Annotated in this window: 97 protein-coding genes, 2 tRNA genes, 1 pseudogene and 1 riboswitch (1 of these 101 running past the window's edge); of the genes and pseudogenes, 42 read left to right on the top strand and 58 right to left on the bottom strand. The window is 72.4% G+C overall.

What is annotated here, in order from left to right; genetic code table 11:
* Positions 1-288, bottom strand: partial view of a helix-turn-helix transcriptional regulator gene (locus AB0L45_RS04770; RefSeq protein ID WP_365836100.1) — the start only. It extends 468 nt beyond the left edge of the window; 288 of the gene's 756 nt are visible here — the first part of the coding sequence; its start codon is at positions 286-288; its stop codon lies beyond the left edge, outside the window.
* A gap of 106 nt (positions 289-394) precedes the next feature.
* On the opposite strand from AB0L45_RS04770, the gene AB0L45_RS04765 reads away from it, so the two are divergent.
* The 3 genes from AB0L45_RS04765 (at position 395) to AB0L45_RS04755 (ending at position 2430) form a co-directional block, all read left to right on the top strand.
* Positions 395-628 carry a hypothetical protein gene (locus tag AB0L45_RS04765; RefSeq protein WP_365836098.1) on the top strand — a complete coding sequence of 78 codons (234 nt, stop codon included), beginning with the start codon at positions 395-397 and terminating at the stop codon, positions 626-628.
* Positions 629-831: 203 nt separating this feature from the next.
* Positions 832-1425 (top strand): N-acetylmuramoyl-L-alanine amidase, encoded by a 594-nt coding sequence (locus AB0L45_RS04760; RefSeq protein WP_365836096.1) that lies wholly within the window; start codon positions 832-834, stop codon positions 1423-1425.
* A gap of 84 nt (positions 1426-1509) precedes the next feature.
* A complete protein-coding gene (locus AB0L45_RS04755) occupies positions 1510-2430 on the top strand; it encodes a pyridoxal-phosphate dependent enzyme (RefSeq protein ID WP_365836094.1) in 921 nt (306 codons plus the stop codon).
* Between the two features lie 27 nt (positions 2431-2457).
* Here AB0L45_RS04755 and AB0L45_RS04750 read toward each other — a convergent pair whose 3' ends face one another.
* On the bottom strand, positions 2458-4062 hold the full coding sequence (locus AB0L45_RS04750) for a Na+/H+ antiporter (protein WP_365836092.1): 1605 nt from the start codon (positions 4060-4062) through the stop codon (positions 2458-2460).
* Between the two features lie 107 nt (positions 4063-4169).
* Between AB0L45_RS04750 and AB0L45_RS04745 the strand changes: the two genes are divergently transcribed.
* The 4 genes from AB0L45_RS04745 (at position 4170) to AB0L45_RS04730 (ending at position 6652) form a co-directional block, all read left to right on the top strand.
* Positions 4170-4430, top strand: coding sequence for a UBP-type zinc finger domain-containing protein (locus AB0L45_RS04745; protein WP_365836090.1), 261 nt, complete (start codon positions 4170-4172; stop codon positions 4428-4430).
* Positions 4431-4491: 61 nt separating this feature from the next.
* The gene (locus tag AB0L45_RS04740; protein ID WP_365836088.1) at positions 4492-4980 is read left to right on the top strand and encodes a GNAT family N-acetyltransferase; all 489 of its coding nucleotides are present in this window, start codon (positions 4492-4494) and stop codon (positions 4978-4980) included.
* 270 nt (positions 4981-5250) lie between these two features.
* Positions 5251-5667, top strand: a complete 417-nt coding sequence (locus AB0L45_RS04735; protein WP_365836086.1) for an anti-sigma regulatory factor — start codon at positions 5251-5253, stop codon at positions 5665-5667.
* Positions 5668-5710: 43 nt separating this feature from the next.
* Positions 5711-6652 carry an RNA polymerase sigma factor SigF gene (locus AB0L45_RS04730; protein WP_365836369.1) on the top strand — a complete coding sequence of 314 codons (942 nt, stop codon included), beginning with the start codon at positions 5711-5713 and terminating at the stop codon, positions 6650-6652.
* Positions 6653-6818: 166 nt separating this feature from the next.
* On the opposite strand, the gene AB0L45_RS04725 is transcribed toward AB0L45_RS04730, so the two are convergent.
* Complete coding sequence (locus tag AB0L45_RS04725) at positions 6819-7322, bottom strand: hypothetical protein (protein WP_365836367.1); 504 nt, start codon at positions 7320-7322, stop codon at positions 6819-6821.
* A gap of 175 nt (positions 7323-7497) precedes the next feature.
* Between AB0L45_RS04725 and AB0L45_RS04720 the strand changes: the two genes are divergently transcribed.
* Positions 7498-8466 (top strand): diacylglycerol kinase family protein, encoded by a 969-nt coding sequence (locus AB0L45_RS04720; protein ID WP_365836083.1) that lies wholly within the window; start codon positions 7498-7500, stop codon positions 8464-8466.
* A gap of 321 nt (positions 8467-8787) precedes the next feature.
* Positions 8788-9045 (top strand): WhiB family transcriptional regulator, encoded by a 258-nt coding sequence (locus AB0L45_RS04715; RefSeq protein WP_003983230.1) that lies wholly within the window; start codon positions 8788-8790, stop codon positions 9043-9045.
* Between the two features lie 499 nt (positions 9046-9544).
* Here AB0L45_RS04715 and AB0L45_RS04710 read toward each other — a convergent pair whose 3' ends face one another.
* Positions 9545-11014: a sensor histidine kinase gene (locus AB0L45_RS04710; protein ID WP_030017264.1), complete on the bottom strand. Its 1470-nt coding sequence runs from the start codon at positions 11012-11014 to the stop codon at positions 9545-9547.
* Between the two features lie 418 nt (positions 11015-11432).
* The gene (locus AB0L45_RS04705) at positions 11433-12074 is read right to left on the bottom strand and encodes a TetR/AcrR family transcriptional regulator (RefSeq protein ID WP_365836080.1); all 642 of its coding nucleotides are present in this window, start codon (positions 12072-12074) and stop codon (positions 11433-11435) included.
* An 81-nt stretch (positions 12075-12155) separates the two neighbouring features.
* Between AB0L45_RS04705 and AB0L45_RS04700 the strand changes: the two genes are divergently transcribed.
* Complete coding sequence (locus tag AB0L45_RS04700; protein ID WP_365836078.1) at positions 12156-12911, top strand: glucose 1-dehydrogenase; 756 nt, start codon at positions 12156-12158, stop codon at positions 12909-12911.
* A gap of 18 nt (positions 12912-12929) precedes the next feature.
* Here AB0L45_RS04700 and AB0L45_RS04695 read toward each other — a convergent pair whose 3' ends face one another.
* Positions 12930-13664 (bottom strand): hypothetical protein, encoded by a 735-nt coding sequence (locus AB0L45_RS04695; RefSeq protein WP_365836076.1) that lies wholly within the window; start codon positions 13662-13664, stop codon positions 12930-12932.
* Positions 13661-14773, bottom strand: coding sequence for an SIS domain-containing protein (locus AB0L45_RS04690; protein WP_365836074.1), 1113 nt, complete (start codon positions 14771-14773; stop codon positions 13661-13663). The genes AB0L45_RS04695 and AB0L45_RS04690 overlap by 4 nt, the downstream gene beginning before the upstream one ends.
* A gap of 416 nt (positions 14774-15189) precedes the next feature.
* On the opposite strand from AB0L45_RS04690, the gene nagB reads away from it, so the two are divergent.
* Positions 15190-15972, top strand: coding sequence for a glucosamine-6-phosphate deaminase (gene nagB / locus AB0L45_RS04685; RefSeq protein ID WP_365836071.1), 783 nt, complete (start codon positions 15190-15192; stop codon positions 15970-15972).
* Positions 15973-16396: 424 nt separating this feature from the next.
* On the opposite strand, the gene AB0L45_RS04680 is transcribed toward nagB, so the two are convergent.
* From AB0L45_RS04680 to AB0L45_RS04665, 4 genes are all read right to left on the bottom strand, one after another.
* The gene (locus tag AB0L45_RS04680) at positions 16397-17935 is read right to left on the bottom strand and encodes a glycoside hydrolase family 3 protein (RefSeq protein ID WP_365836069.1); all 1539 of its coding nucleotides are present in this window, start codon (positions 17933-17935) and stop codon (positions 16397-16399) included.
* Between the two features lie 8 nt (positions 17936-17943).
* Positions 17944-18774 carry a carbohydrate ABC transporter permease gene (locus AB0L45_RS04675; protein ID WP_365836067.1) on the bottom strand — a complete coding sequence of 277 codons (831 nt, stop codon included), beginning with the start codon at positions 18772-18774 and terminating at the stop codon, positions 17944-17946.
* Positions 18771-19757: a sugar ABC transporter permease gene (locus AB0L45_RS04670; protein WP_365836065.1), complete on the bottom strand. Its 987-nt coding sequence runs from the start codon at positions 19755-19757 to the stop codon at positions 18771-18773. Before AB0L45_RS04670 ends, AB0L45_RS04675 begins: the two co-directional genes overlap by 4 nt.
* Positions 19758-19996: 239 nt before the next feature.
* Positions 19997-21229, bottom strand: coding sequence for an extracellular solute-binding protein (locus AB0L45_RS04665; RefSeq protein WP_365836365.1), 1233 nt, complete (start codon positions 21227-21229; stop codon positions 19997-19999).
* A 344-nt stretch (positions 21230-21573) separates the two neighbouring features.
* Between AB0L45_RS04665 and AB0L45_RS04660 the strand changes: the two genes are divergently transcribed.
* From AB0L45_RS04660 to AB0L45_RS04635, 6 genes are all read left to right on the top strand, one after another.
* Positions 21574-22332: a GntR family transcriptional regulator gene (locus AB0L45_RS04660; RefSeq protein WP_365836363.1), complete on the top strand. Its 759-nt coding sequence runs from the start codon at positions 21574-21576 to the stop codon at positions 22330-22332.
* Positions 22333-22472: 140 nt separating this feature from the next.
* Positions 22473-24629: a carbon starvation CstA family protein gene (locus AB0L45_RS04655; RefSeq protein ID WP_365836063.1), complete on the top strand. Its 2157-nt coding sequence runs from the start codon at positions 22473-22475 to the stop codon at positions 24627-24629.
* A 14-nt stretch (positions 24630-24643) separates the two neighbouring features.
* Complete coding sequence (locus AB0L45_RS04650; RefSeq protein ID WP_365836361.1) at positions 24644-24841, top strand: YbdD/YjiX family protein; 198 nt, start codon at positions 24644-24646, stop codon at positions 24839-24841.
* Between the two features lie 171 nt (positions 24842-25012).
* The gene (locus AB0L45_RS04645; protein ID WP_365836062.1) at positions 25013-25288 is read left to right on the top strand and encodes a DUF3311 domain-containing protein; all 276 of its coding nucleotides are present in this window, start codon (positions 25013-25015) and stop codon (positions 25286-25288) included.
* Complete coding sequence (gene mctP / locus AB0L45_RS04640) at positions 25285-26919, top strand: monocarboxylate uptake permease MctP (RefSeq protein WP_365836060.1); 1635 nt, start codon at positions 25285-25287, stop codon at positions 26917-26919. The genes AB0L45_RS04645 and mctP overlap by 4 nt, the downstream gene beginning before the upstream one ends.
* A 56-nt stretch (positions 26920-26975) precedes the next feature.
* The gene (locus AB0L45_RS04635; protein ID WP_365836058.1) at positions 26976-27479 is read left to right on the top strand and encodes a GNAT family N-acetyltransferase; all 504 of its coding nucleotides are present in this window, start codon (positions 26976-26978) and stop codon (positions 27477-27479) included.
* Here the strand turns inward: AB0L45_RS04635 and AB0L45_RS04630 are convergent.
* Positions 27469-28836 (bottom strand): hypothetical protein, encoded by a 1368-nt coding sequence (locus AB0L45_RS04630; RefSeq protein ID WP_365836056.1) that lies wholly within the window; start codon positions 28834-28836, stop codon positions 27469-27471. The two genes, AB0L45_RS04635 and AB0L45_RS04630, sit on opposite strands and share 11 nt — an antisense overlap.
* A 41-nt stretch (positions 28837-28877) precedes the next feature.
* Complete coding sequence (locus AB0L45_RS04625; protein WP_365836054.1) at positions 28878-30245, bottom strand: hypothetical protein; 1368 nt, start codon at positions 30243-30245, stop codon at positions 28878-28880.
* 320 nt (positions 30246-30565) lie between these two features.
* Positions 30566-30706: riboswitch (cobalamin riboswitch) on the top strand.
* A gap of 157 nt (positions 30707-30863) precedes the next feature.
* Between AB0L45_RS04625 and AB0L45_RS04620 the strand changes: the two genes are divergently transcribed.
* The 3 genes from AB0L45_RS04620 (at position 30864) to AB0L45_RS04610 (ending at position 36422) form a co-directional block, all read left to right on the top strand.
* On the top strand, positions 30864-33317 hold the full coding sequence (locus AB0L45_RS04620) for a ribonucleoside-diphosphate reductase subunit alpha (protein ID WP_365836052.1): 2454 nt from the start codon (positions 30864-30866) through the stop codon (positions 33315-33317).
* A gap of 2 nt (positions 33318-33319) precedes the next feature.
* Positions 33320-34393: a ribonucleotide-diphosphate reductase subunit beta gene (locus tag AB0L45_RS04615; protein ID WP_365836049.1), complete on the top strand. Its 1074-nt coding sequence runs from the start codon at positions 33320-33322 to the stop codon at positions 34391-34393.
* 151 nt (positions 34394-34544) lie between these two features.
* Positions 34545-36422, top strand: coding sequence for a transglycosylase domain-containing protein (locus AB0L45_RS04610; RefSeq protein ID WP_365836047.1), 1878 nt, complete (start codon positions 34545-34547; stop codon positions 36420-36422).
* A gap of 24 nt (positions 36423-36446) precedes the next feature.
* Here AB0L45_RS04610 and def read toward each other — a convergent pair whose 3' ends face one another.
* The 4 genes from def to AB0L45_RS04590 all read right to left on the bottom strand — a co-directional run bounded on the left by def (position 36447) and on the right by AB0L45_RS04590 (position 39915).
* Positions 36447-37088: a peptide deformylase gene (def, locus tag AB0L45_RS04605; RefSeq protein ID WP_365836044.1), complete on the bottom strand. Its 642-nt coding sequence runs from the start codon at positions 37086-37088 to the stop codon at positions 36447-36449.
* Positions 37089-37157: 69 nt separating this feature from the next.
* Positions 37158-38144: a hypothetical protein gene (locus tag AB0L45_RS04600; RefSeq protein WP_031001132.1), complete on the bottom strand. Its 987-nt coding sequence runs from the start codon at positions 38142-38144 to the stop codon at positions 37158-37160.
* Positions 38145-38812: 668 nt separating this feature from the next.
* Positions 38813-39220 carry a mycothiol system anti-sigma-R factor gene (rsrA, locus tag AB0L45_RS04595; RefSeq protein WP_030022122.1) on the bottom strand — a complete coding sequence of 136 codons (408 nt, stop codon included), beginning with the start codon at positions 39218-39220 and terminating at the stop codon, positions 38813-38815.
* Positions 39217-39915: a sigma-70 family RNA polymerase sigma factor gene (locus AB0L45_RS04590; RefSeq protein WP_365836359.1), complete on the bottom strand. Its 699-nt coding sequence runs from the start codon at positions 39913-39915 to the stop codon at positions 39217-39219. The genes rsrA and AB0L45_RS04590 overlap by 4 nt, the downstream gene beginning before the upstream one ends.
* 344 nt (positions 39916-40259) lie before the next feature.
* On the opposite strand from AB0L45_RS04590, the gene AB0L45_RS04585 reads away from it, so the two are divergent.
* Entirely contained in the window at positions 40260-40853 is a 594-nt protein-coding gene (locus AB0L45_RS04585) for an XRE family transcriptional regulator (protein ID WP_365836041.1), read from the top strand.
* Positions 40854-40940: 87 nt separating this feature from the next.
* Here AB0L45_RS04585 and AB0L45_RS04580 read toward each other — a convergent pair whose 3' ends face one another.
* Positions 40941-41567: an alpha/beta family hydrolase gene (locus AB0L45_RS04580; RefSeq protein ID WP_365836039.1), complete on the bottom strand. Its 627-nt coding sequence runs from the start codon at positions 41565-41567 to the stop codon at positions 40941-40943.
* 39 nt (positions 41568-41606) lie between these two features.
* Positions 41607-42425, bottom strand: a complete 819-nt coding sequence (locus AB0L45_RS04575) for an SOS response-associated peptidase (protein WP_365836037.1) — start codon at positions 42423-42425, stop codon at positions 41607-41609.
* Positions 42426-42460: 35 nt separating this feature from the next.
* Between AB0L45_RS04575 and AB0L45_RS04570 the strand changes: the two genes are divergently transcribed.
* The 4 genes from AB0L45_RS04570 (at position 42461) to AB0L45_RS04555 (ending at position 46145) form a co-directional block, all read left to right on the top strand.
* Positions 42461-43174 (top strand): M50 family metallopeptidase, encoded by a 714-nt coding sequence (locus tag AB0L45_RS04570; protein WP_365836035.1) that lies wholly within the window; start codon positions 42461-42463, stop codon positions 43172-43174.
* 168 nt (positions 43175-43342) lie between these two features.
* A complete protein-coding gene (gene aroA / locus AB0L45_RS04565) occupies positions 43343-44710 on the top strand; it encodes a 3-phosphoshikimate 1-carboxyvinyltransferase (RefSeq protein ID WP_365836033.1) in 1368 nt (455 codons plus the stop codon).
* A 13-nt stretch (positions 44711-44723) separates the two neighbouring features.
* Positions 44724-45731, top strand: coding sequence for a ribosome small subunit-dependent GTPase A (gene rsgA, locus AB0L45_RS04560; RefSeq protein ID WP_365836030.1), 1008 nt, complete (start codon positions 44724-44726; stop codon positions 45729-45731).
* A gap of 90 nt (positions 45732-45821) precedes the next feature.
* Entirely contained in the window at positions 45822-46145 is a 324-nt protein-coding gene (locus AB0L45_RS04555) for a multidrug efflux SMR transporter (RefSeq protein ID WP_365836028.1), read from the top strand.
* Positions 46146-46176: 31 nt separating this feature from the next.
* Here AB0L45_RS04555 and AB0L45_RS04550 read toward each other — a convergent pair whose 3' ends face one another.
* Positions 46177-46827 (bottom strand): TetR/AcrR family transcriptional regulator, encoded by a 651-nt coding sequence (locus tag AB0L45_RS04550; protein WP_365836025.1) that lies wholly within the window; start codon positions 46825-46827, stop codon positions 46177-46179.
* Positions 46828-46968: 141 nt separating this feature from the next.
* Between AB0L45_RS04550 and hisN the strand changes: the two genes are divergently transcribed.
* Both hisN and AB0L45_RS04540 read left to right on the top strand, forming a co-directional pair.
* Positions 46969-47772: a histidinol-phosphatase gene (hisN, locus tag AB0L45_RS04545; protein ID WP_360133189.1), complete on the top strand. Its 804-nt coding sequence runs from the start codon at positions 46969-46971 to the stop codon at positions 47770-47772.
* Between the two features lie 188 nt (positions 47773-47960).
* On the top strand, positions 47961-48374 hold the full coding sequence (locus AB0L45_RS04540) for a CBS domain-containing protein (RefSeq protein WP_365836357.1): 414 nt from the start codon (positions 47961-47963) through the stop codon (positions 48372-48374).
* 114 nt (positions 48375-48488) lie between these two features.
* Here AB0L45_RS04540 and AB0L45_RS04535 read toward each other — a convergent pair whose 3' ends face one another.
* On the bottom strand, positions 48489-49970 hold the full coding sequence (locus AB0L45_RS04535) for a catalase (protein WP_365836023.1): 1482 nt from the start codon (positions 49968-49970) through the stop codon (positions 48489-48491).
* A 139-nt stretch (positions 49971-50109) separates the two neighbouring features.
* Between AB0L45_RS04535 and AB0L45_RS04530 the strand changes: the two genes are divergently transcribed.
* Both AB0L45_RS04530 and AB0L45_RS04525 read left to right on the top strand, forming a co-directional pair.
* Entirely contained in the window at positions 50110-50529 is a 420-nt protein-coding gene (locus AB0L45_RS04530; protein WP_365836021.1) for a Fur family transcriptional regulator, read from the top strand.
* 112 nt (positions 50530-50641) lie between these two features.
* Positions 50642-50836 (top strand): hypothetical protein, encoded by a 195-nt coding sequence (locus AB0L45_RS04525; RefSeq protein WP_125045082.1) that lies wholly within the window; start codon positions 50642-50644, stop codon positions 50834-50836.
* 76 nt (positions 50837-50912) lie between these two features.
* On the opposite strand, the gene AB0L45_RS04520 is transcribed toward AB0L45_RS04525, so the two are convergent.
* The 4 genes from AB0L45_RS04520 to AB0L45_RS04505 form a co-directional block, all read right to left on the bottom strand.
* Positions 50913-50986, bottom strand: a tRNA-Met gene (locus tag AB0L45_RS04520).
* A 148-nt stretch (positions 50987-51134) separates the two neighbouring features.
* On the bottom strand, positions 51135-52994 hold the full coding sequence (locus AB0L45_RS04515; protein WP_365836019.1) for a tetratricopeptide repeat protein: 1860 nt from the start codon (positions 52992-52994) through the stop codon (positions 51135-51137).
* Positions 52995-53202: 208 nt separating this feature from the next.
* Positions 53203-53276 (bottom strand) — tRNA-Met (locus AB0L45_RS04510).
* A gap of 78 nt (positions 53277-53354) precedes the next feature.
* Entirely contained in the window at positions 53355-56279 is a 2925-nt protein-coding gene (locus AB0L45_RS04505) for a UPF0182 family protein (protein WP_365836355.1), read from the bottom strand.
* Between the two features lie 136 nt (positions 56280-56415).
* Between AB0L45_RS04505 and AB0L45_RS04500 the strand changes: the two genes are divergently transcribed.
* Positions 56416-56970, top strand: coding sequence for a PPA1309 family protein (locus tag AB0L45_RS04500; RefSeq protein WP_365836017.1), 555 nt, complete (start codon positions 56416-56418; stop codon positions 56968-56970).
* A 91-nt stretch (positions 56971-57061) separates the two neighbouring features.
* On the opposite strand, the gene AB0L45_RS04495 is transcribed toward AB0L45_RS04500, so the two are convergent.
* The 4 genes from AB0L45_RS04495 to AB0L45_RS04480 form a co-directional block, all read right to left on the bottom strand.
* Positions 57062-58153, bottom strand: coding sequence for a PDZ domain-containing protein (locus AB0L45_RS04495; RefSeq protein WP_365836015.1), 1092 nt, complete (start codon positions 58151-58153; stop codon positions 57062-57064).
* 186 nt (positions 58154-58339) lie between these two features.
* Positions 58340-58519: a hypothetical protein gene (locus AB0L45_RS04490; RefSeq protein ID WP_365836013.1), complete on the bottom strand. Its 180-nt coding sequence runs from the start codon at positions 58517-58519 to the stop codon at positions 58340-58342.
* A gap of 160 nt (positions 58520-58679) precedes the next feature.
* On the bottom strand, positions 58680-59141 hold the full coding sequence (locus AB0L45_RS04485; protein WP_365836011.1) for a molybdenum cofactor biosynthesis protein MoaE: 462 nt from the start codon (positions 59139-59141) through the stop codon (positions 58680-58682).
* Between the two features lie 120 nt (positions 59142-59261).
* Positions 59262-60413, bottom strand: coding sequence for an SDR family oxidoreductase (locus tag AB0L45_RS04480; protein WP_365836009.1), 1152 nt, complete (start codon positions 60411-60413; stop codon positions 59262-59264).
* A 191-nt stretch (positions 60414-60604) separates the two neighbouring features.
* Between AB0L45_RS04480 and AB0L45_RS04475 the strand changes: the two genes are divergently transcribed.
* Positions 60605-62068, top strand: a complete 1464-nt coding sequence (locus tag AB0L45_RS04475) for a zinc-dependent metalloprotease (RefSeq protein WP_365836007.1) — start codon at positions 60605-60607, stop codon at positions 62066-62068.
* The gene (locus tag AB0L45_RS04470; protein WP_365836005.1) at positions 62065-62592 is read left to right on the top strand and encodes an NUDIX hydrolase; all 528 of its coding nucleotides are present in this window, start codon (positions 62065-62067) and stop codon (positions 62590-62592) included. Before AB0L45_RS04475 ends, AB0L45_RS04470 begins: the two co-directional genes overlap by 4 nt.
* A gap of 44 nt (positions 62593-62636) precedes the next feature.
* Here AB0L45_RS04470 and AB0L45_RS04465 read toward each other — a convergent pair whose 3' ends face one another.
* From AB0L45_RS04465 to AB0L45_RS04450, 4 genes are all read right to left on the bottom strand, one after another.
* The gene (locus tag AB0L45_RS04465; protein WP_365836003.1) at positions 62637-63395 is read right to left on the bottom strand and encodes an AIM24 family protein; all 759 of its coding nucleotides are present in this window, start codon (positions 63393-63395) and stop codon (positions 62637-62639) included.
* A gap of 21 nt (positions 63396-63416) precedes the next feature.
* Positions 63417-64100 (bottom strand): AIM24 family protein, encoded by a 684-nt coding sequence (locus tag AB0L45_RS04460; RefSeq protein WP_365836001.1) that lies wholly within the window; start codon positions 64098-64100, stop codon positions 63417-63419.
* Positions 64101-64111: 11 nt separating this feature from the next.
* On the bottom strand, positions 64112-65884 hold the full coding sequence (locus AB0L45_RS04455) for a TerD family protein (RefSeq protein WP_365835999.1): 1773 nt from the start codon (positions 65882-65884) through the stop codon (positions 64112-64114).
* Positions 65885-65997: 113 nt separating this feature from the next.
* Positions 65998-66597 carry a M48 family metallopeptidase gene (locus tag AB0L45_RS04450; RefSeq protein WP_365835997.1) on the bottom strand — a complete coding sequence of 200 codons (600 nt, stop codon included), beginning with the start codon at positions 66595-66597 and terminating at the stop codon, positions 65998-66000.
* Positions 66598-66786: 189 nt separating this feature from the next.
* On the opposite strand from AB0L45_RS04450, the gene AB0L45_RS04445 reads away from it, so the two are divergent.
* Both AB0L45_RS04445 and AB0L45_RS04440 read left to right on the top strand, forming a co-directional pair.
* Positions 66787-67932 (top strand): TOMM precursor leader peptide-binding protein, encoded by a 1146-nt coding sequence (locus AB0L45_RS04445; protein WP_365836353.1) that lies wholly within the window; start codon positions 66787-66789, stop codon positions 67930-67932.
* 34 nt (positions 67933-67966) lie between these two features.
* The gene (locus tag AB0L45_RS04440; RefSeq protein ID WP_365835995.1) at positions 67967-69367 is read left to right on the top strand and encodes an AarF/ABC1/UbiB kinase family protein; all 1401 of its coding nucleotides are present in this window, start codon (positions 67967-67969) and stop codon (positions 69365-69367) included.
* Positions 69368-69441: 74 nt separating this feature from the next.
* On the opposite strand, the gene AB0L45_RS04435 is transcribed toward AB0L45_RS04440, so the two are convergent.
* The 5 genes from AB0L45_RS04435 to AB0L45_RS04415 all read right to left on the bottom strand — a co-directional run bounded on the left by AB0L45_RS04435 (position 69442) and on the right by AB0L45_RS04415 (position 73356).
* The gene (locus AB0L45_RS04435) at positions 69442-69642 is read right to left on the bottom strand and encodes a hypothetical protein (protein ID WP_365835993.1); all 201 of its coding nucleotides are present in this window, start codon (positions 69640-69642) and stop codon (positions 69442-69444) included.
* 162 nt (positions 69643-69804) lie between these two features.
* On the bottom strand, positions 69805-70134 hold the full coding sequence (locus AB0L45_RS04430) for a hypothetical protein (protein ID WP_365835991.1): 330 nt from the start codon (positions 70132-70134) through the stop codon (positions 69805-69807).
* The gene (locus tag AB0L45_RS04425; protein WP_365835989.1) at positions 70131-70484 is read right to left on the bottom strand and encodes a WhiB family transcriptional regulator; all 354 of its coding nucleotides are present in this window, start codon (positions 70482-70484) and stop codon (positions 70131-70133) included. Before AB0L45_RS04425 ends, AB0L45_RS04430 begins: the two co-directional genes overlap by 4 nt.
* Positions 70485-70604: 120 nt before the next feature.
* Entirely contained in the window at positions 70605-70937 is a 333-nt protein-coding gene (locus AB0L45_RS04420) for a hypothetical protein (protein WP_365835987.1), read from the bottom strand.
* 142 nt (positions 70938-71079) lie between these two features.
* The gene (locus AB0L45_RS04415; RefSeq protein WP_365835985.1) at positions 71080-73356 is read right to left on the bottom strand and encodes an ATP-dependent DNA helicase UvrD2; all 2277 of its coding nucleotides are present in this window, start codon (positions 73354-73356) and stop codon (positions 71080-71082) included.
* Positions 73357-73554: 198 nt separating this feature from the next.
* Between AB0L45_RS04415 and AB0L45_RS04410 the strand changes: the two genes are divergently transcribed.
* On the top strand, positions 73555-73797 hold the full coding sequence (locus AB0L45_RS04410) for a mycoredoxin (protein WP_031001062.1): 243 nt from the start codon (positions 73555-73557) through the stop codon (positions 73795-73797).
* Positions 73798-73946: 149 nt separating this feature from the next.
* Here the strand turns inward: AB0L45_RS04410 and AB0L45_RS04405 are convergent.
* Together AB0L45_RS04405 and AB0L45_RS04400 are read right to left on the bottom strand one after the other, a co-directional pair.
* A pseudogene (locus AB0L45_RS04405) lies at positions 73947-74665 on the bottom strand (XRE family transcriptional regulator).
* A 425-nt stretch (positions 74666-75090) separates the two neighbouring features.
* A complete protein-coding gene (locus AB0L45_RS04400) occupies positions 75091-75792 on the bottom strand; it encodes a GNAT family N-acetyltransferase (protein WP_365835983.1) in 702 nt (233 codons plus the stop codon).
* 177 nt (positions 75793-75969) lie between these two features.
* Here AB0L45_RS04400 and AB0L45_RS04395 point away from each other — a divergent pair, with 177 nt between their 5' ends.
* Positions 75970-77205: an erythromycin esterase family protein gene (locus AB0L45_RS04395; RefSeq protein ID WP_365835981.1), complete on the top strand. Its 1236-nt coding sequence runs from the start codon at positions 75970-75972 to the stop codon at positions 77203-77205.
* Positions 77206-77285: 80 nt separating this feature from the next.
* Here AB0L45_RS04395 and nudC read toward each other — a convergent pair whose 3' ends face one another.
* From nudC to AB0L45_RS04370, 5 genes are all read right to left on the bottom strand, one after another.
* Complete coding sequence (nudC, locus tag AB0L45_RS04390; protein WP_365835979.1) at positions 77286-78221, bottom strand: NAD(+) diphosphatase; 936 nt, start codon at positions 78219-78221, stop codon at positions 77286-77288.
* A gap of 715 nt (positions 78222-78936) precedes the next feature.
* On the bottom strand, positions 78937-80337 hold the full coding sequence (locus AB0L45_RS04385) for a dipeptidase (RefSeq protein ID WP_365835977.1): 1401 nt from the start codon (positions 80335-80337) through the stop codon (positions 78937-78939).
* A 92-nt stretch (positions 80338-80429) separates the two neighbouring features.
* On the bottom strand, positions 80430-84260 hold the full coding sequence (locus AB0L45_RS04380) for an ATP-dependent DNA helicase (protein ID WP_365835975.1): 3831 nt from the start codon (positions 84258-84260) through the stop codon (positions 80430-80432).
* Between the two features lie 74 nt (positions 84261-84334).
* Positions 84335-87793 (bottom strand): ATP-dependent DNA helicase, encoded by a 3459-nt coding sequence (locus tag AB0L45_RS04375; RefSeq protein ID WP_365836351.1) that lies wholly within the window; start codon positions 87791-87793, stop codon positions 84335-84337.
* A 525-nt stretch (positions 87794-88318) separates the two neighbouring features.
* Positions 88319-88789 carry a cysteine methyltransferase gene (locus AB0L45_RS04370; RefSeq protein ID WP_365835973.1) on the bottom strand — a complete coding sequence of 157 codons (471 nt, stop codon included), beginning with the start codon at positions 88787-88789 and terminating at the stop codon, positions 88319-88321.
* A 767-nt stretch (positions 88790-89556) separates the two neighbouring features.
* Between AB0L45_RS04370 and AB0L45_RS04365 the strand changes: the two genes are divergently transcribed.
* Positions 89557-92094, top strand: coding sequence for a lysylphosphatidylglycerol synthase transmembrane domain-containing protein (locus AB0L45_RS04365; RefSeq protein ID WP_365836349.1), 2538 nt, complete (start codon positions 89557-89559; stop codon positions 92092-92094).
* Positions 92095-92298: 204 nt separating this feature from the next.
* Here AB0L45_RS04365 and moeZ read toward each other — a convergent pair whose 3' ends face one another.
* The 12 genes from moeZ to AB0L45_RS04305 all read right to left on the bottom strand — a co-directional run bounded on the left by moeZ (position 92299) and on the right by AB0L45_RS04305 (position 108077).
* A complete protein-coding gene (gene moeZ, locus AB0L45_RS04360; protein WP_365835971.1) occupies positions 92299-93477 on the bottom strand; it encodes an adenylyltransferase/sulfurtransferase MoeZ in 1179 nt (392 codons plus the stop codon).
* A 99-nt stretch (positions 93478-93576) separates the two neighbouring features.
* The gene (locus tag AB0L45_RS04355) at positions 93577-94383 is read right to left on the bottom strand and encodes a spherulation-specific family 4 protein (RefSeq protein ID WP_365835969.1); all 807 of its coding nucleotides are present in this window, start codon (positions 94381-94383) and stop codon (positions 93577-93579) included.
* Positions 94371-95345: an NAD-dependent epimerase/dehydratase family protein gene (locus AB0L45_RS04350; protein WP_365835967.1), complete on the bottom strand. Its 975-nt coding sequence runs from the start codon at positions 95343-95345 to the stop codon at positions 94371-94373. Before AB0L45_RS04350 ends, AB0L45_RS04355 begins: the two co-directional genes overlap by 13 nt.
* 322 nt (positions 95346-95667) lie before the next feature.
* Entirely contained in the window at positions 95668-96990 is a 1323-nt protein-coding gene (locus AB0L45_RS04345) for a hypothetical protein (RefSeq protein ID WP_365835965.1), read from the bottom strand.
* A complete protein-coding gene (locus AB0L45_RS04340) occupies positions 96987-98990 on the bottom strand; it encodes a glycosyltransferase (RefSeq protein WP_365836347.1) in 2004 nt (667 codons plus the stop codon). Before AB0L45_RS04340 ends, AB0L45_RS04345 begins: the two co-directional genes overlap by 4 nt.
* 369 nt (positions 98991-99359) lie before the next feature.
* Complete coding sequence (locus AB0L45_RS04335; RefSeq protein ID WP_365835963.1) at positions 99360-101066, bottom strand: ABC transporter ATP-binding protein; 1707 nt, start codon at positions 101064-101066, stop codon at positions 99360-99362.
* A gap of 65 nt (positions 101067-101131) precedes the next feature.
* Positions 101132-102121, bottom strand: a complete 990-nt coding sequence (locus AB0L45_RS04330) for an ABC transporter permease (protein WP_365835961.1) — start codon at positions 102119-102121, stop codon at positions 101132-101134.
* Positions 102118-103164 carry an ABC transporter permease gene (locus AB0L45_RS04325; protein ID WP_365835959.1) on the bottom strand — a complete coding sequence of 349 codons (1047 nt, stop codon included), beginning with the start codon at positions 103162-103164 and terminating at the stop codon, positions 102118-102120. Before AB0L45_RS04325 ends, AB0L45_RS04330 begins: the two co-directional genes overlap by 4 nt.
* A gap of 11 nt (positions 103165-103175) precedes the next feature.
* Positions 103176-104915 carry an ABC transporter substrate-binding protein gene (locus AB0L45_RS04320; RefSeq protein WP_365835957.1) on the bottom strand — a complete coding sequence of 580 codons (1740 nt, stop codon included), beginning with the start codon at positions 104913-104915 and terminating at the stop codon, positions 103176-103178.
* Positions 104916-105123: 208 nt separating this feature from the next.
* Entirely contained in the window at positions 105124-105219 is a 96-nt protein-coding gene (locus AB0L45_RS04315) for an Ms4533A family Cys-rich leader peptide (protein ID WP_365835955.1), read from the bottom strand.
* Between the two features lie 109 nt (positions 105220-105328).
* Positions 105329-106507 carry a DUF3152 domain-containing protein gene (locus AB0L45_RS04310; RefSeq protein WP_365836345.1) on the bottom strand — a complete coding sequence of 393 codons (1179 nt, stop codon included), beginning with the start codon at positions 106505-106507 and terminating at the stop codon, positions 105329-105331.
* Positions 106508-107036: 529 nt separating this feature from the next.
* Complete coding sequence (locus AB0L45_RS04305) at positions 107037-108077, bottom strand: alpha/beta hydrolase (protein WP_365835953.1); 1041 nt, start codon at positions 108075-108077, stop codon at positions 107037-107039.
* A 174-nt stretch (positions 108078-108251) separates the two neighbouring features.
* Between AB0L45_RS04305 and AB0L45_RS04300 the strand changes: the two genes are divergently transcribed.
* From AB0L45_RS04300 to AB0L45_RS04285, 4 genes are all read left to right on the top strand, one after another.
* Positions 108252-108470: a hypothetical protein gene (locus AB0L45_RS04300; RefSeq protein ID WP_365835951.1), complete on the top strand. Its 219-nt coding sequence runs from the start codon at positions 108252-108254 to the stop codon at positions 108468-108470.
* Between the two features lie 148 nt (positions 108471-108618).
* Complete coding sequence (locus AB0L45_RS04295; protein ID WP_365835949.1) at positions 108619-109260, top strand: TetR/AcrR family transcriptional regulator; 642 nt, start codon at positions 108619-108621, stop codon at positions 109258-109260.
* A 222-nt stretch (positions 109261-109482) separates the two neighbouring features.
* Positions 109483-109710, top strand: coding sequence for a DUF3107 domain-containing protein (locus tag AB0L45_RS04290; RefSeq protein ID WP_360133309.1), 228 nt, complete (start codon positions 109483-109485; stop codon positions 109708-109710).
* Between the two features lie 202 nt (positions 109711-109912).
* Positions 109913-110197: a hypothetical protein gene (locus AB0L45_RS04285; RefSeq protein ID WP_365835947.1), complete on the top strand. Its 285-nt coding sequence runs from the start codon at positions 109913-109915 to the stop codon at positions 110195-110197.
* Between the two features lie 278 nt (positions 110198-110475).
* On the opposite strand, the gene AB0L45_RS04280 is transcribed toward AB0L45_RS04285, so the two are convergent.
* Entirely contained in the window at positions 110476-111231 is a 756-nt protein-coding gene (locus tag AB0L45_RS04280) for a ferritin-like fold-containing protein (protein ID WP_365835945.1), read from the bottom strand.
* Positions 111232-111694: 463 nt separating this feature from the next.
* On the opposite strand from AB0L45_RS04280, the gene AB0L45_RS04275 reads away from it, so the two are divergent.
* A partial coding sequence (locus AB0L45_RS04275) for a DEAD/DEAH box helicase (RefSeq protein WP_365835943.1) occupies positions 111695-114124 on the top strand: 2430 nt, incomplete at its 3' end.

The raw sequence follows: 114124 nt of genomic DNA, 5'->3' as shown, positions 1-114124 counted from the left end.
GACGGCAGGGCCCTGACCAGGGGCGAAGCGCAGTCCGACGACGACAGAGCCGGGCCGGGCGGCCGGGATGTGGGCGGTGGTGTCCGGTCCGGCCACGATCAGCCGGCCGTCCATCCACAGCAGGTCCGTGCAGCCGTCGGGCAGCACCGGCCGGGGCGCTTCCGGCACACCGCCGGGCGCCCGCTTCACCCACAGCACCGCGCCGGACAGCCGCGAAGGCCGCTCCCGGTACCCGTCGCGCCGCCCCTCGATGCTCCGGCACCCGCCGCCGTCCCCGTCCGCGCTCATGTTCCCAGCCTGGCACGGGAACGCGGGTAACGTCCGGTCCGTTGATCGGGTACGGCACCGTGACCAGCGGGCCGTACGCCCCTCCCCCGACCTCACGGAGGCAGCAATGGCAGGCTTTCTCGACCGCGCCAAGGAGCAGGCTCAGAGCGCGCTGAACCAGGGCAAGCAGAAGGTCGACGAGGTCCAGCAGCAGCGGGCGGGCAACGACCTGCTGAAGAAGCTGGGCGCGGCGTACTACGCCGAGCGCCGCGGCAGCGGCTCCTCCCAGGCCACCCAGGAGGCGCTGAGCGCGCTGGAGGCACACATCGCCACCCACGGTGACGGCTTCCTGCGGGGCTGAGCACCGGGCCCGGAAGCCGGGCCGGAAGACGGGGCTGGAAAGCGGCTCTCCCCGCGGCGCAAAGCGGTGGATAGCGGCTGAAACCGCTCGCTCATCCGCTCGTACACCTGACGAACGGCTGGTCTGCGACCTGACGTTCCAGTACAAGCGATTCATGAGGCGGTGCGCGGTCGGCGGCCGCCGCGCACCGAACGGAGTCGGCCATGGCCCCACCCATGTCCGCGAACACCTTCCTCCAAGCCCTCAGAGACGAGGGCCTGGAGATCGTCGAGGTCGGCGAGTGGCGCACCCACAACCGCGCGGGCCACGGTGACTGGGGCCCGGTGCACGGTGTGGTGATCCACCACACCGTCACGTCCGGGACCGAGAGCACGGTCCGCCTGTGTTACGACGGCACCTCGGCGCTGCCGGGTCCGCTGTGCCACGGGGTGATCACCAAGGACGGCCGGGTGCACCTGGTCGGCTGCGGCCGGGCCAACCACGCCGGCAGCGGCGACCGGGACGTGCTGAACGCCGTGATCGCCGAGAAGAAGCAGCTGCCCCCCACCAACCAGTACAACGCCGACGGCAACGTCCACTTCTACGGCTTCGAGTGCGAGAACCTGGGCGACGGCAAGGACCCCTGGCCCGAGGCCCAGCTGGCGGCCGTCGAGAAGGCCGCGGCCGCGCTGTGCCGGGTCCACGGCTGGAACGAGTACTCGGTCATCGGCCACCTGGAATGGCGGGCCGACAAGATAGACCCCAAGGGCTTCACGATGAAGGACATGCGGGCCCGCATCGGCGCCCGGCTGAAGTGACACCGGCCGTCCCGTGAGGTGACATCGCCGTCTCGGGACGACCGCTCCGTGAGGTGACCCCCGCCGCCGCGCGACAATGGCCGGGTGACCTCCCCCGTCCCCGATCCCGCCGCACTGCGGCCGCGCCTGCCGTCCCCCCTCCAGCACGTCGAGGACGGACGGTTCGCGCGCCGCGGTGTGCGGCTGCTGCTCAAACGGGACGACCTGATCCATCCCGAGCTGCCCGGCAACAAGTGGCGCAAGCTGGAGCCGAACCTGCGGGCGGCGGCCGAGGCCGGGGCGCGCACGCTGCTGACGTTCGGGGGCGCGTACTCCAACCATCTGCGCGCCACCGCCGCGGCCGGCCGCCTCCTGGGTTTCGCCACGATCGGCGTCATACGCGGCGCGGAGCTGGCGGACCAGCCGCTCAACCCGTCCCTGGCGCGCTGCGCCGCCGACGGCATGCGGCTGCACTTCATCGACCGCGCCACCTACCGGCGCAAGGCCGAACCGGAGGTCACCGCGGCGCTCCGGGAACGTTTCGGCCCGCACTTCGCCGTACCGGAAGGCGGCAGCAACGCCCTCGCCGTCCAGGGCTGCACGGCCCTGGGCCGGGAGCTGCGCGGCGTGTCGGACGTCGTCGCCGTGGCCTGTGGCACCGGCGGCACACTGGCCGGCCTGGCCGCGGGCCTGGCGCCGGACCAGCGGGCCCTCGGCATCCCCGTCCTCAAGGGCGGCACCCCGCACTTCCTCGCCGCGGAGACCGAACGCCTCCAGCAGGCGGCCTTCGGCGCCCGGCGCGGCGCCTGGCACCTGGACGACCGCTTCCACTGCGGCGGCTACGCCCGCCGCACCCCGGAACTGGACGCCTTCGCCGCCGGCTTCGAGGCCCGGCACGGCATACCCCTGGAGCGCCTCTACGTGGCCAAACTCCTCCTGGGCCTGACCACCCTGGCGGAAGAGGGCGCCTTCCCCTCCGGCACCACCGTCACCGCGGTCGTCACAGGAGCCCCTGAGCCCTCCTGAGGCGCCCCGAGCGGCCCCGCAGCCGTCCTAGTCGGCCGCCTCCCGGTACGCCGCGGCCTCCTCCAGGTCGAGCCGCTTCAGCAGGACGCGCATCATCTCGTCGTCGATCCGCCGCTCGTCCCGCAGCCGTACGAACACCTTGCGCTCCGCGTCGATCATCTCCCGCGCCAGCCGCCGGTACGTGTCGTCCGCCGACTCCCCCGTCACCTCGTCGACCGTGCCCAGCCGCTCCCACACCGCGTTGCGCCGCCGCTCCATGACCGTGCGCAGGCGGTCCGCCAGGGGCCCCGGAAGCGCGTTGCGTTCGTCCTCCAGCAGCTCGGTCAGCCGCTGCTCGGCGGCGCGTGACGCGTCGTTCTGCGCCTGTGCCTCGGCGAGCGTCTCGCCCCGTACGTCCCGCGGCGGCAGCCGCAGCGCGCGGATCAGAGGCGGCAGCGTCAGCCCTTGGACGGCGAGCGTGCCGATGACGGTGGTGAAGGTCAGGAAGAGCACCAGGTTGCGCGCCGGGAAGCCCTCGTCGGAGCCGTGGACGGTCATCGGGATGGAGAAGGCGATCGCCAGCGACACCACGCCACGCATCCCGGCCCACCCGACGATCACGGGCGCCTTCCAGTCCGTACCGGGCTCGCGTGCGCGGATGCGTTCCGACAGCACCCGCGGCACGAACGTCGCGGGGAAGACCCACACGAAGCGCGCGAGCACCACCACGGCGAAGACCACGGCCGCGTACCAGGCCGCCTCCCCGCCGCCGAACTCGCCCAGCCCGCGCAGCACCACCGGCAGTTGCAGGCCGATCAGCGCGAACACCGACGACTCCAGTACGAAGGAGACCATCTTCCACACGGCCTCCTCCTGGAGCCGCGTCTCGAAATCCACCTGCCAGGAGCGGTGCCCCAGGTAGAGCGCGACCACCACGACCGCCAGCACTCCGGACGCCCCGAACTCCTCGGCCACCTGGTAGGCCACGAACGGGATGAGCAGCGACAGGGTGTTCTCCAGCAGCGGCGCGTCCCGCAGCCGGCAGCGCAGCCAGTGCAGCGGGATCATCAGCACCACCCCGACGCCGATACCGCCGAGCGCCGCCACCGCGAACTCGCGGATCCCGTCGGTCCAGGTCGCGCCCACCCCCGCGGCGGCGGCCACCGCCACCTTGTAGGCGGTGATCGCGGTGGCGTCGTTGACCAGCGACTCGCCCTGGAGGATCGTCGTGATCCGGTTCGGCAGGCGCAGCCGGCGGGCGATGGCGGTGGCGGCCACCGCGTCCGGCGGCGCGACCACCGCGCCCAGGACGAGCGCCGCCGCCAGCGGCAGGTCCGGGATGACCAGGTAGGCGACGTACCCGACGGCGACCGTCGCGAAGAGCACGTAGCCCACCGACAGCAGCGCCACCGGGCGCAGGTTGGCCCGCAGGTCGAGATAGGAGCTCTCCAGCGCCGCGGTGTGCAGCAGCGGGGGCAGCAGCAGCGGCAGCACGATGTGCGGATCGAGTGTGTAGTCCGGTACGCCCGGGATGTACGAGGCGGCCAGCCCCGCCACGACGAGCAGCAGCGGCCCGGGCACGGGCGTGCGCCGGGCGGCCCCGGCGACCGCCGCGCTCCCCGCGACCAGCAGCAGTAGTGGCATCACGTCCATCGGCCTCGCCCGTCCCGTCCCGTCCTACCGTGGCCGGCCGGTGCCGTCCCCGGTCGCCGCCGCGGGCACCCGTGCCACGCCCGCTCCGGCGATCTAACCTGGCAATCATGAGCGAGTGCCCGCATGTTCCCGAACTGCCGCGCCCCGAGCCGGCCGCGCTGAGCGCCACCTGCCCCGAGTGCGAGGCCGTCGGCAGCCATCCCGTACAGCTGCGGCTGTGCCTGGTGTGCGGGCACGTCGGCTGCTGCGACTCCTCGCCGTACCGGCACGCCACGGGCCACTACGCGGCGACCGGCCACGCGGTCATGCGGTCGTACGAGCCGGGCGAGAGCTGGCGGTGGTGCTTCGTGGACGAGGCCGTGGTCTGAGCCGCGCGGCGGGCACCGGGCCCGCGGACCGGATGTCAGTGCCGCCCGCTAGCCTTCAGGCATGATCCGCACCGCGACGGTCGACGACGTGCCCGTCATCCACACGATGATCCGCGAGCTGGCCGAGTACGAGCGCGCCCGGGAGTCCGCGAGGGCGACCGAGGCACAGCTGCGCGAGGCCCTCTTCGGGGAGCATCCGGCGGCGTTCGCGCTCATGGCCGAGGACGCCGGGAGCCCGGTCGGCTTCGCCCTGTGGTTCCGCAACTTCTCGACGTGGACGGGCACGCACGGTGTCTATCTGGAGGATCTCTACGTCCGGCCCGAGGCGCGCGGCGGCGGCCACGGCAAGGCGCTCCTGGCGGCCCTCGCGGAGATATGCGTGGAGCGCGGCTACGAGCGTTTCGAGTGGTCAGTCCTGGATTGGAATGAACCGTCCATCGGTTTTTACCGGTCGATCGGCGCCGCACCCATGGACGGATGGACCGTCTTCCGGCTCACTGGAGATGCACTGCACAACCTTGCGGGCGTCTCGAACGTCAACGCAGCGTAACTAGTTCCGATTTGGCAGTGCAGACCCCTAGCCACTGTCCGTACCCGTAGGCTTACAATGAGTGACAGTCGTGGGACTGCGGGACGTTGTGAGTCCCACCGTCGTACCGGAAGCCGGCGCTGCCTCTTCCGGGCGACATCGCCCCGCAGATCGCGATAGCGTCGCAGGCGAACCATGTGCCGCGCCGGATCGTTGTCCTTCTGACACCAGAAGGGGCCGCGACCGGCGCGAATATCAGCTCAACCAGCTTGTGTCACCTTGGAGGTGAGGGTGTCCCAGATCGCAGGCGAGCCCGGGAAGACCCAGGACTTCGTGGAAGTCCGGCTGCCCGCTGCGGGTGCCTACCTGTCGGTGCTGCGTACGGCCACGGCCGGCCTCGCAGCCCGCTTGGACTTCACCCTCGACGAGATCGAGGATCTGCGTATCGCCGTCGACGAGGCGTGCGCGATTCTTCTGCAACAGGCCGTGCCGGGCTCCGTACTGAGCTGCGTCTTCCGCCTGATCGACGACGCGCTGCAGGTGACCGTCTCGGCCCCGACGACCGACGGCCGCGCCCCCGAGCGCGACACCTTCGCCTGGACGGTGCTCTCCGCGCTGGCCGGCAAGGTCGACTCCACCGTCGCGGAGGACCGTACGGTCACCATCAGCCTGTACAAGGAGCGCGGCGCCGGTCCCGGACCGTCATGACCGAACAGGGGGCCCCGTGAAGGATCTTGAAAGCGGCACGCGGATGGCGCCCGGTACGGCCATCCCCGAGCAGCATCATGCCCGGCCGCAACCGGTGGGCGCGGATGACCACGGCGGCCGTTCGGACACGGCGGAGCAGGCAGAGCGGGCGGACCACATGGACCAGAGCGAGAACAAGCGGAACGAGCGCGATCCGCACACCCCGCACCACCCTCATGACCCTCACGACCCCCATGACCGCAGCGGCGCGCGGGCGATGTTCTACGAGCTCCGCAAGCTGCCCGACGGATCGGCGGAGCGCGCCGAGCTGCGCAACACGCTCGTGCGGATGCACCTGCCGCTCGTCGAGCACCTGGCCCGGCGCTTCCGGAACCGCGGCGAGCCGCTGGACGACCTGACCCAGGTCGCCACCATCGGTCTGATCAAGTCCGTGGACCGCTTCGACCCGGACCGTGGCGTGGAGTTCTCCACGTACGCCACGCCCACGGTCGTCGGTGAGATCAAGCGGCACTTCCGCGACAAGGGCTGGGCGGTCCGGGTGCCCCGCCGCCTCCAGGAGCTGCGGCTGTCCCTGACCACCGCGACCGCCGAGCTCTCGCAGCGGCACGGCCGCTCCCCCACGGTCCACGAGCTGGCCGAGCACCTCGCGATCTCCGAGGAGGAGGTCCTGGAGGGGCTGGAGTCGGCCAACGCGTACAGCACGCTGTCGCTGGACGTACCGGACACCGACGACGAGTCGCCGGCCGTCGCCGACACCCTGGGCGCCGAGGACGAGGCGCTGGAGGGCGTCGAGTACCGCGAGTCGCTCAAGCCGCTGCTGGAGGACCTGCCGCCGCGGGAGAAGAAGATCCTGCTGCTGCGCTTCTTCGGCAACATGACCCAGTCGCAGATCGCCCAGGAGGTCGGCATCTCCCAGATGCACGTCTCCCGCCTGCTGGCCCGCACCCTGGCCCAGCTCCGCGACAAGCTCCTGGTGGAGGAGTAGCCCGAAGCGCCCCCGAGCACCGCGAACGCCACCGCCCCGGCCGGATGACCCGAGCCGGGGCGTCGTGCGTGGGGGCCCGTGCGCCCGGGGCGGCAAGCCCCCTGCGGGAGCGAGGCCGGGCGCGCCCGTCTGCGGAACCGGACCGCACGGGCCCGCTTCCCGGGCCTCAGTCCCGCGGCGCGATCCCCAGCGCCTCGGTGGCCGTCGGGTTCACCAGCAGTCCGAGGACCGCGATCGCGACCACCGCCAGGCCGATACCGGCCGCGATCAGCGCGCCGCCGCCGTTGATCAGCGTCCAGGCCACCGGGAACGCCACGATCTGGGTGATCAGTGAGGGCCCGCGGCTCCAGCGACGCCGCAGCCACAGTCCGCGCGCGGCGACCAGCGGCAGCACCGCCAGTGCGAGCACGGTCAGGCCGCCCATCTCCGCCTGCCGCGGACTGTCGGGCGAACCGGCCAGCCCTTCGATGAGCATGTAGACGCCGAGAGCGGCCAGCGCCACACCTTCGACGGCGGTGAGCACCGCGGCGGCGCTGAGCCGGGCCGGCCGCGGGCCGCTGGGCCCGGGCGCGGCGGTGGCGGCCCTCTTTGCGCCCTTACCGTCCGCTACGGGCTTGCCGGCCTTCCCGGACTTTCCGCCCGGACCGGCCTTCGCGGCTCCGGCCTGCACGTTCTTCCCGTCCGGCTTGCTGCCCCGTGTCGCCCCGGCCTGCCGGGAGGGTCTGGCCGGCTTGGCCGCGGGCCGTTTCTGCTCACTGCTCACCCCTGCAGGGTAGCCCCGGGGCCCGCTCCGGACGGTGGGCAGGGAGTGAGTCGGGTACCGGCAAGTAGGTACCCTGCATCACATGCGCGCACTTCTCGTGGTCAATCCCGCAGCTACCACCACCAGTGCGCGTACGCGTGAAGTGCTCACCCACGCGCTGGCCAGCGACCTGAAGCTGGAGGTCGCCGAGACGCAGTACCGGGGGCACGCCCGGGACCTCGCACGGCAGGCGGCGGAGGGCGGCCAGATCGAGCTGGTCGTGGCGCTCGGCGGCGACGGCACGGTCAACGAGGTCGTCAACGGTCTGCTGACGCACGGCCCCGACCCCGACGGGCACCCGCGCCTGGCCGTCGTCCCCGGCGGCTCCACCAACGTCTTCGCGCGGGCCCTCGGCCTGCCGAACGACGTGGTCGAGGCGACCGGCGCCCTCCTGGACGCGCTGCGTGACGGCAGCGAACGCACGGTGGGGCTCGGCCTGGCCGCCGGCACGCCGGGTACGGAGGACGAGGGCGTACCGGCGCGCTGGTTCACCTTCTGCGCGGGCTTCGGCTTCGACGCGGGCGTGGTCGGCCGGGTCGAGCAGCAGCGGGAGCGGGGCAAGCGTTCGACGCACGCGCTCTACATGCGGCAGGTCCTGCGGCAGTACGTCGGCGAGTCGAACCGGCGGCACGGCACGATCACGCTGGAGCGCCCGGGCGAGGACCCGGTGGAACACCTGGTGATGTCGATAATCTGCAACACCGCTCCCTGGACCTACCTGGGCAATCGTCCGGTCTACCCGGCTCCGGAGGCCTCCTTCGACACGGCGCTGGACGTGTTCGCCCTGTCCAAACTGTCCGCATCCGCGGTGACCCGCTATGCGACCCAGCTGCTGGCGTCAACACCGGAGCGCGGCCCCCGGGGCAAGCATGTGGTCTCGCTGCACGACTTGACGGACTTCACCTTGCATTCGCAGGCGCCGCTGCCCTTCCAGATGGACGGTGACCACCTGGGGCTCCGTACGAGCGTGACGTTCACAGGCGTTCGCCGTGCACTGCGTGTGATTGTGTGAGCAGTAGGGCCTAAAGTCCTTTCAGTCGAACGTTTAGGCTGACTTCCACCCCCTAGAAGTACGGCTGTGACCTAGGCGACACCAAGGAATCAAAAAAAAGTTTCCGGAAGGGGTTGTATCCGCCGCCGAGGTTTGCGAGTCTCTTCATGGCGATCGGGACGGCCGTTTCTACCGGCCCCCTTGAGAGCCCGAATCCTCCTCCTCATTCTTCAGGACCGCACCAGTTCTCAACTGGGGTTCGGCCCTTCCCTTGTGGAGGGATTCGTGAAAGCGTTCACATTCACAAGCAACGATCCCGTCACACGAGGAGATGGAGCAGCCATGGACTGGCGTCACCGCGCCGTTTGCCGCGAGGAAGACCCCGAGCTCTTCTTCCCCATCGGCAACACCGGTCCTGCGCTGCTGCAGATCGAGGAAGCCAAGGCCGTCTGCCGCCGCTGCCCCGTCATGGAGCAGTGCCTGCAGTGGGCGCTTGAGTCCGGCCAGGACTCCGGCGTCTGGGGTGGTCTCAGCGAGGACGAGCGCCGCGCCATGAAGCGCCGTGCCGCTCGCAACCGGGCGCGCAACGCCAGCGCCTGACCGCCGGACGCCCCGTGGCCCCCGAGCCGCAGCGCGCAGTACCCCCGATGCTCCCCCAGCGCCCCGAGCGCCTGGGAGCTCCCCACGCAATGTGAGCTTTGAGCCCCGGACCGGATGGGTCCGGGGCTTACTGCTGTCCGGAGCCGGCCGTCTTCGAGGGCGCCTCCCGGCACCTGGCCGCCTACGGAGCCACCGCGGGGCGCCACGCCGCCGACCGCTTCCCGTCCCGGCACCTCGCCCCCTCTCCCCTGAAGGTACGGACCTCTTCTTCGCAGGTACGGACCTTCACCTCCCGAACGCCCCCAGTGACTTACCCCACCCCACCGTTGTCCATTCGCCGCCCGCGCCGTCACTCTTCCGTTACGTCGTTCTGCTGTGCGGCCATTCGGCGGAGCGGGGACACCGCGCGGACTTTCCTTCGGATTTCCCGAATTCCGTACCCGCGCCGCTCACTTGATGAGCGCCCCCTTCATCGGTGCCCCTTCACCGGTACGCCCCGTCAGTGCTTCTCGGCACGTACGGGAATGTCGAGAATCACCTGAGTACCCCGTTCGGCCCCGGGCACCATGTCGAACTTTCCGCCCAACTCGCCCTCCACGAGCGTGCGTACGATCTGCAGCCCGAGATTCCCCGCCCGGTGCGGGTCGAACCCGTCCGGCAGGCCGCGGCCGTTGTCCTGCACCGTGACCAGCAGGCGGGGCTCCGTACGGCTGCCGCCGCGTACCGCGCCCACCTCGACGGACCCCTGGTCACCTGGGACGAAGGCGTGTTCGAGGGCGTTCTGGAGGACCTCCGTGAGGACCATGGAGAGCGGCGTGGCGACCTCGGCGTCGAGTATGCCGAAGCGGCCCGTACGGCGCGTGGTCACGGCGCCCGGCGCGATCTCGGCGACCATCGCCAGCACCCGGTCGGCGATCTCGTCGAACTCGACGCGCTCGTCGAGGTTCTGGGACAGCGTCTCGTGCACGATCGCGATCGAACCGACCCTGCGTACGGCCTCGTTGAGCGCCTCGCGGCCCTGCTCGGAGTCCATCCGGCGGGACTGGAGGCGCAGCAGGGCGGCCACCGTCTGCAGGTTGTTCTTCACCCGGTGGTGGATCTCCCGGATGGTGGCGTCCTTGGTGATCAGCTCCCGTTCGCGGCGCCGCAGTTCGGTGACGTCGCGCAGCAGGACCAGCGAACCGATGTGCGTGCCCTTGGGCTTGAGCGGGATGGCGCGCAGCTGGATCACCCCGTCCTCGCCCTCGACCTCGAACTCCCGCGGCGCCCAGCCGCTGGCCAGCTTGACCAGGGCCTCGTCGACGGGGCCGCGGGCGGGCGCCAGTTCGGCGGTGGCCTGGCCGAGGTGGTGTCCCACGAGGTCGGCGGCGAGGCCGAGGCGGTGGTAGGCCGACAGGGCGTTCGGGCTGGCGTACTGGACGACGCCGTCGGCGTCCAGCCGGATCAGCCCGTCGCCGGCCCGCGGCGAGGCGTCCATGTCGACCTGCTGGCCGGGGAAGGGAAAGGATCCTGCGGCGATCATCTGGGCGAGGTCGGAGGCGCTCTGGAGGTAGGTGAGTTCCAGCCGGCTCGGCGTCCGTACCGTCAGCAGGTTGGTGTTCCGTGCGATGACGCCCAGCACCCGGCCCTCGCGGCGCACCGGGATCGACTCGACCCGTACCGGCACCTCCTCGCGCCACTCGGGGTCGCCCTCACGTACGATCCGTCCCTCGTCCAGGGCGGAGTCGAGCATCGGACGGCGGCCCCGTGGAACGAGATGCCCGACCATGTCGTCCTGGTAGGAGGTCGGCCCCGTGTTGGGCCGCATCTGGGCGACGGAGACGTACCGCGTGCCGTCGAGGGTGGGCACCCACAGCACCAGATCGGCGAAGGAGAGGTCGGAGAGCAGCTGCCACTCCGAGACCAGCAGGTGCAGCCACTCCAGGTCGGAGTCGCTGAGGGCGGTGTGCTGGCGTACGAGATCGTTCATGGAGGGCACGCCCTGGAGCCTACCGGCGTACGGTGTAGGTGTTGTCCTCGCAAGGCCATGGACAGATCTGAATGGTCTAGTCCACAATGAGTCGGTATCGCACCCCGCGAGGGGCGGCCCCCGGGCCCCGCGGTACCGGCACCAGACTTCGAGAACCTCCAGAGACCTCCACTCTCCCCGCACAGGAGAGTGGACAGAGGCCCGAGCGCTCTCTGCCCTGACTGCGCGACGGCCTCCGGTCGACCGGCCTCTGGGCGGGCGGATGTTCCTACCGCACGTGGGACGCCTCCTGCCGCCGGGCCGGCCGATGAAGCTCCGGGCTGCGGTGCCGGACAGGTTGAGGGTCCTGTCCCGGCGCCGCGGCCCGCGGGTGTCTCCGGCCCGCCGGTTCCGCTGCCCTTACGCCTTCTCTTCCGCCTTACGCCTTCCCTTCCGCCTCGGGGTCGCTCTTCCCCCGCGGCCAGGCGGCCATCGCCAGCTCGGCGACCCGCTCCAAGGTCGTACGGTCCGCGCCGTCCCGCGCCTGCTGCGACATGCCCTGGAGCACGGTCACGCCATAGGCCGCGAGGGCGTGCGTGTCGGTGCCGGCAGGCAGCTCACCGGCCTCGACGTCCCCCCGGACCCGCTCCTCCAGCAGCTCCACGGTCCGGGCGCGGCGCTCCTGGAGGCTGTGCATGACGTCCTCGGACTGGACCGTGCAATTGGTGGCGGCCGTGATGATCATGCAGCCGCGCGGATAGCCCGGGAGGGTGTGGAAGGCCGCCGCCTCGTGCAGCATCCGCGCCACGGCCCGGCGGGCGGTCGGCTCCTCGGCGAGGGCGCGGCCGGAGAAGGCGCCGAAGTCCCGGACGTACGCCTCGACCGCCTCCTCGAACAGCGTCCGCTTGTCCCCGAACGCCGCGTACAGGCTGGGCGCCTTGATGCCCATCGTCTCGGTGAGATCGGCGATGGAGACGGCTTCGTAGCCGTGCTCCCAGAAGGCCCGCATCGCCTGCTCCAGGGCCGTCTCGCGGTCGAAGGACCGGGGCCGCCCGCGCTGTGCGCGCTGTTTCGTCGCCATGCACAGATTCTATAGCGCTCGCTACGGAAACCCTGCTACGGTTCTTTCTATAGCAACCGCTAAAGAAAGGGGGGCGCGGCCATGGGCGTGCTCACGGGCAGGACAGCGCTGGTCACGGGCGGCAGCAGGGGCATCGGCCGGGCGATCGCCGAGCGACTGGGACGGGACGGCGCACTGGTCGCGGTGCATTACGGGCGCGACGAGGCAGCGGCGAAGGAGACGGTGGCGGCGATCGAGGAGACGGGCGGCCGGGCCTTCGCCATCCAGGCCGAGCTGGGCGTACCGGGCGATGCCGCCGCCCTGTGGTCCGCGTTCGACGCGCAGGCGGACGGCCTGGACATCCTGGTCAACAACGCCGGCACGGCCGGCCGGCGCGCCGCTCTGCCGGATGTGACCGAGGAAGACTTCGACCAGGTCTTCGCGGTCAACACGAAGGCCCCGTTCTTCGTCACCCAGCTGGGTCTGGAGCGTCTGCGCGACGGCGGCCGCATCATCAACATCTCGACGGTCCTCACCCACGGCGCCGCCGCTCCCGAGCTGATCGCCTACTCCATGACCAAGGGCGCCATCGACGTCTTCACCTCGACCCTCGCCAAGGACCTCGGCCCCCGCGGCATCACGGTCAACGCGGTCGCCCCGGGCGTGGTCGACACGGACATGAACGCGGGCTGGCTCCGCAACGATCCCGCCGCATGGCGGACATCCGAGGAGATATCCCCCCTGGGCCGGGTCGGCGACCCCCGCGACATCGGTGACATCGTCGCCTTCCTCGCCTCGGACGACAGCCGCTGGATCACCGGTCAGTGGATCGATGCGGCGGGGGGTGCGCTGCTCTGACGGACGCGGGCCGACGGCCTACGCCTCCTCTCTCAGCCGTGCCCAGGTGTGGGTGTCCAGGCTGTCGTGAGGGCCGAGGCGGGAGAGTTCCGTGCCGTCGCGTCCGAGAGCCACGATGCGGGGGCGAGTGCCCCGGCCCAGGTGGGCGGCCGTCCAGACGACGATGAGTCTGCGCCGGCCGGGTGCGGCGGTCCGGCGGTCGCCGACCAGACGGCCGCCGACGAGACGGCCGCCGACGAGACGGCCGCCGACGAGACGGTCGCCGACGAGAAGACGGGCGACCTCCTGCCCTACGTGGATCCCGGCCCAGCAGATGTACGGACCCACGGCCGCGGAGTGTGACGGGTCCTGACGACGGGTGTGGCTGAGCGCACCTCCGCCGGAGCCGACATCGAGCATGCCGGTGTCGACGGGCTCCTCCACCGGGCCACTGCCGCCGCCGCCCACATACCTCCACCGCCCTTCGTACCGCTCAAGGAGCACGGTCTGCTCACGTGCCCCGGCGGACTTCGGGCGCCACACGATCCGGACCGCACCGACACCGGCGGTGGTGTCGGCATCGGCCGAGACGACCGTCAGCACCCGCCGCGGCAGCCGGCGCGGCTGCGGCTCCGCCCCTGCCAGGACGCGCCGCACCATTCCGGGGAACAGCGCCTCCGCCCATCGCCCCACCCAGAGGTCGAGCCACCCCATCCGCATACGCCTGCCGTACCCGACGAAGAAGGAGGGCCCTTTCTGGGGATCGGACGTCAATGGGTCTCCGTGATCTTGGCCAGGGAGCGGGGGGCGTCGGGGTCCTGGCCTCGGGCGAGGGTCACTTCGTAGGCGAGCATCTGGAGGGGGAGGATTTCGAGGATCGGCTGGAGTTCTTCGGCCACACCGTCGGTGGGCAGGGCGAAGCCGGCCGCGGCCCGCCCGACCTCGGTGTGGCTGCCGATGACGACCAGGTCGGCGCCGCGGTCGCGCAACCGCTCCAGGACAGGCTGCAGCGCCTCGCCGCCCTTGCCGTCGGTGACGATCGCGATCACCGGGGAGATGTTGTCGACCATGGCGAGCGGGCCGTGCAGGAGGTCGGCGCCGGAGTAGGAGAGGGCCGGGATGTAGCTGGTCTCCATGAGTTTCAGGGCGGCTTCCTTGGCCGTCGGGTAGCCGTAACCACGGGAGGTGAGCACCATGCGCTCCGCGAAGCGGTAGCGGGCGGCGAGGGCCTTGACCTCGTCGTGGCGGGCGAGGACGGACTCGGCGAGGTCCGGCAGCGCCTTGGCGGCCAGGTCGCCCGCCGCGTGCGGGCCGGGGTGGCCCCAGCTGTCGCGCAGGCCGTCGACGAAGAGGTAGAGGGCGAGGAGTTCGGCGGTGTACGTCTTCGTGGCGGGCAGGGCGCGTTCCGGGCCGGCCAGGATGTCGATGTGGAACTCGCTGACGCCGGCGAGTGCGGAGCCGGCGTTGTTGGTCACCGCGAGGGTGATCGCGCCGGCCTCGCGGGCGGCCCGGGTGGACGCGACGAGGTCGGGCGAGCCGCCGGACTGGCTGACCGTGACGACCAGGCAGTCCGTGAGGTCGGGCCGGGCCCCGTAGGCGGTGGTCGTGGACATGGAGGTGAGGCCGCAGGGTTTGCCGAGGCGCACTTCGAAGAGGTACTTGGCGTAGAGCGCCGCGTTGTCCGACGTGCCGCGTGCGGTGAACAGGACGAACCGCGGCCGGCGGGCGGCGACCTGCTCGGCGACGGTGCGGATGCGCGCTGCGCCCTCGGCGAGGATGCGGCGCAGGACGTCGGGCTGTTCGGCCATCTCGGCGGCCATGTGGCGGCCGGGGCGCCGGTCGTCGGGGGTGTCGTTCCGTGTGCGGTTCACCGTGCCGGGCATGCTGACCGCCTTCCGGGGACCGTCGTACCTGCCTGTCGCTCGCGCGGCGTCCGGCGGAGCTCCTGTGCGCGTCCGCCGCACACCCGTCATGCGTACCCAGCCGCTCGGCGCGTACCCCGCCGCTCGGCGCGTACCCCGCCGCTCGACGGGTACCCCGCCGCGCGGCACGGACCGGTCCGCCCCACGGCCCCGCGCCCACCCACGGCCCGCCCCCGCCCCACGGTCCGCACCCGCCCCGCCTCCCCGCCCCCGCGGCCCGCCGCCGCCCTCCACCGCCCTCTACCGCCCGCACCGCTCTCCCGCGGTTCCCCCACTGTTCAGTCGCGGGTCGCCTGATGCCGCCGGGGGCGGAGGGGCCCGCTCTGGTAGATTGGTCTATACCACACGAGTCCATTCTCCAGATCGGCAGGCAAAGCGTGGAAGTTGTCATCGTCCCGGACGCCAAGGCAGGCGGCGAGCTGATCGCGGAGGCCATGGCCGCCCTGGTGCGCCGTAAGCCCGAGGCGCTGTTGGGTGTGGCCACTGGATCGACTCCGCTGCCCGTCTACGAAGCGCTGGCGGACAAGGTCCGCGGCGGGGGCGTGGACGTCTCGCGGGCCCGCATCTGCCAGCTCGACGAGTACGTCGGGCTGCCGGCCGGGCACCCCGAGTCGTACCGCTCCGTGGTGCTGCGCGAGGTCGTCGAGCCGCTGGGGCTCGGCGAGGACGCGTTCATGGGGCCCGACGGCACCGCCGAGGACGTGCAGGCGGCCTGTGAGGCGTACGACCGTGCGCTGGCCGAGGCCGGCGGCGTGGACCTCCAGCTGCTGGGCATCGGCACCGACGGGCACATCGGCTTCAACGAGCCGTGCTCCTCGCTGGCGTCCCGTACCCGCATCAAGACGCTGACCCAGCAGACCCGGGAGGACAACGCCCGGTTCTTCGACAGCCTGGAGGAGGTGCCGCACCACGTCATCACCCAGGGCATCGGCACCATCCTGGAGGCCCGCCACCTGGTGCTGCTCGCCACCGGCGAAGGCAAGGCGGACGCCGTGGCGCAGTCCGTGGAGGGCCCGGTCTCGGCGCTCGTACCGGCCTCGGCGCTCCAGCTGCACCCGCACGCCACGGTCGTGGTGGACGAGGCCGCCGCGTCCAAGCTCAAGCTGGCGGACTACTTCCGCGCCACGTACGCCGCCAAGCCGGAGTGGCAGGGGCTGTAGACCGAACACGGACAGCGGACCCACAAACCCGCGACCCCGCGGCCCCGCAGACCCGCGACCTCGCGGATCCGCAGACCCCGCCAACCCGCGGCCCCGCAGACCCCGCCAACCCGCGACCTCGCGGATCCGCAGACCCGCGGACCCGCAGATCCCGCAACCCCGGCGCAGATCCCGCAAACCGGCGACCCCGCGGCCCCGCAGACCGTGCACTGCGGACAGCACACTGGCGGCCGGCAAACCGCCATGAACACGGCTTGGCCGGGGTGCCCCCACAGGCACCCCGGCCAAGCCGTGTCGTACGCCGGCCGGAAAGCCCCGGCCGGCCAGGGGAACCCCTCGCCAGGGGAATGCCCTCGCCGGTCGCGGTACCCCCAGCCATGTGTCCCGCCGGGCCGCGGCTCCCCTTCCGCGGCCCGGCGGGGGTTCAGTCGCCCGCGATGACCTCCGCGGCGGCGCGGCCGCAGACGCGGGCCGCGCCGTGGGTGGCGATGTGCAGGGCGCCGCGCGGGGGCGCCTGCGGGAGGCCCATCTCGACGACCACCGTGTCCGGGCGGGCGTCGAGCAGGGCGTCGAGGGCGTCGGTCATCCAGGCGTGCCGGTGGGCGTCGCGTACGACGGCGACGATCCGCCGCTCCCCCGCGGCCCGCAGCACCTCGGCGATCCGGGCGGCCGTCCCGGCCGTGCCGTTGTTCCCGTACGTCCCCGTCTCCGTCCCGGGCACCAGGCGCGCCAGTTCGGCCGCGACGCCCCAGGGGGTCTCGTCGCCGACGGCGATGTTGGCGACGGGGGTGAAGGCCGCGACGTAGGCGGGCGCGGTGAGGGGCTCGTACGGGCCGTTGCGGGTGATGCGCAGGGCGCGGCGGGCCGCGACGAGGCCGGCCTCGGGTGCGGGCGCGACCCCTCGCTCCCCAGGGAGGGCCCCCGGTGCCGCGCCCGCACTCCGGGTCCACCGTGCCAGCGCACGGACCCGCGCCGCCGCGTCGGCGAGCCGCTTCTCCGACAGCTCTCCGTCACGTACCGCCCTCACCAAGGCGTCACGCAGCCGCAGCACGGTGGCTTCGTCGGCCAGTCCCCCGCCGACACAGATGGCGTCCGCACCGGCCGCGATGGCCAGGACGCTGCCCCGCTCGATGCCGTACGTCGCGGAGATGGCCTGCATCTCCATGCCGTCGGTGACGATCAGCCCGTCGAAGCCCAGGCCGCCCTCGGAGGCGGGCGCGCGCAGCAGGCCGGTGAGCACGTTGCGGCTCAGGGTGGCGGGCAGGGTGCCGTCCAGGGCCGGGAGCAGGATGTGCGCGCTCATCACGGCCTTGGTGCCGGCCGCGATGGCGGCCCGGAAGGGCACCAGTTCGCGTTCCTGGAGGGTGCGCAGTCCGGCGGCGATGCGCGGTACGTCGTGGTGGGAGTCGACGGCGGTGTCGCCGTGGCCGGGGAAGTGCTTGGCGCAGGCGGCGACGCCGGCGGACTGGAGCCCTTCGACGTACGCGGCGGTGTGCCGGGCGACCAGCTGGGGGTCGGCTCCGAAGGACCGGACGCCGATGACCGGGTTGGACGGGTTGGAGTTGACGTCGGCGGACGGCGCCCAGTTCAGGTTGACGCCGCATTCGGCGAGGCGGCGGCCCAGTTCGCGGGCCACGTCGTGGGTGAGCCGGGTGTCGTCGACCGCGCCCAGGGCGAGGTTGCCGGGGAAGGAGGAGCCGCCGCGTACTTCGAGGCGGGTGACGTCGCCGCCCTCCTCGTCGATGGCGACGAGGATGTCCTCGCGTTCGGCCCGCAGCTGGGCGGTGAGCGCGGCGAGCTGTTCGGGTGAGGCGACGTTGCGTCCGAACAGGCCCACCGAGGCGAGGCCCTCGCCGAGCCGGCGCAGCAGCCAGTCGGGGGCCGAGGTGCCGGTGAATCCGGGCTGGAGGACGGTGAGCGCGTCGCGGGTGAGGGTGTCGGCGGGGTGCAGGAGGGTCGTCATGGCGCGCGTCATCCCTTCACTGCGCCGGCGGTCAGTCCGCTGACCGCCTTGCGCTGCAGGAACAGGAACAGGACCAGGATGGGTACGGCGAAGATGGAGGCGGCGGCCATCGTGGCGCCCCAGTCGTCGCCGAACTGGCTCTGGAACTGCGAGAGCCACAGCGGCAGCGTGCCCTTGTCCGGCTCCTTGTTGAGCACCAGCACGAGGGGGAATTCGTTCCACGCGGTGATGAAGCCGAACAGCGAGGTGGCCATCAGGCCGGGCGCCAGCAGCGGGAAGATGATCTTCACGAACGCCTGGCTGCGGGTGCAGCCGTCGACCATCGCGGACTCCTCCAGCTCCTTGGGCACGGCGGCGACGTAGCCGCGCAGCGTCAGGAGGGTGAAGGGCAGCACCATGAGCATGTAGAAGAAGGTCAGCGGCACCAGGCTGTTCAGCATGTCGGCGTCGCGCACGATCATGTAGACCGAGATGACCAGGACCTCCCAGGGCGCCATCTGGGCGACCATGAAGGTCAGGATGATCCCCTTGCGGCCCTTGAAGCGCATCCGCGCGATGGCGAAGGAGCCGCACAGCGCGATCAGCAGGGAGAGGCCGACCGCCAGCACGGTGACGGTGACGGAGTTGCCCACCAGCGTCCAGAAGTTCGGGGCGTTCACGGCGGTCGAGAAGTGCTCGAAGGTGCCGTGGAACGGGAACCACACCGGGTCCTCGGTGATGATGTCGCCGTTCGGCTTGAAGGCCGTGGTGAACATCCAGTACACGGGGAAGACGAAGCCGAGGGCGAGCACGATCGCCGCGGCGTTGGGCCAGATGCGGCCGAGCAGTGAGCGGTTCACAGCTCGTCCTCCTCTTGCTTCAGGGTCAGTCGCAGGTAGTACGCGGTCATGGCGAGCAGGACGACGATCGTCAGCAGCGAGATCGCCGCGCCCATGCCGAAGTGGAGGTTGCCGACGCCTTCGGTGAAGGCGTAGATCGGCAGGGTCTCGGTGAGCCGGTCCGGGCCGCCCTCGTTGATCGCGAAGATCTGCGGGAACGCCTTGAAGACCCAGATGACCTCAAGGAACGTCGTCGCCAGGAAGAACGGCTTGAGGAAGGGGAAGGTGACGCTGGTGAAGACCTTCCAGGTGCCGGCGCCGTCCATCCGGGCGGCCTCGTACAGCTCCTTGGGGATGGTGGTGGTCGCGGCGTAGAGGTTCAGGGCCACGAACGGCAGCGACTGCCAGACGATCAGTACGGTGATGACGAAGAAGGTGGACAGCTGGCTGCCGACCCAGTCGTAGTGCCGCATGGAGTGCCAGCCCAGCGCGTCCAGCACCCAGTTCACGACGCCGTAGCGGGCGTCGAAGAGCCACTGGAAGACGGTGGTGGCGGCGATGGCGGGCATCGCCCAGGTCAGTACGAGCGCGACGGACAGCGTCAGGCGCATCTTCTTGCCGAGTCGGGCCAGCAGCAGGCCGATCAGCACGCCCAGCACCATGATCAGGGTGACGTTGACGGCGGTGAAGACGATGGTGCGGAGGGTGACCCGCCAGAACTGCTCGCCGCCGAGGATCTCGGCGTAATTGCCGAATCCGCGCCACTCGGTGAGGTGCTGGATCAGCTGCTTCATGTTCAGGTTCTGGAACGAGATGATCAGGTTCCGCACCATGGGCCAGCCCAGGAAGACCGCGGTGGCGGCCAGGGCCGGGATCAGCAGCAGGTAGGGGGCGCTTCTGGCGGCCCGGCCGGTCCCGCGGCCGCGTCCGGGCGGCGGCGGGGCGCCGCCTTTGCCGATCCGCGGCGCGGAGTCCTTGACCGCGTCCTCGATCTGCACTGACATGTCCCGCTCCCCATCACCTGGTCGTGCTCACGCTGGTCGGTTCCGTACGGGGGCCGGGACGGCCGGCTCCCGTACGGAACCCGTACGGTGGCGGCCCCCGCGACCAGGCCGCGTCTTTCGGATCATCCTGGGCCCGGCTGATCCGAAAGACACGACCTGGCGTCGCGGGGACCGCGTTCACTGGTGCCGAGGCGTGCCGCGCGGTTCCGTACGGACCGGATCGCGGGGCACGCCGCCGGTCACTGCTTCTGGGCGAGCCGCTTGTTGATCTCGCCTTCGACGTCCTTGGCGGCGTCCGCCGGGGCCTTGCCGTTGAGCACCGCGGTCATGTAGCTCTTGATCGGGTTCGGGGTGTTCTCGACCTGGGCCCACTCGGGGATCAGCGGGGTGGTGCCGCCGGCCTTGGCGGCGCCGGGCGCGGCGGCCTCGGCGGCCGGGTTGCCCTTGGCGGCGTCCGCGAGGTCGGGGGACTTCGGGCTCCAGCCGACCTCCTTGACCATCTGCGCGTCGTTCTTCTTGGACAGCGCGACCTTCAGGAACTCCTTGGCCAGTTCCTGGTTCTGGCCGCCGCCGGCGACGGCGAAGTTGGAGCCGCCGAGGAAGACGCCCTCGGGCTTGTCGGCGGTCTCACCCGGGATGGGGAAGAAGCCGATGTCGTCCTTGATGGCCGGGTTGGCCTTCACGGCCGTGGGGCCCTCGTAGCCCATGGCGATGATGGCGCCGGTCTTGCCCTTGGAGAAGATCTCCGCCTGCTGCGGGGTGGCCTCGTCCTTGTTCTTGGGGGCGGTGCTGAAGGCCTGGTACTGCTTGTAGATGTCCATGGCCTTGGAGATCTTGGGGTCACCGAGGTTGGAGACCCACTTGCTGCCTTCCTTCTTGACCAGGTCGGCACCGGTCCCGATGGTCAGGCCGTCGAAGAAGTACCAGTTCTGGCCGGGGAGGTAGAGCGGCTCGGCGTCGGTCTTCTGCTTGATGGTGTCGAACGCCTTGAAGAGCTCGGCGCGGGTCTTGGGCAGTTCCTTGATGCCCGCCTGGGCCCAGATCTTCTTGTTGTACATCACGACGCGGTTGCCCGCGTACCAGGGGAGGGCGTACTGCTTGCCGTCGGCCATGGCCGCCTTGTTGAAGGAGTCGGACCAGTCCTTGCCGATCTCCTTCTTCAGGTCGCCCAGGTCCGCGAGCGCGCCGGCCTTGGCGTACGCGGCGGTCTGGGTGTTGCCGATCTCGACGACGTCGGGCGGGCTGTCCTCGGAGAGGGCGGTGGTCAGCTTCTGCTGGATGCCGTTCCACTGCTGGACGCGGAATTCGACCGTGGCGCCGGTCTTCTTCTTGAAGTCCTCGGAGACCTGCTTGGTCCACTGGGCCGGGTTGGAGCCGTCCATCACCCAGACGATGAGCTTCTTGCCCTTGAAGTCCGAGGCCCCCGCCGACTTGCTGTCGCCGGACCCACAGGCAGCGACACTCACCAACATTCCCGCGACTGCCGTCGCCGCTATGAGTCCACGCTTCATTGCGCTCTCCCCTGAAAACCGTGAGTGGTCTTTAATGGTTTAGACCAGTGCCCGCAGCTTGGCCTAGACCTTTTGGGGTGTCAAGGGTGTATAAGAGTCGCTGTCAGGTCCGTTACCGGACCGACATCTGGGGCCTGTCGCCGCGGTAGCGGCGTCCGTCCGCAGGGCAGACGCTACGTTGGCGTCAGGCCTGCGAGCGGGCACGGACCAGCAAGGGAGCATCGGGATCTCACCCGTGCCACGATGAGCCGCTACGTACGGAGGAGCCGGTGACGGCAGCGCGACAGGAGTCGGAAAGGCGGGTCATGGAGACCGACGGGGGCAGTGCGGACAACGGCGGCGGCGCACGCACCGCCCGTGTGCCCAAGTACTACCGCCTCAAGCGCCACTTGCTGGAGATCACCGAGACGCTGCCCCCGGGCACGCCGGTCCCTCCGGAGCGGACCCTCGCGGCGGAGTTCGACACATCCCGTACGACGGTACGCCAGGCCCTCCAGGAACTGGTCGTCGAGGGACGGCTGGAACGCATCCAGGGCAAGGGTACGTTCGTCGCCAAGCCCAAGGTCTCCCAGGCCCTGCAACTGACCTCCTACACCGAGGACATGCGGGCCCAGGGCCTGGAGCCGGCCTCGCAGCTGCTGGACATCGGCTACGTCACCGCCGACGACCGGCTGGCCGGCCTGCTGGACATAGCGGCCGGCGGCCGCGTGCTGCGGATCGAGCGGCTGCGGCTGGCCAGTGGCGAGCCGATGGCCATCGAGACCACCCACCTGTCGGCGAAGCGCTTCCCCGCGCTGCGCCGCAATCTCGTCAAGTACGCCTCGCTCTACACGGCGCTGTCCGAGGTCTACGACGTCCGGCCCGCCGAGGCGGAGGAGACCATCGAGACGTCGCTGGCCACCCCGCGTGAGGCCGGTCTGCTCGGTACGGACGTGGGCCTGCCGATGCTGATGCTCTCCCGGCACTCGCTGGACGCCGAGGGCGCGCCGGTGGAGTGGGTGCGCTCGGTCTACCGCGGCGACCGGTACAAGTTCGTGGCCCGGCTGCGGCGCCCGGCCGACTGACGGAAGCCGGGCCCGGGACGTGCGGTCCGCACCCGCGGCCGTACGTCCCGGGCCCGACGCACCGCCGGCCGGGGTATGGCGCGAGCCGCCCTCCTGCCTCTACGGTCCTTCCGTCGTCGCGTCGACGGGAGGACGTACAGGTGCGCCCTACAGGCCGGACCCGAAGCGCCGCCAATCCCCGGAAGATCGCCCTGTGGACGGCCGTGGCGCTGGTCGGCGCGGCCGGCTGGACGCTGCTCGCGCTGTCCCGCGGCGAGCAGGTCTCGGCGGCCTGGATGGTGGCCGCCGCCCTCGGCTCGTACGCCATCGGCTACCGCTTCTACGCCCGCTTCATCGCCACCCGCGTGCTCCGCGTCGACCGGACCCGGGCCACCCCCGCCGAGCGGCTGAACGACGGCGTGGACTTCCACCCCACCGACCGGCGGGTGCTGCTCGGCCACCACTTCGCGGCCATCGCGGGCGCCGGGCCGCTGGTCGGGCCGGTGCTGGCCGCCCAGATGGGGTATCTGCCCGGCACCATCTGGATCATCGTCGGCGTGGTGTTCGCGGGTGCCGTGCAGGACATGGTGGTGCTGTTCTTCTCCACCCGGCGCGACGGCCGGTCGCTGGGCCAGATGGCGCGCGAGGAGATCGGGGTGGTCGGCGGGGCCGCCGCGCTGCTCGCCGCCTTCGCCATCATGATCATTCTGCTGGGCGTGCTGGCACTGGTCATCGTCAACGCGCTGGCGCAGTCCCCGTGGGGCACCTTCTCCATCGGCATGACCATCCCGATCGCCCTGCTGATGGGCTTCTACCTGCGCGTGCTGCGCCCGGGCCGGGTCACCGAGGTCTCCCTGATCGGCGTCGCGCTGCTGCTCCTCGCGCTGGTCGCGGGCCGCTGGGTGGCCGACTCCTCGTGGGCCGGCACCTTCACGCTGGAGCCGAAGACGCTGGTGATCTGGCTGGTGGCGTACGGGTTCATCGCGTCCGTCCTGCCGGTGTGGACGCTGCTGGCGCCCCGCGACTACCTCTCCACCTTCATGAAGATCGGCACGATCGGGCTGCTGGCGGCCGGCGTGCTGGTCACGCTGCCGAACCTGAAGATGGACGCGGTCACCCACTTCGCCGGGCGCGGTGACGGTCCGGTCTTCGCGGGCTCGCTCTTCCCGTTCGTCTTCATCACCATCGCCTGCGGCGCGCTCTCCGGCTTCCACGCCCTGATCTCCTCCGGCACCACGCCCAAGATGGTGCAGAAGGAGACCCAGATCCGCATGATCGGCTACGGGTCGATGCTCATGGAGTCGTTCGTCGCGGTGATGGCGCTGGTGGCGGCGTCGATCATCGACCCCGGGCTGTACTTCGCGATGAACGCGCCGGCCGGCGTCATCGGCGACACCGTCCAGTCGGCCTCCCAGGCCGTCGCACACTTCGGGTACAGCATCTCCCCCGACCAGTTGGCGGCCGCGGCCAAGGCGGTGGAGGAGCACACCCTGCTGTCCCGTACGGGCGGTGCGCCCACCCTCGCCGTGGGAGTCGCGGACATCTTCTCGCGGGCGTTCGGCGGTGCCGGGATGAAGGCGTTCTGGTACCACTTCGCGATCACGTTCGAGGCGCTGTTCATCCTCACGGCGCTGGACGCGGGCACCCGGGTGGGCCGCTTCATGCTCCAGGACATGCTGGGCAACGTCTACAAGCCGTTCCGCAGGGTGAGTTGGAAACCGGGGCTGGTGTTGTGCAGCGCGGCCGTGGTGGCACTGTGGGGTTACTTCCTGTGGGTCGGCGTGCATGAGCCGCTCGGCGGCATCAACCAGCTCTTCCCGGTCTTCGGCATCGCCAACCAGCTCCTGGCGGCGGTCGCGCTGACCGTCTGCACGACCCTGCTGGTGAAGTCCGGCCGCCTCAAGTGGGCGTGGATCACCGGCATTCCGCTCGCCTGGGACGCCACCGTGACGCTGACCGCGAGCTGGCAGAAGGTCTTCTCCGGTGATCCCAAGGTCGGGTTCTTCACCCAGCGCGCGGTCTACCAGGACGCCGTCGACGCCGGGAAGGTGCTGCCGCCCGCCAAGAACATGAGCGACATGCACACAGTTGTCACCAACTCCACGGTGGACGGCGTGCTGTCGGCCGTCCTCGCCCTGCTGATCGTCGTGGTGATCGCGGACGCGGCCCGGGTGTGCGTACGCCACCTGCGCGACCCGGCCGCGTCCCGGCTGAGCGAAGCCCCGTACGTCAGGTCGGCGATCGTCGCGCCCGCCGGGCTGGTGGCCTCCAAGGAGGAGAAGGCGGAGCTGGCGGCGGCGGAGCGGGGCGGGTCGTGAGCGGAGGGCCGGCGGTGGCCGCGGTCCGGCGCGGGCTGCGCTGGATCCGCTGGTACGTACGGGAATTGACCGGCGAGAGCGCGTACGAGCGCTACGTCGCACAGGTCCGGCAGCACGCGCCCGACGCGCCGGTTCCCAGCCGCCGGGAGTTCGAGCGACGGCGGGCCGCCGCGCGCGAGGGCGACCCCCGCTCCGGCTTCCGCTGCTGCTGAGCCGGCGGGGCGCCGACGGCCGGGACGGCGGGTGGCCGCGGCCCCGCCGCTCGGCGTCGTTGCCGTACCGATATGCGGACAGGTAGTGACGCGCGCAACTTCCCTGGCTTAGATTTCCTGCCCATTACACGCGTGATCACCAAGGGACCGCCAGGGAACGGAGCCACGGCCATGCCAGAGCCGTCCGAATCAGCCGGAACACCAGCGGGCAGAGCCGCCCCGGTCGTCACGCCCACGCGCGTGATCGCCGGGCTGTGCCTGGTCGCGCCCTTCGTGGCGATGCTGTGGGTGAGCTCGTACGCCAAGGTGGAGCCGACGCTCATCGGCATCCCGTTCTTCTACTGGTACCAGATGCTGTGGGTGCTGATCTCGACCGCGCTCACCATGGTCGCCTACAAGCTGGTCCAGCGTGAGCAGCGGCTGCGCAAGGGGGGTGCGTCGCGGTGAAGGACGGCGTGAACGGCGTCGCGCTCGCCGTCTTCATCTTCTTCTTCGTGGCCGTGACGGTCATGGGCTTCCTGGCGGCGCGCTGGCGCAAGGCCGCGGAGTCCGACAACCTCGACGAGTGGGGGCTGGGCGGGCGCAGCTTCGGCACCTGGGTGACGTGGTTCCTGCTGGGCGGCGACCTGTACACCGCGTACACCTTCGTCGCGGTGCCCGCGGCGATCTACGCGGCGGGCGCGGCCGGCTTCTTCGCGGTGCCGTACACGATCCTCGTCTACCCGCTGATCTTCACCTTCCTGCCCCGCCTGTGGTCGGTCTCGCACAAGCACGGGTACGTCACCACCTCCGACTTCGTGCGCGGCCGGTTCGGCTCCAAGGGGCTGTCGCTGGCCGTGGCGCTCACCGGCATCCTCGCCACGATGCCGTACATCGCGCTGCAACTGGTCGGCATCCAGGCCGTGCTGGACGTGATGGGCGTCGGCGGCGGCGAGAACACCCACTGGTTCGTCAAGGACCTGCCGCTGCTGATCGCCTTCGGCGTGCTGGCGGCGTACACGTACTCCTCCGGGCTGCGGGCGCCCGCGCTGATCGCGTTCGTCAAGGACGGGCTGATCTACCTGGTCATCGCCGTCGCGATCATCTACATCCCGATCAAGCTGGGCGGTTTCGACCACATCTTCGCGGTCGCCCAGGACGCGTTCGCCCAGAAGAACCCGGCGACCGGCAAGCCGCGCGGGGAACTGGCCAGCGGGCCGAACGCGCAGTGGGCGTACGCGACGCTGGCCCTCGGCTCGGCGCTCGCGCTGTTCATGTACCCGCACTCGATCACCGCGACGCTGTCCTCCCGCAGCCGGAACGTGATCCGCCGCAACACCACCATCCTGCCGCTGTACTCCCTGATGCTGGGCCTGCTGGCGCTGCTCGGCTTCATGGCGGTGGCGGCCGGGATCAAGGTGCAGAACGGGCAGCTGGCCATCCCGCAGCTCTTCGAGGACATGTTCCCCGACTGGTTCACGGGCGTCGCCTTCGCCGCGATCGGCATCGGCGCCCTCGTCCCGGCCGCGATCATGTCCATCGCCGCGGCGAACCTGTTCACCCGCAACATCTACAAGGACTTCCTCAAGCCCGGCGCCACGCCCGCGCAGGAGCACAAGGTTGCCAAGCTGGTGTCACTGCTGGTCAAGGTCGGTGCGCTGGTCTTCGTCCTGACGATGGACAAGACCGTCGCGATCAACTTCCAGCTGCTGGGCGGCATCTGGATCCTCCAGACCATGCCCGCCCTGGTCGGCGGCCTGTTCACCCGCTGGTTCCACCGCTGGGCGCTGCTGGCCGGCTGGGCGGTCGGCATGGTCTACGGCACGCTCGCGGCGTACGGGGTGGCCAGCCCCACGCAGAAGCACTTCGGCGGCTCCAGCGCGGAGATCCCCGGCATCGGCGAGGTCGGGTACATCGGGCTGACCGCGTTCGTCCTGAACGTCCTGGTCACCATGGTCCTCACGGTGATCCTGCGCGCCACGAAGGCCCCGGACGGCGTCGACGAGACGTCGCCGGAGGACTACACGGCGGACGTGGGCGACAAGGGCGTCCAGGCGGACCTGCCGCCGGTCACGGCGGGCGTGCCGGCCGGGCACTGAAGCGGGTCGCGGGTGGTGCCGGGGGCGTTGTCACACCCCCGGTGCACACTTGGCTCATGGACATCACGATCAGGGCCGCACGGCCGGCGGAGTTCGACGCGATCGGTGCGCTCCTCGTGGCGGCCTACGCGGCGGACGGACTGCTGGCGTTCGGAGCCGACGACCCGTATACGGGCAAGCTGCGCGACGTCGCGCACCGGGCCGGGCACGCGGAGGTGCTGACGGCGGTCGACGCGGACGGCACGGTGCTGGGGGCGGTGACCTTCGCCGCCCCCAGCAGCCCGTACGCCGAGATAGCCGGCCCTGACGAGGGTGAGTTCCGGATGCTGGCCGTCGCCCCCGCCGGCCGCGGACGCGGCATCGGCGAGGCACTGGTACGCGCCTGCATGGACCGCGCCCGCTCCCTCGGTCTGTCCCGCATGGTGCTCTCCGCGCTGCCGACCGTCGAGAACGCCCACCGTGTGTACGGACGCCTCGGGTTCACGCGCATACCCGAGCGGGACTGGGATCCGGTGCCGGGCGTCCGGCTGTGGGCGTTCAGCGCCGATCTCACGGAGTGAGGCGGGAGCGGCGCACGAACACGTCCGAGGCCCCGTTCGTGTCGCCCGGGACCAGGTCCGCCGCGTCGGAGTCGAAGGCGACGACGCGGCCCGTGGCGTCGGTGGAGGCGTTGGCGGACCAGGCCTGGGCCTGGGTGCCGTCGGTGGCGACGCTGACCCGTTCGGTGGTGCCGGTGCGCAGGTCGCGTACGAAGATGTCCTGCGCGCCGTTGGTGTCGTCCCGCACCAGGTCCGGGACCGAGGACTGGAAGAACAGGCGGCGGTTGTCCGCGGACAGGACGCCGTGGTCGGAACGGCCCTCCTGCGGCTGCTTGCCGTCGTAGGTGTAGGTCAGCTGCTCCGTCGTGCCCTTGGCCAGGTCCCGGACGAACAGGTCGGCGTGGCCCGTCGGATGGCCGGGCACCACGTCCCCGTACTGGCTGGAGAAGACCGCGTGGCGGCCGTCGGGGCTGAGCGAGGCGTTCCAGGCGCCGACCGTCTCGCCGGCCGAGCTGAGGCTCGCCACGCTGGTGCGGCCGGTGTCCAGGTCGTGCAGGAAGAACGGGTAGCTGCGCGGCCGGCGCGGGCCGGTCCCGTCGGGGGCGGCCGGGGCCGAAGCCGGGGGCAGGTTGACCGCCTTGGAGGTGAAACCGACCTTGCGGCCGTCGTAGCTGAGCACCGGGTTCGCGGACGGGCCGGTGGCCTGCTCGCCGGTGTTGACGGAGACGCTCACCCGCGTCACGGTGCCGGTCCTGCGGTCACGTACGAAGATGTCCTGGGCCTTGTTCGTGTCGCCGGGCACCAGGTCCTCGCGGCTGGAGGCGAACGCCACGTACCGGCCGTCGGCGCTGATCACCGGCATCTGGGAGCCCTGCCTGCCCTGCGGGGGCTTCCCGTCGAGGGTGACGCTCTCGGTGCGTCCGGTCCGGCGGTCGCGGACGAAGATGTCGGTGTCGGCGTTGGTGTCGCCCGGCACGAGGTTGGCCGCGTTCGACTCGAAGGCCACGTAACGGCCGTCGGCGCTGAGGGAGGGCGTCAGGGACCAGGAGTCGGCCTGGGTGCCGTCGCTCGCCACGTCGACGCGTTCGACGGCACCGGTGCGCAGGTCCTTGACGAAGATGTCCGGCTGCCCGTTGGTGTCGCCGGGGACGAGGTCGGTGGCCTCGGAGACGAAGGTGACGTACCGGCCGTCGGCACTGATCGCCGACGCGGACGAACCGCCGTCGGCCTGCGCCCCCTCGGCAGTGACGCTGACCCGCTCGGTGCCGGACGGCGGCGCGGTCCGGGCGCCGGCCGGGGCGGCGGGCAGCAGCGCGGCGAGCGCGCAGACGCCCGTCACGGTGGCGAGTCTCCGGACGGTGGTGCGGGTGGTCCTCATGGTGGGTTCCCTCCTGGTGGGTACGGCGCTGCGTCGGTACGTCAGTGCTCCAGCCGCCGGACGAACACGTCGCCCGTCCCGTTCGTGTCGCCGGGCACCAGCCCGTCGTCGCGCGCGTCGAAGGCCGCCAGCCGCCCGGTGGCGTCAGGGGCGGCGATGTTCGTCCAGGACGCCGACTGGCCGCCGTCCGCACCGACGTCGATCCGCTCGACGTGCCCGGTGCGCAGGTCGCGCACGAAGCCGTCCACCTGGCCGTTGGTGTCGCCGGGCACCAGGTTGGTGGCCGCGGAGGTGAAGAAGAGCCGCCGGTTGTCCGCGCTGAGGCGTCCGTCGGAGGACCAGCCGTTGCCCTGGGCGCCGTCGTGCGCGCGGGACAGCAGCCGGGTGGTGCCCTGCTCCAGGTCGCGGGCGAAGAGGTCGTACGTGCCGTTGGTGTCGCCCGGCACCACGTCGTCGGCCACGGCGGAGAAGACCGCGTACCGGCCGTCGGGGCTGAGCCGGGGGAACGGGGACACGCCGACCACGGCGTCCGTGGTGCTCAGGCTCGCCGCCCGGGTCCGCCCGGTGGCCAGGTCGTGGACGTACAGGGGGTCCTGCGGCGGCGGGCGGCGGAAGCCGGGCCCGGCGGGGACGAGATCGGTCGCCTTCGAGGTGAACGCGACCCGGCGGCCGTCGGCGCTGATCGACGGGAAGGCGGAGGCGCCGTTCGCCTGGCTGCCGTCGCTCGCCACGCTCACCCGTTTCACCGTTCCCGCCTGCACATCGTGGACGAAGATGTCCAGGCGCTCGTTGGTGTCGCCGGGGACCAGGTCCGGGCGGTAGGACCCGAAGGCGAGCCGGCGCCCGTCGCCGCTGAGGGCGAAGTTCTGGACCCCGTACCCGTACGGGGACTTCCCGGCGCCCGCGGTGGGGCTCACCGTGCGCCCGGTGCGGCGGTCGTGGACGAAGACGTCGCCCTCGCCGTTGGTGTCGCCGGGAACCAGGTTCGTCGCGCCGGAGTGGAAAGCGACGTACCGCCCGTCGGCGCTGATCTCGGGCGAGCCGGAGAGGGCGTCGCCGCGCGTGCCGTCACCGGCGACGCTGACCAGGTCGACCTTTCCCGTCCGTAAATCCTTGACGTAGACGTCCTGGTGGCCGTTGGTGTCCGTGGGCCCCAGATTGGTGGCTTCCGAGGTGAATGCCACGAACCGCCCGTTCGCGCTGAGCCGCGGATCCCCGGAAAAACCGTTTCCCTGCGTCCCGTCCGCGGCGACACTGACCCGCTCGGTGGCCGGCGCCACCCGCCCCGCGACAGCCACCCGCCCCGGGGCAGCCGCCGACGACGCGGGTATCACCCCCACCACGACACACGCTCCCGCCACCAGCCCCACGGCGCGCACCGCGCCACGCGCCGTACCTGCTTTTCGCATGTCTCCCCCCTCACCCACGACCCCCACCCGCCCCGCCGGCGACGGAGCAGACAAGGAGCCAATACGCTTCCAGGAGTCCCGGTCAACGCGTCAGGGGCATTCCGCGCCACCGATACGCCCCCTGCATCAGCCCCCGTCCAGGCCGCCCCGAACGGCCCGGGAACAGGCCCGGAACCCCCCGGGAACGGCTCCGCGGCGGCCTCGTGACACCCTCCCGTAGGCCCCGAACCCTCCTGGGAACGCGCCCGGATCAGCCCCCGAATACCACGGCTTTGGACAACCCCGCGCCAACGCGACACAAGATATGGGGGTGGGTGCACGGGGCGGCACAAGATGTATGCTCGTGCTCGCTGTCGTCGCAGGGGAATCCGGTGCGAATCCGGAACTGTCCCGCAACGGTGTACGTAGTGCGCAAACCGCACCCGTGAGTCCGAAGACCTGCCCACAGCACGCCCGCGCCAGGACCGGCGCGGTCGTCGATACGTCCGGGTCTCGCGGGTTGGACCGGTGGACGCTGCGCGGTGTGCCCGCGCACCCCTTGCCGTACCGGGGGTGCCGCACGCCCGCACGCGCCGCCGTGCCCTCCCCAGGCCCCCGCCGAGTGAGGGAGAGCAGCACGTGACCATCGCGCCAACGGAGCCCGCAGCAGCCGAGCAGGTCGCGCAGCCCGCGAAGGACACGCAGCCCCAGCAGGGCACCGGCGGCCAGGCCACGGACGGCCCCGGCACCGCCCTGCTGCGCACGCTGACCGACCTCACCGCCGACCTGCCCGCCACCGACCCGGGCAAGATCGCCGCCGCCGCGCTGCGCGGCCGCCACCCCGGCTCCGACGAGGCCGAGCTGCGCTCGCTGGCCATGGAGGCCGCGGCCGGCCTGATCGGCGACGAGCCGCAGTACTCCAAGCTGGCCGCCCGCCTGCTGACCCGTGCCATCGCGGAGGAGGCGGCCGCGGAGGGGGCGGTCGCCTTCTCCGCCTCCGTCGCCGCCGGGCACCGCGAGGGCCTGATCGCCGACAGCACGGCGGAGTTCGTACGGACCCACGCGGCGCGCCTGGACGAGCTGGTCGAGCGCGCCCTGGCGGACGGCGCCGACGACCGCTTCGGCTACTTCGGCCTGCGCACCCTGCACTCCCGCTACCTGCTGCGCCACCCGATCTCCCGCCAGGTGATCGAGACCCCGCAGCACTTCCTGCTGCGGGTGGCCTGCGGCCTGGCCGAGGACCACAGCGAGCGGGCCGTGGCCGACGTCGCCGAGCTGTACCGTCTGACCAGCACGCTCTCGTACCTGCCGTCCTCGCCGACGCTGTTCAACTCCGGCACCCGGCACCCGCAGATGTCCTCCTGCTACCTGCTGGACTCCCCGCTGGACGAGCTGGACTCGATCTACGACCGCTACCACCAGGTGGCGCGCCTGTCGAAACACGCCGGTGGCATCGGCCTGTCGTACTCCCGGGTCCGGGCCCGCGGCTCGCTGATCCGCGGCACCAACGGCCACTCCAACGGCATCGTGCCGTTCCTGCGCACCCTGGACGCCTCGGTCGCGGCCGTGAACCAGGGCGGCCGGCGCAAGGGCGCGGCCTGTGTCTACCTGGAGACCTGGCACGCGGACCTGGAGGAGTTCCTGGAGCTGCGTGACAACACGGGTGAGGAGGCCCGGCGCACCCACAACCTGAACATCGCGCACTGGATCCCCGACGAGTTCATGCGCCGCGTCGAGGCCGACGCCGACTGGTCGCTGTTCTCCCCCAGCGACGCGCCCGAGCTGGTGGACCTGTACGGCGACGCGTTCGACGCCGCGTACCGCAAGGCGGAGGCCGAGGGGCGCGCCGTCAAGCAGGTCCCGGCCCGCGTCCTGTACTCCCGGATGATGCGCACCCTCGCGCAGACCGGCAACGGCTGGATGACCTTCAAGGACGCCGCCAACCGCACCGCCAACCAGACCGCCGAGCCCGGCAAGGTCGTGCACTCCTCGAACCTGTGCACCGAGATCCTGGAGGTCACCGACGACGGCGAGACGGCCGTCTGCAACCTCGGCTCGGTCAACCTCGCCGCCCACCTGGGCAATGAGGCCGACGGCTGGGAGGAGGCGATGGACTGGGAGCGGCTGGACGCCACCGTCCGTACGGCCGTGACCTTCCTCGACCGCGTGGTGGACATCAACTTCTACCCGACCGAGCAGGCCGGCGCCTCCAACTCCCGCTGGCGCCCGGTGGGCCTGGGCCTGATGGGCCTCCAGGACGTCTTCTTCCGGCTGCGGCTGCGCTTCGACTCGCCCGAGGCCAAGGAGCTGTCCACCCGGATCTCCGAGCGGATCATGCTCGCCGCGTACGAGGCGTCCGCCGACCTCGCCGAGCGGCACGGCCCGCACCCGGCCTGGTCCGCGACCCGTACGGCCCGCGGCGTGCTGCACCCGGACCACTACCCGAACGCCGAGCCGCGCTGGGCGGACCGGTGGGCGGCGCTGCGTACCCGTATCGCGGCGACCGGTATGCGCAACTCGCTGCTGCTGGCCATCGCGCCGACCGCCACCATCGCGTCCATCGCGGGCGTGTACGAGTGCATCGAGCCGCAGGTGTCCAACCTGTTCAAGCGCGAGACGCTGTCGGGCGAGTTCCTCCAGGTCAACGCGTATCTGATCGAGGAGCTGAAGGCGCTCGGGCTGTGGGACGCGCGGACCCGGGACGCGCTGCGCGAGGCCAACGGCTCGGTGCAGGAGCTGGACTGGATCCCCGCCGAGACCCGCGAGCTGTACCGCACGGCCTGGGAGATCCCGCAGCGCGCGCTGATCGACATGGCGGCGGACCGTACGCCCTACCTCGACCAGAGCCAGTCGCTGAACCTGTTCATGGCGTCCCCGACCATCGGCAAGCTCAGCTCGATGTACGCGTACGCCTGGAAGCGCGGCATCAAGACCACGTACTACCTCCGCTCGCGTCCGGCGACCCGTATCGCCCAGTCCGCGCGCGGCACGGGCGGGGGCGCGCAGACCGCTCCCGTACCCGCTCAGGCGGCCGATCCTGAGGCCGTCGCCTGCTCCCTGGAAAACCCCGAGTCCTGCGAGGCATGCCAGTAATCATGACTACCGCACCCGAGAAGACCGACACGCCCGAGACGACCGCGGCCGCCTCGCACACCGCCACCACCGGCAGCAAGAACCTCCTCGACCCGGGCTTCGAGCTGACCCTGCGTCCGATGCGCTACCCGGACTTCTACGACCGGTACCGGGACGCGATCAAGAACACCTGGACGGTGGAGGAGGTCGACCTCCACTCCGACGTGGCCGACCTCGCCAAGCTGTCGCCCGGCGAGCAGCACATGATCGGCCGGCTGGTCGCGTTCTTCGCGACCGGTGACTCGATCGTGGCGAACAACCTGGTCCTGACGCTGTACAAGCACATCAACTCCCCCGAGGCGCGGCTCTACCTGAGCCGGCAGCTGTTCGAGGAGGCCGTGCACGTCCAGTTCTACCTGACGCTGCTGGACACCTACCTGCCCGACCCGGACGACCGCGCCGCCGCGTTCGCCGCGGTGGAGAACATCCCCTCCATCCGCGAGAAGGCCGAGTTCTGCTTCAAGTGGATGGACTCGGTCGAGTCCATCGACCGCCTGGAGTCGAAGGCCGACCGCCGCCGCTTCCTGCTGAACCTGATCTGCTTCGCGGCCTGCATCGAGGGCCTGTTCTTCTACGGTGCCTTCGCGTACGTGTACTGGTTCCGCTCGCGCGGCCTGCTGCACGGCCTGGCGACCGGCACCAACTGGGTCTTCCGCGACGAGACCATGCACATGAACTTCGCGTTCTCGGTCGTGGACACGGTGCGCGAGGAGGAGCCGGACCTCTTCGACGACGAGCTGGAGCGCCAGGTCACCGACATGCTCAAGGAGGCCGTCGAGGCCGAGCTGCAGTTCGGCCGGGACCTGTGCGGTGACGGCCTGCCGGGCATGAACACCGAGTCGATGCGCGAGTACCTCCAGTGCGTCGCCGACCAGCGTCTGCAGCGCCTGGGCTTCGCGCCGGTGTACGGCTCGGAGAACCCGTTCTCCTTCATGGAGCTGCAGAACGTCCAGGAGCTGACGAACTTCTTCGAGCGGCGCGCCTCGGCCTACCAGGTCGCCGTCGAGGGCTCGGTCTCCTTCGACGACGAGTTCTGAGTCTTCGGGACTGCCGGACGGTGCCGGTCCGCACGTGCGGACCGGCACCGTCCGTTTATTTATGTCCGACGAATCCGGACCCGATTTGATGAGTCGATGACAACGGGCGGACGACGGCAACCCTGCCCCGACTCGCCCACTCTCCCGTTGCATGAAGGGCAGCGAGCAACCGAGGAAACGGTTCATCGACTATCCCCGCCGGGGCCGCAGCGGCTGGCGCCGGTGGCTGCCGTCCTGGAGACAGCAACTCGGCGCCTCGGCCGTCGGCGCGGCCGGTTTCGCCGGGCTCTTCGCCTTGGTGTACGCCCAGATCGACATCCCGGACGAGAACGCCGCCGCGCGCCAGGAAGCCACCGTCTATTACTGGGCGGACGGCAGCCAGATGGTGACCGAGGGCGCGGTCAACCGGCAGAACGTCACCCTGGACCAGGTGCCCGACCCGGTGGAAAACGCCGTGATCGCCGCCGAGAACCAGAGTTTCTACTCCGATTCCGGGGTCTCGCTCTCCGGTATCGCGCGGGCCGCGGTGAACATGGCCCAGGGGCAGGACGCGCAGGGCGGTTCCACCATCACCCAGCAGTATGTGAAGAACACGTACCTGTCCCAGGACCAGACCCTCCAGCGCAAGGTGAAGGAGTTCTTCATCGCCCTGAAGCTGGACCACCGCAAGTCCAAGAGGGAGATACTCCAGGGGTATCTCAACACCAGCTACTTCGGGCGGAAATCGTTCGGCATCCAGGCCGCCGCGAACGCGTACTACGGCATTCCGGCCAAGGACCTCGACCCCAGCCAGGGCGCGGCACTGGCCGCGCTGCTCAAGGGCGCCGAGCAGTACGACCCGGCGCTGAGCGAAGCCAATCACCGGCGCGCGGTGGCGCGCTGGAAGTGGATTCTGGACCGCGAGGCGGAGACCGGTCTGATGAGCCGGGAGGAGCGCGCCCGGTACACACAGTTCCCCGAGCCCCGCACACCCGTCCCCCCGACCAGTCAGAAAGGCCAGACCGGCTATCTCGTCGACGCCGCGAAGAAATACCTGAAGAGCCGTACCGGCTTGACCGACCGCGATCTCGCGCGCGGCGGCTACCGCATTCACACCACCTTCGAGAAGGACAAGGTGGCACGGCTGGGGAAAGCGGTGGAGGACGAGCGGCGCCGCAGTATCCATCCGCAGAAGCGGGCCGCCGACGCGTACACGGAATTCGGTGCCGCATCGGTACGGCCCCGGGACGGCGCGCTCGTCGCGCTCTACGGCGGGCCGGACGCGACGAAGCACTTCGCGAACAACGCCGACACCGCGGGCGTGCCGGCGGGCTCGGCCTTCAAGCCGTTCGTGCTGGCCGCCGCCCTGCGTGAGCGGAGCGCCACGGCCGCGGAGGGCGCCCCCGGCAGCACCGCCGCCCCGGGCACCGCGCTGCCGTCCGCCCTCTACGAGGGCCTGGTGACCTCCGCCCACCCGCCGTTCGTCACCGCGGGCAAGCGCCTCGGCCTGGACAGGATCCGGGATCTGGCCGTCGCGGCGGGCCTGCGCAAGGAGAGCCTGGCCCGCCTGGAGCCCACGTTCCCGCTCGGCACCTCCACCCCGAGCGCGATCCGGCTGGCCGGCGCGTACTCGCTGTTCACCAACGACGGCAGCCGGACCGAGCCGTACTCGGTCACCAAGGTGGTGCACGACGGCAGGCCGCTGCCCGGCCTGGAGCCGCCGGTGCCGCGCGGCGTGCTGGCCCCGGAGGCGGCCCGGAGCGTCACCGCCGCGCTCCAGGCCTTCGCCTGGAAGTCGCTGCCCCAGGAGACCGTCGCCAAGCTGCCGAAGGGCATCGCCGCGGGCGGCACCGGCCCGGACGACCGGATGCGGTCGGCGTGGTTCATCGGCCACGACGGCGCGCCCGGCGGCGGGCTGACCACCGCCGTGACCGTCTTCCGCGCCAAGCCGGGGGCGCCGCGGCTGCTGCCCATGGAGGGCGTGGGCGGCGACGCCCGGTTCGGCAACGGGATACCGCCCCGGATCTGGGCCGCGTACGCCGCGGGGTGAGCGGGGGGCCGGGCCGGGCGGGGCTCAGTCGTTGGCGACGACGGGGTAGCGCGGCTCGCGCTCGGCCATCTGCTTCAGCGCGTCCTTGCGGTCGCGCTTGGACAGCCGGTCGATGTAGAGGTAGCCGTACAGGTGGTCGGTCTCGTGCTGGAGACAGCGGGCGAAGTAGCCGGTGCCCTGGACCTTGATCGGGTTGCCCTCGGCGTCCTGGCCGCTGACCACCGCGTAGTCCGGGCGGGCCAGCTCCGCGTACGCGCCGGGCACCGACAGGCAGCCCTCGTTGGAGTCGTCCAGCACCCGCCGCTCGACCGGCAGGTCCTCCAGGACCGGGTTGCAGACCGCGCCGACGTGCCGCACGCCCTCGTCGTCCAGGCAGTCGTACACGAAGACCTTCAGGTCCACGCCGATCTGGTTGGCGGCCAGGCCGACACCCTCGGCCGTGCGCTGGCTGGCGAACATGTCGTCGATGAGCCGGGCCAGCTCGTCGTCGAACGCGGTGACGTCCTTGCACTCCTTGTGCAGCACCGGGTTGCCGACCACGGTGATCGGACGGGACGTGCCGCGCTCGCGGTGCGCCTTCTCCCGCTCGTCCGCGCCGGTGACGTCGTCGACGAAGCCCTCCGCCGCCCGCTCCTCGTTGTGATCAAAAACAGGCTGTTGCGCCATCTCCGCCGTACGCCTTCCTGGAAACCCGAAATTCTTCGTCCACCAGCCTACGGGGCGCCCTGCCGGCCCTCAGCAGACCTCTTCAAGATCACGCCACTCGCGGGTGTCCGGGCTGTCGGCCACCCAGCCGTCCAGCAGACCACGCACCAGCCCTGCGGGGGCCGCGATGCCGCACTCGCGCTCCGGCACCCACAGCGACCCGGAACCCGCCGTGCGGTGGCCCAGCGGTCCCGGGTGGCCCGGCTCGCTGTGGTCGTGCGGATCCAGGTGCTCGCCCTCGCCCTCGTCGCTGGGCATCCGGCTCTCCGAGCACGTACGGCACAGCAGGCGGACGGAGGACGACCAGTCCTCGGCCGCGAAGCCCGCGTCGGCGGCCAGCCGCTCCAGGGCGTCGCGGTCGGCCTCCGTGGCGGCCTCCAGCAGCACCACCCAGGTCGGCACCGGGGAGGGCGCCCACAGCTCGATCTCGTCGAACACCGGGAAGGACGGCCCGGCCGCGGTGGTGCGCTCACCGTTCGGCACGCCGTCGTGCAGCACCACCTCGCCCCAGCGCCGCCCGGAGGACGGCAGCGGGATGGAGAGCACCTCGATACGGGCCGGGTCCAGCCGGCGGCCCCAGACCACCTCGGCCTCACCCTCGGGCGAGAGGCGCACCGCGGCGCTGCCCAGCTCCATGCCGACCGGTTCGGCGGACGGCGAGCCCTCGCCGGGGACCTTCAGGCCGTACGCCTGCCAGGCCCGCCGGGCCAGCGGCCAGTCCTGGAGCGCGGTGGCCGCGATGCCCACGTTCCACCAGTCGGGGGCCCCGGCCTCGCGGTCCAGCAGGGCGACCGCGCGCAGTCCGGCGGCGCGCGCCTGCTCCCAGTCGTGCCGGAACTTGTGCAGCAGCGCGAGGTTGAACCAGGACTCCGACAGCCACGGCTCCATGTCGGCCGCCCGCGTCAGCAGTGCGCCCGCGTCCTCGTAACGGCCGTCACCGATCAGCGTGAAAGCGCGGTCGGTCGCCTGCCGCCACGAGGCGGAGGGCCGGTGCCGTACCTTGCCGAAGATCTTCACGATTCCCGCCTGCTGGTTGCTTCCTGGATGCCGTCCCGGACGGTGTCCAGGACGGAGGCCGGGGGCCGTACGCGTGCCCACTCGACAACCTGCCACAGATTGCCGCCGGGCTCAGCCCGGTTGCCGCGCCACCCGCGGCTCGCCACCGACCCCCTCACCGGCTCCTTGCCTTTCGCCGACCCCCTGAATCCCCGTTCGTGGGGGTTCCTTCGCATCCAACCATGCCCATCTCCGGGGCCGCTCATTACCCATCGGTTCCGTGACCTTGCGCGGGCCTTTGCGTGGATCTGTACGGGGCACACGCAGCGGATGGGCCCGGGCGGGGCGGCTGTTGCGGGGGCTGTCCGCGCGGCAACGTGACGGTGTCGAGTAGCGGTTGACGGCAGGGGGCGCCGTGTCCGGTGATCGGCAGACGGCGTACGGGAGTGGGGGCCGCCGCCGTCGGCGCGGCCGTGCCGCAGGCGGGAATCGCCCTCGGGAGCGGGGTCAGGGGTCCGCACCGAGAGGGCGGCAGGCCGTACGGGAACGGGGATCCGCCGGGCGGGAGTTGAGCCCTCGCGGACGGCGCCGGGAGGGCGGATCAGTGGATCGGGCGGGACGAACCGTCCCGCCCCTCACCCCTTGGGGTGATACGCGGTGCTACGCCGTGAGACGCCGTACCACCCGCGCTATTCGGCCCGCGCGGTCTCCCCGCGCGCGTCGAGCGTGGTGTCCGGGCCGGGCCCGGTCGCCTGCTCGGGGGCCTTGGCGGCCGCGGCGGCGCGGGCCGCCGCCTGCTCCTGCTTGGCCTGTTCGAGGACGCTCTGCTCGGGCACCGCCTCGCCCGCGCGGATCAGGTCGATCCGGCCCATCACCTTCGACCGCAGGTCGACCGGGACGTCGTCATGGCCGCAGCAGCGCTTGACGAGCTTCTTGACGGCCTGCTCCAGGCCGTACTTCTCCAGGCAGGGCGAGCACTCGTCGAAGTGCTCCTGGAACTTCTCGCACTCACCGGCCGGCATCTCCCGGTCCAGGTACTCGTACAGGTGGTCGAGGACCTCTGAGCAGTCCTTCTCGTGCGGCTCTCCGCAGCTCATGATCCCGAGCCTTTCCGATCGTGCGACGGCGACGGCTGCGCCGTCGCAGCGCCTGCCCCGGCGGGGACCAGCCCACGCTCGCGGGCGTAATCCTCCAGCATGCCGCGCAGTTGGCGCCGGCCGCGGTGCAGACGGGACATCACCGTGCCGATGGGTGTACCCATGATGTCGGCGATCTCCTTGTACGCAAAGCCCTCGACGTCCGCGAGATAGACCGCGATGCGGAACTCCTCCGGAATGGCCTGAAGGGCCGCCTTCACGTCGGAGTCGGGCAGGTGGTCCAGCGCCTGGGACTCGGCGGACCGCAGGCCCGTGGACATGTGCGACTCGGCACGCGCCAGCTGCCAGTCCTCGATCTCCTCGGCGGCACTGCGCTGGGGTTCGCGCTGCTTCTTGCGGTAGGAGTTGATGAAGGTGTTCGTGAGGATGCGGTACAGCCACGCCTTGAGGTTCGTTCCCTCACGGAACTGGTGGAAGGACGCATACGCCTTCGCATACGTCTCCTGAACCAGGTCCTCCGCATCGGCCGGGTTGCGCGTCATGCGCAGCGCGGCCGAATACATCTGGTCCAGGAAGGTGAGCGCGTCCCGCTCGAAGCGCGCGTTGCGCTCGGCGTCCGTCTCCCGCTTCCCGTTGCCAGCGTGCTCCTCTGCCGTGCCGTCGGTCCCTGCGTCGGTACCGGTGACCGGACCCACCTCCTCCAACACCGTGACGGATCCGGACGCGGACCCGCTCGATTCGGAGAATAGACGACGATCCGGTACCGCCGCCGCTCCAGCCATGGCGGCCTGGGCGCCCCTCAGCTGTGACCACTGCAGGTCAGCGGCCTGCGGGCGGGCTGGGCAAGCGATTCCCATGCGGCGGACTCCACTTCTTCGAAGATTCCCTCAGCGTTCCTACAACCGGCACAACAGCCGCACCCCGCACGTCATTCCCGCCCCGCAGGCCCGGCCCGTGACCATGGTCACGACGCCTCGCGGGCCGGCCGGGCCGCCGGTCAGCCCTTGACAAACACGCTTGCCGGTTCGGCAATGAAGACATGGACGACAAGGCGTACGAACGGGTGCTGACGAACGTGGGGCCGCGGCTGCGACGGCTGCGGCAGGACAGAGGGGTGACGCTCACCGCCCTCTCGGAGACGACGGGCATCTCGGTGAGCACCCTCTCCCGCCTCGAATCGGGCGGCCGCAAGGCCACGCTCGAACTGCTGCTGCCGCTCGCCCAGGCCCATCAGGTGCCGCTGGACGAACTGGTCGGCGCGCCGGAGGTGGGCGATCCGCGGGTGCGCGCGGTGCCGCAGCGCAGGGCGCACATGACGTTCGTCCCGCTGACCCGGCAGCCCGGCGGCCTCCAGGCGTACAAGATGATCATTGATCCGGTGCCGGGCGAGCCCGATCCGCGGACCCACGAGGGCTACGAATGGCTGTACGTCCTGTCCGGGCGGCTGCGGCTGCTGCTCGCGGACCGGGACGTGGTGCTGCGGGCCGGCGAGGCCGCGGAGTTCGACACCCGGCTGCCGCACTGGTTCGGCCCGGCGGGCCGCGAACCGGTGGAGCTGCTCAGCCTCTTCGGGCGGCAGGGCGAGCGGATGCACGTACGCGCGCGGCCGCGCGGCCGGGACAAGGAGGAGTAGACGGGGCGGGAGGGGCGGACGGGGCGGGAGAGGACAAGAGCGGGCGGGGGCGGCGGTCCGGGCGGGGACCGCCGTCCGGGCGGCGCCTCAGGCGAACAGCTCGTCCAGCCACTCCCCCACGGCGTCCGTGATCACGGCCATCGCCGCCGGCTCGTCGAGGTCCGCCTTCTTCGGTACGGCGAAACCGTGGTCCCCGTGCGGCACCTCGGTGATGCGGGTGCCCTCCGGGAACTCCGGCGGCCGCCCGAACGGGTCACGGCCGCCCTGGACGACCAGGGTCGGCAGCCCGGCCCCGGTCAGCTCGTCGGCCCGGGACTTCTCCGGCTTGCCCGGCGGGTGCAGCGGGAAGCTCAACGCCAGTACGCCGTGCGCGCCCAGGCCGCGCGCCGTGCGGCAGGCCACGCGCGCCCCCGCGCTGCGGCCGCCCGCGACGACCGGCAGGCCGGGCTTCTCCAGCGCGGGCCACAGCGCGGTCCAGGCCGTGTCCAGCGTCTTGGGGGCCGGCGCCAGCTTCTTGCCGGCCACCCGCCACGGCTGCTCGACCAGCGCCACGGTGTACCCGCGCGCGGGCAGGTCCGCCGCCAGCGCGCGCAGGTCGCGTGCCTCGATGCCGCCGCCGGCGCCGTGGCTGACGGCGAGGACGGCGCGCGCGCCCTCGGCCGGGTGCCAGGTGATGCGCGCCTCACCCACAGGGGTCTCCACTGTTTCGCTCACGGGATCATCCTGCCGCCCCGTGCACCCGGCGGCGAAACCTCAGAACAGCGTGCCCACCTCCGGCGCCGCCAGCTCCTTGACCAGCTCAGGACCGTTGTTACGGACGTTGCTCACCTCGGTCGGCACCGGGTACGCGCGCATCAGCCCGGCGGGCGGCGGCGTGAGCAGCGGCAGCAGGTCGGCCACGTCCGTACGGGCCGGGTCGAGCCAGGCGTCCCACTTGTCGGGCGTCATGACCAGCGGCATACGGGGGTGGATGTCGGCGAGCGACTGCGGGCCCTCGCCGCCGTCCGCGTTCGCCAGCGGTGTCGTCTCGGCCTCGGTGGTGACGACCGTGCAGGTCACCCACCAGGCCTGCGGGTGATCGTCCGGCAGGGTGCGGTCGCGCCAGAACTCGTACAGCCCGGCCAGCGCCATCACCTGGCCGTCCGCCGGCGTGACGAAGTACGGCTGCTTACGGGGGCGCTTCTTCCTGCCCTGCTCCTCCAGCTGCCGTTCGGCCGCTGCCGTGACCCACTCGTAGTAACCGTCGCCGGGCAGCAGGCAGCGGCGGGCCGCGAACGGCCGCTTGAACGACGGCTTCTCGTGCACGGTCTCCGCCCGCGCGTTGATCATCTTGACCCCGACATCGGGTGATTTCGCCCAGGAGGGGACCAGTCCCCAGGTCAGTCTGCGCAGCTGGCGAACCGGACGCCGGTCTTCCGCGTCTTTGAGAGGGCGTTCGAGCACCGCGTGGACGCTCTTCGTCGGGGCGATGTTCCAGTCGGGCGCCAGGGTCTCCGCCGGCTCCCACTTCTCGACCTCGAAGAGCCCCGCCAGATCCTCGGGGCTGCGACTCGCTGCATACCGTCCGCACATGTATGCCACAGTGCCACGCCACACCAAGGGGAGAGATGGACACCGGTCATATCACCGACGTATGGGACAGGGTTTTCGGCATCCAGCCCGACCCGCCGCCCTGGCTCGTCGTCGTCACCGCGGTGCTCGCCCTCGGCGCCATCGCCCCGTACCGCGCCTGGCGGCTGTCCCGTAACGCCATCACCATCGCCCACGAGGGCGGGCACGGGCTCGTCGCGCTGCTCAGCGGGCGCCGGCTGTCCGGCATCCGGCTGCACTCGGACACCTCGGGGCTGACCGTCTCGCGCGGCAAGCCGACCGGCCTCGGCATGATCCTCACCGCGGCGGCCGGCTACGTCACGCCGTCCCTGCTCGGGCTCCTCGGCGCATGGCTGCTGGCCTCCGGGCACATCACGGCGCTGCTGTGGGGCGCCACCGCACTGCTCGCCGCGATGCTGCTGATGATCCGCAACGCGTACGGCGTGCTGACCGTCGTGCTCGCCGGGGCCGCCTTCTTCCTCGTCTCCTGGCTGACCACGCCCGACGTGCAGGCGGCGTTCGCGTACGCGGTGGTGTGGTTCCTGCTGCTGGGCGGCGTGCGGCCGCCCTTCGAACTCCAGGGCAAGCGGCGCCGCGGCCGCGCCGGGGACTCCGACCCGGACCAGCTGGCCCGGCTCACCCGCGTACCGGCGGCCTTCTGGCTGGGACTCTTCCACCTCGTGACGCTGTGCTCGCTGGCAGGCGGCGGGCGCTGGCTGCTGAACCTCTGAGCCGGTACGGGCCGTGCGCCGGCGCCCTCGGGACGCGCCCCGGAGCACGTCCCCGGGAGCGCGGCGCCGGACAGTGACCCGGCCTGCACTATCAGTGCCGTGTTTCCTGCAGGTTGCGCCACTTTTGATCAAGATCTGCACCCCGGCCCAGCCATTAAAGTGAGGGGCATGACCGAGAGCCCCGTGCATCCCGCCCTCTGGCCCGCCCCCGTAGCTGCCGGGGCGGTCGACGCGACCGTCACCGTGCCCGGCTCCAAATCGGTCACCAACCGTGGCCTCGTCCTCGCCGCCCTGTCCTCCGAACCCGGCTGGCTGCGCCGTCCACTGCGCTCCCGGGACACCCTGCTGATGGCCGAGGCGCTGCGCACGATGGGCGTGGGCATCGAGGAGACCGCCCCCTCCAACGCCGCCTCGACGGCCGGCGCGGACGGCGGCGGTGGCGAGGCGTGGCGGGTGATCCCGGCCGGTCTGCACGGCCCGGCCACCGTCGACGTCGGCAACGCCGGTACGGTCATGCGCTTCCTGCCGCCGGTCGCGGCCCTCGCCGACGGCGCCATCCGCTTCGACGGCGACCCGCGCTCCTACGAGCGCCCGCTCGACGGCGTGATCACCGCGCTGCGCTCGCTCGGTGCCCGGATCGACGACGACGGCCGCGGCGCGCTGCCCATGACGGTGTTCGGCGGCGGCGCCCTGGAGGGCGGCGCCGTGGCGATCGACGCCTCCTCCTCGTCGCAGTTCGTCAGCGCCCTGCTGCTGTCCGCGCCGCGCTTCAACCAGGGCGTCGAGGTACGGCACGTCGGCGCGGCGCTGCCCTCGATGCCGCACATCCGGATGACCGTCGACATGCTGCGCAGCGTCGGCGCCCAGGTGGACACCCCGGAGTCCGGCGGCGAGCCGAACGTCTGGCGGGTCACCCCCGGCGCCCTGCTGGGCCGCGACCTGATCGTCGAGCCGGACCTGTCCAACGCCCAGCCGTTCCTGGCGGCGGCGCTGGTCACCGGCGGCCGGGTGACCATTCCCGACTGGCCCGAGCGCACCACCCAGCCCGGTGACGCGCTGCGCGAGATCTTCACCGACATGGGCGGTTCCTGCGAGCTGACCGAGCGCGGCCTGACCTTCACCGGCACCGGCCGCATCCAGGGCATCGACGTGGACCTGAGCGAGGTCGGCGAGCTGACCCCCGGCATCGCCGCGGTGGCCGCCCTCGCCGACTCCCCCTCCACCCTGCGTGGCGTCGCCCACCTGCGCCTCCACGAGACCGACCGGCTGGCGGCGCTCACCAAGGAGATCAACGAGCTGGGCGGCGACGTCACGGAGACCGAGGACGGCCTGCACATCCGGCCGCGCCCGCTGCACGGCGGCATCTTCCACACGTACGAGGACCACCGGCTGGCCACCGCCGCCGCGATCATCGGCCTGGCCGTACCGGGCGTACAGGTCGAGAACGTGGCGACGACCGCCAAGACGCTCCCCGACTTCCCCGCCCTGTGGACCGGGATGCTGGGCGAGGCGGCGGCCCCCGCCGGGAGAGGCTGAGGCTCCTTCGACCATGCGGCGCTACGGCAAGAACCCCGACGAGGACGACATCCGCGTCCGTCCCAACCGCAAGGGCAACCGCCCCCGTACGAACATCCGGCCCAAGCACGAGGACGCCAGCGAGGGCCTGGTCCTGACCGTCGACCGGGGCCGGATCACCTGCCTCATCGAGGACCGCACGGTCATCGCGATGAAGGCCCGCGAACTGGGCCGCAAGTCCGCCGTCGTCGGCGACCGGGTGGCGGTCGTCGGCGACCTGTCCGGCGCCAAGGACACCCTCGCGCGGATCGTCCGGGTCGAGCCGCGCAGCTCCACGCTGCGGCGGACGGCGGACGACGACGACCCGTTCGAGCGGGTGGTCGTCGCCAACGCCGACCAGCTTGCGATCGTCACCGCGCTCGCCGACCCGGAACCGCGGCCGCGGCTGATCGACCGCTGCCTGGTCGCCGCGTACGACGCCGGACTCGACCCGCTGCTGGTCCTGACCAAGTCCGACCTGGCCTCCCCCGACGCCCTGCTGGAGTCGTACGGCACGATCGGCGTCCCGTACGTGGTCACCAACCGCGACGAACTCGCCGACGGCACCGCCGCCGAGCGGGTCCGTGAGCGGCTGCACGGCCACATGACCGCCTTCGTCGGGCACTCCGGCGTCGGCAAGACCACCCTCGTCAACGCGCTGGTGCCGGACCGCGCGCGGGCCACCGGGCACGTCAACGCGGTGACCGGACGCGGCCGGCACACCACGACCTCCGCGCTCGCGCTCCCGCTGCCGGGCGACACGGGCTGGGTCATCGACACCCCCGGCGTCCGCTCCTTCGGCCTGCACCACGTGGATCCGTCCCGGGTCATCCTGGCCTTCCCCGATCTGGTCCCCGGCACCGCCGACTGCCCGCGCGCGTGCAGCCACGACGAGCCGGACTGCGCCCTGGACCAGTGGGTCGCCGACGGCCACGCGGACCCGGCGCGGCTGTACTCGCTACGCCGCCTGCTGGCCACCAGGGAGCGGCGCGAGGGGGACTGATCGCGCAAGTTTGCTGCCCCGCGCCCGAGGTAAATGCATAATCACACCAAGGCTGGCGAAGCGGTCACGGACCGTACGGAGGCAATGGACATGGCGTGGCTGCTCGTCGTGGTGGCGGGGCTCCTGGAGACCGGGTTCGCGGTCTGCCTCAAGCTCTCCCACGGCTTCACCCGGCTCTGGCCCACCATCGCCTTCGCCTGCTTCGCCCTCGGCAGCTTCGGCCTGCTCACCCTCTCCCTGAAGAAGCTCGACGTGGGCCCGGCCTACGCGGTCTGGACCGGCATCGGCGCCGCCGGCACCGCCATTTACGGCATGGTCTTCCTCGGCGACCTCGTCTCCGTCCTGAAGCTGGTGTCGATCACCTTCGTCATCGTGGGGGTCATCGGGCTTCAGCTGTCGGGGTCGGCGCACTGAAGCGTGTCCTCAGGGCGAGCTTTCGCGGCGGTCAGGAGCGGTGGACCGCGAGGGCGAAGGCCCGGTGGAGCTGGCGGGCGAGGTCGTCCGGCTCGGCGGGGGCGACGACGTAGGACAGGGTGAGACGGGCCGCGGTGGCGCAGGCGGTGCCCAGTTCGGGAAGGTCCTCCTTGGGCCAGTCCGCCTCCAGCGCCGCCACCGCACAGTCGCTGAACCGGCTGACCAGATCGGTCGGCCCCGGCGGAGGCCCGTCCGTACGCGCCCCCGGATGGCTGCCCGCGCCGCCCGGATGTCCTCCGCGCCGTCCCGGCACTCCGCCCGCCGGTGCCGGCAGGCGCTCGCTCCAGCAGCCCGTCAGGGCCGCCCGGATCAGCGGATTGGTCCGCGCGGCCCGTACCGTCCACGCGGCGGCGGCCACCACCCGGGCCTCCACGTCACCGCCCGCCGCTCCCGGCACCGGGCCGGGTTCCGCCAGGGCCCGGGTCACGCCGGCGACATACCCCTCGGTCTCCCGCCGTATCAGGGCCCTGGCCAGGCCTTCCTTGCTGCCGAACTCGTTGTAGAGGGTCTGCCGGGACACCCCGGCCTCGGCCGCGACATCGACCATCCGGACGCCTGCCCACGGCCTGACCGCGAGGGCCGCATAGGCGGCGTCCAGCAGGGATTCACGCGCTGTAGGCATCGTCGCCTCCCAGGCCGCCGGCCCAGATGGCCGGTGTGCCGCACAGAATTGACTCGCCGCCAGGGGCTGTCAAGGGTCCGTACGCGCCGGGCAACCGTGGTCATGTGGCTCGTGCCGGAGACCAGTCGATACTGTTCGCACATGCCCGACTATCACGATGACCTCCGCCTCGGCCACGTCCTGGCGGACGCCGCCGACGCCGCGACCATGGAGCGGTTCAAGGCACTCGACCTCAAGGTCGAGACCAAACCGGACATGACTCCGGTGAGCGAGGCCGACAAGGCGGCCGAGGAACTGATCCGTGGTCATCTGCAGCGCGCCCGTCCGCGCGACGCCGTCCTGGGCGAGGAGTTCGGCAGCGAGGGCTCGGGCCCGCGCCGCTGGATCATCGACCCCATCGACGGGACGAAGAACTATGTGCGCGGCGTCCCAGTCTGGGCCACGCTCATCGCCCTGATGGAACGCGGCGAGGGCGGCGACCGCCCGGTGGTCGGCGTCGTCTCGGCGCCCGCGCTCAACCGCCGCTGGTGGGCGGCGGAGGGCCTCGGCGCGTACACGGGCCGCAGCCTGACCTCCGCGTCCCGGCTCCAGGCCTCGCAGGTGGGCCGCATCCAGGACGCGTCGTTCGCGTACTCCTCCCTCACCGGCTGGGAGGAGCAGGGCCGGCTGCCCGGCTTCCTCGAACTGTCCCGGGACTGCTGGCGCACCCGCGGTTACGGCGACTTCTGGCCGTACATGATGGTCGCCGAGGGCTCGGTGGACATCTGCGCGGAGCCGGAGCTGTCGCTGTGGGACATGGCGGCCTGCGCCGTCGTGGTGCAGGAGGCGGGCGGCCGGTTCACCGGTCTGGACGGCGTGCCGGGCCCGCACAGCGGCAACGCCGCGGCCTCCAACGGTCTGCTGCACGAGGAGCTGCTCAACTACATCGGCGACGGGCGCCGCTGAGGCCCCGTCGGGCCCGGACCGTATACGAACCGGCATTCGGGGGCGTGCGAACGGAAACCGTCCGTTCCGCGCCCCTTGTTGCTCCCCCGGACGCATGTGAACATGAGAACACCGAAGCTTGTGAACTTGTGAATCGATTCGCAAGGTGCTCTCCGCAAGCGACAAGGAGGTGGCTCCATTCCATGCCCATGTACGTGCGCAACGCCATGAGCACGGTGGTCCTCACCATCGGGCCCGCCCACACCCTGCGCCAGGCAGCCCATCTGATGGCGGCGCGGCGCGTCGGCGCGGCTGTCGTCCTGGACACCGACACCAGCGGGCTCGGCATCCTCACCGAGCGCGACATCCTCAACTCCCTGGGCGCGGGTCAGGACCCCGACCAGGAGACCGCGGGAGCCCACACGACCTCGGACGTGGTCTTCGCCGCCCCGGAGTGGACCCTCGACGAGGCCGCCGCCGCCATGGTGCACGGCGGCTTCCGGCATCTGATCGTGCTCGACGACCTGGAGCCGGTGGGCATCGTGTCGGTCCGCGACATCATCCGGTGCCGGGCCGCGGTCCCGGAGCAGCGCGCGGAACGGGTCGGCGCCGTACCGGCGTGACGGCACCCCCGCGGACGTGACGGCGGGCGGGAGGCCCCACGGCGTCCCGCCCGCACGCGAAGAGGCCGGAGCCCATTGGCGTCCGGCCTCTTCGGTGTTACGGCAAGGGATGGGTCAGCCGCGCAGGGCCTGGACCGCGGCCTCCAGCCGCTTGCCGTAGTCGGGGTCCGCCTTGCGGAAGTTCTCGATCGCGCGCTGGGCGATGTCGTCGCGCGAGACCTTGGAGATGAAGCCGGCCAGGTTGTCGATCAGGCGCTCCTTCTCCTCTTCCGTCATCAGGCGGTACAGGTTGCCGGCCTGCACGAAGTCGTTGTCCTCGGCGTGCGAGGGCGCCTCCGTCTCACCGGTCGTGCCGCTGACCGCTATCGGCTGCCACAGCGGGCGGTCGGTCTGCACCGGGCCGTCGAAGCTGTTGGGCTCGTAGTTCTTCGCGCGGCCGTGGCGGCCGTCGTAGAGGTGGCCGTCGCGTCCGTGCGAGCGCGCCTCGGTGGCGTGCGGGCGGTTGACCGGCAGGTGGTCGGCGTTGATGCCGACGCGGTAGCGGTGGGCGTCCGCGTACGCGAACAGCCGGCCCTGGAGCATCTTGTCGGGCGAGGGGCCGATACCCGGCACGAAGTGGTGCGGGGAGAAGATCGACTGCTCGACCTCGGCGAAGATGTTCTCCGGGTTGCGGTTGAGCTCCAGCTTGCCGATCTCGATCGGCGGGTAGTCCGCGTGCGGCCAGACCTTGGTCAGGTCGAACGGGTTGAAGCGGTACGTCGCCGCGTCGGCCGCCGGCATGATCTGCACCTGGACGGTCCAGCTCGGGAAGTCGCCGCGCTCGATCGCCTCACGCAGGTCGCGCTGGTGGCTGTCCGGGTCCTCACCGGCGAGCTTGGCGGCCTCGGCCGCGGTGAGGTTCTTGATGCCCTGGTCGGTCTTGAAGTGGTACTTGACCCAGAAGACCTCGCCGGCCTCGTTGTTCCACTGGTAGGTGTGCGAGCCGAAGCCGTCCATGTGGCGGTAGGACGCCGGGATGCCGCGGTCACCGAAGAGCCAGGTCACCTGGTGGGTGGACTCGGGCGACAGACCCCAGAAGTCCCAGACGTTGTCCGCCTCCTGGGAGCCGGTGTACGGGTCGCGCTTCTGGGTGTGGATGAAGTCGGGGAACTTGATGGCGTCCTTGATGAAGAACACCGGGGTGTTGTTGCCGACGAGGTCGTAGTTGCCCTCTTCGGTGTAGAACTTCAGCGCGAAGCCGCGCGGGTCGCGCACCGCGTCGGCGGCACCGAGGTTGCCGGCGACCGTGGAGAACCGCAGGAAGGTCTCGGTCTGCTTGCCGACCTCGGAGAGGAACTTGGCGCGGGTGTACCGCGTGACGTCGGCGGTCACCGTGAACGTGCCGTACGCACCGGCGCCGCGGGCGTGCACCACGCGCTCCGGGATGCGCTCGCGGTTGAAGTGCGCGAGCTTCTCCAGCAGCAGCTGGTCCTGGATGAGTCCGGGGCCGCCGATGCCGGCCGTCTCGCTGTTCTGGTTGTCCGCGACCGGAGCCCCGGCCTCCGTGGTCAGCGGTCCGGTGCTGCTCTGTACCGACACGTGCGCCTCCTGAGTCATGAACCTGCCCTTGGCTTGCGCCGCAACCGATCCTACATTGGACAATGTCTAAGTCAAGAAGAACTGGAAACTCGTACCGAATCCGGTGATGGACGAGCCACTGCTACCCTGGCCCTTATCTGACTGATAGGTGATTGGCATGAGTGACCTGCTGGAACGACTCCGGGGACGCGGCTGGCGGCTGACCGCGCAGCGACGCGTCGTCGCCGAGGTCCTCGACGGGGACCACGTCCACTACACCGCTGACGAAGTGCACGCGCGGGCGACCGAGCGCCTGCCGGAGATCTCGCGCGCGACCGTGTACAACACGCTCGGCGAGCTGGTCTCGCTCGGCGAGGTGATCGAGGTCAGCACGGACGGCCGCGCCAAGCGGTACGACCCCAACGCCCACCACGACCACCAGCACCTGGTGTGCTCGCGGTGCGGGACGATAAGGGACGTCCACCTGGACAGCGACCCCCTCACCGCACTGCCGGTGCCGGAACGCTTCGGCTTCGAGATCTCCGAGGTGTCGGTGACGTACCGGGGCATCTGCCCGAACTGCCACTCGCACCGCTGAACCCGGCCGTCCCGCCACCTTGCGGCGCGTCCCGGTAGATCCCGGGGCACATCCGGTACAGGAGTTTTCACCCGCCCCTCCTGGGCACCCAGGGCCCAGGAGGTGGTCCACCATGCCCGAGCCCGGCAGCAAGGACTACGACAAGCGCCGCGCCCGGCTCCGCAAGGACGCCGAGAACAGCGGGATCAACGATCAGCACGCCAATGAGGAGGCCAACGAGACCCTCCAGGGCGAGGAGGGATGGCGCAGCCGGGGTCCGCGCACCGAGCGCGGCCGGGGCCCGAAGGGCGAACGCACCGGCGAATGACGTGCCCGCGCCCCCGCTCCGTAGACGGATACGACGAAGGCCCGGATTCCTGAGAATCCGGGCCTTCGTCCTTCAGTAGCGGGGACAGGATTTGAACCTGCGACCTCTGGGTTATGAGCCCAGCGAGCTACCGAGCTGCTCCACCCCGCGCCGTTGTGTGTCCACTGTAACCTCACCGCGACGACCAGTGCAAATCACGTTCCGTCGCGCTAGGGCCAGCGGCATCGTCGGACAGCCGGGCGGCCGAGGCCGTACGGGACACCGCACGCCCCGTACGGCCTCGGCCGCGCCCCGCGCCCTACGCCGTCAGCTCCTCCTGGAGCGCCTCGCGCAGCCGCGCCGCGCGCTCCGCGACCTCCGGCGGCCCCAGCTCCACGGCCCGCCGGCACCACTGGTGCCCCTCGGCCAGCGCACCGCGCCGGGCGGCGAGCAGGGCCAGGCGCAGGGCGGCGCGCCCGTGCCCGTCCTCGGCCGCGCGGGTCCACCACAGGGCGGCCTCGGGCAGGCTGCCCTCCCGGGCCAGCAGCAGGCCGAGGTTGAAGGCGCCGTTGCGGCTGCCCGCCTCGGCCGCGGCCCGGTACCAGCGGGCGGCCTCGACCACATCGCCCCGAGCCGCCGCGAACATGCCAACCCGGACCTGGGCGCGCCGGTGCCCCTGCCGCGCGGCGTGCTCGTACCACCGGGTGCACTCGTCGTCCCGCCGCCGCTCGACCGCGCCGCCGTCGCGACGGTCCAGCAGATCGGCGAGGCGGAACGCCGCCTCGGCGCTGCCGCCCTCGGCCGCGCAGCGCAGGTTGCGCTCGGCGGCCTCCGTGTCACCGTCGCGCAGTTGGACGATGGCGACCTGGAGGGCGGCCTCGGTGTGGCCGGCCGCCGCGGCACGCTCGTACCACTCGTGCGCCATCCGCTCCGCGCCGCGCTCGGCGTACAGGATGCCGAGATTGAAGGCGGCGTCCACGCTGCCCGCCTCGGCGGCCTTGGAGAACCACGGCTCGGCGCCGGCCGAGTCGCCGCGCTGGAGGAGCATGATGGCGAGCGCGTTGGCGGCCTCGCGGTGCCCCGCGTAGGCAGCACGGCGGTACCACTGCTCGCCACGGCCTTCCCGGCCCTGCTCGGCGCAGAGCAGGCCGATGTTGTACGCGCCGTTCACATCACCCGCGTCGAGCGCGGCGCGGTACCAGCGCTCGGCGGTCTGGGTCTCGCCGCGGTCGGCGTGCAGCGCGCCCAGCGCGTTGGCCGCGTTGCCGTCGCCGTCCTGGGCGGCGCGGCGCCACCACTCGGCGGCGCTCTCCTCGTCGCCCGCGTCGCGCAGCAGGAAGCCGAGGGCGCAAGCGGCGCGTGCCTCACCGCCCTTGGCGGCGGTCAGGTACCAGCGGCCGGCCTCCTGGGTGTCGCCGCGCTCCTCCAGGAGCGTGCCCAGGTGCAGCGCGGCGCGGCGGTGCCCGCGCGCGGCGGCCTGGCGGTACCACTGCTCGGCCTCGGCGTCCGGGGCGCCGTCGCCGACGGTGGCCGCGCGGTCGTCCAGCAGACGGGCGAGGCGGTACGCGGCTTCGCGGTGCCCGCGTTCGGCGGCGGCCCGGAACCAGCGTTCGGCGCCCACGTCGCCACGGTGTTCCAGGAGGTCGGCGAGGGCGTACGCGCCCAGGCAGTGCCCCGACTCGGCGGACTGGCGCAGCCAGTACTCGGCGGCGGGCTCGTCGCCGCGCTCGCGGTAGAAGCGGCCGAGCGCGTGGGCGGCCGCGGCGGACCCGGCGACGGCGGCGATCCGCCACCAGCCCGCCGCCTCGTCCGCGTAGCCGCGCTGGTGCAGCAGGACGCCCAGGTTGTTGGCGGCCGCGCGGTCGCCGGCCGCGGTGGCGGAGCGCAGGTACGGTTCGGCGCCGTCCAGGTCGCCGCGGCGCAGCAGCATCGCGCCCAGCACGCTCATGGCCGCGGTGTCGCCGGCTTCGGCGGCGCGTCGGTGGTGGGCTTCGGTCACGGCTTCGGACGCCTCGGCGGCGGCGTCGGCCTCGATCACGTCCAGCGGCATGTCGGCGTCACGCTGGTCCGGAAGCACGGTGTCCCGTCCGTCCGGTGTCCCGGATGCGCGCCCGTCGTCGGGCGCGTGCACAAACCGGCCTGTCTCCAACAACCTTGCCTTGTCCCCCATGAGGGCCATCGTCGCACCACCCGCAACCCGCGTACACCTGGTATACCGCAGCCAGTGAGGTCACTACAGCGTTTTGTCGACTTCCCGATACAGAGACATGCCAAACTCCGTTCTCCTCCACTTCCGTTCACATCTGGAAAAGGCGCACGCGCCCGGGCGTGTCGCGCCACACATGACGAAGGCCCGGATCCCAAGGATCCGGGCCTTCGTTCTTCAGTAGCGGGGACAGGATTTGAACCTGCGACCTCTGGGTTATGAGCCCAGCGAGCTACCGAGCTGCTCCACCCCGCGCCGTTGTGTGTCCACGGTACCACGGCACGGAGGCGGTCCCGGCCCGCTGGTCGTCTCCCAGGGGCCGGGACCGCGGCGTCAGCTTCCGCCGGTGCCGCCGTTCTTGCCGGCGTCACCCTTCTGCTGGGCCTTCTTCTCCGCCTCGGCCGCCCGGTCCAGGGCCGCCTTCAGCTTCTTCTGCGACTCGCCGTAGCCGGCCCAGTCGCCTTCCTTACGGGCCTTCTCGCCGTCCTCGTACGCCTTCACGGCGTCGTCGAGGGCCTGTTGGACCGTCTGGTCGGCGGGCGGCTGCTTGCCCGTGTCACCGCCGTCGGACGGCGGCTGCTCCGTACCGGAGCCCGGCGGCTTCTTGCCGAACACGACATCGAGCGCCTCGGCGAGGTTGTTGCCCAGGACGGGGTCGTTCTCGCCGTAGCTGACCAGCACCTTCTTCAGCAGCGGGTAGTTGGTGCCCGCACCGCGCAGATAGACCGGCTCGACGTACAGCAGGCCGCCGTTCATCGGGACCGTGAGCAGGTTGCCGTACTCGATCTCGGAGTCGCCGAGTTTCTTCAGGATGTTCAGCTCATTGGCGATCTTGGGATCGGAGTTGAACTTCGACTGGACCTGCTGCGGCCCCGGCACCGGTGTCTGGGACGGCAGTTTCAGCACTCTGATCTTGCCGTAGTCACTGCTGGTGGCATTGGCGTCGACCGCCATGAACGCACCCAGGTTGTCCCGCTTGTTGGGTGTGAACGTCGTGGTGAGCGCGAAGGTCTGGGCCTTCTGGTCCGGCATCTTCAGGCTCTGGTAGTACGGCGGCACCGAGTTGCCCGACTTGTTCGTCGGGTCGTTCGGGACCTGCCAGCGCTCGCTGCCCGTGTAGAACGTGTTCGGGTCGGTGACGTGGTACGTCGTCAGGAGCTGACGCTGCACCTTGAAGAGGTCCTGCGGGTAGCGCATGTGCTCCATCAGCGACTTGCTGATGGAACTCTTCTTCTCGACCGTCCCGGGGAAGGACTTCATCCAGGTCTTCAGCACCGGGTCCTTGGTGTCCCACTCGTAGAGCTTGACCGAGCCGTCATAGGCGTCGACCGTGGCCTTGACCGAGTTGCGGATGTAGTTGACCTGGTTCTGCTGGGCGACGACCGCCCGCTGACCGTCGGTGAGCGAGTCGGCCGTGGTGTCGCCGAGCGTGGTGCGCGAGGCGTACGGGTAGCCGTTGCTCGTCGTGTAGGCGTCGACGATCCACTTGATCCGGCCGTCGATGACCGCCGGGTAGGCGTCGCCGTCGATGGTCAGCCAGGGGGCGACCGCCTCCACGCGCTCCTTGGGCGTGCGGTTGTACAGGATCCGCGAGTCCTTGCCGATGGCGCCCGAGTAGAGGATCTGCGGCTCGCCGAACGCGACCGCGTAGGCGGCGCGGTTGATCGGGTTGGCGAGGTTCACCCCGCTCTTGCCCGTGTAGCTGTAACTCTTCTCGCCGCTCTTGTCGGAGGAGTAGTCCAGCTCCTTCTGCGGCCCGCCCACGATCGAGTACTGGGTGGTCTTCTCGCCGTAGTAGACCCGCTGCTCGTACGGCCCGAACTGGCCCTTCGAGGGCAGCTCGCTCTCGGTGTAGGCCGGCTCACCGCCCTCGGCGAACGTGGTGCCCTTGGCCGCCACCGCGCCGAACCCGTGGGTGTACTTGAAGTGGTCGTTGATCCAGTTCCGCTCGGAGACCCCGTTGAGGTTCAGCTCACGCAGGCCGATGACGGTGTCCTGGTCCTTGCCGTCCTTGTCCTTGTACCGGTCGACGTCGAGGGTCGACGGGAACTGGTAGTAGCTGCGGACCTGCTGGCGCTGCTGGAAGGACGGGGAGACCACGTTCGGGTCGAGCAGACGCACGCTCGCGGTGGTGTCGGCGGCGTCCCGCAGCTTCTGCCGGTCCGCGTCGCCCTTCGGCTTGTAGTTGCCGTCGTAGCCCTGCACGTCGACACCGTCGATGTCGTACGCGTCCCGCGTCGCCTTGATGTTCTGCTTGATGTACGGCGCTTCCTTGGCCTGCTCGTTCGGCTGGACCTGGAACTTCTGCACGATGGCCGGGTACAGGCCGCCGATGAGGACGGCGGAGAGCACCATCAGGCCGAAGCCGATGACCGGCAGCTGCCAGGTACGGCGCCACAGCGTCGCGAAGAAGAGCACCGCGCAGATCGCCGCGATGAAGAACAGGATCGTCTTGGCGGGCAGGTAGGCGTTGGCGTCCACATAGCGCAGGCCGGTCCAGCCGTCGGCGGACTTCAGCCCGCTGGACTTCACCGCCAGGCCGTACCGGTCGAGCCAGTACGCGACGGCCTTCAGCGACACGAAGATGCCCAGCACCACGGAGAGGTGGCCGGTGGCGGCGGCCGTCGCGCGCGAGCCGGGGCTCGTGACGCGCAGCCCGCCGTACAGGTAGTGGGTGAGCGCCGCGGCGATCAGGCACAGCACCGCGCACGCGAAGCCGAAGCTGAGCAGGAAGCGGTACCACGGCAGGTCGAAGGCGTAGAACGCGACGTCCTTGCCGAACTGCGGATCCTTCTGGCCGAACGGCACCCCGTTCACCCACTGGAGCCACGTACGCCACTGGCCGGAGGCCGACGCGCCGGCGATCAGGCCCACCACCGCGGTGACCGCGAGCAGCGCCCATTTCTTGTACGGGGCGATGCTCATCCGGTAGCGGTCCAGGCTCTGCTGCTCCATGGACATCGCGCTGAGTGGCGGCCGCAGGCGGTGCGCCAGCCAGATGTTGACGCCGACCGCGGCGGCCATCAGGACGCCGAAGGCGAGAAACAGTCCGATCTTCGTCAACAGGGTGGTGGTGAAGACCGAGGAGTACTTGACCGACCGGAACCAGAGCCAGTCGGTCCAGAACCCGGAGAACATGACGAAGAGCATGGCCAGCACGGCCAGCACGCCCAGTGTCATGAGCAGGGTCCGGACCCGCCGGGACGGTCGGCCGACTCTGATCCGTGGCCCTGTCGGGCCTCCGCCGCGGTCCGGCATCTGGAAAGCCAAGGTGCGCACCTCGAAGTTCGCTGTCGTGTTGAGCAGGCCCGGCGATAGTAGGACCCACTGTTGCAACTTACTAAGGCTTTACTCGGTTCCCGTTTTCCGGGGTTCGCAGGGCACGATATTGAGCATGAACAACCTTCCCGTCGACGGCACCCCCCTCGCCGCCAGCCCGCTGACCCGCGCCGTACTCGAAATCGACGAGTACGCCGCCGGGCTCGGCTGGGACCAGCCCGCCCGCCTCTTCGCCCTCGTGGACACCGCCCGCCTCCGTGAGCAGGAACCTTCGCTCGCCGAACAGCTCGGTATCGACGACTCCACCACCGCCTCGCTGACCCCGGTCGAGCAGGACGAGATCCCCGCCGACGCTCCGCTGGACGAGTTCCTGGCCACCATCGGCTGGCCGGACGCGGTGGCCGGCTGCGCCATGACCGTGGAGCGGCTGATGCTGCCGCCGTCCGCGGAGGACGCCGTACCGGCCGGTATGGACGAGGCCCAGCTCGCCGAGTGGGTCGCCGGCCACCCGGACCGTCAGGAGGTGCGGATGACGGTGGCGGTGCTGCGGGACGGCACGCGGGAGTCGGCGCTGCGGCTGCGGGAGAAGGACTCCACGTCCGAGGTACTGACCGGTTCGCAGCTCGTGCCGGGGCTGGCGGACGCGCTGGCCGCCACCTTCGAGGGCTGAGCGCGCGGGCTGTGCCACCCGGGGCCGTCCGGGGCCGGGCCCGCCGCGCCCCGGGCCGTGACCGGCTCGGGCCCCGTACGGGCCGGGCCGCCTACGTGTTCGCGGGGCAGCTCGGCAGGCCGGCCGTGTCGCCCTTGCGGATCTTCTCCAGGGACTTCAGCGCGTCCTGGATGGTGTCCACCTTGACCAGGCGCAGGCCCTCCGGGTGGTCGTCGACGACGGACGCGCAGTTGTCCTTGGGCGTCAGGAAGTACTCGGCGCCCTTGTTGCGCGCGCCGACGACCTTCATCGCGATGCCGCCGATCGGGCCGACCTTGCCGTCCGCGTCGATCGTGCCCGTACCGGCCACGAACTTTCCGCCGGTCAGGTCCTCGGGCGTGAGCTTGTCGATGATCCCGAGGGCGAACATCAGCCCGGCGCTGGGCCCGCTGACGTCGGCCAGCTTGATCTCCACGTCGAACGGGAACGTGTAGTCGATGCCGGCCTGGATGCCGACGACGGGCCGGCCGTCCTTCGCCTTGGCGGTCGGTACGGCGATGTCCTTGGTGGGGCCCTCGGGCTTCTTGCCCTTCTTCTGGGCCGCGGCCGCCTCCTTGGCCGGGATGACCGTGAAGACCGCCTGCTCGCCGGGCTGGTGCTTCGTGACCAGCTTGGCGACGTCCGTGTTGGCCTTGATCTCCGTACCGTCCACGGCCTTGATCACGTCACCGGCGTGCAGCTTGCCGTCCGCGGGGGCGTCCTTGACGACGGATGCCACCACCGTCTGGGAGCCGACCGGGATCTTCAGCTGCTTGAACGCCGCGACCTTGGCGCTCTCCAGGGACTGGCTGAACTCCTCGGCGTTCTGCTGGTCGGACTGCTCCGCCGTCTGGCCCTCCGGGTAGAGGGTCTTGTGGGGCACCACCAGGCTGTCGTGCTTCAGCCAGCCGACGACCGCCTCGAAGAGGTTCATGCGGTACTCGGCGCCGGTGACCCGCACCGTGACCATGTTCAGGTTGCCGGAGGTCGGGTACGTCTTGTGGCCGGATATCTGGAGCACCGGCTCGCCCTTGTGCTCGCCCAGGGTGTTGGTCGTGGGCCCCGGATACATCTCGGAATACGGAACGGGAATCACCATCCCGGCGCAGATCAGCGCAATCAGCATCACGAGAGAGGCGAGCAGCGTCGCGGTGCGGCGTGGCATGGAACGACAGTACGGGACGCCTACGACACCCGGTCCCCGGGGCCGTCCGTCCGGGGCGCGCGGAAGGGCGCACGGGGCCCTCAGGGCGCTCGGTGGGGCGCTCGGCGCGGGCGCCCGGTGACCGGGGTGGTGGCGGCCGCTTGCGTCCGCGTACGCCCGCCACCGCCCCGGATCATTCCGGCATGCTCATGCCGCGTCTGAACCGGAATGTGCCTTCTCGGGCTTCTCCATCGCCTCCCGGAAGCGCGCGTAGCCCGCCAGTTCCGCGACGTCCCCGGTCCTGCGGTTGCGCGATGCCCAACTGCTCCACACGACGGCGGCGATGACGGCCAGAACCGGAATCAGCAACCAGAGGAGCGCTCCCATAGCGGCCTCCCGACCCCTTGTAACAACCGCAACGACAAATAAGCAGATTAACCATCTGCCAGGTCAACGCTCACGCCAGGGGGCGGGTTACGCAACTGGAGCGCACGTCAAGGATTTCCCGAAACCGCCCGGAACGGGCGCCACCGCACGAAACCGGCCGTCAGCAGGCGCCGACCCACTCCTCCGTACCGTCCGAAAAGCGCTGGTGCTTCCATATCGGCACCTCGTGCTTGAGGTCATCGATCAGCCGGCGGCAGGCGGCGAACGCCTCCGCCCGGTGCGGGCAGGAGACCGCCACGACGACCGCCAGGTCACCGATGGTCAGCTCGCCGACGCGGTGCACCGCGGCCAGCGCGCGGACCGGGAAGTCGGCCGCCACCTTCTCGGCGACACGGCGCAGTTCGGCCTCGGCACTCGGGTGCGCCGAGTAGCCGAGGGCGTCGACGTCGGCGCCGCCGTCGTGCGAACGGACCGTACCGACGAACAGGGCCGTCCCGCCGGCGGCCGGGTCGCCGACGGCCGCGAAGACCTCGTCCAAGGACAGCGGGGTGTCACGGACCGCGAGGAGGCGGATCGCGTCCGCCGCGCCCTGCTCGCCCGGGTGGTCATACGTGCCTGGCATGGCTCCATCGTGCCGTACGGGACGGCGCGGCGGGACATGGCCTTTCCACCGGTCCTGCGACGGGGCGGGTTGGTGGCTCCTACAGGGGCGGGGCGGCGGCGCACAGCCCCCCTCAGCCCCTCAGATGCGCCGGCGGGCCTTGCGGGCGCGGCGCACCAGGGCGGCGGTGCCCAGGAGGGCGACCGTCGCGCCGGCCGCCCCGGCGGCGGTGGCGTCCTTGCGGCCCAGGCGGCGGCCCGCGACCGTGTGCCGGCCCGCGACCTCCTCCAGCAGCTCGGCCAGCACCTCCTCGTTCGTCCACCGGGGGCGCCAGCCCGCCTCGTGCAGCCGGCTTCCGCTGACCACCCACGGGTGCATCGTGTAGGCCAGGTCCCCGGCGGGCGACGGCGTGAGACCGATGCGGTGCAGCCGGGCGGCGGCGCCGAGCGCCACGGAGGACGGCAGCTCCATACGCCGGATCCCGGCCAGCTCCTCGACCTCCTCCTGCTCCAGCCACCCGTCGCAGCCCACCGCCAGCTCGCCCTCGACCTTCTCCAGAGCGGCGTACACCAGGGCGCTGACCAGGTCGTCCACGTGGCAGAACTGCCAGGCGGGACGGGAACCGGCGACGACCAGCAGCCGCGGTGACTCGAAGTAGCGGGTCAGCGCGGTGTCCGTACCGCCCACCAGGACGGTGGGGCGCAGGACCGTGACGTTCAGGCCGGGGTGCGCGCGGGGCGCACGGTGCGCCAGGCGCTCGATCTCCAGGAGGTCGCCGACTCCGGTGGCGTCGGCGGTGGCCCGCAGCTCGGCGTCCTCGGCCAGCGGTACGTCGTTGTCCGGGAGCGCGCCGTAGACCATGGCGGAGGTGCAGAGCACGACCCGGTGCACACCGGCGGCCGCCGCGGCCGTGAGGACCGTCTGCGTACCGCGCACGTTGTACGCCGTACGGGCCGCCGCGTCGGTCTCCAGGTCGAGATCGACGGCGAGGTGCACGACGACGTCGGCGCCGCGCAGCTTGTCGGCGATGGCCGGGTCGCGGACGTCCAGGACGTGCCAGTGCGCCTCGGCGGCCTCGCCGCGCCGCTCGTCGATGGCCACGACCCGCTTGACCTCGTCGGACTCGGTCAGTGCCTGGGTCAGCAGGGCGCCCACGCCGGAGGCGGCGCCGGTGACCGCGACGACGGGGCGGCGCAGTGGCCGGGCGGGCGCGGCGTCCGCCTGTTTTCCTGCGTTCTCGGTGTCGGCGGCAGCGTTTCGCGCTGCGCGAACGGTCGGATCTGGGGAACTCACCGGGCGTCTCCAGCGGTTGTCTTCAGTGCGTAGGCGTGCTGACGCGTACGTACCAGGTGGCGTCCATCCTGCCGCAGGCGCCGGGACGGCGGAGCACCGAGCCCCGAAGCGGGGCGGGTGTCTAGGCTGGAAGAGAATGTCGGGCAGCCGCCGCCGGCCCGGGCCGGCGGCCCTACGAGCCGAGGAAACCCGTGAGTGACACCCCATTTGGATTCGGCCTTCCGCCGGAGGAGCCGGAGGACGGCGACAACGGCAAGAAGAAGGGCGGCCAGGGAGGTAGCCAGGGCCCCGCGAACCCGTTCGGATTCGGCGGCGGGAGCGGCGGTGCGGACAACCCGTTCGCGGCGCTCTTCGGCGGCATGGGCGGTCCTGGTGGCGAGATGAACCCTGGCGACCTTGGCGCCGCCTTCCAGAAGCTGGGCCAGATGCTCTCCTACGAGGGCGGCCCGGTGAACTGGGACATGGCCAAGGACATCGCGCGCCAGACCGTCGCGCAGGGCGCCGAGGACGGCACCAAGGACGCCAGCGTCTCCCCCGGTGAGCGGGCGGCCGTCGAAGAGGCCGTGCGCCTGGCCGACCTGTGGCTGGACGGTGTGACGTCCCTGCCGTCGGGCGCGAGCACGGTGCTGTCGTGGAGCCGCGCCGAGTGGGTCGAGGAGACCCTGCCGGTGTGGAAGGACCTGGTGGACCCGGTCGCGGAGCGCGTCGGCGCGGCCATGGGCGACGTGCTGCCCGAGGAGATGCAGGCCATGGCGGGCCCGCTGCTCGGCATGATGCGCTCCATGGGCGGCGCGATGTTCGGTACGCAGATCGGGCAGGCGCTGGGCGTGCTGGCCGGTGAGGTCGTCGGTTCCACCGACGTCGGGCTGCCCCTGGGGCCGGCCGGCAAGGCCGCGCTGCTGCCGGGCAACATCGCCAACTTCGGCTCCGGCCTCGGCGTGCCCGAGGAGGAGGTGCGGCTCTACCTGGCCCTGCGCGAGGCCGCCCACCAGCGGCTCTTCGCCCACGTACCGTGGCTGCGCTCGCACCTGTTCGGCGCGGTCGAGGGCTACGCCCGCGGCATCAAGGTGGACACGACCAAGCTGGAGGACGTGGTCGGCCAGCTCGACCCGCAGCACCCCGAGGAGCTGCAGAACGCGCTCCAGCAGGGCATGTTCCAGCCCGAGGACACCCCGGAGCAGAAGGCCGCGCTGGCCCGTCTGGAGACGGCCCTGGCGCTCGTCGAGGGCTGGGTGGACGCGGTGGTGCACGCCGCCGCCTCCCCGCACCTGCCGTCGGCCGACGCGCTGCGCGAGACGCTGCGGCGGCGCCGGGCGACCGGTGGACCGGCCGAGCAGACCTTCGCCACCCTGATCGGCCTGGAGCTGCGTCCGCGGCGCCTGCGGGACGCCTCGCGGCTCTGGGCGCTGCTGACGGACGCACGCGGCCTGGACGGCCGGGACGCGCTCTGGGAGCACCCGGACATGCTGCCGACGGCCGCCGACCTGGACGACCCGGACGCCTTCGTCCACCACGAGCAGCTGGACTTCTCCGAGCTGGACAAGATGCTCGGGGAGGCCGCGGGCGGCGGCACGGCGAAGCCGGACCTGTCGAAGGAAACCGGCGAGGACGGCCCCGAGGAGGGCGGCAAGCCCGGGGGCGACGGCAGCAAGTGAGCCTTCACGACGACGCGGCGCGGGTCCTCAAGGAGTGGCCCGCGCCGTCCCCCGAGCAGGACCGGCTGCGGCTCTCCTACCTGGACCACCTGGCGGCCCACCCCGACGGCATGGGCAAGCCCTGCAAGGACGGGCACATCACGGCCAGCGCCCTGGTCATCGACCCGCCGCGCGGCCGGGTCCTGCTGACGCTGCACCGCAAGCTCAAGATGTGGCTCCAGATGGGCGGGCACTGCGAGCCGGAGGACGCCACGCTCGCGGACGCGGCGCTGCGTGAGGCGCGCGAGGAGTCCGGGATCGCGTCCGGTCTGACGCTGCTGGGCGGGCCGGTGCGCCTGGACCGGCATCTGACGCCGTGCGCGTGGCATCTGGACGTGCAGTACGCGGCGCTGGCGCCCGAGGGGGCCGAGGCGGTGATCAGCGACGAGTCGCTGGAGCTGCGCTGGTTCGCGTACGACGAGGTGGCGGCGGTGGCGGACGACTCGGTCGTACGCCTCGTGGAGCGCACGCGCGCCCTGCTGTAGCGCCCGCCGGCCGCGCGCCCTCGCCGGGGCGCGCGGCCGGGACCTCAGTTGGTGAAGATGTTGCCCTGGTTCTGGCCGTGGGCGCCCTGCTGCCCCATGCCGAACTGGGCGGCCAGGCCGGACCCGATGTTGGCGTTCTGCGGCGGCAGCAGCTCGCTGGGCTGGACGAGCGCGTACCCCTGGCCCAGGAAACTCAGCTCCCAGCCCTCACCCGTGTTCCCACGGCGCCGCCACACGCCCGAGGAGTGCGTCTGCGCCTGCATCTGCACCCGCAGCGAGGCGGACCAGGCGACCACCGCGTCCGCGTCGGCATTGACGTACTTGTCCGGGGTGACCTGCATCATCAGCGGCTGGCCCGAGGTCATCAGCACGACCTTGCCGCGGCCGGAGATGTTGAGCTGGTACTTGCCGGTGCCGGAGATCCCGTACTGGCTGTCGACCGAGATCACCTCCCAGTGGAGGCCCGAGTCCAGCGCCAGCACATAGCTGCTGTCCACGGTCAGACCGTCGTGGTCGACGTCCATGACGTGCACGTACTGCGCGAGGTTGGCCAGGTAGACGGTGCCCTGTCCGGACACCCGCATCAGGTCCAGGCCCTCACCGGAGGCGGCGCGGGCGTGCTGCTGACCGGGCGTCTGGTAGTTCCCGTCGAATTCCAGCAGTCCCTGGTAGGCGACCATGCTGCCCTTACGGGCGAGCAGGTCCTCGTGCCCCTGGAGGGCGACCCGCAGCAGCTGCGGGTTCTGCAGGGTGTAGCGGTCCTGGGTCTGCGCCTCGGTATAGGCGAAAAGCGGACTCTGCATGATGGCTTGACGTCCTCCCCCTCAGCCCCGGGCCCGGAGCCGGTCGGTGCTGTCCTCACTGGGCTGTACGACGACGAAGCCCTGCCCGGAGAAGCCGAGCTGGTACGCCTCGCCGCTGCCGCGCCCGATCATCGAGGACGCCTTGAAGCTGCGCTTGCCCTTCATCTTCAGGTTCGTCGACCAGGCGACGAGCGCGTCCGGGTCGACGTAGGTCTCGTCCTCGCCGCGGCCGCAGTCCACCACGATCGGGGTGCCGCGGGAGGTCAGCGCGACCCAGCCGGTGCCCGAGATGCCGACGTTGAAGAGGCCCTGGCCGGCGAACTTGGCCATCCCCTTCACGCGCTGCACGCCCCACTGAAGGTGGGCGTCGAAGGCCAGCAGGTTGGTGCCGTTGACGGAGATCGCGTCACCGTCGAGATTGATGCAGACGACGTCGGCGCCGTAATCGGCCAGGTAGAGCAGGCCGTCGCCGGAGCACTTCATCAAGGGCGCACCCTCGCCGGTCAGCCACTGGGAGGCCATCTGGCGGACCGCGGGCGGGTTGGGCTCGTACTGGACGAAACCCTCGTAGGCGACCATCGAGCCGGTGCGGGCGAAGACGTCCTGGCCGCTCTGCATGGCGATCTTCACCATCGCACTGCCGTGGTTCTCCATGCGGGCGGCGGGTGCGGTCGGGGCGTAGCCCGGGGCTTGCTGTTCGTACATGGCGGGCTCCCTCAGACCTCGTAGGGCTGGACGACGATGAAGTTGCCGGGCGCGCCGCGGAACTGGAGGTTCACGGTTTCGCCGGAGTGTCCCGGATACGCGCTGCGGCGCAGGCTCACCTGACTGGAGATGATCACCTGCGAGGCGGCCGACCAGGCGACGATGGCGTTGGCGTCCGCGAACGTCGTCGGGGTGACCGGGAGGACGACCGGGGTGCCCTGGGTCTTGACGACGACCGTGCCGGTGCCCTGGAACTGCATGGTGAACAGCGCGCCGCCCGGGATGCCGTGCCCCTCGATGCGGCGGATCTCGTGCTGGAGCGACTCGTCGAAGGCGAGCACGCTCTCGGCCGAGACGCAGATCGCGTCGCCCTGGAGCTCGATGGGGTGCACATGGGCGCTGTTGTCCGCGAAGAACACCTGGCCCTGGCCCGTGCAGCGCATCAGCTGCATCTCCTGGCCGGTGGCGTTGCCCACGATGCGGCCCCGGAGGCCGGCGCCCTTGTAGCTGAAGTCGACCTTGCCCTGGTAGAGGACCATGCTGCCCTGACGGGCGAGCACCGGCTGCCCGTCGATGCCGAGGTCGGCGCGGATCAGCTTCTCGTTCTGCGGGGTCCACCGCTGCCCCGTAGGAGCCTCGCGGTACTTCTCCAGGACGACGCTGAGGCCGGGGCCGCCGGCCTGGGGCTGTGGCTGGCCGTACGGGGCGGGTTGCCCCTGAGGCGCTCCGTACGGGGCCGGAGGCTGCTGGCCGGGGAACTGGCCGCCCGGCTGGCCGTACGGGGCCTGGGGCGGGGCCTGAGGGGCCGCCTGGGGCGGCTGGCCGTACGGGGGCGGCGCCTGCTGGTGCGGCGGCCGGCCGTACGGCGGCTGACCGGGCATCTGACCGGGCCGGCCGGTCGGTTCGCCGGGAGGCGCTATCGGGGTCGCGATGGTCGGAGCGGCGTGCATTGGCGGGGCCGGCTGCTGCGGCGGGTGGCCCTGCGGCGGCTGAGCCTGGGCCGGAATCTGTGGTTCCGGCTGGGGCGGGACCGGAGGCTGCGGCGCTCCGTGGGGCTGCTGGGTCTGCGGAGTGCCGTGAGGCGCGCCCTGGGGCGTGCTCGGCGGCGCGCCGAAGGCCGGGGCCGGCTGCTGCGGGGCGGGCGGGCCCTGGGCCGGCGGGGCGGCGAAGCCCGGCGCCGGCTCGGAGGCGGCGGGCGGCGCGAAGCCCGGGACGCCGCCCTGCGGCGCCGGCTCGGGCGCGGCCGCGGGCTCCTCCTCCGCGACCTCGCCGCCGAAGTTCTTCAGCAGCGCCTCCAGGCCGCCGTCGAAGCCCTGCCCGACCGCGGCGAAGCGCCACTCGCCCTTCAGGTAGAAGTCTCCGAGCATCACGGCGCGCTCGGTGCTGAACTCCGCGCCGTCGAACGCGTAGCGGGCAACCTCCTCACCGCCGGCGACGATGCGCAGATAACCGGGCCCGACCTGGGACATCTGCCCCGCGCCGTCGAGTGTGGCGGTGAAGGAGAGCTTCTGGATGTGCTGCGGTATCCGGTCGAGCGTGACCCGGAAGGACTCCGTGTCGCCCGCCTGGGGGCCCAGCAGCTGGATCGCGCCCTCGGGTGACGCGGGCTGGTTGAAGAAGACGAAGTACCGGTCGTCGGAGAGCCGCTCGTCGGCGTCGAGGCCGAAGCAGCTGATGTCGAAGGTCAGGCCCGTACCGGCGATCTGCACGCCTACGTACAGATCCGTCCCGGCCGTCAGGTCACTGATCCTGGCCTTGTGGCCCCGCTGGAATTCCCTGGCCATACGTAACGACCGTCCCCCGCTCCCGCTCCGCGCTCTGATGACGTCGCGCCAGGCTAACCGCTGCCGCCGACAGCGGGCGATGCCGGTGGCGCGCGAACCGGTCGGAACCGGCCCTATTCCGTACGGGCCGCGGGCAACTGCGGCAGCCGGTCCGCCGCCACCACACCTTCCAGATAGCCGCGCGCTCGCTCCGTACGCGGGTATGACTCCAGGAGCTGCCAGAAACGCTGTCCGTGACCGGGGACGAGAAGATGCGCGAGTTCGTGGAGGAGTACGTAGTCGACGACGTACTCCGGCATTCCCTGGAGCCGGTGCGAGAGGCGGATGCTGCCCTCGGCGGGTGTGCAGGAGCCCCAGCGGGTGTTCTGGTTGGTCACCCAGCGCACCGTGGCGGGCCGGGCACGGCCGCCCAGGTACTGCTCCGACAGCCGCTCCGCGCGCGCGGCCAGCTCGCTGTCGCCGAGTTTCCGCCTGCCCTCCTGCGCGGCGAGCTTGTCCAGCATCACCGTCACCCAGCGCCGCTCCTCGGCCTCGGACATCCGGGCCGGGATCAGGACGACGGTGCGGTCGCCCTCGCGGTAGGCGGAGACCGTACGGCGCCGCCGCGAGCTTCTGCGCACCTCGACCGCGCTCGTCGCGGGGCTCGCGGCCGCGGGGCGCGCGGCCGTTCTGCGTGGGGGATCTGCGGCTCGGCGCAAAGGGTCGGCGGGCACGCCCCGACGTTACCCGCTGTCCGTACGGGAAGTCCCGCCCCCGGCTTCCGCCGTGCTCCCGGACCGCCCAGCAGCAAAGACGGCTTGTATGACTATTGCCTGCCGGCTGTGGACAACTTCCGACGCCCGGCGCGGGGGCGGGGGATGCTGAAGGCCGCTGGACGAGAGCTGATCGACGGGGGGCGGATCATGTATCCGATGCTCAAGCCCGCGCTGCGGCGCGGATGGCGGGACCGGCAGACGGTGCGCTTCGGGGTGGCCCCGGCGCACGCGGTGGAACTGGGCCCGGTGGACACGGCCACCGGCAGTTTTCTGGCCTTGATCGACGGCACACGGAGCCTGGATCAGCTGGTGGACGCCGCCGAGTCGCTGGGGCTGCCGGCCGGGCACGCGCGGCGGGTGGTGGACCGGCTGGGGCGGGCCGGCCTGCTGGACGTGCCGGCGGCGGGCGGGCCGGCGGCCGACACGGTGCGCGCGGACTCCGCGGCCTTCGGCCGGCTCCGGGCGGATCTCGCCTCGCTGTCCGTGCGGCATCCCGAGGCCGCGGGCGGACTGGAGCGGATGGGGGCGCGCCGTGCCGTACGGGCGCGGGTACGCGGCGCGGGCCGGGTGGGCGCTTCGGTCGCGGCCCTGCTCTCGGCGGCGGGCGTCGGGCGGGTGGAGGTGCAGGACGGCGGGAAGGTCGAGCCCTGGGACGTCGTGCCGGGCGGGGTGCGGGCGGAGCAGATCGGGGCGCGCCGGGACACCGCCGCCCGCAGCCTGGTCCACCGCGTCTCGCCCTGGTCCCGGAGACCGCGGCCGGAGGGCGGGCCGTCGGACGCGGGCGAGCCGGGCCTCGGGCTCATCGTGATCGCGCCGCGCGACGGCCTCGCCGCGTACGCACCCGATCCGAATCTGAGCGAGCCCTTCCTGACCGCGGGAATCCCCCATCTGTTCGCCGGGGTGGTCGAGGGCACCGGGGTGGTGGGCCCGCTGGTCCTGCCGGGTGGCTCCTCCTGCGCGGGCTGTCTGCAGCTGCGGCGTACGGACGCGGAGCCGGCCTGGCCGCGGCTGCTGGCCCAATGGCGGTCGGGGCGCGGCACACCGGCCGTCCCGGCGTGCGACGCGGCGCTGGCGACCACGGTGGCGGGGCTGGCCGCCGTGCAGGCGCTGGCGTTCCTGGACGGTCAGTTGCCACCCTGCACGGGGGCCCGGATGGAGGTGGCGCTGCCCGGCGCGGACTGGCGGACCACCAGGATCGCGCCGCATCCGGAGTGCGGCTGCGGCGCGGCGGGACCGGCCGGTGCCACGGCCACCTCGGATCCGGCCGGACGACACGTAACAATGGCGGAGTAACCCCGGTTGGGGACAGTGTGAGTTGGAGGGGCGCATGTCAGATCTTCCCCGCAAGGCGGTCACCCGTACCGCCAAGCTGGCCGCGCTGCCACTGGGCTTCGCCGGCCGCGCCACCTGGGGGCTGGGCAAGCGGATCGGCGGCAGGTCGGCGGACCTCGTCGGCCGCGAGCTCCAACAGCGGACCGCGGAACAGCTCTTCCGGGTGCTCGGCGAGCTGAAGGGCGGCGCCATGAAGTTCGGGCAGGCGCTGTCGGTCTTCGAGTCGGCACTGCCGGAGGAGGTCGCCGGTCCGTACCGCGCCGCGCTCACCAAACTTCAGGAAGCCGCGCCGCCGATGCCGACGGACACGGTGCACAAGGTGCTGGCGGAGCGGCTGGGCGAGGACTGGCGCGAGCTGTTCACGGAGTTCGAGGACAAACCGTCGGCAGCCGCGTCGATCGGGCAGGTGCACCGCGCGGTCTGGCACGACGGCCGTGAGGTGGCGGTCAAGGTCCAGTATCCGGGGGCGGGCGCGGCCCTGCTGTCCGACCTGTCCCAACTGGGCCGGTTCGCCCGACTGCTCGGGCCGCTGATCCCCGGCATGGACATCAAGCCGCTGATCTCCGAGCTGCGCGACCGGGTCTCCGAGGAGCTGGACTACGCCCTGGAGGCCGAGGCCCAGCAGGCGCACACCGAGGAGTTCGCCGACGATCCCGACGTACGGGTGCCCGCCGTGGTCCACCAGGGTGACCAGGTGCTGGTCACCGAGTGGATGGAGGGCGTCCCCCTCTCGGAGGTCATCGCGAACGGCACCCAGGAGGAGCGCGACCGGGCCGGGCAGCTCCTCGCCCGCTTCCTCTTCGCCGGCACCGCGCGCACCGGCCTGCTGCACGCCGACCCGCACCCGGGCAACTTCCGGCTGCTGACCGGCGACGCTCCCGACGGCCCGGCGGATCAGTGGCGGCTGGGCGTGCTGGACTTCGGTACGGTCGACCGGCTGCCGGACGGCCTGCCGTCCACGATCGGCGCCTCCCTGCGTATGACGCTCGACGGCGAGGCCGAGGCGGTCTACGAGCTGCTGTGCGAAGAGGGGTTCGTGAAGGAGTCCATCGAGCTGGACCCCGACGCGGTGCTGGACTATCTGCTGCCGATCATCGAACCGGCCCAGGCGGACGACTTCACCTTCACCCGCTCCTGGATGCGTACCCAGGCCGCCCGTATCGCCGACCCGCGCTCCCCCGCCTACCAGCTCGGCCGCCAGCTCAACCTGCCCCCCTCCTACCTGCTCATACACCGCGTGACGCTGAGCACGATCGGCGTCCTGTGCCAGCTGGGCGCCACCGTCCGCCTGCGCGACGAGCTGGAGTCCTGGCTCCCCGGCTTCGCCCCGGCCGACAGCTCCACCCCGTCCGTGCCCGAGCAGAGTCACCCCGCGGTGGAGGAGACACCGGCCTGACCGCGCCTACGGCGGGCCGCCCTTCGGGACAGCAGCGCTCCGTGTGCCGCCCCGCGTCGGCCGGCACCGTGCCTTCACCTCGTCGGTACCGGGTCCAAGTGGGACTCGATGACGCGGAGGTGGGCGCGGGTGCAGATGTCGCACAGGTGGTGGCGGGTGCCGTTGGCGATGGTGCAGGTCCAGGTGGCCGGGGTGCCCTCGGCGGTGGTTCCGCACTGGACGCACTCCGCGTGGTCGGTGGTCAAGTCCGCCTGTTCGTACGTCTTCTGGTTCATCAGCCGACAATATCCCCGCCACCGCCGGGAAAGGGGGCACAACGCCTCAGGGGCCGCCCAGTTGGACAGCCCCTGCGGTGTGTGGTGTTGCGTGGCCGCCTGATGCGGTGGTGAACACCGCCGGGCGGCCCGGCACCGTACGGATGCCGGGCAGCCGGTGGGTCACTGCATGACGGCCATGGCCAGAGCGCGCCGGGCGCGCAGCGACGCCCGCTCGGCGCGGCGCTGCATGCGCCGGGCCGCGGCGAGGCGCTGGGCCCTGCGTTCGGACTCGGCCTCCCGCAAGCGCTCTTGCATATGCGCGCGAGCCAGGGCTTCTGGGATGAGTTGCATTTCACGGGTCCTGTTCTGGCGCGACTCGATCACGCCGGAGTTCACGGGTGCGGTGGTGTCGGTGAGGGTGGGGTTCATCGGGTCCTGCTTCTGGGGATCCCGCTGGGCGGGACGGTCGATCGTTCCGGTGCCGCTGGTGTAGGTGCCGCAGAGGTTCATGCCGCGACCGGGTTCTTGCGCGGACGGCCACGCGGACGCTTGCGGGGCACCACGACGCCCTGGACGAACAGTTCGCCGCCCCAGACGCCCCACGGCTCGCGACGGTCCTTGGCGCCGGCGAGACACGCCTCGCGCACCGGACAGGTCTGGCACAGGGACTTGGCGTACTCCACGTCGGCCGGGGTCTCGGCGAAGAAGACCTCGGGGTCGTAGGTACGGCACGGCACGGCGGCGCCGAGTCGGTCGATCTCGTCGTCGAGCTCGGTGAGGGGCAGCAAGGGGGTCTCCTGGGGGTCGGGCGGGGGGATCAGGTCGGTGGCGACGGACGGGGTGTGCGTCTGGAGTTGCACGGTGGTGTGTTCCTCGTCTGTTCGGCCCGGCTGGTGGCTGGGCTCATGGGCAAAACAAAAGGGCCGCGGATCCCGGTGTGGGTTCCGCGGCCCTGGAAGGTGCCGACCTGATCATCCGAATCAGGCTGGATCTCTCCAGGGTTCGTGCCCGCGGTGGGCCCACGTGTCCTGCTGCGTCTCGTACTGCTTCCGGGATTCGGCACCGTTGGCCGCCGCGCCGGCGAAGGCGTGCGCATGCGCTGCCTGTGCCGCTGCCGCTACTGCGGGTGCCTGGGTCGGTCGCTCGTCGCGCATGACCTCGGGCAGGAACACCGAGAAAGCGGCACGGGTGACCTCAAGACCGGACAGTCGGCCGGAGCCGGACAGACCGGTGCCCGGGAGCGAGGCGCCGAGCATGCAGGTGGCGACGACCGAACGATCGGTCATTTTCTGGGTCTCGATGAAGCTGATCACTGGTCTCGCCTCCTCTCGGCGTCTCGGCGGACCGGAAAATCCGGTCCGGGCTTGTTCAGTACAACACGAATCCAGCGGATCCCGGAAGGCCCGTTGTCTCCGTGCCTGTGAAGGCTATGGGGATGCGCTCCGCGCGCGCAAACTATTTTTCTGACGACTTTCCGGAGCTTCTTGCACCACCCTCCGGAAGATCGTCCGGCGACGGCTCGTCCACTGCCGGAACGAGCTCCTCACCTGCGCACAGCGCGAGGACGTCGGCGCCGAATCTGCCCAGCTTGCGTCCCCCCACTCCAGGGATGCCCGCCAGCTCCCCTTCGGTTCCCGGAACGGCCTCGGCAATCGCCATCAGCGTCTTGTCCGTGAAGACGCAGTACGCCGGCTGGCCCAGCTGCCGGGCCCGCTCGGCCCGCCAGTCACGCAGCCGCTCGTACAACGCCTCGTCGACCTCGCAGGGGCAGTCGTCGCAGCGCATGAGCTTCATTTCACCCGCATCGGTGAGCGTCTTGCCGCAGACCCGGCAGCGGGCGGGCGACCGGGTCCGGCGCCTGCCCGCACCACGAGCGGCGGTGCCGCCCCGCTCGATGCCGCCCGCGGCGGCGGCCGCCGCACGGCGCCCGGCACCCGCCGACCCGGGCCGCAGCCCGTCCAGGAAGCGGCTGGGCCGCCGGACGGCGCGGCCCCCCGGCGAGCGCGACAGGGACCACGACAGCCCCAGGTGCAGGCGGGCCCGGGTCACGCCCACGTACAGCAGCCGGCGCTCCTCCTCGACCTGCTCGTCGGTCTTGGCGTAGGTGATCGGCATCATGCCCTCGGTGAGGCCGACCAGGAAGACGGCGTCCCACTCCAGGCCCTTGGCCGCGTGGAAAGAGGCGAGCGTCACACCTTCGACGGTCGGCGCGTGCTGCGCGTTGGCCCGCTCGTCCAGCTCGGCGACCAGATCGGCGAGGGTGGCCGCCGGCCGGGCCTTGGCGAAGTCCTCGGCCAGACGGACCAGCGCGGCCAGCGACTCCCAGCGGTCCCGCACGGCGCCGGACCCGGCCGGGGGCACGCTCGTCCACCCCATGTCGCTCAGGACGGCCCGCACCTCGGACGGAAGGTCCACGGCGTCGTCCAGAAGGGCGTCGTTGGCCCCGAAGCGGGCGGCGCCGCGCAGCTTGACGCCCGCCTCCCGCACCTCGGGCCGCTCGAAGAACCGCTCGGCCCCCCGGAGCTGGTAGGGCACGCCGAGGTCGGCGAGGGCCTGCTCGTAGACCTCGGACTGGGCGTTGATGCGGAAGAGGACCGCTATCTCACTCGCCGGCACGCCGGACGCGATCAGATCGCGGATCCGGCGGGCCGTGCCCTCCGCCTCCGCGGGCTCGTCCCCGTACTCCACGTACGCCGGCTCCGGGCCCGCGTCCCGTTGCGAGATCAGCTCCAGGCGGTGCTCGGCGGCGCGGCCGCGCGCCTGGGACAGCAGACCGTTGGCCAGGTGCACGACCTGGGGGGTGGAACGGTAGTCGCGGACCAGCTTGACGACCGTGGCGTCCGGATGGCGCGTGCGGAAGTTCAGCAGGTGCTCGGGGGTGGCGCCGGTGAAGCTGTAGATCGTCTGGCTGGCGTCACCGACGACGCAGAGGTTGTCGCGGTCGCCGAGCCACAGGTCGAGCAGCCGCTGCTGGAGCGGGCTGACGTCCTGGTACTCGTCCACGACGAAGTGCTGGTACTGGGCGCGGACCTGCTCGGCGATGTCGTGCCGGTCCTGGAGGACGCCGACCGTCAGCAGCAGTACGTCCTCGAAGTCGATCGTCCCCCGGTCCCGCTTGAGCTGCTCGTACGTCCCGTAGATCTGCCCGATCTCGGCCGGGTCGCGGGGCGCCTCGCGGCCGGCCTTGTGCACGGCCGCCGGGTAGTCGGCCGGGACGGTCTGGGTGACCTTGGACCACTCGATCTCGCCCGTGACGTCGCGCAGCTCGTTGCGGTCCAGGCGGATGCGGCAGCGGGCGGCGGCCTCCGCGACCAGCTGCACCTTGCGCTCCACCAGCCTGGGCACCTCGCCGCCGACCGCCTTGGGCCAGAAGTACTGGAGCTGGCGCAGCGCGGCCGAGTGGAACGTCCGCGCCTGCACCCCCGCCGCCCCCAGCTGCCGCAGCCGCCCGCGCATCTCCCCCGCCGCCCGGGCGGTGAAGGTGACGGCGAGCACCGTGGAGGGCTGCAGGATGCCCGCCCGCACGCCGTACGCGATGCGGTGGGTGATCGCGCGGGTCTTGCCCGTCCCGGCGCCCGCCAGGACGCACACGGGCCCGTGCAGGGCCGTGGCGACCTCGCGCTGCTCGGGGTCCAGGCCGTCGAGCACCGCGTCGGCACCCTCGGGCGTGGCCGGGAACTGGGTCGCGGCCGCAACCTGCGGGAAGAGAGTGGAGTCCGATGCTGCTGTCACCCCGCCATGCTGCCAGGTCGGCCGGGACAGCCGGGAACGCTGTCCACAGCCGTCACTCTCCGGTCATACGTATACGCCCGGCTACGGAAGGGGGGCCGTACGCGTACCGGAGCGGTCCGGCACGGGCGGGAATGGTCCGGGCCGGGTAGACGTTCTCCTGTTCACGAACACGCCGAGCTTGAAGGAGCGCGAGGACCCATGGCGGGCACTGTGACGATGTACAGCACCACCTGGTGCGGCTACTGCCGTCGGCTGAAGGGCCAGATGGACCGCGAGGGCATCGCGTACACGGAGATCAACATCGAGCAGGACCCCGAGTCCGCGGCTTTCGTGGAAAAGGCCAACAACGGCAACCAGACCGTCCCCACGGTCCTCTTCCCCGACGGCTCCACCCTGACCAACCCGTCCCTGGCCCAGGTCAAGCAGGCCCTCGGCGTCTGAGCCCGGCCCCGCTCCGGGCCCCGGCCCACACGGACGAACCCCCGGCCGCGGCCGGGGGTTCGTCATGCCCTGACCGGGCCCACGCTGCCGTGACCGGGGTGTCCGGCGCGGCTCCCGGGGGGGCGGGGCGTGTCCGGGCGGCCTTCCCGTCACTCAGGACGCCGACTGTACCGCTCCACCGTCTCCTTCGAGGTGGACGCTTCCTTGAAGATCAGCTCCCACGGTCCGGTGTTCACGTCGAAGTCCTTGCCGAAGCCGACCCACTTCCCGGCCATGCGCCTGCCGGTCGGTTCGGCCAGTAGCTGGACCGCGCCGTGGTAGCGGGCGCCGGCGTAGTAGCCGTCCGTCGCGGTCTGCTCCACCCAGGTGCCGGTGACCACGTTGCCGTCCACGGTGAGGTCGAGGGAGAGCGGTGAGCCGGGGTGGGAGGACCCTCCGGGCAGCGACCGGCCGGTGAGCCGGTTGCCGTTCTGCACCAGTACGACGTAGTGGGCACCGGTGAAGGTCTGTCCTCTGCCGGACGAGTAGAACTCGTAACGGCTGAGCCATACGCCCGCATAGTGCACACGTCCGGCCGTCTGAGCGGCCGTTCCGGTGTCGCCGGAAGCGGGGGCGACGCCGCCCGTCCCTGGGGCCATGTCGTGCCCGCCGGCGCCGTCGTCGCGCACGCGAGCCATGACCGGCAGGGCGAAGCCGAGGGACTCGATGGGCATCCCGGTCACCTTCTCCAGGGCGCGTACGTACACGGGCCGGGGCGCGCGGGTCGTGCCGCCCTCCCAGCGCTGCACGAGCCGCTTGTTGGCGTCGTTGGGCTCGCCCGCTCGTCGCCCGCCTTCCGAAGCGCGCGGGCCATGTCGTCCTGACTCATGCGCAGCGAGAGGCGAACGGCCCGGAGGGCTTCGTTCACGGTGAGGTCCGGGAGGCTCCGGAAGCCCGGCGCGGTCGTCATAGATCCAAGCTAGCCCCAAGGCCCGTGCTTTGACCCCGGTTTGACGTCTTGCGTGTGACCCCCTTCGGACTCTCCTCGGACGCCCCGGCGCCGTCGCAATGACACCCCGCCCGCCCCGCAGCATGGGATCCATGACCGGAAACACGACGGACCACCACGAGCCATCCGAGCCATGCGAAACCTGTGACCTGCTGAAAGCCCTCGAAAAAGAGGGGCGGGAAAGTCGGGATCCGTCGATGGAGGTGGATGCTCGGGTGCGGTATCGGCGGCATGTGCGGGAGGCGCATCGGCGGGAGATTCCGCTTTCGTTGTGAGCGCTCGCGGCAGGTGGGGGCCGGAGGCCGTCACGGGGTGCGGAAGCCTCGGAAGGTCACCGGGCGGTGGGTGCGGAAGCCGAGGCGTTCGTAGAGGGCTATGGCGCTGGTGTTCGCTTCGGACACGTGCAGGAAGGGGCGGTCGCCGCGAGCGGCGATGCGGGCGGTGAGTGCGCTGACCAGGCGGGCCGCGTGGCCTTGCGCGCGTGCTTCGGGGGCGGTGCAGACGGCGCTGATCTCGGTCCAGCCGGGTGGGCGCAGGCGTTCGCCCGCCATCGCCACCAGCGTGCCGTGGTCGCGGACGCCGAGGTAGGTGCCGAGTTCGTGGGTGCGCGGCCAGAACGGGCCCGGCCGGGTCCGCTCTACGAGGTCGAGCATCTCGGGCACGCTGTCCGCGCCCAGTTCGACCACGCCGACGGCGGCCTTGTCGTACGCGGGACCGGGTCGGCTGCCGCCGGACCAGACCATCTGGCGGCCTTCGAGGGCGAAGACCGGTTCCCAGCCCGCCGGCGGCGTCGCCGCGGAGCTGAACAGGTCGGCGACTTCGCCCCGGCCGAGCAGCCGGGCGAGGCCGGCCCATTCCGCGGGGCCCGGGTCGGCGGTCACCGCGCAGAAGGTCGCGACCCCCGGCAGGTAGGCGGCGGCCCGGCCGAGCCGGCGGGCGAGGTGTGCGTGGTGACCGCGGAGTGACGCGCCCACCGGGTCGTCGAGGGCGGCGACGCGTTCCGCCATGGTGCTGCACCCCTTGGGCCGTACGGAGTTGACGGTGGCGAGCTGGCGTGATGATCAGCGGCGGCCAACGCTGGTCATCTTACGGACACGACCGTCCGGGAGCGTTCCCTGACCCATCGGTGCCGGTCCGTGATCGGTAACGTGCTCCGCACAGGGGAGCGGAGCGGGAGGGAACCCATGCCCGATGAGGTGACCGGCTGGCTGGCGGAGCATGCTGTACCGTTGCGCGGCCTCGTCGCGGGCGCGCCCAGCGACGATCTCCAGCCGCTGAAGGGCGCGCTGAGCCGCGCGCGGATCGTGGGGCTGGGCGAGTCCACGCACGGCACGCGGGAGTTCTTCCAGCTCAAGCACCGCCTGCTGGAGTTCCTGGTGACGGAGCTGGGCTTCTCGGTGCTGGCCATGGAGGCGAGCGCCTCCGCGGCACCGGCCGTCGACGCCTACGTACGGCACGGCGTCGGCGACGCGGAGACCGCGCTCAGGGGGCTGGGGTTCTGGACCTGGCGGACGTACGAGGTCCTCGCGGTGATCGAGTGGCTGCGGGCGTACAACCGGGGCCGCCCCGAGGGCGAGAAGGTACGTTTCGCCGGAGTCGATCCGCAGAAGTGCGGCGCCTCGGTCTCCGCGCTGGAGACGCTGCTGCGCGAGCGCGCGCCGGACCGGGCCGACGGCCTCCGTACGGCTCTCGGCGTGCTCGCCCAGGCCCATCCGGGTCAGCACCCCGACCCGCGGCAGCGCATGGTGCGCGACGCCGAGGAACTGGTCACGTTCGTGCAGAACCGGTTCCCCGAAGCGGAGGAGGCGGTCCGGCACGCGCGGATCCTGGCCCGAGCCGCCGACCTGGTGACCCGGGACCGGGTGCACGACGACCCGCAGCGGACCGCCGGCGCCGCGCGGGACCGGTACATGGCCGAAGCGGTCACGGAACTGCTCGCCGCCGAGCCGTCCGCGAAGGTCGCCTTGTGGGCGCACAACGGCCACCTCGCCAAGAGCCCGTACGAGAACGGCCCCCTGCCCATGGGGCACCACTTGGCGAAACGGTACGAGGACGCGTACTACGCGCTGGGGCTGCTCTTCGGCAAGGGCTCCTTCCGCGCCTGCCGCGGGCGTCCCCGGGCGGGAGCCAGGGCACGGCGCCCGGTCGGCAACCGGATCGGCATGGCCGACGCGACGACGGTGGAGGCGCGTCTGGCCGCGGCCGGGTGCGGCGATCTGGTCATCGACCTTCGCTCCGCTGCCGACGCGCCGGACGCCGTGCGGCAGTGGCTCCACGAGCCGTCCACCCTGCGGAGTTTTGGCGCCTATGTGCCTCGCTGGCTCTATCACCTGCACCGGAGCCCGACGGTACCGGCGCGGGAGTACGACGGGCTCGCGTACGTCGGCACCTCGACGGCTTCACGGCTGCTGCCGCCCTAGGTGTGCGGGGGGCGCGGGCGTGGCCGCAGCCGTGGGACCGCCCCGGTTGGGCGCGGCCCCACAGCCTGCGGTGACGACCCTTACGGCTTGGGGAGGGGCTTGCCGTACCAGAGCTCGATGAGGCGGGCGGCGATGGAAATGCCGTACGGGGGCAGGACCTCACCGGATTCGAAGGCGGCCTTCAGGTCCTCGCGGGAGAACCAGCGGGCCTCCTCGATCTCCTCGCCGTCCACCTGGATCTCGGAGGACGTGGCGCGGGCCATGAAGCCCAGCATCAGGCTGGAGGGGAACGGCCAGGGCTGGCTGGCGACGTATTCGACGTCGCCGACGACGACACCCGCCTCCTCGAAGACCTCGCGGGCCACCGACTGCTCGATGGACTCACCGGGCTCGACGAAGCCGGCGAGGGTGGAGAAACGGCCCTCCGGCCAGTGCACCTGGCGGCCGAGCAGGGCGCGGTCCTCCTCGTCCGTGACCAGCATGATCACGGCCGGGTCGGTGCGCGGGTAGTGCTCGGCGCCGCAGGCGGGGCAGCGGCGGATGTGGCCCGCCGCCGCGATGACGGTGCGCTCGCCGCAGCGGGAGCAGAAGCGGTGCAGGCGCTGCCAGTTCTCCAGGGCGACGGCGTGCACGAGCAGCCCGGCGTCGCGCGGGGACAGCAGCAGGCCCGCCTCGCGCAGGCCGGCGGGGCGCGCGGACTGGTCCATGCGCCCGGGCAGGGAGTCCTTCTGGAGCGCGAAGTAGCGCACGCCGTCCTCGTCGGTGCCGAGGAAGTAGCGGTGCGTCTCGGTGAGCGGCGCCTCGAAGGACGGCGTCATGACCAGTTCGGTGCGGCCGTCGGGGGTGTCGTCGACCAGGGCCTGGCCTCCGGAGACCACGAAGACGCGCGTCGTCGGGTGGCTCCAGGCCGCCGCGAGCCAGGCCTCGTCGAGACGGTGGTGGGCGGCTCTGTCGATGCCGCTCGGCGCGCTGAACGTGATCGGCCGGTCGGCGCTGTGGTCGGTCCAGGTGGTCACTGCGGTTTCCAACTCCCCCTGTGGCGTGGGTGATTGCTGCATGCGGGCGCGGGCGCCGGGCAGGTGGTGGTACGTGCCGTACGGGCGGCTTGGCGGTACGGGCCGCGCGGGTCACGCGGGCCATGCGGGCCGTACGAGCCGTGCGGGCGGCGCGGACCGTACGAGCCGTGTGGGCGGCGCGGACCGTACGAGCCGTGTGGGCGGCGCGGACCGTACGAACCGTGCGGGCGGCGCGGACCGTACGAGCCGTGCGGGCGGCGGGGTGGTACGGATGCCGGCGCGGCACCGCTCCCGGGCCCGGGCTCGGGAGCGGCCATCGGCCCGGTCACAGGTCCAGTCACCGGCCCGGTCGCGGAACCCGTCACCGGTCCGGTCGCGGAGCCAGTCACCGGTCCGGTCATGGGACAGGTCCCCGGACCGCTCACAGGCTCAGACGCCGGCCCGCTCACGGAACCCGTCCCCGGACCGCTCACAGGCCCAGACACCGACCCACTCACGAAACCCGTCACCAGCCCGCTCACAGGCCCAGACACCGACCCACTCACGAAACCCGTCACCAGCCCGCTCACAGGCCCAGACACCGACCCACTCACGGAACCCGTCACCGGACCGCTCACGGAACCCATCACGGATCGCACCCTGCCCGCCCCCCGACCGGCCACGGTGCGCGCCGCCCGGGTCACGGGCTCGGGCGCCGCTGCGGCGTGGTCACCGGTCAAGCGACGCGCCAGTTCTCCGCCAGGTCGCCCCACAGGTGCGCGGCGGTCTCGACGCCCTTCATCAGCAGGTCCAGCTCGACCTTCTCGTTCGGGGCGTGCCAGCCGTCGGAGGGCACGGATATCCCGAGGAAGAGGACCGGGACGCCGAGGACGTCCTGGAGGTCGGCGGCCGGGCCCGAGCCGCCCTCGCGGGTGAAGCGGATCTTCTGGCCGAAGGCGCGGCCCATGGCCCGTACGACGGACTGGAGGGCGGGGTGGTCGAGCGGGGTCAGGCAGGGGCGGGTGGCGCCCCAGAAGGTGATGTCGTGCCGGATGCCGTCGGGCAGGCGGGCGGCGACCCAGTCCCGTACGGCCTGCTGGACGGCGGCCGCGTCCTGGCCCGCCACCAGGCGGAAGGAGAGCTTCAGCTGTGCGGCGGACGGCACGATCGTCTTGCCGCCGGGGCCCTGGTAGCCGCCGCTGATGCCGTTGACCTCGGCGGTGGGGCGGGCCCAGATGCGCTCCAGGGTGCTGTGGCCGGTCTCGCCGAGCGCGGCGTGCGAGTGGGCCGTACGCAGCCACTCGGACTCGTCGAAGGGCAGCTCGGCGAAGAGCTCGCGCTCGCGGTCGGTCAGCTCCACGACTCCGTCGTAGAAGCCGGGCACCGCGACGCGGCGGTCTCCGTCGTGCAGCGCGGCGGCCAGGCGGGCGGCCTCGGTGGCCGGGTTGGGCACCGCGCCGCCGAAGGAGCCGGAGTGGATGTCCTGGTCGGGGCCGTACAGGTCGATCTGGCAGTCGGTGAGGCCGCGCATGCCCGTGCAGACGGTCGGGGTGTCCTTGGACCACATGCCGGTGTCGGAGACGATCACCGCGTCGCAGGCCAGGCGGTCGGCGTGCTGGGTGATCAGGGCGGGGAAGTTCGGGGAGCCGGACTCCTCCTCGCCCTCGATGAGCAGCTTGAGGTTGACGGCGGGCGCGGTGCGGCCGGTCGCGGCCAGGTGGGCGCGCACGCCGAGGGTGTGGAAGAACACCTGGCCCTTGTCGTCGGCGGCGCCGCGGGCGTACAGCTTGCCGTCGACGGTCTGCGGCTCGAACGGGTCGGTGTGCCAGCCGTCCTCACGGGCGGCGGGCTGCACGTCGTGGTGGCCGTAGACGAGGACGGTGGGGGCCGACGGATCCCCGGAGGGCCACTCGGCGAAGACCGCGGGAGCGCCGTCCGTCTCCCAGATCTCGGCGGTGGGGAAGCCGGTCGCGGTGAGCCGGCCGGCCAGCCATTCGGCGCTGCGGCGCACGTCGCCGGCGCGCTCCGGGTCGGCGGACACCGAGGGGATGCGCAGCCAGGCGGCCAGGTCGTCGAGGAACTCTTCGCGGTGGACGTCGATGTAGGCGCGGACGGCGCTGTCCGAGGTGGTGCTCATGTGTCCGAGCCTATCCGGCTCGCGGGCGCGGTCCGCCGCCGGTCTCGTGGATCTTGTCAGGTCCGGCGTCACGCCTGCGCGGGGTGCGGCTGTCATCGTCCGTCACCGCCTTGCTCGTCGCCGCTTGCGTCGGCGGCCCGTTCCGGCTCGCCGAGCAGGATGCGTTCCAGTCCGGCCCGGTCGGGCAGGTGCGGGGGCCGGACCGTCTGCCCGCTACGTACGTACAGGAACGCGGCGTCGACCGCGGACAGCGGCAGGCCGTGCTGCTCGGCCCAGGCCACGCGGTAGAGGGCCAGTTGGAGCGGGTCGGCGGTCTGCGCGTGGTGGGTCTTCCAGTCGATGATCTCGTACGTGTCCCCCGCGGGGCCGCGGTTGCGGTACACGGCGTCGATCCGGCCGCGGACCACCCGGCCCGCGAGGGTCAGCTGTACGGGGACCTCGATGCGGTACGGGGTGCGCCGTGCGTAGGGGGTGCGGGCGAAGGCCTCCTTGAGGGCCTCCAGGTCGTCCTCGTCCGCGATCGGTGCCGCCTCCCCGGCCGCTTCCTGGGCCAGCGCCTCGTGGCCGTACGCGCCGCCCGGCAGCTCCTCCGGGCCGAGCACGGGCAGCGTCAGCTCCTCGAAGCGGGATTCCACCCAGGCGTGGAAGCGGGTGCCGCGGCGCGCGGCGGGCCGCGGCGGGTGCGGCATGGGCCGGGCCAGCTCCCGGGTGAAACCCTCCGGGTCGGACGCGAGCCACAGCAGCTGCGAGGCGCTGAGCGAGGACGGCAGGGGCACGTCACGCACGGTCGCGCGAGCCCGCCGCAGCTCGTCGGCGAGCGCGTCGAGATCGCGGTCCCAGGAGGCGACGGTGCGGCGCTCCTCGGGGAGGAGGGCGGGGGACGAGTCGGGGTGAGGGTCGGGGGCGGCCTCGGAGGTCGGGGCCGGGGCGGCGGACTGTGCCGGTACGTGGGCGAGCGCGTCTCCGGTACGTACGTGGGCGAGCCCGTCTCCGGCACGTACGGCGTCGTCAGCAGCGCCGGCCTCCACGTGCGCGGGCCGTTCCGCGGTCCAGGCGTCCCAGTCGGCGAGGTCGTGGAGGTCGTGCTCGGGGGCGGTGCCGGGCTGCTGGGGGTCTTCGAAGGCGTACGCGTCGATGTCCGCGTGCGGCTCCTCCCCACGCGCCCGGTGCTGCTCCCCGTACGGACTGCCCTCGGGCCCGTACGGACCGTCCTCGGGCCCGTACGGACCGTCCTCGGGCGGCGGCGGCCAATCCGGGTCGTGGACCGGCAGCGCCTGCCCCGGGACGGCAGCGGGCCCGCTGCCCGACGCGGGGTGCGGGGCGTCATGGGCGGTCGCGGCCTCGGCCCCGCCGGCGGCCGGGGCGTGTGCCGGTGGGGCGTCCGCCGGCATCGCGTCCAGGTAGGCCAGGACCGTCGCGGCGGCCGCGCGCCGGCGCTCCTTGGCCACCGCGTCCAGCGGCAGCGGCCACTCCAGTTCGGCCTCCGCCTCCTTCAGGGACGGGTTCTCCGCGCCCTCCTCGGGGGCCTCGGCCCACTCCTCGATCTCGCCGTGGCCCGCCTCGCAGTGCGCGCGCAGCGCCTCCAGGAAGGCGGACGGGCCGCGTGGCCGCTTCTGGTCGGGGCCCCACCAGTGGCCGGAGCCGAGCAGCAGGGAGCGCGGGCGGGTGAAGGTCACATAGCCGAGGCGCAGTTCCTCGACGGACTGGTGGTCCTTCATCTCTTCCTTGAAGGACTTCAGGCCGCGGCTGCTCCAGTCGGCCACGTCGGGCAGCGTCGCGGCGTCGCCGCGCAGGGCGTGCGGCAGCACCTTGGGCTGGGTGAGCCAGGAGTCGCGGGACTGCTCGCTGGGGAACTGCTTGCCGACCAGGCCGGGAACGGCGACCACGTCCCACTCCAGGCCCTTGGACTTGTGGGCGGTCAGCACCTTGACGGTGTTCTCGCCGCCCGGCAGGGAGCTGTCCAGGCCCTTCTCGTGCTGGACGGCCGTACGCAGGAAACCCAGGAAGGCGAGGAGCGTCGCGTCGCCGTCCAGGGCCGCGCCGCCCTGCTTGGATGCGAAGCCGGCGGCGATGTCCAGGAAGGTGCCCAGGGTCTCCCGGCGGCGGGCGGCCAGGGCGCGCGGGGACGCGGACAGCTCGACCTCCAGGCCGGTGACGGACAGCACCCGGTGCAGGACGTCCATCAGGGGGTCGGCCAGCGAGCGGCGCAGCTCGCGCAGTTCGCGGGCCACGTAGGCGAAGCGGACGCGCGCCTCCGGAGAGAACGGCAGGCCGTCGTCGGGGCGGCCGTCCGACTCCAGGAACGTGTCGAGCGCGTCGGCGAGCGAGATCGTCTCGGCCGGGTCGACGCCCTCCACGGCCTCGGCCAGCCGCCGTCCGGGGTCCTCGGACTGGCCGGGCCGGTGGACCAGCAGCCGCGCCCGGCGGCCCAGGAGGGCCAGGTCGCGGGGGCCGATCCGCCAGCGCGGGCCGATCAGCAGCCGTACCAGGGCGGCGTTGGCCGTGGGGTCCTGGAGGACCTCGCACACCGCCACCAGGTCGGCGATCTCCGGCAGGTGCAGCAGCCCGGACAGGCCGACGACCTCCACCGGGACCTCCCGCGCGACCAGCTCGCCCTGGATGCGGGCGAAGTCACCGGCGGTCCGGCACAGCACCGCGATCTCGCCGGGCGGGGTGCCCGTGCGCACCAGGTGGGCGATGCTGTCGGCGAGCCAGGCCAGCTCCTCGGCGTGGGTGGGCAGCAGCGCGCAGCGCACCACGCCGTCACGCTCCGCGCCGGGGGCCGGGCGCAGCGCCTCGACGCCCGCGTGCATGGCGCGCAGCGGCGCGGCGAGCCCGTTGGCCAGGTCGAGCAGCCGGCCGCCACTGCGGCGGTTCTGGCTGAGCGCGGAGCGCCCGGCCGGGCTGCCGTCCTCGAAGGGGAAGTGGTCGGGGAAGTCGTCCAGGTTGGCGACGGAGGCGCCGCGCCACCCGTAGATGGCTTGGCAGGGGTCGCCGACGGCGGTCACCGCGTGGCCCGTACCGCCGCCGAACAGGCCGGACAGCATGATCCGCTGGGCCACGGAGGTGTCCTGGTACTCGTCCAGGAGGACGACCTTGAACTCCTCGCGCAGCAGCGCGCCCACCTCGGGGCGGGTGGTCGCCAGGGTCGCCGACAGGGCGATCTGGTCGCCGAAGTCCAGCAGCTCGCGGCGCTGCTTCTCGGCGCGGTACGCCTCGACCAGCTCCAGCAGCTCCAGGCGGCCACGCGCCGTCTCGGGCACCTTGCGCAGGTCGGCGTTGGAGAGCTTGACCTTCTCCAGGGCGGCCAGCAGCTCGGTGTCGTACGCCCACAGGCGGTCCGGCTCCACCAGGTGCTCGGCCAGCTCGCCGTCGAGGGCCAGGAGGTCCTCCACGAGGGCGGGCAGCGACTTCGTCAGCGCCGGATACGGACCGGGGGCGGTGCGCAGCACCCGGGCGGCGAGCTGGAAGCGGGTGGCGTCGGCGAGCAGGCGGGCGCTGGGCTCCAGGCCGATGCGCAGGCCGTGGTCCTTGAGGAGCTGGCCGGCGAAGGAGTGGTACGTCGAGATCCGGGGCTCACCGGGGACACCGTCGGTCCCTGGAGCGGCCCCCGGGGCGGGGACGCCGAACGGATCGGCCGGCTCCGTCACCCCGGCCGCCGCCAGGGCCTTGCGGACGCGCTCGGCCAGCTCGCCCGCCGCCTTGTTCGTGAACGTCAGCCCGAGCACCTGCTCCGGGGCGACCTGGCCCGTGCCGACCAGCCACACCACGCGCGCGGCCATGACCGTGGTCTTGCCGGAACCGGCTCCGGCCACGACGACCTGCGGGGCGGGCGGTGCGGTGATGCAGGCCGTCTGCTCCGGGGTGAACGGGATGCCGAGGAGCTCCTTGAGCTGCTCGGGGTCGGTGATGCGAGCTGACACATCCGAGACCGTATCGGCCCCCACTGACAATCGCGGCAAACGCCTGCTGAGCGGCGCTCGCCCGGAATCCTTCGTCACTCCACCACGTGCTGCCCCTCGGGCAGCGCCGAGCAGGCGCTGCGGAACGTGCAGTGGGTGCAGTGCTGTCCCGTGGTCGGCGTGAAGCGCTCCTCCAGGACGCGGCCGGCGGCGGTGGCGAGCAGTTCGCCCACCCACTCGCCTTCGATCGGCCCCTGCGCCTGGACGGCGGGCAAGGCGTCCCCGCCCTCTTTCTGGGGCGCGCCCAGCCGCAGGTGCACGAGTTCCGCGCCGCCCGGCTCCGGCCGCCGCCCCTCGAAGGCGGCGTCCACCGCGCCCTCCCGTACGGCGAGCTGGTACACCGCGAGCTGGGGGTGGCGGGCGACCTCCGGGCCGGTCGGCTTCTGCTTGCCGGTCTTGAAGTCGACGACGTACGCGCGGCCCTCCGCGTCCCGTTCGACGCGGTCCATGCTCCCCCGGATGCGCACGGCGTACTCGCCCGCCTCCAGGGTGACGTCGAAGCCGTGCTCGGTCGCGACGGTCTCGCGGCCCAGGGTGGCGCGCTCCATCACGTGCCAGCGCAGGAAGCGTTCCAGGGCGGCACGCGCGTTGTCCTTCTCCTGCCGCGACTTCCAGGGCGCGTCGAAGGCCAGCGCGTCCCATACGGAGTCCAGGCGTTCCATCAGGACGGACAGGTCGGCGGGCGAACGGCCCGAGGCGACTTCGTCGGCGAGTACGTGCACGACGTTGCCGAAGCCCTGGGCAGCGGTCGCGGGGGTGTCCGCCTTCACCTCGCGCCCCAGGAACCACTGGAGGGAACACGTACGGGCGAGCTGGTCCAGCGCGCTGCCCGAGAGGACCACCGGACGGTCGCGGTCACGCAGCGGCACGGCGCTGTGCGTCGGCTCGTACAGGCCCCACCACTGGTCGGGGTGGGCGGCGGGCACGAGCGGCTGGCCGTCGTCGTCGCGCAGCGCCGCCAGCTTCGCCAGCCGCCGCGCGGCGGCCTCGCGCAGCGCCGGGGTGGCGCCCGGGTCGACGGTCGTGGCCCGCAGCTCCGCGACCAGCGCGGCGACCGACAGCGGGCGGCGGGGGCGCCCGGTGACGTCCTGCGGCTCCACGCCCAGCTCGGTCAGGAAGCGGGACGGCTGGTCGCCGTCGTCGGACGCCGCCTTGACGGCGGTGACCACCAGGCGCTCGCGGGCCCGGGTCGCCGCCACGTAGAACAGCCGGCGTTCCTCGGTGAGCAGCGCGCCCGGGGGCAGCGGTTCGGCCAGTCCGTCGCGGCCGATCCGGTCCGCCTCCAGGAGCGAGCCGCGGCGGCGCAGGTCGGGCCAGAGCCCTTCCTGGACGCCGGCCACGACCACGAGCCGCCACTCCAGGCCCTTGGAACGGTGCGCCGTCATCAGGCGCACCGCGTCGGGCCGGACGGTCCGGCGGGTCAGGGTGTCGGCGGCGATGTCCTGGGCGTCCAGCTCCTCCAGGAAGTTCAGGGCGCCCCGGCCGCCGGTACGGGCCTCCGCGCGGGCGGCCGTCTCGAACAGCGCCACCACCGCGTCCAGGTCGCGGTCGGCGTTGCGGGCCGCCGCGCCGCCGCGCCGGGCGGTCCGCTCCAGCCGCTGCGACCAGGTGGGCGTGCCGTTCCACAGCGCCCACAGGGCCTCTTCGGCGGTGCCGCCGCGGGCCAGCAGGTCGCGGGTGGTGCGCAGCAGCTCGCCGAGCTGCCGTGCGCCCCGCGCGTACGCCGGATCGTGCGCGACCAGGCGCTCCGGTTCGGCGAGCGCCCGTGCGATCAGTTCGTCCGAGGGCCGCGGTACGTCGTGCCCGGCGGTCCGCTCCTCCTCGCGCAGCGCACGTCCGAGCCGGCGCAGATCGGCGGCGTCCATACCGCCGAGGGGGGAGGTCAGCAGGTCTATGGCCGTCTCGGCGGAGAGGTGGTGCGGGGCCTCGGTGCGCGTCCCGTCCGGTACGGAGCCGTCATCGGCGGGCGTGGCGTCCGCGGGCCTGGCGTCCGCAGACGTGGCGTCCGCAGGCGTGGCGTCCCCGGGACCGGCATGAGCATCGGCATCGGCATCGGCATCGGCATCGGCGGAAGCGTCAGCGGCAGGCGCGGCCGCCGCCATCCCCGGAGCCACCACCCCCGAAGCCGCCACCCGCAAGGCCGTCAGCAGGGGCGCCACGGCCGGCTCCTGCCGTAGCGGCAGGTCGTCGCCGTCGATCTCCAGCGGCACACCGGCCGAGGTCAGCGCCCGGCGCACGCCGGGGATGGAGCGGCCGCCGGCGCGTACGAGGACGGCCATGTCGCGCCACGGCACACCGTCCTCCAGGTGTGCGCGCCGCAGGATGTCCGCGATGTTGTCCAGCTCGACGCCCGGCGTCGGGTACGTGTAGACCTCGACGCGGCCGCCGTCCCGTACCGCCGACAGGTCACGGTGCGCCCGTACCTTCTGGGCCGGCAGCCGGGTCAGCGGCATCCGGGCGGTGAGCCGCCGGGTGGCCGCCAGGAGGGCCGCGCCCGAGCGGCGGGAGGTGCCGAGCACCTCGACCGACGCCGGGGTGCCATCCGTTCGGGGGAACATCGCCGGAAAGTCGAGGATGCCGTTGACGTCGGCGCCGCGGAAGGCGTAGATCGACTGGTCCGGGTCACCGAAGGCGACGAGCGTGCGGCCGCCGCCGGCCAGCGCGCGCAGCAGCCGTACCTGCGAGGCGTCCGTGTCCTGGTACTCGTCGACAAACACCGCGTCGTACCGCGCCGCCAGCTCCGCCGCGACCTCGTCACGCTCCGCGAGCAGCACCGCCCGGTGCACCAGTTCGGCGTAGTCCAGCACGCCCTGGGCGTCCAGGACGTCCAGGTACTCGGCCAGGAACCCGGCCGCCGCGCCCCAGTCGGGCCGCCCCGTACGCCGCGCGAAGTCGGCGAGCGCTTCCGGGCCCAGCCCCAGCTCACGGCTGCGCGCGAGCACCGCGCGCACCTCGTCGGCGAAGCCGCGCGTCGTCAGGCAGGCGCGCAGCTCGTCCGGCCAGCGCACCCGGGCCCGCCCGGCGGCCGCCAGCCCGGCCTGCCCTTCGAGGAGCTCACGCACGACGAGGTCCTGCTCGGGCCCGGACAGCAGCCGCAGCGGGTCGGCGAACAGGTCGGCGTCCTGGTGGGCCCGTACGAGCGCGTAGCAGTACGAGTGGAAGGTGGTCGCCTGCGGGGCGGCGGCGCTGCCCAGGCGCGCGGCGATCCGGTCCCGCAGCTCGACGGCGGCCTTGCGGCTGAACGTCAGGACGAGCAGCCGCTCGGGGTCGGCACCGTCCCGTACGCGCCGGGCGACCGCCTCCACGAGCGTCGTGGTCTTGCCCGTACCGGGGCCCGCGAGGACCAGCAGCGGCCCGGCGCGGTGGTCAACCACAGCGCGCTGACGTGCGTCCAAAGCAGGAGGGTCCACCGGTCCCGGCCGGGTACGCACCAGTCGGTACGCGCCGGTGGCATCCCGCCGCGCCGGCCGCCGGCGCGGCTGCGCGGACGGCATGGCCGAGGCCGAGAAGGAGGAACTCACGTGGATCGCCGGTCCTGGGAGGAGGTGCTGGTCGTGGTGCGCACCGCGGTGCGGGGCGTGCCGGTGCGGCCACCGCGCCGGACGCCGGGCGGCGGGGCGGTGGTGCGGGCCGTGCCCGACGCTACGCCAGGTGGCGCACGAGCCGCAGTCCGTCCCACGACGGTACGACGGATGCGTACGTCCGTGTCGGTAGCGGCGTACGGGACACGGGCGCCGCACGGGACGCACGGGACACGGGCGCCGCACGTGACGCACGGGGCACGGACGCTGCACGTGACGTACAGGACGCGGGCGTCGCGCGTGACGTACCCGACAGCTGTGCCGGACGGTGACGAGCCCGCGACCGTGACGGCGGGAGTGCCCCGCGCCGGGCCCCCGTACGCCACGTACACCTCGTTCGCCTCGTACGCCCTGTACGCCTTGTACGCCCCGTACGTCTCCGCCGCGTCACCCGGACGGACGCGACGGCCGCGACGAACGCGACGAACGCACACCCCCTCAGTCCCCCACCCCCGCATCACCCCCGTCCCAGCGCGCCCGCCGCATGTCGAGGCGCGGGACGTGGCCCTCCGCGGACCGGGGTGCCTCGCGCAGCGGGGTGCCTTCCTCGCGGTAGTGGGCCAGCGCGCGCAGCTCACTGCCGGGCAGCAGCTGCCCGTCCGCGCGCACCACGCGCCACCACGGCACGGCGCCCCCGTACAGGGCCATCACCCGGCCCACCTGACGCGGCCCGCCCACGCGCCGCCCGCCGACGGCGCCCGCGGACCTTCCCCCGGAGGGCGGTCCGTCCCCCGGATCCCCGGTCCCCGGCTCTCCCGGCGGTTCCTCGCCCGCGAGCCACTCGGCGACGTCGCCGTACGTCATCACCCGCCCGGGCGGAATCAGCTCGGCGACGCCGAGTACCCGTTCCGCGTACTCGGGGATCTGCTCGCCGTCGTACCCGGAAGAGTCTCCTGCTGTCCCACTCATTCGGCCCATCCTGCACCACACCACCGACAGTCCCGCCGTCCCCGCGCCGCGGCCCGCCGACGGCGTGCGCGGGCGGGCGCGGCGGCGTATGTTCCGTTTCCCGGCCCTTCGAAATGCACCCTGATGCCCCCCACCTCCTCGCGGCCATGCCACCATCTTCCGGGCGGTGACTGGTGATACGAGATCAAGAAGAGACGGCCGAACAGCAGGGTGCGGTGCCTCCATGGGAGGCCGGCACCCCTGAGGCGCTGTCCTGCGTCACCCCCGCCCGGGGGGACGGGAAACCACGGGGGAAGCCGTCACAGGCTTCCGAGACCGAAAAGGCGAGCACGATCGAGAAGGCCGGAACAGCCGACGAGCCCGCGCGTCCGGAGGGGCCGGACCAGCCCCGCCGGGCCGACGCGGCGACCGCTTCCCCCGGAGCGGGGAGCGCGGCTGCGGAGGGCGCGGCAGCGGAGGGCGCGGCACGAGAGGAACGCACCGCCGACGCGCCGGCCGGTCCGGCCGGGCCCGGCGGGACCGCCCGTACGGGCGCACACCCCGCACCCGACAGGACCAGCGAGACTGGCAAGACCGACAGGACCGACAGGACCGGCAGGACCGGCAGCAGGACCAGCGACACTGGCAAAACCGCCAAGACCGGCAAATCCGACAAAATTGAACGCCTCGCCCCGTCCCAGGACCACGTAGGTAGCGAGTTCCACGTCGACCAGGTCTCCGGCGACGAGCCGCTGCTGCCGGCCCGGGTGCACCGGCCGTCGGACCTGATGCGCCTCCTCCTCGGCATCGTCGGCATCGCGCTGGTGCTGCTGCTGGCGACGTTCGCGCACGGCACGACCCAGGGTCTCCAGCGCGACATCGGGGAGGGCGCCGGGCTGGCGCCGCGGCTGCTGATCAACTTCGCCGGGCTGGCGTCGAGCGTCGCCGTACTGATCGTTCCGGTGGCCTTCGCCGTCGAGCGGCTGATCAAACGGGACGGGCTGCGGATCGCGGACGGGGTGCTGGCCGCGGTCCTCGCGCACGGTGTCTCGCTCGCCACCGACCTGTGGGTGGCCGAGGCCGCCCCGGAGTCCATCCAGGCCGCGCTGACCCAGCCGCTGGCCGACGGGGGGCTGACCCCGCCGGTGCACAGTTACCTCGCGCCGGTGATCGCGTACATGACAGCCGTGGGGATGTCGCGGCGCCCGCGCTGGCGGGTGGCGATGTGGTGCGTCCTGCTGCTCGACGCGTTCGCCGTGCTGGTCGGCCGCTACACCACGCCGTTCGCCATCGTCACCACCGTCCTCATCGGCTGGACGGTCGCCTTCGGGACGCTGTACGCGGTCGGCTCCCCCAATGTGCGCCCCACCGGCCAGAACCTGCTCGCGGGGCTGCGCCGGGTCGGATTCCGTCCGGTCAGCGCGGTACGCGCCGAGGACATCGGCAACCCCGAGCACCCGGAGCACGCCGACCGGGGCCGCCGCTACATCGTCACCCTGGAGGACGGTCCGCCCATCGACGTGACCGTCGTGGACCGGGAGCGGCAGGCACAGGGCTTCTTCTACCGCGTCTGGCGGCGGCTGTCGCTGCGCGGCATCAACCAGCGCCGCAGCCTGCAGTCGCTGCGGCAGGCGCTGGAACAGGAGGCGCTGCTGGCGTACGCCGCCATCGCGGCCGGCGCCAACGCGCCGAAGCTGATCGCCACCTCCGAGCTGGGCCCGGACGCCGTGATGCTCGTGTACGAGCACATCGACGGCCGGCCGCTGGACGCGCTGCCGGACGCGGAGATCACCGACGAGCTGATGCGCAATGCCTGGCGCCAGGTGGCGTCGCTCCAGTCGCGGCGCATCGCGCACCGGCGGCTGGTAGGTGACGCGCTCCTGGTGGATCGTTCCGGCAAGATTTTCCTGACCGATCTGCGCGGTGGGGAGATCGCGGCGGGCGACCTCGTCCTGCGGATGGACGCCGCGCAGCTGCTGACCACGTTCGCGCTGCGGGCCGGTGCCGAGCGGGCGGTGGCCGCCGCGGTCGACGTGCTCGGCCCGGACGCGGTCGCCGACAGCCTGCCGCTGCTCCAGCCGATCGCCCTCAGCCGCACCACCCGGGCCACGCTGCGCCAGCTGGCCCGCGAGCGGTCCGCGCGGGAGCGCGAGGCGGTCCTGGAGGCGTCGCGCGCCGCCAAGGAACGCAAGGCAGCCGAGGCGGCCCGGCGGGGCGGCGCACACACACAGGAGCAGCCCAGCAACCGCAAGGTGGCGCGCGCCGAGAAGAACGCCGAGAAGCGGGCGGTCGACGAGGCGCTGGAAGAGGCCCGCGAGGAGGACCTGCTCTCGCAGATCCGCCAGCAGGTGCTGCTGATCCGGCCGACCGCGCCGGTGGAACCGGCCCGGCTGGAGCGGATCCGGCCGCGCACGCTGGTGAGCTGGATCGCCGGGGCCTTCGCCGCGTACTTCCTGGTCTCGCAGCTCACCCAGGTCAAGTTCGACCAGGTGATCAACGAGGCCCGGTGGGGATGGGTGGCGGCGGCGCTGCTCTTCTCCGCGCTCACCTACATCGCGGCCACGCTGAGCCTGCTGGGCTTCGTACCGGAAAAGGTCTCCTTCGTACGGACCGTGATCGCGCAGGTGGCGGGCAACTTCGTCAAGCTGGTCGCGCCGGCCGCGGTGGGCGGCGTGGCGCTCAACACCCGCTTCCTGCAGCGCTCCGGGATCCGGCCCGGGCTGGCGGTGGCCAGCGTGGGCGCGTCCCAGCTGTTCGGTCTCGGCTGCCACATCATGCTGCTGCTGGTCTTCGGCTATCTGACCGGCACCGAGCGCACGCCGTCGCTCTCCCCGTCCCGCGCGGTCATCGCGGGCCTGCTGACGGCCGCCGTACTGGTCCTGGTGGTCACCGCCGTGCCGGTGCTGCGCAAGTTCATCTCCACGCGCGTGCGGTCACTGTTCGCGGGCGTCGTCCCCCGCATGCTGGACATCCTCCAGCGCCCGAAGAAGCTTGCGGCCGGCATCAGCGGCACGCTGCTGCTGACGGTGGCCAACGTGATGTGCCTGGACGCCTCGATCCGCGCGTTCGGCGGCGGCGACGAGATCAGCTACGCGACCATCGCCGTGGTCTTCCTCGCGGGCAACGCCGTGGGCTCCGCCGCGCCCACACCGGGTGGTGTGGCCGCCGTCGAGGGCGCGCTGTGGACGGGCCTGACCGTCATGGCCGGGCTGACGTCCGACGTCGCCCTGCCCGCGGTCCTGCTGTTCCGTCTGATGACGTTCTGGCTGCCGGTGCTGCCGGGATGGATCTCGTTCACGCACCTGACGCGCAAGGGCCAGATCTGACCGGACCGGTCCCGTACGGCGCGTGCCGGCGTTCCGTACGCCGAAGGGCGCGCACGCCCGCACGCCCGTACGCAGAAGACCACGCATGAGGCCCCGCACGCAGAAGAACCCGCACGCAAGAACCCGCACGCAAAAGAACCCGTAAGCAGAAGAACCCGCACACCACCAGGCGTGCGGGCCCTTCCGCGCCGTGCGGACCGCCGGTCAGTACACCGGCTTCTCCGGCTCGACCGTGTTGACCCAGCCGATGACGCCGCCGCCGACGTGCACCGCGTCCGCGAAGCCCGCGGACTTCAGGACGGCGAGCACCTCGGCGGAGCGGACGCCCGTCTTGCAGTGCAGGACGATCTTCTTGTCCTGCGGGAGGTCCTGGAGGGCGTTGCCCATCAGGAACTCGTTCTTCGGGATCAGCTTGGCGCCGGGGATCGAGACGATCTCGTACTCGTTCGGCTCCCGGACGTCGATGATCTCGATCTTCTCGTCCGTGTCGATCCACTCCTTGAGCTGCGCCGGAGTGATCGTGGAGCCGGCCGCCGCCTCCTGGGCCTCCTCCGACACGACGCCGCAGAACGCCTCGTAGTCGATGAGTTCGGTGACGGTCGGGTTCTCGCCGCACACCGCGCAGTCGGGGTCCTTGCGGACCTTGACCTGGCGGTACGTCATCTCCAGCGCGTCGTAGATCATCAGACGGCCGACCAGCGGGTCACCGATGCCGGCCAGCAGCTTGATCGCCTCGTTGACCTGGATGGAGCCGATGGACGCGCACAGCACGCCCAGCACGCCGCCCTCGGCGCAGGAGGGGACCATGCCGGGCGGCGGGGGCTCCGGGTACAGGCAGCGGTAGCAGGGGCCGTGCTCGCTCCAGAAGACCGACGCCTGGCCGTCGAAGCGGTAGATCGAGCCCCAGACGTACGGCTTGTTCAGCAACACGCAGGCGTCGTTGACCAGGTAGCGGGTGGCGAAGTTGTCCGTGCCGTCGACGATCAGGTCGTACTGCGCGAACATCTCCATGACGTTGGTGGAGTCGAGGCGCTCCTCGTGCAGGTTGACCGTGACGTACGGGTTGATGCCCAGCACCGTGTCCTTGGCGGACGCGGCCTTGGAGCGGCCGATGTCCGCCTGGCTGTGGATGATCTGACGCTGGAGGTTGGACTCGTCGACCTCGTCGAACTCCACGATGCCGAGGGTGCCGACGCCCGCCGCGGCCAGGTACATCAGCGCGGGCGAACCCAGGCCGCCGGCGCCGACGCACAGCACCTTGGCGTTCTTCAGCCGCTTCTGCCCGTCCATCCCGACATCCGGGATGATCAGGTGGCGGGAGTACCTGCGGACCTCGTCGACGGTGAGCTCCGATGCGGGCTCGACCAGGGGTGGCAGCGACACGGGGACTCCGTTTGTCGGTATCTCGATGGGCGACCCCCCGCCCCGGGACGGCCCGGAGCAAGGGACGGTGGTCTTCCCGTAACACTGCCACGGCCTTCTTCATTCCGAGACACCAGGTCCGATACGCGAGACGAATGTGTCCCAGTAGCCGGGCAGTGACTCCCAGGCGCTCTCTCCGTGGTCGGTGCGGTCGGTGAAGTAGACGGTTCCGGCGCCTTGCCACCGGGCGATCCGCAGGGCCTCTTTCAGGTGGGTACGGGGGACGCCGTGCACCAGGTGGCAGAAGCGCCGCGCCGGGTACTCGGCGGTCCACTCGGCCACTTGTGACCAGCCGTAGTCGGACCAGCGCCCGGAGAAGGTGACGAGCTGGTCGGCGATCTCCGCGTATCCGGGGTACGGGTGACGGCCGTGCCCGGTGACGAGGTGCGCCCCGTCGTGGAGGGCCCGCAGGGTGGTGGTCAGCCGCCGGGTCTCGGACAGCAGTGTCCGGTCCGTGGGACAACGGTCCAGATAGAAGCCGTCGACCTTGTACCAGTCCAGGAAGCGGTGCGCGTCGGAGACCAGCTCGCCGAACGGACGCGCGCCGTGCCCCAGGTCGAGGTGGCCCAGCAGCCGGGCCCCCGCGTCCCGCAACTGGGCCGCGGCCGGCAGGCAGTACGGGTCGGGGCGCACCCCGGGGCCCCGCGCCACGTTGAGCACCACCCAGTGCAGCGCCGCAGCGCCGCCCCGTGGCCCCGGAGCCCGGCGGGCGGCTCCGGTGCAGGCCGGCCGCCGGGCCAGGCGCAGCAGTTCGGCCCACTCGGCGGGTGCCAGCAGCGGGTGGGCGAACCCCGGGACGCCGACGCCGAGCGGCGCGGCGCCCGTCACGGGGGTGCCGGCGCCCAGGGACGTCGTCAGATACGACATGCGGCCTCCATCCAGATGTCGGCGAGGGATTCCTCCAGCCCGATCCGCGGCCGCCACCCCAGGCGGTCCCGGGCGGTGCGCACGTCCGCCTGCTGCCAGCTCCCGCACCCGTCCGGATAGGGGTACGCGGGGGGGACGGCCCCGTGTTCAGAGGCCGGCCCCGGAATGGCGAGCCGGGCGGCGCCGGGGCCGCCGGCGAGGCCGGGCGCGGTGTCCAGTTCGTGGAGCGAGCCGCCGAACCCGGCCACCCGGGCGAGCAGCGCGGCCGCCTCGCGCAGCCGCACGGCGTGCCCCGTACCGATGTTGACCACGCCCTGCGCGGCGGAGAGCGAGGCGGCGTGCACGGCCCGCGCCACGTCCCGTACGTCCACGAAGTCGCGCTGTACGCCCAGGCCGCCCAGCTTCAGCTCGTTGTCCCCGGACTGCATCGCGCGCCGCATCGCCTCGGCCAGCCGGCCGAGCGGTGAGCCGGCCGGGGTGCCCGGGCCGACGGGGGAGAAGACGCGCAGCACCACGGCGTCCAGGCCGGAGCCGAGGACGAGTTCGGTGGCGGCCAGCTTGCTGACGCCGTACGGCCCGCCGGGCCGTGGCACGGCGTCCTCGGCGGTCGAGGAGCCGGGCTGCGAGGGCCCGTACTCGGACGCGCAGCCCAGGTGTACGAGCCGGGCCCCGCAGCTGCTGCGCCGCAGCGATTCGCAGACGGTGGCGACCGCGACGGTGTTGTGCCGGGTCAGGTCGCGGGCGCCGCCGCGGGTGGTGCCCGCGCAGTTGACCACCACGCCGGGGTGGACGGCGTCCAGGAAGCGGGTGAGGGCGCCCGGACTGCCGGAGGCCAGGTCGAAGCGGACGTCCGCGTCGTCGCCCCGCCCGAGGGCGGTCAGCTGGACGGCCGGGTCGGCCAGCAGGCGGTCGGCGACGTAACGGCCGAGGTACCCGTTGGCACCGATGAGTAGCACCCTCATCGCGCGACCCCCCGGTCCCGGTGTGCTTCGGTGCGGTGGACGTTCATGATGTCGTTCTCCTATTGGGGTGGGGTGGCAATGTGGTCGGGCAGCGGTGGCCGCCGCCGCGGGGGCCGGGCGTCGGCGGTGAGCGCCGCGGGGGTGGTGGCAGGTGTCCGGCGGGGGACGACCGGCGCCGCGGGGGCGCCGGTACCGCGCAGGCCCGCACGTCCGCCGGGGGTGCCGGCGTGCGCGCGGGCGGAGGGCGCGTCCGCCGGGAGTGGTGGCGTGCGCGCCGGAGCGAAGGGCGTGCGTATCGGGGGTGGTGGCGACGTGCGCGGGGTCATGTCCGGTCCGCCTCTGCCGGTACGGCGGCGGGGGCCGCGTCGGGAGCCGGTGCGTGCGCCGAGGCGCCGGTGAGGGCGCGCAGCGCGTACAGCAGCAGGCCCAGGGCGGGCAGCGCGCAGGCCACGGCCGGTACGGCGGACGGGCCGAGGTGGGTGACGGCGGCCTCGACCGGCCGGCCCAGCAGCTCCAGACCCGGCAACCGGGCAGCCGGTACGGAGGCCAGGGCGGCGGCTTCGAGGGCTACGGCGGCGGCCGGGCCCGCGGCGGCAGCGGCCGGGAAGCCGTGCCGGGCGAGCAGCCGCGCCAGGAAGAACAGGGCGCCCAGGGCCGAGGCCGCGGCCACCGGGCCCGCTCCCCCACCGCCGCCGAGCGCGTCCGCGGCGGCCGACAGGGCGAGCAGCGCCGTGAGCTGCATCGTGGTGGCGATCAGCAGCAACGGCCGTACTCCGGACGCGAAGACGGTCAGACACCGGCTGTCCGCCAGCCCACGGCGCGCGCGGCCCGCGAACCAGTGCGCACACCAGGCGGCGGGCACGACGGCGCAGGTCAGGGACAGGGCGGTGGTGACCGCACACTGCGGGTGTGCGCCGCCCAGGCCGGGTCCGCCCGCCAGGAGCTGACGCAGCAGCCAGTCACCGTACAGCGCGTACCCGGCCAGCCAGCACGTCCACCATGCGGCGGTACGGGCGACCGGGTACCGCGCGCGCAGCGGGCCGTGGCGGACGCACAGGCGGAGGGCCAGGAGGACCAGACCGGCGCCTGCCGCCGCAAAGGCCGGCTGGGCGGCGGTTCCTGATGGCGCGTCTGTCCACGGCAGGGAAGGTGAGGGTACGGACATGGGCGCGCGCCCTGCAGCGGTGACGGCGGCCACGGTCGCGGCGCACACCGCGCCGGGCAGCAGGTGCAGCACCGCGCGGATGCCCCGGTCCCGCCGGGCGGGGCCGGGCGGCGGCGCTGCGGGGGGTGCCGTGTCGGCGCGCGGCACCCGGGCGTACAGCTCCTCGGCCAGCGAGAAGACGTCACGGTGCCGGAAGCGGGCGGCCGTGCGGTCGGTGACGCCGTGCGCCTCCAGGCCGGCCGCGATCTCCAGCGGATCGACGGCGCGTTCGCACAGCGCCCGGTGCTGGTGCATCAGCGTCTTCACGGGGTCGGCGGGGCCGCGGCGGGGGGTGCGGGTGGCTGCGCCGGGGGTGGTGTCGGGGTGGGTGTCGGGGTCGGCGGGGGTGCCGGAGTGGGCGTGAGTGTCGGTGCCGGAGTGGGCCTGGGTGTCGGTGTCGGTGCCGGCATCGGTGTCGGTGCCGGTGTCGGTCGTCGTCATGGCCGGGCTCCTCTCTGGCGGTCGGCACCGGCTCCCGCTGCGGCGGTGGCCGGTTCGGCGACCGGGGCCGGGGCCGGTGGCGGGGCCAGGGGCGGGCCGAGTACAAGGCCCTGGTCCGGGACCGGACCCTGATCCGGGGCTGGGGCCTGGTCCGGAGCCAGGCCCTGATCCGCAGCCATCTCCTGGGCGGGAGCCGGATCCTGGTCCGGAGTCGGGTACTGGTCCGGAGTCGGGTCCGGCTCCGAGTCCGGTTCCGGTGCCGCCCAGCTCGGTGGGCGGCCCGTCGGCGGTGCGGCCTGGGCGGCGGCGCGGGTCGCGGCCCAGCGGCCCGGTACGTGGGACTCGGCGGGCCGGGCGAAGAGGCGGGGCGCGCCCCCTCCGGCCGGCCCGGCAGCGGTGGCCGGACGGCGCGGGGAGTGCGCCATCAGCTCCAGATAGATGCCACGAAATGCCGCGACATTCTGCTCCACCGTGAACAGTTCGAGTGCGCGGGCGCGCGCGGCGGCGCCCAGCCGGGCGCGTCTGCCGGGGTCGCGCAGCAGCGCCAGGCACGCGTCGGCCAGCGCGCGCGGGTTGCGCGGCGGTACGACCAGGCCCGTACCGCCGATGATCTCGCAGACGGCTCCGGCGTCGGTGGAGACCGTGGCCCGGCCGCTGAGCATCGCCTCCACGAGGGAGCGCGGGAAGCCCTCCGCGACGCTGGAGAGGACCAGCACCGCACCGGCCGCGTAGACGTCCTGCGGGCGCGGCACGCCGGGGCCGCCGACCTCCTCGAAGGAGACCGGGTTGTCGCCGGCGCTCTGCGCGTCGGCCGCCTCGTCGGGGAAGAGCTGGGCGGCCAGCGCCCGGCACTGCGCCAGGTAGGCGGCGTCCTCCGGGCCGGGGCCCGGGGCGCCGACGATGCGCAGGGTGGCGTCGGGTTCGGCGCGGTGCACGCGGGCGAAGGCGTGCAGCAGCGAGACGAGGTCCTTGGCGGGTTCGACGGTGCCGGTCCACACCAGCGTCGCGCAGTGGTCGGCCGCGGCGTCGGGGACGGCGGTGAAGCCGGTCGCGTCCATGCCCGGGTACACCGTGCGCAGGCGCTCACGGTCCGCTCCGCAGCGCTCCTGCCAGCGCCGGGTGTGGCTGTTGCCGGGGGTGACGAGCGCGGCCTGGGCGTACGTCTCGGCGGCCAGCGCGGTCTCGAAGGCGCCCAGCAGGGCGCGTACGGGGGCGCTCGACCGCGTTCCGGAGCGCGCGAGGTAGTGCTCGCGCAGGCGCACGCCGTACTCGGTGAGCAGGAGCGGCGTACCGAAGAAGCGTTTGGCCAGCAGGCCGGGGAGGGCGATGGAACCGCCGGCCGTGGCGTGGCAGAGGTCGACCCCGGCGAGGCCGTCGCCGTCACCCCCGGGCAGGCAGGCGGAGCAGCCGTACCAGTCCAGGGAGAGGGGGCGCAGGGCGCGTTCCAGTTCCTCGGCCACGGCGAGCAGGTCGCCCACGCGGGCGCCGTACGCGGCGCGCAGTGCGCCGGGCGCGTGACAGGCGCTCTCCAGGATGCGTACGGCCTGTTCGGAGCGGAGGAGTTCGGGCAGGCCGCCGTGGTCGCGGGCGAGCAGCGCGAGGCCGTAGAGACCGGCGGCGAAACGGTCCGCCTGACCGTCACGGTCTTCGGCACCGTCCGCTGTCCGCGCGCCGGGGAGGGGACGGCCACCCGGATGGGACCGGCCGCCGGGCGGTTCCGCCGCCGTGAACCCCGCCGCGAGTTCGCCGAAGCACTCCGCGAACCGGCGCTTCGCGCGCCGTCCGCGCGCCCCGGCGCGCCACCCGCCGGGCCGCCACTGCAGGGCACCGGGGAGCTCCCCGTACAGCGGTGCGGTCCGCACGGCCCGGGTGCCCCCCGGCACGCCCGCGCGACCGCCCGCCTCACCCGCCCCCGGGCCGGGGCCCGGCCGCTCGGCGATGTCCGGCAGACCCCCTACCAGGGCCTCGCCCCCCAGGGCGTCCCCCAGACCGCCCCCCAGACCGCCTCCGGGGCCACCTCCCCCGCCGACCCTGACGCCCCCGCCATCCTCGGTACCGCGGTCGAGCGTATACACCTCGAATACGTGGCCAGGGAGCCCGCGTACGAGCCGGTCGCGCCACGGCCGCGTCTCACCGGACGCATCCGGGCCGCCACCCTCGGTGAGCAGACCAATGCGCACGAGCGCACCCCCGTTCTTCCTGATCGGCGTCCAACGACCGCGGCCGGCCCCGGGGCCCGCCGCTACCTGCAGGAAGAAGCTACGCAGAGATTCCGGTGACACGACGGACGGTTGTCCGTCGCGCCACCGGAAGGGGTGAAGAGACGTAACTTTCCACCCCGGTGGGCGTTCTGGCGCGCTATGTGAATCTCACGCCGCGGCGCGCAGCGCCCGCCGCCCGGCCGACGCCCCCGGGTCGAGTACGGGCACCGCCGCCAGCAGGCCCTTCGTGTACGGGTGCCGGGGGCGCTCGTACACCTCGTCGGTACTGCCCTCCTCCACGATCCGCCCGCCGCGCAGCACCACGACCCGGTCGCTGACCGCCCGCACCACCGCCAGGTCGTGCGCGATGAAGACCAGCGCGAGGCCCAGGTCCCGGCGCAGTTCGCCGAGGAGTGCGACGATCTGCGCCTGGGTGGTGACGTCCAGCGCCGAGACGGGTTCGTCGCAGACCAGCAGCCGGGGGCCGGGCGCGAGGGCCCGCGCGATGCCGACGCGCTGCCGCTGCCCGCCGCTGAACTCGTGCGGGTAGCGGTGGTACCACGCCGGGTCCAGGCCGACCCGCTCCAGCAGTTCGCTCGCCCGGCGCACCACGCGCGCGTCGTCCCGGTCACCGGCCGCGCGCAGCGGGTCGGCGACCGATTCGCCGATGCTGCGCCGCGGGTTGAGCGAGGAGACCGGGTCCTGGAAGACCATCTGCAGTTCGCTCCGGAAGGGGCGCAGCTGCCGGTCGCCGAGGGTGCCGATGTCACGGCCCCGGTAGCGCAGCGTCCCGGCGGTGGGGTCCAGCAGCCGGACGAGCATCCGTCCGAGGGTCGTCTTGCCGCTGCCCGACTCCCCTACGAGGCCGATCGTTTCGCCTTCCCGTACGGTCAGCGAGACCTCGTCGACCGCGGTCGTCCGGTTCCGCCGCCCGCCGAACTCCCGGCGCAGCCCGACGGCTTCGAGGAGTACACCGTCGCCGCCGGCCGCGGCACGCGTGTCGGTCGTGTCGGTCGTGACGTCCGTTCCGCGCGTGACGATCGTGGCGCGAGGGGCACGCCCTGCCGGCTTCGCGTCCACCCGCGGCACCGCCGCCAGCAGCTCTTTCGTGTACGGTTCGCGCGGCGCGAGCAGCACCTCGCCGACCGTGCCGTGCTCCACCGTCCGGCCCCCGCGCATCACCAGCACCTCGTCCACACTGCCCGCGACCACCCCGAGGTCATGGGTGACCAGGAGCAGTCCCATGCCGGTCTCCGCCCGCAGTTCGTGCAGCAGGTCGAGGATCTGGGCCTGGACCGTGACGTCCAGCGCCGTGGTGGGCTCGTCGGCGATCAGCAGGCGCGGTTCGCAGGCGAGCGCCATCGCGAGCAACGCGCGCTGGCGCATGCCCCCGCTGAACTCGTGGGGCCGCGAGCGGGCGCGCCGGGGGGCGTCCGCGATGCCCACGCGCTCCAGCACCTCGACGGCGCGGGCGCGGGCGGCGCGCCGCGAGACGTCCGGCCGGTGCACCCGGTACACCTCGGCGATCTGGTCGCCGATCGCGTAGTACGGGTCGAGCGAGGACAGCGGGTCCTGGAACACCATGGCCGCCCGGCCGCCGCGCAACCGCCGCAGCTCGCGCTCGCCGGCCGCCCGTACGTCCGTACCGGCGACCCGGACCGTACCGCTGACCTGCGCCCCGGTCCCCCGGTGCAGGTCCAGCAGGGCCGTCGCGACGGTGGACTTGCCGGATCCGGACTCGCCGACGATGCCCAGCGCCCGGCCAGCGGGGAGCGTGAAGGAGAGGCCCTTCACGGCCGGTACGGCCGAACCGCCGTCACCCTCGCCGGGAAATGCGACCGACAGGTCCCGGACCTCCACCAGCGGCTCCGTCACCGCTCCGGAAGCGTTCCCGGAAACACCTCTGGCATCGGCATCGGCATCGGCATCGGCATCGGAGGTCATGTCAGAGCCACCCTTCGGTCGGTGAGTGCGTAGAGGATGTCCGCCACGACGTTGGCGACGATGACGGCCGCGCCGGTGCCCAGCACCACGCCGACGACCACCGGCAGGTCCACGACACGCACCGAGTGCACCAGGAGCTGTCCGATGCCGGGCAGCCCGAAGAGCTCCTCGGTGAGCATCGCGCCGCCGAACATCGTGCCCAGGTCGAGCGCGGTGAGCGCGATGACGGGCGGCAGCGCGCCGCGCAGCGCGTGCCGCGTCACGATGGAACGTTCCCGCAGGCCGTACGCGCGGAAGGTGCGGATGTGGTCCTCGGCCAGCGTCTCCAGGGTCGAGGAGCGGGTCAGCCGGGCGTACTTGGCGGACTCCAGCAGCGCCAGCGCCGTCCAGGGCAGCAGCAAGTTCCAGGCCCACTGCTCCGGGTCCTCGGTCAGCGGCACGTACGAGGGGAACGGCAGCCACCGCAGGTACGCGCAGAAGAGCATCAGCAGCAGGAGCCCGGTGATGAAGACCGGGGTGGCCGTGCCCGCGAGGGTCAGGCCGGTCAGGACGCGTTCGGTCGTGCCGCCGCGGCGCAGTGCGGACAGCAGGCCGGTGCCGACGCCGAGCAGCAGCCACAGCACCATCGAGCCGAGGGCCAGGGACGCGGTGACCGGCAGCCGGTCGCCGAGCAGTTCGGTGACGGGGGTGCTGTTCTGGTAGGAGAGGCCGAGGCACGGCGCGTCGCAGTGCAGTACGGCGGTGCCGGACGAGAAGTCGCGGCCGGCCACCAGCCCCTGGAGGAAGTGCAGGTACTGCGTCAGGACCGGCGCGTCCAGCTCCAGCCGTTCGCGTACCTGCTGGATCTGGGCGGGGTTGCAGCGCGGGCCGCACGCCAGTCCGGCGGGGTCGCCGGGCGCGACGTAGAAGAGCGCGTAGACGGCGACGGTCAGCAGGAAGAGGACGAGGAGCGCGCCGCCGAGGCGGCGCAGCGCGTAGCCGGTCATGCGACGGCCTCCTTCTCGCGCTGTTCACGCGAGGCGTCCGCGGGCCGGGCCGGATGCCCCGTACGGCCCGGGTGCCCCGCACGGCCCGCACGGCCCGCTCGTCCCGTACGGCCCGCTCGTCCCGCCCGGGTGCCGACCCGCAGGCGGGACCGCTCGCGCGGGTCCAGCGCCGTACGGACCGCGTCCCCCAGCACGGTGAACGCCAGCACGGTCACCAGCAGGAAGCCCGACGGCAGCAGCACGTACACCGGGTCGGCCCGGAACCAGGTCGTCGCGGTCGACAGCATCTGCCCCCAGGACGCGGTGGGCGGCCGGACGCCGATGCCGAGGAAGGACAGCGACGCCTCGACGACGATGTTGCCGGGCACCAGGACCGCCGCGTACGTGATCACCGGTGCGGCGAGCGACGGAAGCAGCTCGCGCCGCGCCACGCGCAGCGGTCCCGAGCCGCCGAGCCGGGCCGCCGCCACGTGGTCCAGCTTCTTGAGGGCCAGCGTGCGGGCGCGCACGATACGGGAGGTGCCGAACCAGTTGAGCAGCCCGATGACCAGCACCAGCAGCAGCGGGCGCGGGAAGTCGGCGGGCACGATCGCGGTCAGCGAGATCGCGATGACGAGCATCGGCAGCGCGGTCAGCACCTCGGTGAACCGGGAGAGCACCTGGTCCGCGAGCCGGTTGCCCAGCCCGGCCGCGAGGCCGACCACCAGGCCGATGAGCACCTGTACGGCCGTGGCGCCGAGCGCGATGAGCAGGGAGACCCGGGCGCCGTACAGCAGCCGGGCGAACATGTCGCGGCCGGTGCCGGGCTCGACGCCCAGCCAGTGGTCGGCGCTGATCCCGCCGTACGGGCCGAGCGGTACGCCGCCACGCGCCGAGTCGATCAGGCCGTCGTGGTACGTGGTGGGGTCCTGCCCCTCCAGCGCCGCCAGCAGCGGGGCGGCGAGGGCGAGCAGGATCAGTACGAGCAGGACGGCGGCGGAGGCCACGGCGGCGGGTCGCCGCCGCAACCGGCGCCATGCCGAACCGTTCTGAGTGGGCGTCATGCCGGCCGCCGTCACTTGACCGCGACCTGGGAGATGTCCAGCACGCCGTCCCAGTCGCTGATCACGACGTTCTTGACGTCCTTGCCGTACAGGCGCTTGTAGACCGGGTGGAAGAGCGGCACGGACAGGGCCTGCGCGCCGATCTTCCGGTCCAGCGCGCCCCACCGGCTCGCCGCCGCCTTCAGGTCGGTCAGCTGGTTGATCTCGTCGATCTCGTGGTTGACCGCGGGGTCGTCGAGCTGCGCGTGGTTGAAGTTGAAGGCGTCGCGGACGATCTGCCGGCCGTCGAAGACCGGCGCGAGGAAGGGGCCGCCGGACGGCCAGTCCGCACCCCAGCCGCCGATGAACAGGCCCGGCTCGTCGTCGACGCTGTGCACCTTCTGCTTGTAGTCATTGTCCTCCAGACCCTGCAATGCGACCGTTATCCCGGCCTTCTTGAGGGCTTCCTGGACGGCGGTGGCGATCTCCGGGCTGGTCTCGAAGTTCTTGGCGGTGGAATGGGTGAGGGTGATGCTCAGCCCGTTCTCGTGACCGGCTTCCTTGAGGAGTTCCTTCGCCTTGGCCGGATTTCCGGTGCGGCCCGCCGGGAACGGGTCGTACGGGGTGTGGCCGAAGGCCTTTCCGTTCGGCAGGAAGGTGGTGGCCGGTTCGGCGAGCGCGGAGCCGCCCGCGGCGTTCACGACGCTCTGCCGGTTGACGGCGTACGCGATGGCCTGCCGTACCTTCGGGTCGTCGAAGGGCTTCACCTTCGGGTTGAAGGCGAGGTAATTGGTGTAGCCGAAGTGGCCGGTGCCGACCCGCTTGCCCAGGCTCGGGTCGCCGCCGATCTGCGCGAGTTCGGCCGGGCCGAGGTTGGTGTCGGTGGTCACCGCGGCGGCGTCCGGGCCGGCGCCGGTGGCCAGCCGCTGGTTGACGACCGCGGAATCCAGGCCGGATCTCACGTCGATGGTGTCGGGATAGGCGTGCCGTTCGGAGTCGGTCTTCTCGGACCAGTGCGGATTGCGCTCCAGGACGAGGTGTTCACCGTCCCCGGTGTTCCGCACGACCTTGTACGGGCCCGAGGCGACCGGGTGTTCCTCGTACTTCGTACCGGTGTCCTTGGCCCTCGGCACCGGCGCGAACTGGGTCTGCGTGGCGAGCAGCGGGAATTCACCCTCCGGCTTCTTCAAGTGGAAGACGATGGTCTTCTCGTCGGGCGTCTCGATGGACTTCAGCCCGTCCTTGCTCTTGTCCTTGTACGGCCCCTGGTAGCTTTCGCCGCCCACCAGCCAGTCGCGCAGATACGGGGCGCCGCCGGAGAGTTCGGCGGCGAAGGAACGCTCGATGCCGTATTTCACGTCGGCGCTGGTGATCGGTGAGCCGTCCTCGTACTTCAGCCCGTCCTTGAGCGTGTACGTCCACACCGTGGCGTTCTCGCTGGGCCGCCCGGTGTCGGTGGCGAGGTCCGGCACGGCCTTGGTGCCGGCCGCGCCGTTCTCCCGGTTGCGGGTGGTCAGCGTACGGAAGACCAGCGTCGGTACCTTGCCGCCGCCGGAGGTGTACAGGCGGGCCGGGTCGAAATTGGTCTGCGGCTCGGAGTTCAGGACGGTGAGCGTGCCGCCCTTGGCGGGCGCGGCGCCCGCGCCGCCACCCGCCGCGCTGTCCTTGGGGCCGCAGGCGGTGGCCCCGGCGGCCAGTGCGACGGCCACCGCGACGGCGGCCGTCCGGCGGGCGGCGGGCGGGAGGTGACGGGGGCGGGACGGCTCGGCCATGACAGTGGGTGCCTTTCCAGCAGGGCGTACCCGCGGAAGGCGGCAACAGGAGCGCGGTGAGGCGCGGGACCGCCCCTGCGGACACGTTCGGGTGAGCTACGTGGATACGCGGGGGATGCCCCGGCCCGGGGTCAGCTGGCGCCGCGCGGTACGGGCCCGGGGAACACGGGCCGGTCGCGGCGCGCTTCCGCGCGGCCGGGGGCGGGCCTCAGCGACAGTGGATGTCGGCCACGGACTGCGCGGACACGCCGATCAGCGCCAGCTCGAAAGCGGCGTGATCGAAAGCGGTGGCAGGGCGCGGCATGGGGAGAAGAGTGTCCGAATGTGCGTGCGGTGGCAAAGGTGTCTCGGGATGGGAGACGGAGGGTCTCAGGTGGTGGGCAAGGGGCCTGTCGACGGGACGGTGGCCCCCATCAGTGCCCGGCCGGGAACGGCCAGGCGTTGGGGCGGCAAGTCGCGCCGTCCGTCGTCAGGAACTTGGTCTGCTGCATCATCACCGGTGCCAGGGCGCCCTGCCGCGAGCAGCTCTCGTGGTTGTGGCCGAGCCGGTGGCCCACCTCGTGGTTGATGAGCATCTGCCGGTACGCGTGCATCTGGCCCGGCCCGTAGGTCGTGGCGCCCTGCGCCCACCGGTACGCGTTGATCATGACGCGCTCGGTCGCCGCCGAGTCGCACGACACATTGTCCTGGGTCGTGTCGAGCCCGGACTTGGCGCACCACTTGGCGGTGGTCCCGGGGCTCGCCAGCGTGATGACGAAGTCGGCGTCGCCGGAGCCCACCCGCTCGAAGGTGCGCCGTCCGCCGTGCGCCCAGCTCCGCTCGTCGTTGAGGGTCTTGTGCACCGCGTCGGCGAACAGCTCACCGTCGAGCCCCAGGCCCTCCTCGACGTCGACGCGGTAGCGCCGCACCTCGCCGCGGCCCGGCGCCTTGGCGTCCCCGCCGGCCGGCTTGAACCGCCCCGAGGCCGCCAGCTTCTCGTCCAGCGGATAGACCTTCGCCATCTTCTCGTCGTACGTGACGGGGGCCGCCTGCTGCGTCGGGCGCACGTTCGAGCGTGAGGCGGCGTCGGGGCCGTCCGTCCGGTCCTCCCCGCCGAGCGCCTGCGCCTTGCCGTCGTCCTGCTGCTGCTCGGTGACCTGTCCGGCCACCACGACCGCGAGGACGGTCGTCACGGCCGCCGCGGCCACGCCGGTGAAGGTGCGGCCCTTGGCGATTTTCTTGCGGGTACTGAACTGCGGCCCCTGCGCGCCGAGTTCACCGGCTTCCGGGGTCTCGTCCGGCGCGGAGGCCGCACCCTCGCCCTCTCTCGGGAAGACCACCGACCGGCCGCTCCGCCCGCGCTCCGGGGCGCCGGCCGCGAACACGTCGTCGTCCGTGGCCTCGGGGCCGTCGGCACGGTTCCGTCCGGACGGCGCCCCGAAGGCGTCGAGGTACTCCTGGCGCGGTGCCGGCATCCGGCCCTGCGGGACGAACGGCGGCCCGACCGAACCCGTACCGGTGGAGGTCGGCCCCAGCACGGGACCGGCGGTACCGGCACCGGGAACGGGGGCGGGGCCGACACCAGGGATGGGGCCAGGGCCGGTACCGGGGATGGGGCCGGGGCCGGTGCCAGGCGCGCGGCCAGGACCGGGGGCGGGCCTGCTCGCCCCGTCGCCGCCGTCCCCGAAGGAGGCGAACCCGTGTGCCGGGGTGGACGGCGCCGCCTGCGGGCGGCTGTCGCGCGGGCGCGGTACGCGGGGTGTGCCCTGCGCGGGCGTGCTTCCGGACGCGTCGTGCGCGGGCGCGTCGTGCGGCGCTCGTTGCGCGGGCGTCTGCCATGGTGCGCCCTGCGCGGGCCCACGCTCGGGCGTACGGCTTCCGGTCGCGTACCGGACCGCACCCTGCGCGGGCTCGTACCCGGGCGTGCGCTGCTGCTCGTACCCCGGCGGCTGCCGCTCCGACTCCGCCCCCGGCTCCGCGCGGCGGCGCCGGCGGCCCGTGCCCGGCCCGGGTGCGGGACCGGCGCCACCTGCCGCGCCGAGCCCGTCCGCCCCGCCCACCTCACCTATTCCGGAGGTGTCACCGGCGGTTGCGGCCGGGCTCCGGCGGCTGTGACGTCCCACTCGGCCTGTCAGCTCCTACTCACGTCCAGGACGCGTCACCGGCGGCGGGCTCTCCCGCACCGGCGCTCCCGCCCGCACCGGCCGCGCCCCGCGCGGCCGCCTCGTCGTCCAACAGCTCGCGGAAGGCCCGCGCCACCGTTTCCGGGTACTCCATCATCGCCACGTGCCCCGCCTCCGGCAGCGTCAGCAGCCGGGAGCCGCGGAAAGCGGCGGCCGCCCGGCGCGCCATACGGAAGGAGACCAGGCGGTCGCGCCCACCGTAGACGAGAAGGGTGGGTGCGAGCACCCGTTGCGCCTGCCGCCACAGATTGTGCTGTCCGCCGAGCGTGTACGCGTTGACGATGCCGCGGGCCGAGCGGGTCATGACGTCCCAGAAGTACGGGAGTTCGAGGCGTCGCGCGTACTCCTCCGCGGCGGCGGTGAAGCCGTCCGGGGTGACCAGGGCCGGATCGCCGTAGCACAGGGCCAGCACCTCGCGGGTGCGCCGCTCCGGCGTCCAGTCCCGCGTCAGCCTGCTGAACAGCCGGGTCACGCCCGGTACGGCCAGCAGCCCGGTGGGCACCGCGGACAGCTGCGGCCGCAGCTCGGGCAACGCGGGCGAGATCAGCGTCAGGGTGCGCACCAGGTCCGGGCGGACCGCCGCCACCCGCGTCACCGCCGCGCCGCCCATCGAGTTCCCGAACAGGTGCACGGGGCCGCGGCCGCTCGCGTCCAGATGGCGGATGACCGCCCGCGCCTGCGCGGAGACCGAGTAGTCACCGTCGTCCGGCGGCGGGGAATCACCGAATCCGGGGAGGTCCAGCGCCTCCCCCTCGACCTGGCCGGCGAGCCGCGGCATCAGCGCGGACCAGTTCTGGGACGAGCCGCCGAGGCCGTGGACGTACAGCGCGGGCGGCAGCCCGGCCCGGGTGCCCGGCACCCCGCGCACGCTCATCGTCAGACCCGGCAGGTGCACGGAACGCACCGTCTCCCCCGGGCCGACGCGCGAGGGACGGCCCGCCGGGGGCACCGGGAGGACGGCGCGGGCGTCCGGTGTTCCGGTCGACTCCGTCGAAGACATGGAGTCGATGTTACGAGACGATCACGCCGCCGATCGTGTGTTCGCGCTCACACACCACATCGCATTTCGGAACCCGCTCTCTTAGGCTCGGGCAGGAAGGGCACCCGTGTGATGAGCGCTCGCGTGCGGACGCTCGCCCTGGCCTCCGAAGTACGTGAGAGAAAGGGAGCCACCATGCCCGTCGACCCGACCGACCCGGACACCTTCGAGGACGAGACGGACGCCGCGGAATTCGACGTCGAGGCGCCCGAGGCCGATGCCGCGGAGCAGCACACGGACGTCGCGCCGCACCGCGACCAGCCGCTGACCGGTCTCGATCCGTCCGTCGCGAACGAGGCGGACGTCGCCGAACAGGCCCGCGTCGTGGATCTCGACGAAGACGATTACCGATGACCTGGGGCCATATGTCGGCTTCCCACAGCGTTCGGCGGCAGATTTTCTCGCCCGTGACCACGCACAGCCGGGTTACCCAAAAGTACGATGGCGGACGCGGCGCACCGCTGTGCGTACGCCGCGTACGGAACGACACCTGGGAGGCAGCGTGAGCGCCATCGAGCAGACCGAGGCGGCACGCCCGCGGGGCACGCGCCTGCCACGCCGAGCCCGGCGCAACCAGCTCCTGGGCGCGGCCCAGGAGGTCTTCGTGGCGCAGGGCTACCACGCGGCCGCGATGGACGACATCGCCGAGCGCGCCGGCGTCAGCAAGCCCGTGCTCTACCAGCACTTCCCGGGCAAGCTCGACCTCTACCTCGCCCTGCTGGACCAGCACTGCGAGGCCCTGCTGCAGTCGGTGCGCACCGCGCTCGCCTCGACGACCGACAACAAGCAGCGCGTCGCCGCGACGATGGACGCCTACTTCGCGTACGTCGAGGACCCGGGCGGCGCCTTCCGGCTGGTCTTCGAGTCCGACCTGACCAACGAGCCGGCCGTGCGCGAGCGGGTGGACAAGGTCTCCCTGGAGTGCGCCGAGGCGATCAGTGAGGTCATCGCCGAGGACACCGGCCTGTCCAAGGACGAGTCGATGCTGCTGGCCGTCGGGCTGGGCGGTGTCTCCCAGGTCGTGGCGCGCTACTGGCTCTCCTCGGAGAGCACCGTGCCGCGCGAGACGGCCGTGCAGCTGCTGACCTCGCTGGCCTGGAAGGGCATCGCGGGCTTCCCGCTGCACGGCGCCGAGGGCCAGTGAGCCGCTGAGGGCCTGCGGGCCGCCGGTGCCCCGGGGCGCCGCGGGCCGCCGGCGTCCGCCCCGTCCGGCACTCCCGTCCCGCCGCTGTTCGCTGCGGGCGTGCTCCGCGGCGTCCTGTCCGTCCGCACACCGGGCTAATGTGTGCTGCGTACGGCGCGGATTGCCGCGCACCTGCCCCGTGGCCGTGCCAGGGGGCACCGAGACCGTCGGAGGGACAAAGCCGTGGAGGTCAAGATCGGCGTGCAGCACGCGCCCCGCGAGATCGTTCTGGAGAGCGGGCAGACCGCCGAGGACGTCGAGCGAGCGGTGGCGGACGCACTGGGCGGCAAGTCGCAGCTGCTGAGCCTCGTGGACGATCACGGCCGCAAGGTCCTGGTCCCGGCGGACCGGCTGGCCTATGTGGAGATCGGCGAGCAGACCGTCCGCAAGGTCGGTTTCGGCACGCTGTAGCCGGCCGCGGGCCCCTGGGCGGGCCCGTGCGTACGATCACGAGCGGCGGCCCGGAGAGATCGTCTCCGGGCCGCCGCTCGTGTGTCACGCCGCCTCGCCGACTGGGTGCCCCGGCGAGGATTGCCGCGCATTCTCCCTGGGTACGACCGCCTACGACCGATTTGTGTCGTCCAACCGGTCGTCACCGCGGGAGGGATAAACCATGGTCTGGGAAGCTTTCGGCTCCGTGATCGTCGGACTCGCCATCGCACTGGCCGCCACGCGCCGACTGCCGGACCGGTTCCCCGCACGCCCCCTGACGCTGGCGACGGGCCCCGCGGCGGCCCTGCTCGGCGCTTTCCTCGCCCACTCCATCCTGGGCCCCGGCCACTTCTTCCAGACGCTGCTGGCCGCCGCCGCGCTGGGCGCGGCCATGCTCTCCCTGCTGGTCCGGCCCCGGCCCGCCCGGAGGCTGACGCACCTGCGCTCCGGCGTCTCCGGGGCCTGACCGCTCCGCGCCGGCCGCACGCGAGCCGGCGCCCGGGGCCCGTACGCGACGGCGCGGAGTACGTACGCGACACGGAGCACGGCACGGAGCACGGCACAGAGCACGTACGCGGCGGCAGCGGCGCGGCCCGGTGGATACGCCGCCGGGCCCTGCGCCGCCACCCGCTGCGGCTCAGCCGCCGGGTTCGGCGCCGCCACCCACTCCGGCTCAGCCGTCGGGTCCGGCGCCGCCACCCGCTGCGGCTGAGCAGCCGGACCCGGCGCCGCCGTCCCCTTCGGCTAGGCCGCCAGCCCCAGCGCCGCCATCCGCTTCGTGTGCGCCTCGGTGATCCGCGAGAACATCCGCCCGACCTCCGCGAGGTCGAACCCGTCGGCCACGCCACCCACCAGCATCGTCGACAGCGAGTCCCGGTCGGCCACGACCCGCTGTGCCTGGGACAGCGCCTCACCCATCAGCCGCCGCGCCCACAGCGCGAGCCGCCCGCCGACCCGGGGGTCGGCCTCGATCGCGGCCCGCACCTTCTCGACGGCGAACGTCGCGTGCCCCGTGTCGTCGAGCACACCGAGGACCAGGCCCCGGGTGTCGGAGTCGAGGCGGGCCGCCACCTCGCGGTAGAAGTCGCTGGCGATCGAGTCGCCGACGTACGCCTTGACCAGGCCCTCCAGCCAGTCCGACGGCGCGGTCTGGCGGTGGAACTCGTCCAGCGCCGCCGCGAACGGCTCCATGGCCTCGTTCGGCTCGGCCTCGATCTGCGCCAGCCGGTCCCGCAGCCGCTCGAAGTGATGGAATTCGGCCGACGCCATCTTGGCCAGCTCCGCCTTGTCGTCCATCGTCGGCGCCAGCTTCGCGTCCTCCGCGAGGCGCTCGAAGGCGGACAGCTCCCCGTAGGCGAGGGCGCCCAGCAGGTCGATCACCGCGGCCCGGTACTGCGGTTCCGCGGAGGCCGCGGCCCAGTCCTGGGCGGCGATCCCGGTGTGCTCTCGATCATCGTCGGCGGTGTGCGCTGCGTTGTCAGGCGTCTCCATGAAGCGCACAATAGCCCGCTGCGGAACCGGTGGAAGTGGCTGGTCAGCCACTCCCGTCCCACCCGACCGAACGATTGCCCGGACACACGTGTGCCTATCCGGGGTATGGTGGTAATGCGCCCGCCGAGTATCGGTGGGTTGTTCCACGCATGCGGATGCCCGGTCGGTGGCCCGATCGGCTCCAACCCGACCGCCCTCTTTCGCGGCGCGTACGAGACGTACGCACAGCGGGAGGGACACCGCTCGCGGTATGAGTGCTTGAGCGAAGGCAGTGGTCCCGCGCCCGTCCGGCCGATCGAGGCCGGCCCGTACGAAACCGTGCGAGGGCTCGGTACGACCCCCTTGGCCGCCTCGTACCGCGTCTCACAGAAGAGGCAAGATTCTGTCTACGTTCCGAGACCTCGGGATCCTTCCCGAAACCGCCGAAGCCCTTGAGGCCGTCGGCATCACGTCCCCCTTCCCCATCCAGGAGATGACGCTCCCCGTGGCCCTGGCGGGCTCCGACGTCATCGGCCAGGCCAAGACCGGCACCGGCAAGACCCTGGGTTTCGGCCTCCCCCTGCTGGAGCGCGTCACCGTGCCCGCGGACGTCGAGGCGGGCCGGGCCGGGCCCGAGCAGCTGACGGAGGCCCCGCAGGCCCTCGTGGTGGTTCCCACCCGCGAGCTGTGCCAGCAGGTCACCAACGACCTCCTGACGGCCGGCAAGGTCCGTAACGTCCGGGTGCTGTCGATCTACGGCGGCCGGGCGTACGAGCCGCAGGTCGAGGCCCTGAAGAAGGGCGTCGACGTGGTCGTCGGCACCCCGGGCCGGCTGCTGGACCTGGCGGGCCAGAAGAAGCTGAACCTCTCGCACGTCAAGGCGCTGGTCCTGGACGAGGCCGACGAGATGCTGGACCTCGGCTTCCTGCCCGACGTCGAGCGCATCATCAACATGCTGCCGGTCCGTCGCCAGACCATGCTGTTCTCCGCGACCATGCCGGGCGCGGTCATCGGCCTGGCCCGCCGCTACATGTCGCAGCCCACGCACATCCGCGCCGCCGCGCCGGACGACGAGGGCCAGACCGTCGCCAACATCAAGCAGCACGTCTTCCGTGCCCACTCGATGGACAAGCCGGAGATGGTCACCCGCATCCTCCAGGCGGAGGGCCGCGGCCTCGCGATGATCTTCTGCCGGACGAAGCGGACCGCCGCCGACATCGCCGACCAGCTCGCGCGCCGCGGCTTCGCCTCCGGCGCGGTCCACGGCGACCTGGGCCAGGGCGCGCGCGAGCAGGCGCTGCGCGCGTTCCGCAACGGCAAGGTCGACGTGCTGGTCTGCACCGACGTCGCCGCCCGCGGCATCGACGTCGAGGGTGTGACGCATGTCATCAACTACCAGTCCCCCGAGGACGAGAAGACCTACCTGCACCGCATCGGCCGGACCGGCCGCGCGGGCGCCAAGGGCACCGCGGTCACGCTGGTCGACTGGGACGACATCCCGCGCTGGAAGCTGATCAACAAGGCGCTGGACCTGCCGTTCGACGAGCCGGAGGAGACGTACTCCACCTCCCCGCACCTCTACGAGCTGCTGGAGATCCCCGAGGGCACGACCGGCGTGCTGCCGCGCGCGGCCCGTACGCGGGCCGGGCTGGCGGCCGAAGAGGTCGAGGACCTGGGCGAGACGGGCGGCCGCGGCCGCGGTCCGCGCCGGGGCGCACCCGCCGTCGAGGAGGAGCGCCCGCGCCGCAGCCGTACGCCGCGCCAGCGCCGGCGCACGCGGAACGGCGCGCCGGTGGACGCTTCGGGTGCCCCCGAGGCGCCCGGTACGTCCGGCGCGTCCGGCACGTCCGAGGGCGGCGCCGCCGCTACGGACGGGCCGCGCCAGCCGCGCCGCCGTCGCCGTACGCGCGGTGGCTCCGGTGGCGCGCAGGCCGCCGTGACGCCGGCCCGGGACGGTTCCCGTGACGAGGCCGCGCCGGCCGCCGAGAGCATCGCGTCCGAGGCCCCGCAGGCCGCCGACGCCACCGCGGCACCGGCCAAGCCGCGTCGCCGCCGTACGCGGGGTGCCGCGAGCTCCGCCGCCAAGGCGGCCACCGCCGTGGACACGGCCGAGGGCCCCACCGAGACCGTCAAGGTCCCGGCGCAGGCCACCGGCGAGGAGCCGGTCACCACGGTTGCGCCGGCCGCCACCGAGGCGCCCGAAGCCGCCGAGGCCGAGGCGCCCGCGAAGCCCCGCCGTACGCGCAGCACCAAGCCCGCGGCGGAGGCCGTCGTGGAGACGGTGGAGAGCGCGGAGCCCGTCGCCGAGACGGTCGCGGAGGAGGCGCCCGCCAAGCCGCGCCGCACCCGCAAGACCGCCGCCAAGAAGGCCACCGCGGAAGCCCCGGCCGAGGCCACGGAGACGGCAGCGGACGAGGCGCCCGCCAAGCCCCGCCGCACCCGCAAGACCGCCGCCGCCAAGAAGGCCGAGGCCGCCGTCGAGACGGCTGAGGCTGTTCAGGTCGCTGAGGTCGCTGGGGACATCGCGGACGAGGCCCCGGCCAAGCCGCGTCGCACCCGCAAGACGGCTGCCACCAAGAAGGCCGAAGCCGCCGTCGAGACGGCCGAAGGCACGGAGACGGCAGCGGACGAGGCACCGGCCAAGCCCCGCCGCACCCGCAAGACCACCGCCAAGAAGGCCACCGCGGAAGCCCCGGCCGAGGTCACGGAGACGGCAGCGGACGAGGCGCCCGCCAAGCCCCGCCGCACCCGCAAGACCGCCGCCACCAAGAAGGCCGAAGCCGCGGTCGAGACGGCCGAAGGCACGGAGACGGCAGCGGACGAGGCCCCGGCCAAGCCCCGCCGCACCCGCAAGACCACCGCCAAGAAGGCCACCGCGGAAGCCCCGGCCGAGGTCACGGAGACGGCAGCGGACGAGGCGCCC

Origin of the sequence: Streptomyces sp. NPDC052496 (assembly GCF_040679095.1) — a bacterium.
Classification (GTDB): domain Bacteria; phylum Actinomycetota; class Actinomycetes; order Streptomycetales; family Streptomycetaceae; genus Streptomyces.
The sequence above is the reverse complement of the archived record's forward strand: the minus strand, read 5'-3'. Positions and strand labels throughout refer to the sequence as shown.

What these genes read in the sequence shown, in the direction of transcription:
- AB0L45_RS04765 (WP_365836098.1), top strand. Translation starts at nt 395, where the DNA reads ATGGCAGGCTTTCTCGACCGCGCCAAGGAGCAGGCTCAGAGCGCGCTG.
- AB0L45_RS04760 (WP_365836096.1), top strand. Translation starts at nt 832, where the DNA reads ATGGCCCCACCCATGTCCGCGAACACCTTCCTCCAAGCCCTCAGAGAC.
- AB0L45_RS04750 (WP_365836092.1), bottom strand. Translation starts at nt 4,062, where the DNA reads ATGGACGTGATGCCACTACTGCTGCTGGTCGCGGGGAGCGCGGCGGTC.
- AB0L45_RS04745 (WP_365836090.1), top strand. Translation starts at nt 4,170, where the DNA reads ATGAGCGAGTGCCCGCATGTTCCCGAACTGCCGCGCCCCGAGCCGGCC.
- AB0L45_RS04740 (WP_365836088.1), top strand. Translation starts at nt 4,492, where the DNA reads ATGATCCGCACCGCGACGGTCGACGACGTGCCCGTCATCCACACGATG.
- AB0L45_RS04730 (WP_365836369.1), top strand. Translation starts at nt 5,711, where the DNA reads ATGGCGCCCGGTACGGCCATCCCCGAGCAGCATCATGCCCGGCCGCAA.
- AB0L45_RS04720 (WP_365836083.1), top strand. Translation starts at nt 7,498, where the DNA reads ATGCGCGCACTTCTCGTGGTCAATCCCGCAGCTACCACCACCAGTGCG.
- AB0L45_RS04715 (WP_003983230.1), top strand. Translation starts at nt 8,788, where the DNA reads ATGGACTGGCGTCACCGCGCCGTTTGCCGCGAGGAAGACCCCGAGCTC.
- AB0L45_RS04710 (WP_030017264.1), bottom strand. Translation starts at nt 11,014, where the DNA reads ATGAACGATCTCGTACGCCAGCACACCGCCCTCAGCGACTCCGACCTG.
- AB0L45_RS04705 (WP_365836080.1), bottom strand. Translation starts at nt 12,074, where the DNA reads ATGGCGACGAAACAGCGCGCACAGCGCGGGCGGCCCCGGTCCTTCGAC.
- AB0L45_RS04700 (WP_365836078.1), top strand. Translation starts at nt 12,156, where the DNA reads ATGGGCGTGCTCACGGGCAGGACAGCGCTGGTCACGGGCGGCAGCAGG.
- AB0L45_RS04690 (WP_365836074.1), bottom strand. Translation starts at nt 14,773, where the DNA reads ATGCCCGGCACGGTGAACCGCACACGGAACGACACCCCCGACGACCGG.
- AB0L45_RS04680 (WP_365836069.1), bottom strand. Translation starts at nt 17,935, where the DNA reads ATGACGACCCTCCTGCACCCCGCCGACACCCTCACCCGCGACGCGCTC.
- AB0L45_RS04670 (WP_365836065.1), bottom strand. Translation starts at nt 19,757, where the DNA reads ATGTCAGTGCAGATCGAGGACGCGGTCAAGGACTCCGCGCCGCGGATC.
- AB0L45_RS04665 (WP_365836365.1), bottom strand. Translation starts at nt 21,229, where the DNA reads ATGTTGGTGAGTGTCGCTGCCTGTGGGTCCGGCGACAGCAAGTCGGCG.
- AB0L45_RS04660 (WP_365836363.1), top strand. Translation starts at nt 21,574, where the DNA reads ATGGAGACCGACGGGGGCAGTGCGGACAACGGCGGCGGCGCACGCACC.
- AB0L45_RS04645 (WP_365836062.1), top strand. Translation starts at nt 25,013, where the DNA reads ATGCCAGAGCCGTCCGAATCAGCCGGAACACCAGCGGGCAGAGCCGCC.
- AB0L45_RS04635 (WP_365836058.1), top strand. Translation starts at nt 26,976, where the DNA reads ATGGACATCACGATCAGGGCCGCACGGCCGGCGGAGTTCGACGCGATC.
- AB0L45_RS04630 (WP_365836056.1), bottom strand. Translation starts at nt 28,836, where the DNA reads ATGAGGACCACCCGCACCACCGTCCGGAGACTCGCCACCGTGACGGGC.
- AB0L45_RS04625 (WP_365836054.1), bottom strand. Translation starts at nt 30,245, where the DNA reads ATGCGAAAAGCAGGTACGGCGCGTGGCGCGGTGCGCGCCGTGGGGCTG.
- AB0L45_RS04615 (WP_365836049.1), top strand. Translation starts at nt 33,320, where the DNA reads ATGACTACCGCACCCGAGAAGACCGACACGCCCGAGACGACCGCGGCC.
- AB0L45_RS04610 (WP_365836047.1), top strand. Translation starts at nt 34,545, where the DNA reads ATGAAGGGCAGCGAGCAACCGAGGAAACGGTTCATCGACTATCCCCGC.
- def (WP_365836044.1), bottom strand. Translation starts at nt 37,088, where the DNA reads ATGGCGCAACAGCCTGTTTTTGATCACAACGAGGAGCGGGCGGCGGAG.
- rsrA (WP_030022122.1), bottom strand. Translation starts at nt 39,220, where the DNA reads ATGAGCTGCGGAGAGCCGCACGAGAAGGACTGCTCAGAGGTCCTCGAC.
- AB0L45_RS04585 (WP_365836041.1), top strand. Translation starts at nt 40,260, where the DNA reads ATGGACGACAAGGCGTACGAACGGGTGCTGACGAACGTGGGGCCGCGG.
- AB0L45_RS04575 (WP_365836037.1), bottom strand. Translation starts at nt 42,425, where the DNA reads ATGTGCGGACGGTATGCAGCGAGTCGCAGCCCCGAGGATCTGGCGGGG.
- AB0L45_RS04570 (WP_365836035.1), top strand. Translation starts at nt 42,461, where the DNA reads ATGGACACCGGTCATATCACCGACGTATGGGACAGGGTTTTCGGCATC.
- aroA (WP_365836033.1), top strand. Translation starts at nt 43,343, where the DNA reads ATGACCGAGAGCCCCGTGCATCCCGCCCTCTGGCCCGCCCCCGTAGCT.
- rsgA (WP_365836030.1), top strand. Translation starts at nt 44,724, where the DNA reads ATGCGGCGCTACGGCAAGAACCCCGACGAGGACGACATCCGCGTCCGT.
- AB0L45_RS04555 (WP_365836028.1), top strand. Translation starts at nt 45,822, where the DNA reads ATGGCGTGGCTGCTCGTCGTGGTGGCGGGGCTCCTGGAGACCGGGTTC.
- AB0L45_RS04550 (WP_365836025.1), bottom strand. Translation starts at nt 46,827, where the DNA reads ATGCCTACAGCGCGTGAATCCCTGCTGGACGCCGCCTATGCGGCCCTC.
- hisN (WP_360133189.1), top strand. Translation starts at nt 46,969, where the DNA reads ATGCCCGACTATCACGATGACCTCCGCCTCGGCCACGTCCTGGCGGAC.
- AB0L45_RS04540 (WP_365836357.1), top strand. Translation starts at nt 47,961, where the DNA reads ATGTACGTGCGCAACGCCATGAGCACGGTGGTCCTCACCATCGGGCCC.
- AB0L45_RS04535 (WP_365836023.1), bottom strand. Translation starts at nt 49,970, where the DNA reads ATGACTCAGGAGGCGCACGTGTCGGTACAGAGCAGCACCGGACCGCTG.
- AB0L45_RS04530 (WP_365836021.1), top strand. Translation starts at nt 50,110, where the DNA reads ATGAGTGACCTGCTGGAACGACTCCGGGGACGCGGCTGGCGGCTGACC.
- AB0L45_RS04525 (WP_125045082.1), top strand. Translation starts at nt 50,642, where the DNA reads ATGCCCGAGCCCGGCAGCAAGGACTACGACAAGCGCCGCGCCCGGCTC.
- AB0L45_RS04515 (WP_365836019.1), bottom strand. Translation starts at nt 52,994, where the DNA reads ATGGCCCTCATGGGGGACAAGGCAAGGTTGTTGGAGACAGGCCGGTTT.
- AB0L45_RS04505 (WP_365836355.1), bottom strand. Translation starts at nt 56,279, where the DNA reads ATGCCGGACCGCGGCGGAGGCCCGACAGGGCCACGGATCAGAGTCGGC.
- AB0L45_RS04500 (WP_365836017.1), top strand. Translation starts at nt 56,416, where the DNA reads ATGAACAACCTTCCCGTCGACGGCACCCCCCTCGCCGCCAGCCCGCTG.
- AB0L45_RS04495 (WP_365836015.1), bottom strand. Translation starts at nt 58,153, where the DNA reads ATGCCACGCCGCACCGCGACGCTGCTCGCCTCTCTCGTGATGCTGATT.
- AB0L45_RS04490 (WP_365836013.1), bottom strand. Translation starts at nt 58,519, where the DNA reads ATGGGAGCGCTCCTCTGGTTGCTGATTCCGGTTCTGGCCGTCATCGCC.
- AB0L45_RS04485 (WP_365836011.1), bottom strand. Translation starts at nt 59,141, where the DNA reads ATGCCAGGCACGTATGACCACCCGGGCGAGCAGGGCGCGGCGGACGCG.
- AB0L45_RS04465 (WP_365836003.1), bottom strand. Translation starts at nt 63,395, where the DNA reads ATGCAGAGTCCGCTTTTCGCCTATACCGAGGCGCAGACCCAGGACCGC.
- AB0L45_RS04460 (WP_365836001.1), bottom strand. Translation starts at nt 64,100, where the DNA reads ATGTACGAACAGCAAGCCCCGGGCTACGCCCCGACCGCACCCGCCGCC.
- AB0L45_RS04455 (WP_365835999.1), bottom strand. Translation starts at nt 65,884, where the DNA reads ATGGCCAGGGAATTCCAGCGGGGCCACAAGGCCAGGATCAGTGACCTG.
- AB0L45_RS04445 (WP_365836353.1), top strand. Translation starts at nt 66,787, where the DNA reads ATGTATCCGATGCTCAAGCCCGCGCTGCGGCGCGGATGGCGGGACCGG.
- AB0L45_RS04440 (WP_365835995.1), top strand. Translation starts at nt 67,967, where the DNA reads ATGTCAGATCTTCCCCGCAAGGCGGTCACCCGTACCGCCAAGCTGGCC.
- AB0L45_RS04435 (WP_365835993.1), bottom strand. Translation starts at nt 69,642, where the DNA reads ATGAACCAGAAGACGTACGAACAGGCGGACTTGACCACCGACCACGCG.
- AB0L45_RS04430 (WP_365835991.1), bottom strand. Translation starts at nt 70,134, where the DNA reads ATGAACCTCTGCGGCACCTACACCAGCGGCACCGGAACGATCGACCGT.
- AB0L45_RS04410 (WP_031001062.1), top strand. Translation starts at nt 73,555, where the DNA reads ATGGCGGGCACTGTGACGATGTACAGCACCACCTGGTGCGGCTACTGC.
- AB0L45_RS04400 (WP_365835983.1), bottom strand. Translation starts at nt 75,792, where the DNA reads ATGGCGGAACGCGTCGCCGCCCTCGACGACCCGGTGGGCGCGTCACTC.
- AB0L45_RS04395 (WP_365835981.1), top strand. Translation starts at nt 75,970, where the DNA reads ATGCCCGATGAGGTGACCGGCTGGCTGGCGGAGCATGCTGTACCGTTG.
- AB0L45_RS04385 (WP_365835977.1), bottom strand. Translation starts at nt 80,337, where the DNA reads ATGAGCACCACCTCGGACAGCGCCGTCCGCGCCTACATCGACGTCCAC.
- AB0L45_RS04375 (WP_365836351.1), bottom strand. Translation starts at nt 87,793, where the DNA reads ATGCCGTCCGCGCAGCCGCGCCGGCGGCCGGCGCGGCGGGATGCCACC.
- AB0L45_RS04370 (WP_365835973.1), bottom strand. Translation starts at nt 88,789, where the DNA reads ATGAGTGGGACAGCAGGAGACTCTTCCGGGTACGACGGCGAGCAGATC.
- AB0L45_RS04365 (WP_365836349.1), top strand. Translation starts at nt 89,557, where the DNA reads ATGCGCCTCCTCCTCGGCATCGTCGGCATCGCGCTGGTGCTGCTGCTG.
- AB0L45_RS04355 (WP_365835969.1), bottom strand. Translation starts at nt 94,383, where the DNA reads ATGTCGTATCTGACGACGTCCCTGGGCGCCGGCACCCCCGTGACGGGC.
- AB0L45_RS04350 (WP_365835967.1), bottom strand. Translation starts at nt 95,345, where the DNA reads ATGAGGGTGCTACTCATCGGTGCCAACGGGTACCTCGGCCGTTACGTC.
- AB0L45_RS04345 (WP_365835965.1), bottom strand. Translation starts at nt 96,990, where the DNA reads ATGACGACGACCGACACCGGCACCGACACCGATGCCGGCACCGACACC.
- AB0L45_RS04330 (WP_365835961.1), bottom strand. Translation starts at nt 102,121, where the DNA reads ATGACCGGCTACGCGCTGCGCCGCCTCGGCGGCGCGCTCCTCGTCCTC.
- AB0L45_RS04325 (WP_365835959.1), bottom strand. Translation starts at nt 103,164, where the DNA reads ATGACGCCCACTCAGAACGGTTCGGCATGGCGCCGGTTGCGGCGGCGA.
- AB0L45_RS04320 (WP_365835957.1), bottom strand. Translation starts at nt 104,915, where the DNA reads ATGGCCGAGCCGTCCCGCCCCCGTCACCTCCCGCCCGCCGCCCGCCGG.
- AB0L45_RS04315 (WP_365835955.1), bottom strand. Translation starts at nt 105,219, where the DNA reads ATGCCGCGCCCTGCCACCGCTTTCGATCACGCCGCTTTCGAGCTGGCG.
- AB0L45_RS04305 (WP_365835953.1), bottom strand. Translation starts at nt 108,077, where the DNA reads ATGTCTTCGACGGAGTCGACCGGAACACCGGACGCCCGCGCCGTCCTC.
- AB0L45_RS04300 (WP_365835951.1), top strand. Translation starts at nt 108,252, where the DNA reads ATGCCCGTCGACCCGACCGACCCGGACACCTTCGAGGACGAGACGGAC.
- AB0L45_RS04285 (WP_365835947.1), top strand. Translation starts at nt 109,913, where the DNA reads ATGGTCTGGGAAGCTTTCGGCTCCGTGATCGTCGGACTCGCCATCGCA.